At 71.8% G+C, this 112,998-nt stretch carries 102 protein-coding genes, 2 pseudogenes and 1 riboswitch (1 of these 105 only partly in view); of the genes and pseudogenes, 42 read left to right on the forward strand and 62 right to left on the reverse strand.

Features of this window, described 5'->3' with window-relative positions; genetic code table 11:
• The first annotated feature begins 37 nt into the window (after positions 1–37).
• Together ACFY16_RS31275 and ACFY16_RS31280 are read left to right on the forward strand one after the other, a co-directional pair.
• Positions 38–610 (forward strand): hypothetical protein, encoded by a 573-nt coding sequence (locus ACFY16_RS31275; protein ID WP_390650559.1) that lies wholly within the window; start codon positions 38–40, stop codon positions 608–610.
• 16 nt (positions 611–626) lie between these two features.
• Positions 627–1,391, forward strand: coding sequence for a hypothetical protein (locus tag ACFY16_RS31280; protein ID WP_390650560.1), 765 nt, complete (start codon positions 627–629; stop codon positions 1,389–1,391).
• Positions 1,392–1,559: 168 nt separating this feature from the next.
• Here ACFY16_RS31280 and ACFY16_RS31285 read toward each other — a convergent pair.
• Positions 1,560–1,952: pseudogene (locus ACFY16_RS31285) on the reverse strand (hypothetical protein); the annotation flags it as partial.
• A 1,102-nt stretch (positions 1,953–3,054) separates the two neighbouring features.
• Between ACFY16_RS31285 and ACFY16_RS31290 the strand changes: the two are divergent.
• Positions 3,055–3,741 (forward strand): class F sortase, encoded by a 687-nt coding sequence (locus tag ACFY16_RS31290; protein WP_390650561.1) that lies wholly within the window; start codon positions 3,055–3,057, stop codon positions 3,739–3,741.
• 30 nt (positions 3,742–3,771) lie between these two features.
• Here ACFY16_RS31290 and ACFY16_RS31295 read toward each other — a convergent pair whose 3' ends face one another.
• Entirely contained in the window at positions 3,772–4,611 is an 840-nt protein-coding gene (locus tag ACFY16_RS31295; RefSeq protein ID WP_390650562.1) for a polysaccharide deacetylase family protein, read from the reverse strand.
• 89 nt (positions 4,612–4,700) lie between these two features.
• Positions 4,701–7,979: a bifunctional lysylphosphatidylglycerol synthetase/lysine--tRNA ligase LysX gene (gene lysX / locus ACFY16_RS31300; RefSeq protein ID WP_390650563.1), complete on the reverse strand. Its 3,279-nt coding sequence runs from the start codon at positions 7,977–7,979 to the stop codon at positions 4,701–4,703.
• Between the two features lie 87 nt (positions 7,980–8,066).
• Between lysX and ACFY16_RS31305 the strand changes: the two genes are divergently transcribed.
• Together ACFY16_RS31305 and ACFY16_RS31310 are read left to right on the forward strand one after the other, a co-directional pair.
• Positions 8,067–8,528: a universal stress protein gene (locus ACFY16_RS31305; RefSeq protein WP_390650564.1), complete on the forward strand. Its 462-nt coding sequence runs from the start codon at positions 8,067–8,069 to the stop codon at positions 8,526–8,528.
• A 112-nt stretch (positions 8,529–8,640) separates the two neighbouring features.
• Entirely contained in the window at positions 8,641–10,053 is a 1,413-nt protein-coding gene (locus tag ACFY16_RS31310) for an amino acid permease (protein WP_390650565.1), read from the forward strand.
• Positions 10,054–10,088: 35 nt separating this feature from the next.
• Here the strand turns inward: ACFY16_RS31310 and ACFY16_RS31315 are convergent, their stop codons facing one another.
• A complete protein-coding gene (locus ACFY16_RS31315; protein WP_390650566.1) occupies positions 10,089–11,246 on the reverse strand; it encodes a CapA family protein in 1,158 nt (385 codons plus the stop codon).
• Positions 11,247–11,457: 211 nt separating this feature from the next.
• Between ACFY16_RS31315 and ACFY16_RS31320 the strand changes: the two genes are divergently transcribed.
• The 3 genes from ACFY16_RS31320 to ACFY16_RS31330 all read left to right on the forward strand — a co-directional run bounded on the left by ACFY16_RS31320 (position 11,458) and on the right by ACFY16_RS31330 (position 13,447).
• Positions 11,458–12,003: a sigma-70 family RNA polymerase sigma factor gene (locus ACFY16_RS31320; RefSeq protein ID WP_390650665.1), complete on the forward strand. Its 546-nt coding sequence runs from the start codon at positions 11,458–11,460 to the stop codon at positions 12,001–12,003.
• A gap of 136 nt (positions 12,004–12,139) precedes the next feature.
• A complete protein-coding gene (locus ACFY16_RS31325) occupies positions 12,140–12,655 on the forward strand; it encodes a hypothetical protein (protein WP_390650567.1) in 516 nt (171 codons plus the stop codon).
• A gap of 141 nt (positions 12,656–12,796) precedes the next feature.
• Complete coding sequence (locus ACFY16_RS31330) at positions 12,797–13,447, forward strand: zf-HC2 domain-containing protein (RefSeq protein ID WP_390650568.1); 651 nt, start codon at positions 12,797–12,799, stop codon at positions 13,445–13,447.
• A gap of 4 nt (positions 13,448–13,451) precedes the next feature.
• Here ACFY16_RS31330 and ACFY16_RS31335 read toward each other — a convergent pair whose 3' ends face one another.
• The 3 genes from ACFY16_RS31335 to ACFY16_RS31345 form a co-directional block, all read right to left on the reverse strand.
• Entirely contained in the window at positions 13,452–14,315 is an 864-nt protein-coding gene (locus ACFY16_RS31335) for an Fpg/Nei family DNA glycosylase (RefSeq protein WP_390650569.1), read from the reverse strand.
• Between the two features lie 32 nt (positions 14,316–14,347).
• The gene (locus ACFY16_RS31340; RefSeq protein ID WP_390650570.1) at positions 14,348–16,435 is read right to left on the reverse strand and encodes a SpoIIE family protein phosphatase; all 2,088 of its coding nucleotides are present in this window, start codon (positions 16,433–16,435) and stop codon (positions 14,348–14,350) included.
• A 95-nt stretch (positions 16,436–16,530) separates the two neighbouring features.
• Positions 16,531–16,902, reverse strand: coding sequence for a hypothetical protein (locus ACFY16_RS31345; RefSeq protein WP_390650571.1), 372 nt, complete (start codon positions 16,900–16,902; stop codon positions 16,531–16,533).
• Between the two features lie 98 nt (positions 16,903–17,000).
• Between ACFY16_RS31345 and ACFY16_RS31350 the strand changes: the two genes are divergently transcribed.
• A complete protein-coding gene (locus ACFY16_RS31350; protein ID WP_390650572.1) occupies positions 17,001–18,422 on the forward strand; it encodes a lipase maturation factor family protein in 1,422 nt (473 codons plus the stop codon).
• Positions 18,423–18,658: 236 nt separating this feature from the next.
• Here ACFY16_RS31350 and ACFY16_RS31355 read toward each other — a convergent pair whose 3' ends face one another.
• Genes ACFY16_RS31355 through ACFY16_RS31365 form a run of 3 tightly spaced genes read right to left on the reverse strand, consistent with a single transcriptional unit; the run spans position 18,659 to position 21,737 of the window.
• Positions 18,659–19,645, reverse strand: a complete 987-nt coding sequence (locus ACFY16_RS31355) for an aldo/keto reductase (protein ID WP_390650573.1) — start codon at positions 19,643–19,645, stop codon at positions 18,659–18,661.
• The gene (locus ACFY16_RS31360) at positions 19,642–20,400 is read right to left on the reverse strand and encodes an SDR family NAD(P)-dependent oxidoreductase (RefSeq protein ID WP_390650574.1); all 759 of its coding nucleotides are present in this window, start codon (positions 20,398–20,400) and stop codon (positions 19,642–19,644) included. The genes ACFY16_RS31355 and ACFY16_RS31360 overlap by 4 nt, the downstream gene beginning before the upstream one ends.
• Entirely contained in the window at positions 20,397–21,737 is a 1,341-nt protein-coding gene (locus tag ACFY16_RS31365) for an L-fuconate dehydratase (RefSeq protein ID WP_390650666.1), read from the reverse strand. The genes ACFY16_RS31360 and ACFY16_RS31365 overlap by 4 nt, the downstream gene beginning before the upstream one ends.
• Before the next feature lie 459 nt (positions 21,738–22,196).
• Here ACFY16_RS31365 and ACFY16_RS31370 point away from each other — a divergent pair, with 459 nt between their 5' ends.
• Complete coding sequence (locus ACFY16_RS31370; RefSeq protein ID WP_390650575.1) at positions 22,197–22,925, forward strand: FadR/GntR family transcriptional regulator; 729 nt, start codon at positions 22,197–22,199, stop codon at positions 22,923–22,925.
• Positions 22,926–23,083: 158 nt separating this feature from the next.
• Here ACFY16_RS31370 and ACFY16_RS31375 read toward each other — a convergent pair whose 3' ends face one another.
• Positions 23,084–24,535: a dihydrolipoyl dehydrogenase family protein gene (locus tag ACFY16_RS31375; RefSeq protein ID WP_390650576.1), complete on the reverse strand. Its 1,452-nt coding sequence runs from the start codon at positions 24,533–24,535 to the stop codon at positions 23,084–23,086.
• A 200-nt stretch (positions 24,536–24,735) separates the two neighbouring features.
• The gene (locus ACFY16_RS31380; protein ID WP_390650577.1) at positions 24,736–25,605 is read right to left on the reverse strand and encodes an alpha/beta fold hydrolase; all 870 of its coding nucleotides are present in this window, start codon (positions 25,603–25,605) and stop codon (positions 24,736–24,738) included.
• Positions 25,606–25,848: 243 nt separating this feature from the next.
• On the opposite strand from ACFY16_RS31380, the gene ACFY16_RS31385 reads away from it, so the two are divergent.
• Positions 25,849–26,364, forward strand: coding sequence for a CGNR zinc finger domain-containing protein (locus ACFY16_RS31385; protein WP_390650578.1), 516 nt, complete (start codon positions 25,849–25,851; stop codon positions 26,362–26,364).
• Between the two features lie 309 nt (positions 26,365–26,673).
• Complete coding sequence (locus ACFY16_RS31390) at positions 26,674–28,017, forward strand: amidase (RefSeq protein WP_390650579.1); 1,344 nt, start codon at positions 26,674–26,676, stop codon at positions 28,015–28,017.
• Positions 28,018–28,027: 10 nt separating this feature from the next.
• On the opposite strand, the gene ACFY16_RS31395 is transcribed toward ACFY16_RS31390, so the two are convergent.
• Together ACFY16_RS31395 and ACFY16_RS31400 are read right to left on the reverse strand one after the other, a co-directional pair.
• Positions 28,028–28,510, reverse strand: a complete 483-nt coding sequence (locus tag ACFY16_RS31395; protein WP_390650580.1) for a GNAT family N-acetyltransferase — start codon at positions 28,508–28,510, stop codon at positions 28,028–28,030.
• A 60-nt stretch (positions 28,511–28,570) separates the two neighbouring features.
• Positions 28,571–28,744, reverse strand: coding sequence for a hypothetical protein (locus ACFY16_RS31400; protein WP_390650581.1), 174 nt, complete (start codon positions 28,742–28,744; stop codon positions 28,571–28,573).
• Between the two features lie 418 nt (positions 28,745–29,162).
• On the opposite strand from ACFY16_RS31400, the gene ACFY16_RS31405 reads away from it, so the two are divergent.
• Both ACFY16_RS31405 and ACFY16_RS31410 read left to right on the forward strand, forming a co-directional pair.
• On the forward strand, positions 29,163–29,612 hold the full coding sequence (locus ACFY16_RS31405; protein ID WP_390650582.1) for a hypothetical protein: 450 nt from the start codon (positions 29,163–29,165) through the stop codon (positions 29,610–29,612).
• A gap of 284 nt (positions 29,613–29,896) precedes the next feature.
• Positions 29,897–30,706, forward strand: a complete 810-nt coding sequence (locus ACFY16_RS31410; protein WP_390650583.1) for an SDR family oxidoreductase — start codon at positions 29,897–29,899, stop codon at positions 30,704–30,706.
• Here the strand turns inward: ACFY16_RS31410 and ACFY16_RS31415 are convergent.
• From ACFY16_RS31415 to ACFY16_RS31435, 5 genes are all read right to left on the reverse strand, one after another.
• The gene (locus ACFY16_RS31415; RefSeq protein ID WP_390650584.1) at positions 30,685–32,178 is read right to left on the reverse strand and encodes an SDR family NAD(P)-dependent oxidoreductase; all 1,494 of its coding nucleotides are present in this window, start codon (positions 32,176–32,178) and stop codon (positions 30,685–30,687) included. The two genes, ACFY16_RS31410 and ACFY16_RS31415, sit on opposite strands and share 22 nt — an antisense overlap.
• A 104-nt stretch (positions 32,179–32,282) precedes the next feature.
• Entirely contained in the window at positions 32,283–33,623 is a 1,341-nt protein-coding gene (locus ACFY16_RS31420) for a wax ester/triacylglycerol synthase family O-acyltransferase (RefSeq protein WP_390650585.1), read from the reverse strand.
• Positions 33,624–33,799: 176 nt separating this feature from the next.
• Complete coding sequence (gene glgC, locus ACFY16_RS31425) at positions 33,800–35,020, reverse strand: glucose-1-phosphate adenylyltransferase (RefSeq protein ID WP_390650586.1); 1,221 nt, start codon at positions 35,018–35,020, stop codon at positions 33,800–33,802.
• 92 nt (positions 35,021–35,112) lie between these two features.
• The gene (glgA, locus tag ACFY16_RS31430) at positions 35,113–36,264 is read right to left on the reverse strand and encodes a glycogen synthase (RefSeq protein ID WP_390650587.1); all 1,152 of its coding nucleotides are present in this window, start codon (positions 36,262–36,264) and stop codon (positions 35,113–35,115) included.
• Between the two features lie 34 nt (positions 36,265–36,298).
• Positions 36,299–37,081 carry a (2Fe-2S)-binding protein gene (locus ACFY16_RS31435; protein ID WP_390650588.1) on the reverse strand — a complete coding sequence of 261 codons (783 nt, stop codon included), beginning with the start codon at positions 37,079–37,081 and terminating at the stop codon, positions 36,299–36,301.
• Between the two features lie 209 nt (positions 37,082–37,290).
• Between ACFY16_RS31435 and ACFY16_RS31440 the strand changes: the two genes are divergently transcribed.
• Positions 37,291–38,496 (forward strand): DMT family transporter, encoded by a 1,206-nt coding sequence (locus ACFY16_RS31440; RefSeq protein WP_390650589.1) that lies wholly within the window; start codon positions 37,291–37,293, stop codon positions 38,494–38,496.
• Here the strand turns inward: ACFY16_RS31440 and ACFY16_RS31445 are convergent.
• A complete protein-coding gene (locus tag ACFY16_RS31445) occupies positions 38,486–39,739 on the reverse strand; it encodes a transglycosylase family protein (protein WP_390650590.1) in 1,254 nt (417 codons plus the stop codon). The two genes, ACFY16_RS31440 and ACFY16_RS31445, sit on opposite strands and share 11 nt — an antisense overlap.
• A gap of 275 nt (positions 39,740–40,014) precedes the next feature.
• Here ACFY16_RS31445 and gndA point away from each other — a divergent pair, with 275 nt between their 5' ends.
• Positions 40,015–41,454: an NADP-dependent phosphogluconate dehydrogenase gene (gene gndA / locus ACFY16_RS31450; protein ID WP_390650591.1), complete on the forward strand. Its 1,440-nt coding sequence runs from the start codon at positions 40,015–40,017 to the stop codon at positions 41,452–41,454.
• An 859-nt stretch (positions 41,455–42,313) separates the two neighbouring features.
• Here gndA and ACFY16_RS31455 read toward each other — a convergent pair.
• From ACFY16_RS31455 to ACFY16_RS31490, 8 genes are all read right to left on the reverse strand, one after another.
• Positions 42,314–42,952 carry an aspartate/glutamate racemase family protein gene (locus ACFY16_RS31455; RefSeq protein WP_390650592.1) on the reverse strand — a complete coding sequence of 213 codons (639 nt, stop codon included), beginning with the start codon at positions 42,950–42,952 and terminating at the stop codon, positions 42,314–42,316.
• An 8-nt stretch (positions 42,953–42,960) separates the two neighbouring features.
• Positions 42,961–43,308 (reverse strand): GNAT family N-acetyltransferase, encoded by a 348-nt coding sequence (locus ACFY16_RS31460; RefSeq protein ID WP_390650593.1) that lies wholly within the window; start codon positions 43,306–43,308, stop codon positions 42,961–42,963.
• A 37-nt stretch (positions 43,309–43,345) separates the two neighbouring features.
• Positions 43,346–43,765, reverse strand: coding sequence for an aspartate 1-decarboxylase (panD, locus tag ACFY16_RS31465; RefSeq protein ID WP_390650594.1), 420 nt, complete (start codon positions 43,763–43,765; stop codon positions 43,346–43,348).
• Positions 43,766–43,958: 193 nt separating this feature from the next.
• Positions 43,959–44,423 (reverse strand): SPW repeat protein, encoded by a 465-nt coding sequence (locus ACFY16_RS31470; RefSeq protein WP_390650595.1) that lies wholly within the window; start codon positions 44,421–44,423, stop codon positions 43,959–43,961.
• Between the two features lie 234 nt (positions 44,424–44,657).
• Positions 44,658–45,959: a TIGR02679 family protein gene (locus tag ACFY16_RS31475; protein WP_390650596.1), complete on the reverse strand. Its 1,302-nt coding sequence runs from the start codon at positions 45,957–45,959 to the stop codon at positions 44,658–44,660.
• Positions 45,956–50,125: a TIGR02680 family protein gene (locus tag ACFY16_RS31480; RefSeq protein WP_390650597.1), complete on the reverse strand. Its 4,170-nt coding sequence runs from the start codon at positions 50,123–50,125 to the stop codon at positions 45,956–45,958. Before ACFY16_RS31480 ends, ACFY16_RS31475 begins: the two co-directional genes overlap by 4 nt.
• Positions 50,122–51,453, reverse strand: coding sequence for a TIGR02678 family protein (locus tag ACFY16_RS31485; protein ID WP_390650598.1), 1,332 nt, complete (start codon positions 51,451–51,453; stop codon positions 50,122–50,124). Before ACFY16_RS31485 ends, ACFY16_RS31480 begins: the two co-directional genes overlap by 4 nt.
• The gene (locus tag ACFY16_RS31490) at positions 51,453–53,063 is read right to left on the reverse strand and encodes a TIGR02677 family protein (protein ID WP_390650599.1); all 1,611 of its coding nucleotides are present in this window, start codon (positions 53,061–53,063) and stop codon (positions 51,453–51,455) included. Before ACFY16_RS31490 ends, ACFY16_RS31485 begins: the two co-directional genes overlap by 1 nt.
• Positions 53,064–53,316: 253 nt before the next feature.
• On the opposite strand from ACFY16_RS31490, the gene ACFY16_RS31495 reads away from it, so the two are divergent.
• On the forward strand, positions 53,317–54,399 hold the full coding sequence (locus ACFY16_RS31495; protein ID WP_390650600.1) for a MerR family transcriptional regulator: 1,083 nt from the start codon (positions 53,317–53,319) through the stop codon (positions 54,397–54,399).
• Between the two features lie 99 nt (positions 54,400–54,498).
• Here ACFY16_RS31495 and ACFY16_RS31500 read toward each other — a convergent pair whose 3' ends face one another.
• The gene (locus tag ACFY16_RS31500) at positions 54,499–55,980 is read right to left on the reverse strand and encodes an IS1182 family transposase (protein ID WP_390650667.1); all 1,482 of its coding nucleotides are present in this window, start codon (positions 55,978–55,980) and stop codon (positions 54,499–54,501) included.
• A 107-nt stretch (positions 55,981–56,087) separates the two neighbouring features.
• On the opposite strand from ACFY16_RS31500, the gene ACFY16_RS31505 reads away from it, so the two are divergent.
• Positions 56,088–56,945, forward strand: a complete 858-nt coding sequence (locus tag ACFY16_RS31505) for a DUF1963 domain-containing protein (RefSeq protein WP_390650601.1) — start codon at positions 56,088–56,090, stop codon at positions 56,943–56,945.
• Between the two features lie 300 nt (positions 56,946–57,245).
• Here ACFY16_RS31505 and ACFY16_RS31510 read toward each other — a convergent pair whose 3' ends face one another.
• The gene (locus tag ACFY16_RS31510; protein ID WP_390650602.1) at positions 57,246–57,575 is read right to left on the reverse strand and encodes a deoxyxylulose-5-phosphate synthase; all 330 of its coding nucleotides are present in this window, start codon (positions 57,573–57,575) and stop codon (positions 57,246–57,248) included.
• Positions 57,576–57,745: 170 nt separating this feature from the next.
• Entirely contained in the window at positions 57,746–59,665 is a 1,920-nt protein-coding gene (locus ACFY16_RS31515; protein ID WP_390650668.1) for an ABC transporter ATP-binding protein, read from the reverse strand.
• A 171-nt stretch (positions 59,666–59,836) separates the two neighbouring features.
• Between ACFY16_RS31515 and ACFY16_RS31520 the strand changes: the two genes are divergently transcribed.
• Together ACFY16_RS31520 and ACFY16_RS31525 are read left to right on the forward strand one after the other, a co-directional pair.
• Entirely contained in the window at positions 59,837–60,769 is a 933-nt protein-coding gene (locus tag ACFY16_RS31520; RefSeq protein ID WP_390650603.1) for a YbhN family protein, read from the forward strand.
• Between the two features lie 298 nt (positions 60,770–61,067).
• Entirely contained in the window at positions 61,068–61,832 is a 765-nt protein-coding gene (locus ACFY16_RS31525) for a crotonase/enoyl-CoA hydratase family protein (RefSeq protein ID WP_390650604.1), read from the forward strand.
• A gap of 35 nt (positions 61,833–61,867) precedes the next feature.
• Here the strand turns inward: ACFY16_RS31525 and ACFY16_RS31530 are convergent, their stop codons facing one another.
• The 3 genes from ACFY16_RS31530 to ACFY16_RS31540 all read right to left on the reverse strand — a co-directional run bounded on the left by ACFY16_RS31530 (position 61,868) and on the right by ACFY16_RS31540 (position 66,037).
• On the reverse strand, positions 61,868–63,091 hold the full coding sequence (locus ACFY16_RS31530; RefSeq protein WP_390650605.1) for an NAD(P)/FAD-dependent oxidoreductase: 1,224 nt from the start codon (positions 63,089–63,091) through the stop codon (positions 61,868–61,870).
• A complete protein-coding gene (locus ACFY16_RS31535; protein WP_390650606.1) occupies positions 63,088–64,491 on the reverse strand; it encodes an FAD-dependent oxidoreductase in 1,404 nt (467 codons plus the stop codon). Before ACFY16_RS31535 ends, ACFY16_RS31530 begins: the two co-directional genes overlap by 4 nt.
• A gap of 106 nt (positions 64,492–64,597) precedes the next feature.
• Positions 64,598–66,037 carry an FGGY family carbohydrate kinase gene (locus tag ACFY16_RS31540; RefSeq protein ID WP_390650607.1) on the reverse strand — a complete coding sequence of 480 codons (1,440 nt, stop codon included), beginning with the start codon at positions 66,035–66,037 and terminating at the stop codon, positions 64,598–64,600.
• Between the two features lie 297 nt (positions 66,038–66,334).
• Here ACFY16_RS31540 and ACFY16_RS31545 point away from each other — a divergent pair, with 297 nt between their 5' ends.
• From ACFY16_RS31545 to ACFY16_RS31565, 5 genes are all read left to right on the forward strand, one after another.
• The gene (locus tag ACFY16_RS31545) at positions 66,335–67,318 is read left to right on the forward strand and encodes a hypothetical protein (protein WP_390650608.1); all 984 of its coding nucleotides are present in this window, start codon (positions 66,335–66,337) and stop codon (positions 67,316–67,318) included.
• 39 nt (positions 67,319–67,357) lie between these two features.
• A complete protein-coding gene (locus ACFY16_RS31550) occupies positions 67,358–68,938 on the forward strand; it encodes an amino acid permease (protein WP_390650609.1) in 1,581 nt (526 codons plus the stop codon).
• 217 nt (positions 68,939–69,155) lie between these two features.
• Positions 69,156–70,250 carry a mechanosensitive ion channel family protein gene (locus tag ACFY16_RS31555; protein WP_390650611.1) on the forward strand — a complete coding sequence of 365 codons (1,095 nt, stop codon included), beginning with the start codon at positions 69,156–69,158 and terminating at the stop codon, positions 70,248–70,250.
• Positions 70,251–70,467: 217 nt separating this feature from the next.
• A complete protein-coding gene (locus ACFY16_RS31560; RefSeq protein ID WP_390650612.1) occupies positions 70,468–72,687 on the forward strand; it encodes an NADP-dependent isocitrate dehydrogenase in 2,220 nt (739 codons plus the stop codon).
• A 223-nt stretch (positions 72,688–72,910) separates the two neighbouring features.
• Positions 72,911–73,708 carry an N-formylglutamate amidohydrolase gene (locus tag ACFY16_RS31565; RefSeq protein ID WP_390650613.1) on the forward strand — a complete coding sequence of 266 codons (798 nt, stop codon included), beginning with the start codon at positions 72,911–72,913 and terminating at the stop codon, positions 73,706–73,708.
• 15 nt (positions 73,709–73,723) lie between these two features.
• Here ACFY16_RS31565 and ACFY16_RS31570 read toward each other — a convergent pair whose 3' ends face one another.
• From ACFY16_RS31570 to ACFY16_RS31580, 3 genes are read right to left on the reverse strand one after another with little or no spacing between them, the layout of a single operon-like run.
• Positions 73,724–74,206 carry a hypothetical protein gene (locus ACFY16_RS31570; protein WP_390650614.1) on the reverse strand — a complete coding sequence of 161 codons (483 nt, stop codon included), beginning with the start codon at positions 74,204–74,206 and terminating at the stop codon, positions 73,724–73,726.
• A gap of 5 nt (positions 74,207–74,211) precedes the next feature.
• Positions 74,212–74,850, reverse strand: a complete 639-nt coding sequence (locus ACFY16_RS31575) for an RNA polymerase sigma factor (RefSeq protein ID WP_390650615.1) — start codon at positions 74,848–74,850, stop codon at positions 74,212–74,214.
• On the reverse strand, positions 74,847–76,286 hold the full coding sequence (locus ACFY16_RS31580) for a S8/S53 family peptidase (RefSeq protein ID WP_390650616.1): 1,440 nt from the start codon (positions 76,284–76,286) through the stop codon (positions 74,847–74,849). Before ACFY16_RS31580 ends, ACFY16_RS31575 begins: the two co-directional genes overlap by 4 nt.
• A gap of 116 nt (positions 76,287–76,402) precedes the next feature.
• Here ACFY16_RS31580 and ACFY16_RS31585 point away from each other — a divergent pair, with 116 nt between their 5' ends.
• Positions 76,403–79,006 carry a CHAT domain-containing protein gene (locus ACFY16_RS31585; RefSeq protein ID WP_390650617.1) on the forward strand — a complete coding sequence of 868 codons (2,604 nt, stop codon included), beginning with the start codon at positions 76,403–76,405 and terminating at the stop codon, positions 79,004–79,006.
• Between the two features lie 20 nt (positions 79,007–79,026).
• Here the strand turns inward: ACFY16_RS31585 and ACFY16_RS31590 are convergent, their stop codons facing one another.
• Positions 79,027–80,862: a LuxR C-terminal-related transcriptional regulator gene (locus ACFY16_RS31590; protein WP_390650618.1), complete on the reverse strand. Its 1,836-nt coding sequence runs from the start codon at positions 80,860–80,862 to the stop codon at positions 79,027–79,029.
• A gap of 95 nt (positions 80,863–80,957) precedes the next feature.
• On the opposite strand from ACFY16_RS31590, the gene ACFY16_RS31595 reads away from it, so the two are divergent.
• Both ACFY16_RS31595 and ACFY16_RS31600 read left to right on the forward strand, forming a co-directional pair.
• Complete coding sequence (locus ACFY16_RS31595) at positions 80,958–82,043, forward strand: M12 family metallopeptidase (RefSeq protein ID WP_390650619.1); 1,086 nt, start codon at positions 80,958–80,960, stop codon at positions 82,041–82,043.
• A gap of 427 nt (positions 82,044–82,470) precedes the next feature.
• Positions 82,471–82,704, forward strand: a complete 234-nt coding sequence (locus tag ACFY16_RS31600; RefSeq protein WP_390650620.1) for a helix-turn-helix domain-containing protein — start codon at positions 82,471–82,473, stop codon at positions 82,702–82,704.
• 50 nt (positions 82,705–82,754) lie between these two features.
• Here the strand turns inward: ACFY16_RS31600 and ACFY16_RS31605 are convergent, their stop codons facing one another.
• From ACFY16_RS31605 to ACFY16_RS31615, 3 genes are all read right to left on the reverse strand, one after another.
• Positions 82,755–82,880, reverse strand: a complete 126-nt coding sequence (locus ACFY16_RS31605) for a hypothetical protein (protein ID WP_390650621.1) — start codon at positions 82,878–82,880, stop codon at positions 82,755–82,757.
• A 24-nt stretch (positions 82,881–82,904) separates the two neighbouring features.
• Complete coding sequence (locus tag ACFY16_RS31610; protein ID WP_390650669.1) at positions 82,905–83,360, reverse strand: glycine-rich domain-containing protein; 456 nt, start codon at positions 83,358–83,360, stop codon at positions 82,905–82,907.
• Positions 83,361–83,561: 201 nt separating this feature from the next.
• On the reverse strand, positions 83,562–83,933 hold the full coding sequence (locus tag ACFY16_RS31615) for a DUF6415 family natural product biosynthesis protein (protein WP_390650623.1): 372 nt from the start codon (positions 83,931–83,933) through the stop codon (positions 83,562–83,564).
• Positions 83,934–84,038: 105 nt separating this feature from the next.
• Here ACFY16_RS31615 and ACFY16_RS31620 point away from each other — a divergent pair, with 105 nt between their 5' ends.
• The 6 genes and pseudogenes from ACFY16_RS31620 (at position 84,039) to ACFY16_RS31645 (ending at position 87,036) form a co-directional block, all read left to right on the forward strand.
• A complete protein-coding gene (locus tag ACFY16_RS31620) occupies positions 84,039–85,253 on the forward strand; it encodes a helix-turn-helix domain-containing protein (protein WP_390650624.1) in 1,215 nt (404 codons plus the stop codon).
• The gene (locus tag ACFY16_RS31625; RefSeq protein WP_390650625.1) at positions 85,250–85,792 is read left to right on the forward strand and encodes a flavoprotein; all 543 of its coding nucleotides are present in this window, start codon (positions 85,250–85,252) and stop codon (positions 85,790–85,792) included. Before ACFY16_RS31620 ends, ACFY16_RS31625 begins: the two co-directional genes overlap by 4 nt.
• An 89-nt stretch (positions 85,793–85,881) precedes the next feature.
• Entirely contained in the window at positions 85,882–86,016 is a 135-nt protein-coding gene (locus ACFY16_RS31630; RefSeq protein ID WP_390650626.1) for a hypothetical protein, read from the forward strand.
• 216 nt (positions 86,017–86,232) lie between these two features.
• Positions 86,233–86,589, forward strand: a complete 357-nt coding sequence (locus ACFY16_RS31635) for a hypothetical protein (RefSeq protein ID WP_390650627.1) — start codon at positions 86,233–86,235, stop codon at positions 86,587–86,589.
• Positions 86,590–86,594: 5 nt separating this feature from the next.
• Positions 86,595–86,756 (forward strand): annotated as a pseudogene (locus tag ACFY16_RS31640) (phosphotransferase); the annotation flags it as partial.
• 70 nt (positions 86,757–86,826) lie between these two features.
• On the forward strand, positions 86,827–87,036 hold the full coding sequence (locus ACFY16_RS31645; protein ID WP_390650672.1) for a hypothetical protein: 210 nt from the start codon (positions 86,827–86,829) through the stop codon (positions 87,034–87,036).
• On the opposite strand, the gene ACFY16_RS31650 is transcribed toward ACFY16_RS31645, so the two are convergent.
• Positions 87,002–87,811 (reverse strand): TauD/TfdA family dioxygenase, encoded by an 810-nt coding sequence (locus ACFY16_RS31650; protein ID WP_355504145.1) that lies wholly within the window; start codon positions 87,809–87,811, stop codon positions 87,002–87,004. The two genes, ACFY16_RS31645 and ACFY16_RS31650, sit on opposite strands and share 35 nt — an antisense overlap.
• Before the next feature lie 299 nt (positions 87,812–88,110).
• Here ACFY16_RS31650 and ACFY16_RS31655 point away from each other — a divergent pair, with 299 nt between their 5' ends.
• Positions 88,111–88,629, forward strand: coding sequence for an AAA family ATPase (locus tag ACFY16_RS31655; RefSeq protein ID WP_390650628.1), 519 nt, complete (start codon positions 88,111–88,113; stop codon positions 88,627–88,629).
• 120 nt (positions 88,630–88,749) lie between these two features.
• Positions 88,750–88,935 carry a hypothetical protein gene (locus ACFY16_RS31660; protein WP_390650629.1) on the forward strand — a complete coding sequence of 62 codons (186 nt, stop codon included), beginning with the start codon at positions 88,750–88,752 and terminating at the stop codon, positions 88,933–88,935.
• On the opposite strand, the gene ACFY16_RS31665 is transcribed toward ACFY16_RS31660, so the two are convergent.
• Positions 88,928–89,899 (reverse strand): helix-turn-helix transcriptional regulator, encoded by a 972-nt coding sequence (locus ACFY16_RS31665; RefSeq protein WP_390650630.1) that lies wholly within the window; start codon positions 89,897–89,899, stop codon positions 88,928–88,930. The two genes, ACFY16_RS31660 and ACFY16_RS31665, sit on opposite strands and share 8 nt — an antisense overlap.
• A 99-nt stretch (positions 89,900–89,998) precedes the next feature.
• Between ACFY16_RS31665 and ACFY16_RS31670 the strand changes: the two genes are divergently transcribed.
• Positions 89,999–90,370 carry a hypothetical protein gene (locus tag ACFY16_RS31670; RefSeq protein ID WP_390650631.1) on the forward strand — a complete coding sequence of 124 codons (372 nt, stop codon included), beginning with the start codon at positions 89,999–90,001 and terminating at the stop codon, positions 90,368–90,370.
• 7 nt (positions 90,371–90,377) lie between these two features.
• Here ACFY16_RS31670 and ACFY16_RS31675 read toward each other — a convergent pair whose 3' ends face one another.
• The 12 genes from ACFY16_RS31675 to ACFY16_RS31730 form a co-directional block, all read right to left on the reverse strand.
• The gene (locus ACFY16_RS31675; RefSeq protein WP_390650632.1) at positions 90,378–91,505 is read right to left on the reverse strand and encodes an MsnO8 family LLM class oxidoreductase; all 1,128 of its coding nucleotides are present in this window, start codon (positions 91,503–91,505) and stop codon (positions 90,378–90,380) included.
• Positions 91,498–92,589 carry an LLM class flavin-dependent oxidoreductase gene (locus ACFY16_RS31680; RefSeq protein WP_390650633.1) on the reverse strand — a complete coding sequence of 364 codons (1,092 nt, stop codon included), beginning with the start codon at positions 92,587–92,589 and terminating at the stop codon, positions 91,498–91,500. The genes ACFY16_RS31675 and ACFY16_RS31680 overlap by 8 nt, the downstream gene beginning before the upstream one ends.
• Positions 92,586–93,962, reverse strand: a complete 1,377-nt coding sequence (locus tag ACFY16_RS31685) for an NtaA/DmoA family FMN-dependent monooxygenase (RefSeq protein WP_390650634.1) — start codon at positions 93,960–93,962, stop codon at positions 92,586–92,588. The genes ACFY16_RS31680 and ACFY16_RS31685 overlap by 4 nt, the downstream gene beginning before the upstream one ends.
• 18 nt (positions 93,963–93,980) lie before the next feature.
• On the reverse strand, positions 93,981–95,183 hold the full coding sequence (locus ACFY16_RS31690; RefSeq protein WP_390650635.1) for an LLM class flavin-dependent oxidoreductase: 1,203 nt from the start codon (positions 95,181–95,183) through the stop codon (positions 93,981–93,983).
• A gap of 72 nt (positions 95,184–95,255) precedes the next feature.
• A complete protein-coding gene (locus ACFY16_RS31695) occupies positions 95,256–95,387 on the reverse strand; it encodes a putative leader peptide (protein WP_390650670.1) in 132 nt (43 codons plus the stop codon).
• A gap of 11 nt (positions 95,388–95,398) precedes the next feature.
• Positions 95,399–96,208 carry a GNAT family N-acetyltransferase gene (locus ACFY16_RS31700; protein ID WP_390650636.1) on the reverse strand — a complete coding sequence of 270 codons (810 nt, stop codon included), beginning with the start codon at positions 96,206–96,208 and terminating at the stop codon, positions 95,399–95,401.
• Between the two features lie 67 nt (positions 96,209–96,275).
• Entirely contained in the window at positions 96,276–97,301 is a 1,026-nt protein-coding gene (locus ACFY16_RS31705; RefSeq protein WP_390650637.1) for a transporter substrate-binding domain-containing protein, read from the reverse strand.
• Between the two features lie 164 nt (positions 97,302–97,465).
• A complete protein-coding gene (locus ACFY16_RS31710) occupies positions 97,466–98,260 on the reverse strand; it encodes an amino acid ABC transporter ATP-binding protein (RefSeq protein ID WP_390650638.1) in 795 nt (264 codons plus the stop codon).
• The gene (locus tag ACFY16_RS31715; protein ID WP_390650639.1) at positions 98,257–99,237 is read right to left on the reverse strand and encodes an amino acid ABC transporter permease; all 981 of its coding nucleotides are present in this window, start codon (positions 99,235–99,237) and stop codon (positions 98,257–98,259) included. The genes ACFY16_RS31710 and ACFY16_RS31715 overlap by 4 nt, the downstream gene beginning before the upstream one ends.
• A gap of 206 nt (positions 99,238–99,443) precedes the next feature.
• Positions 99,444–99,593, reverse strand: a complete 150-nt coding sequence (locus tag ACFY16_RS31720; RefSeq protein WP_390650640.1) for a hypothetical protein — start codon at positions 99,591–99,593, stop codon at positions 99,444–99,446.
• A 31-nt stretch (positions 99,594–99,624) separates the two neighbouring features.
• Positions 99,625–99,734, reverse strand: a riboswitch (SAM riboswitch).
• A gap of 66 nt (positions 99,735–99,800) precedes the next feature.
• On the reverse strand, positions 99,801–100,697 hold the full coding sequence (locus tag ACFY16_RS31725; protein WP_390650641.1) for a glutathione S-transferase C-terminal domain-containing protein: 897 nt from the start codon (positions 100,695–100,697) through the stop codon (positions 99,801–99,803).
• Between the two features lie 130 nt (positions 100,698–100,827).
• Positions 100,828–100,938 carry a putative leader peptide gene (locus ACFY16_RS31730; protein ID WP_390650642.1) on the reverse strand — a complete coding sequence of 37 codons (111 nt, stop codon included), beginning with the start codon at positions 100,936–100,938 and terminating at the stop codon, positions 100,828–100,830.
• A 435-nt stretch (positions 100,939–101,373) separates the two neighbouring features.
• Between ACFY16_RS31730 and ACFY16_RS31735 the strand changes: the two genes are divergently transcribed.
• The 5 genes from ACFY16_RS31735 (at position 101,374) to ACFY16_RS31755 (ending at position 106,065) form a co-directional block, all read left to right on the forward strand.
• Complete coding sequence (locus tag ACFY16_RS31735; protein WP_390650643.1) at positions 101,374–102,507, forward strand: acyl-CoA dehydrogenase; 1,134 nt, start codon at positions 101,374–101,376, stop codon at positions 102,505–102,507.
• Positions 102,508–102,604: 97 nt separating this feature from the next.
• Positions 102,605–103,720 (forward strand): SDR family oxidoreductase, encoded by a 1,116-nt coding sequence (locus tag ACFY16_RS31740; protein ID WP_390650644.1) that lies wholly within the window; start codon positions 102,605–102,607, stop codon positions 103,718–103,720.
• On the forward strand, positions 103,717–104,988 hold the full coding sequence (locus tag ACFY16_RS31745; protein ID WP_390650645.1) for an aspartate aminotransferase family protein: 1,272 nt from the start codon (positions 103,717–103,719) through the stop codon (positions 104,986–104,988). The genes ACFY16_RS31740 and ACFY16_RS31745 overlap by 4 nt, the downstream gene beginning before the upstream one ends.
• Positions 104,989–105,050: 62 nt before the next feature.
• Complete coding sequence (locus tag ACFY16_RS31750; RefSeq protein ID WP_390650646.1) at positions 105,051–105,518, forward strand: type II toxin-antitoxin system RatA family toxin; 468 nt, start codon at positions 105,051–105,053, stop codon at positions 105,516–105,518.
• Positions 105,511–106,065 (forward strand): flavin reductase family protein, encoded by a 555-nt coding sequence (locus ACFY16_RS31755; protein WP_390650647.1) that lies wholly within the window; start codon positions 105,511–105,513, stop codon positions 106,063–106,065. Before ACFY16_RS31750 ends, ACFY16_RS31755 begins: the two co-directional genes overlap by 8 nt.
• A 363-nt stretch (positions 106,066–106,428) precedes the next feature.
• Here the strand turns inward: ACFY16_RS31755 and ACFY16_RS31760 are convergent, their stop codons facing one another.
• From ACFY16_RS31760 to ACFY16_RS31790, 7 genes are all read right to left on the reverse strand, one after another.
• Positions 106,429–107,475: a fatty acid desaturase family protein gene (locus ACFY16_RS31760; RefSeq protein ID WP_390650648.1), complete on the reverse strand. Its 1,047-nt coding sequence runs from the start codon at positions 107,473–107,475 to the stop codon at positions 106,429–106,431.
• Positions 107,472–108,449 (reverse strand): VlmB-like protein, encoded by a 978-nt coding sequence (locus tag ACFY16_RS31765; RefSeq protein WP_390650649.1) that lies wholly within the window; start codon positions 108,447–108,449, stop codon positions 107,472–107,474. Before ACFY16_RS31765 ends, ACFY16_RS31760 begins: the two co-directional genes overlap by 4 nt.
• A 25-nt stretch (positions 108,450–108,474) precedes the next feature.
• Positions 108,475–109,500 (reverse strand): phosphatidylglycerol lysyltransferase domain-containing protein, encoded by a 1,026-nt coding sequence (locus tag ACFY16_RS31770; RefSeq protein WP_390650650.1) that lies wholly within the window; start codon positions 109,498–109,500, stop codon positions 108,475–108,477.
• The gene (locus ACFY16_RS31775; protein ID WP_390650651.1) at positions 109,497–109,964 is read right to left on the reverse strand and encodes a hypothetical protein; all 468 of its coding nucleotides are present in this window, start codon (positions 109,962–109,964) and stop codon (positions 109,497–109,499) included. Before ACFY16_RS31775 ends, ACFY16_RS31770 begins: the two co-directional genes overlap by 4 nt.
• A 5-nt stretch (positions 109,965–109,969) precedes the next feature.
• Entirely contained in the window at positions 109,970–110,845 is an 876-nt protein-coding gene (locus ACFY16_RS31780; RefSeq protein WP_390650652.1) for an SAM-dependent methyltransferase, read from the reverse strand.
• Between the two features lie 65 nt (positions 110,846–110,910).
• Positions 110,911–112,461: an ABC1 kinase family protein gene (locus tag ACFY16_RS31785; RefSeq protein ID WP_390650653.1), complete on the reverse strand. Its 1,551-nt coding sequence runs from the start codon at positions 112,459–112,461 to the stop codon at positions 110,911–110,913.
• Positions 112,462–112,599: 138 nt separating this feature from the next.
• Positions 112,600–112,998: the 3' portion of a hypothetical protein gene (locus ACFY16_RS31790; RefSeq protein ID WP_390650654.1), read on the reverse strand. It continues 174 nt past the right edge of the window; 399 of the gene's 573 nt are visible here — the last part of the coding sequence; its start codon lies off the right edge, out of view; it ends in the stop codon at positions 112,600–112,602.

Below are 112,998 nucleotides of genomic sequence, written 5' to 3' on the forward strand. Positions count from 1 at the left end.
CGCGTGGGCAGGCGCGACACGACGAATGATCTCCGTCGTGCATGGACCCGAACCGACCCGATCCGCCCTCGCCACAAGGGTGTTGGCCCTCTTCGCGCTGGCCTGGATCCTCGTGGGCGCACCGGCCGGGACGGCGGCGGCCGACGCCTGCGCGTGGGCCTCGACCGGCCCGGACGGCACGGAAGCGGTGGCGGTCGCGGGGAGCGGCACCTGGCCGACTCCCCCGTCGTGCCCGGTGCCGTCGCCGACCCCGACGCCCACCCCGACTCCGACCCCGCCGCCACCGAAGCCGACCCCCACGCCCACCCCGCCCCCGACTCCGACTCCGCCCCTGCCTCCGAAGCCCCGGCCCGAGCCGCCGCCCACGCCGACGCCGCAGCCCGCGGCACCCCGCCCACGTCCGGCCCCGACGTCGGCACCCACACCGCCGAAGGCACCCGAGCCGTCGCCCACGCCGACTCCGCGTCCCTCCGTGACGCCGGTGAGCTATCCGCGGTACCACTCCACGCCGCCCCGGCGGCCCGTGCGCGGCACCACGTCGCCCGTCGTCTACGTCCTGCTCATCACGGCGCCCGCGGTGGTCGCCGTCGCCGCACTGCGTCCGCGCTGATCCCTGGAGGCATCTCTTGCCGGAATGGCTTGTTCTCACCCTCGCGATGGCCGCGGCCTGCGCCGTGGTGGTCGTCATCACCCTCGTACGGCATCGCAGGGCTCCCGAGGACGAGGATCCCAACGACACCCCGGATGTCATCGAGTACATGACGATGTGGATCGGCGTGATCTACGCGATCGTCCTGGGCCTGGCCATCGCCGGCGTCTGGGAGGCGCGCAGCGTCGCCCAGGACCACGTCCAGGCGGAGGCCCAGGCGCTGCACGAGATCTCGGCACGGGTCCGGGTGTATCCGCCCGATGTCCGTGACCGTGTCCGGGCGGACACCGACGCCTATGTCGGGTACGTCGTGACCACCGAGTGGAAGGCGATGGCGGACCACGGGGAGGTCACGAAGCGGGGCACCGAACTGATGCAGCGCGTCCGCGAGGACGTCACGGACTACCAGCCGAAGACGGACTTCGAGGCCCAGGCCTACCAGCCGCTCCTCGACCAGGTCGCCACGGCTGACCAGGCACGCAACGCCCGTGCCGACTCCACCGGGGCCACCATGCCCGGCGTGGTGTGGTTCGGCCTGCTCAGTGGGGCCGCCATCACCATCGGCATGGTCTTCGCCCTGCAGATCCGGCGTACGGCACGGGAACTGGTCCTGGCCGGGCTGTTCTCGGCTCTGATCGCCTTCCTGCTCTTCCTGATCTGGGACTTCGACTCCCCCTACAGCCGTGGCATCACTGCTTCGGCGGAGCCGTTCCTGAACCTCTTCCCGCACGCGGGCCGCTGACGAGCCGTGCGACGGCGTGAGCAACCGCGACGACGGTGGCTGCGGGGGGCCGCCACGGTCGCTCCCCGGGGACCTTGCCGGTCCCCGGGGAGCCCGCTACGCCCCGGATCCGCCGAGGATCCGGGGCGAGGGTCTTTCGGCGTGCGCCCCGCTTCGAGGGGACCGGGATCAGCCGCGCTTCTCGGCGCGGCGGCGCAGCCAGAACGCCCCGCCGCTGATGACGGCCGCGCCCACGAGTCCGCCGCCGATGGCCATGTCGGTCGGGGTCGCCCCGATGGAAATACTGCCGCCCAGGCCGCCGCGGACTCCGCCGATGACGGTGAAGGCCCCCGGGCGGGTCAGGGTCCGGCCGTTGCAGTTGACCGTGATGTCGTAACGGCCGGGACGGGCGTCGTCGTTGATCGTCGCGATGCCCCTGGAGGTGTCGTTGGCGCCGTTGAGCGGCCGCAGCGGGGTGGTGCGGAAGGCACGCGACGACATGGTGCCGCCGTTGCGGCAACCGTCCACGGTGACGGTGAGCCGGCCGCCGGCGGCGATCACGCCGGGCTGGGCGACGATGTTCCTCGCTCCGAAGCCATTGTTGCCGAAGCCGTTGTTGTTGCCGAAGCCATTACCGAAGCCGTTGTTGTTGCCGAAGCCATTACCGAATCCGTTGTTGCCGAAGCCGTTCCCGTTGTTGGGGCCGAATCCGTTTCCGTTATTGTTCCCTGGACCCCGTCCGTTGTTGTTGCCGAAGCCGTTGTTGCCGAAGCCACCCTCGTTGTTGTTGCCGAAGCCGTTGTTGTTCCCTGGACCCCGTCCGTTGTTGTTGCCGAAGCCGTTGTTGCCGAAGCCGTTGTTGTTGCCGAAGCCGTTCCCGTTGTTGTTCCCGGGACCGCCTCCATTGTTGTTGCCGGGGCCCCGCCCGTTGTTGTTGCCGAAGCCGTTGTTGTTGCCGAAGCCGTTCCCGTTGTTGTTCCCGGGACCGCCCCCGTTGTTGTTGCCGAAGCCGTTCCCGTTGTTGTTCCCGGGGCCACCTCCATTGTTGTTGCCGAAGCCGCCCCCGTTGTTGTTGGGGAAACCCCCGTTGTTGTTGGGGAAGCCCCCGCCCCAGTTGTTGGCCGGCCCGATTACGACGCCCGGCCCGACCCCGCCCGGCCCGACCCCGCCGGGCGCGATCCCGTTCACGCCCGGCGTGACCCCGTTGGCGCCAGGCGCGACCCCGTTGATGCCGACCAGGTCATTCGAGGTGCCGCCCCCGTTGCCCATCCCGTCCGCGACGGCCGCGGGGGCGGCGAACCCGAGGACGGCAGCCACAGTGGCCGCGGCCGCCAGGGCACGTGAGTTTCGCATGTGATCCTCCGCGGAGACGCCCCGGGACCCGTCCCCGGTCGATCGGCGAGAAAGCGTCTCTCGATACACCCTCAGATGCCGTGCACGCCGCCGCATTTCGGGGATGGTCCGTCCTGGTGAGCGGACACGCCGAGGGAAAATCGCACAATCTGATGTTGCCGCAGGTCACACACCGTCAGAAACTTCCTGTCCGGCGTCGACCCGGATGGCGCACCCCGCGACACGGAGCCACCCGTTCGCCTCTGCCCCGTCGCCGGTTTCGCATGGGGGACTTAGCGTTTACGCACGCGCGAAGTGACGCGGCGACGGCCGTGTCGAGAGGGGATGGCGAATGTATCCGTACGAGCTGTCCGTGATGGCGGAAGAGGAGGAGCAGCGGCAGAAGAAGCGTGCCCCGTGGGGCGTGATAGCGCTTGTTCTGCTGACCGGTCTCGCGCTCATCCGGAACGGTTCGGGGGAGTTCGACGTGGGGCCGCCGCAGCCCGCGTCGTCGGCGGCAGCGGCGGCAGCCACGGACAGCCGCAGCACCAATAGCACCTTCGGCCAGGTCGCGGCCCCATTGCCGTACTCCGTCCCCGACCGGGTCAGGATCCCCGCGATCCAGGTCGACGCGCCCGTGACACCGGTCGGCCTGGACACGGACGGCTGGGTCGACGCGCCGCCGCCGGAGGACCCGAATCTGGCCGGGTGGTTCACCGGCGCCGTCTCGCCCGGCGAAAAGGGAACCGCCGTGATCGTCGGTCACGTCGACAACCAACAGGGCCCCGCCGTGTTCTACGGACTCGGGGCCCTGAAGAAGGGAAATCGCATCGAGGTCGCCCGCAAGGACGAAAAGACGGCTGTATTCGAGATCTACGGCATCGAGGTCTTCGCGAAGAGCAATTTCCCGAGCGACCGCGTCTACGCCTCCAAGGGAGCCCCCGAACTGCGGGTCATCACCTGCGGCGGCGGTTTCTCCAAGCAGCACGGCTACGACGGCAACGTCGTCGTCTTCGCCCGTCTGGTCGAGGTCCGCTGAGCGTTCCCCGGCCGGGCGGGCGAAGGCCCGTCAGACGTACTCCCGGCGCGGCACGGTGATGTGGTAGCCGGAGTCCAGCAGCTGCGGCAGGTAGTCACGCAGCGCCCGCACGCTCTGGGAACGATCTCCCCCGGCGTCGTGCGACAGCACGACGACGCCGGGGGCGGCGCCGCTCTCCACCCGGTCGACGATGGTGCGGGTGCCGGGGGTGGTCCAGTCGAGGGAGTCGACCGTCCAGGCGAGGGGATCCATGCCGAGTTCGGCGCCGAGCTGGAAGGCGGCCCGGTTCCAGGCGCCGTAGGGGGCCCGGAACCACTGCGGGCGCTCGCCGTAGGCATCCTCGATGACATCGCTGGTGCGCTCCATCTCGGAGCGGATCTGCGCGCGGCTGAGCTGGGTGAGCAGGGGGTGGGTCCAGGTGTGGTTGCCGACGACGTGCCCCTCGTCGGCCATCCGGGCGAGGAGGTCCTTGTTGTCGACCGCCATCTCCCCGCACACGAAGAACATGGCGCGTACGTCGTACTCGCGCAGGGTGCTCAGGATGCCCGGCGTGTAGCGGCGGTCGGGTCCGTCGTCGAAGGTCAGCACCATGGTGCGGCCGCGTCCTGACACCCGCAACAGCGGCTCGTGGCGTACCGGGGTCCGGCCGCGCTCGGCGACCGGGGGACCGTATCCGGTCAGGGGCTGGAGGCGGTAGGCGGAGGGCTTCGACGGCAGGCGGCGCGCCGGGGCGCCCGCGGCCGGGACCGCGGACCTGGCCGGCTCGTCATCCGTGCCCAGTGCGAGCAGACCGGCGCCGGCGGCCGCGCCCAGAGCGGCGGCGCCGACGAGCAAAGCACGGCGCCTCGCGAGGAACTGATCCTTCTTCATGACTCATCAGTCGCCCGGCCGGGGCCCGGCGCACCGCAGCGACACTGGAGCGGCGGCGGGAGTCCACCCGCCCGGCCCAGTGGCCGCGTTCAGCGGCGGCGTACCAGGGGGAACAGCAGCGTCTCGCGAATCGTCAGACCGGTGAGGAACATGACCAGCCGGTCGACGCCGATGCCGAGTCCGCCGGTGGGCGGCATCGCGTACTCCAGGGCGTCGAGGAAGTCCTCGTCCAACTCCATCGCCTCGGGGTCTCCCCCGGCGGCGAGCAGGGACTGCCGGGTCAGGCGGCGGCGCTGCTCGACGGGGTCGGTCAGTTCGGAGTAGGCGGTGCCGAGTTCGATGCCGAAGGCGACGAGGTCCCAGCGTTCGGCGAGGCGCGGGTCGGTGCGGTGCTGCCGGGTGAACGGGGAGACGTCGGTCGGGAAGTCCTTGTAGAAGGTGGGCAGCCGGGTCTTCTCCTCGACCAGCCGTTCGTACATCTCCAGGACGACGTCGCCGCGGCCGTCGTCGGCGGTGTACGGCACGCCCGCCCGATCGCACAGCCGGTGCAGGGTCGGCAGGTCGGTGCCGGCGTCGACCTCCTCCCCCAGTGCCGCGGAGATCGCGCCGTGGACGGTCTTGACCGGCCAGCTCCCGGAGATGTCGTACTCCTCGCCGTCCTTGCGGGTGACGGGGCTGCCGAAGGCGGCGGTCGCGGCGCCCTGGATCAGCTCACGGGTGAGGTCGAGCATCACGTCGTAGTCGGCGAAGGCCTGGTAGGCCTCCAGCATCGTGAACTCGGGGTTGTGCTTGTAGGAGACGCCCTCGTTGCGGAAGGTCCGGCCCATTTCGAAGACCTTTTCGAGGCCGCCGACGCACAGCCGCTTCAAGTACAGCTCGGGGGCGATGCGCAGGTACAGGTCGAGGTCGTAGGCGTTGATGTGGGTGGTGAAGGGGCGCGCGTTGGCGCCGCCGTGGATCTGCTGGAGCATCGGGGTCTCGACCTCGATGTAGCCGCGGTCGAGGAGGCCCTGACGCAGTGCCTGTACGGCGGTGGAGCGGGCGCGGACGACATCGCGGGCGGCGGGGCTGGTCACCAGGTCGAGGTAGCGCATACGGACCTTGGCCTCGGGGTCGGCGAGACCGCGGTGCTTGTCGGGCAGGGGACGCAGGCACTTGCCGGTGAGCTGCCACGAGGTGACGAAGACGGTCGGTTCGCCCCGGTCGCTGACGCCCGCGCGGCCGGTGACGGTGACGTGGTCGCCGATGTCGGCGTCGGCGGTGAAGCGGTCGAGGGCGGGGCCGGACTCCGCGCGGGTGAGGGCCACTTGGCGGTCGCCGGACCAGTCCCGCAACACGGCGAAGACGATGCCGCCGAAGTCGCGCACGAGCATGACGCGGCCCGCGACGGTGACCTGTCCGCCCCGGGGTACGTCGGCGAGCGAGTGGGTGCGGGGCGGGATGCCGACCGGGTAGGGGTCGGTGGCGTCGGCGCGCAGCCGGTCCAGCTTGCGGTGCCGGACGCGGACCTGCTCCGGCAGGCCCGCGTCCGGGCCGGCTGCCTCGGCCTCGTCCCCTCCGTAGAGGCCGAGCGCCGACAGCGACGGCAGCCCTTCTGTGGTCGCGGGCCGCTGCGCGCCCTTCGGGTGCCCCTTTCCCCAGAGTTTGCGCAGCGAGGGTACGGAGACGAAGCCCTCGGCGATGGCGGAGGCGAGGCCGATACGGGCCAGGGAGGCGGCGTCGCCGTAGCAGAGGAAGCGCGGGTACCACGCGGGGTGGTACTTGGCGTTGGAGCGGTAGAGGGCCTCCAGCTGCCACCAGCGGGAGAAGAACAACAGCAGGCGGCGCCACCCGCGCAGCACGGGTCCGGCACCGATGCGGGCGCCCTCCTCGAAGACCGACCGGAACACCGCGAAGTTGAGGGAGATGCGGCGCACGCCCAGTTGCGGGGCCGCGGCACACAGTTCGGCGACCATGAACTCCATGACGCCGTTGGGGGCGGTGCGGTCCCGGCGCATCAGGTCCAGGGAGACCCCGTCCTTGCCCCAGGGCACGAAGGAGAGCAGGGCGAGGAGCCGGCCGTCCTCACCCAGCGCCTCCACGAGGAGGCAGTCGCCGTCGGCGGGGTCGCCGAGGCGGTCCAGGGCCATGGAGAAGCCGCGTTCGGTCTCGGTGTCGCGCCAGGTGTCGGCCTTGTCGACGATCTCCTCCATCTCCACCTCGCTGAGGCTGGAGTGGCGGCGGATGCGGCAGCGGGCGCCGGTGCGCCGGACGCGGTGGACGGCCTGGCGGGTGACGCGCATGTCGCGGCCGTCGAGGTCGAAGCCGGCGGGGTGCACGATGGCCTCGTCGCCCAGTTGGAGGGCGCCGAGGCCGGCGCGCGCATAGGCCTTGGCGCCGTCCTCGGAGGCGCCCATGACGGCGGGCGCCCAGGCGTGGTGGCGAGCCATGTCGAGCCAGGCGGCGACGGCGTGCGGCCAGGCCTCCCGGTCGCCCACGGGGTCGCCGCCGGCGAGGCAGACGCCGGCCTCGACGCGGTAGGTGACGGCCGCCTTGCCGCTGGGCGAGAAGACGACGGCCTTGTCACGGCGGGTGGTGAAGTAGCCGAGCGAGTCCTGGTCGCCGTAGCGCGCCAGCAGGGCGCGGATGCGAAGCTCCTCGTCGTCGTGCAGGGCGGCTTCGAGGCGCTGGGAGCGGAACAGTGTGGCAGCGGCGTTGAGCAGGGCGAGGGCGCCGAACAGGCCGAGTACGAAGAACAGTGCGCGGGGCGGGCGGCCGTCGAAGGAGCGCGCCGAGACCAGGCCGCCGAGGACCCGTGCGGCCGCCCAGGCCAGGTGCTGGCTCTCCGGCAGTGTGCCGGGGAACAGCGAGACCAGGCCCCAGCCGGCCAGGATCGCCACCGCGAGCCCGGCGATCAGCACGACGAGCGCCCGCCGTACGGCGGCGCGGCGGGAGGCGGCGTAGAACTCCTTGCGGGCCACGACCAGCAGGACCAGGGCCAGGCCGCACACGACGAGGGAGGGGACGGACTCGGCGTACAGGCCGTCAGCCGCGCCGAGCGCGTCGGTCAGGACCAGCAGACCCAGATAGACCACGACCAGCCACCAGGCGACCTTCTTACGGGCGGCGGTCGCGGCGGCCAGCAGGAACAGGAAGACGGCGTAGGCGAGGTTGGCGCTGACAGGGACGGTGAGCAGGTCGAGGAAGCGGACGACCGGGCGCAGCAGGGCGCGCAGCGGCGGGATCAGGTCCAGCAGCGCGCAGAGCAGGCCCAGGGCGCCGAAGAAGGTCGCGAAGGCCTCGGGCACCCGGCTGAGGAAACCGCCGCCGGGCGTGCGTATCGGGCCCTGGGCGTCCTTGGCCGTGGTGGCCTCCACGGTGGGACTCATGTTCCGACTGTAGGAACACCTCTGCGGACCCGCCCGTCGAGTGGTCCGCCCGGTGACCGGAGCCTTTGCCTCCGATAGCCTCGGGACGTGACGGAACAGCGCGCTTCCCAGTTCGAACGGGGCACGGACGGACCCAAGGTCATCGTGGTCGGGATGGATGGCTCCGACTCCTCGCTCCGGGCTGCGGCATATGCCGGTGGCCTGGCCCGGCGGCAGCACGCGCTGCTCGCCGTGGTGTACGTGCAGCCGGTGATGGCGGCGGGCGCTGCCCTGGGGGTGCCGGTGGCCGAGACGACCGACGAGATCGCCGAGGACCTGGTCGGGCACATCCGGGAGGCCGCCGAGCGGGTCAAGGGGATATTCGACCTGCGCTGGGAGTTCCACACCTTCCGCGGTGACCCCTACAGCGGTCTGGTGAAGGCGGCGGACGAGCTCAAGGCGGACGCCGTGGTGGTGGGCGCCTCCGAGCAGGCCGGCCACCGGATCATCGGGTCCGTCGCGATCCGGCTGGTGAAAGCGGGGCGGTGGCCGGTCACGGTGGTGCCGTAGGCGCCGGAGGAGAGAGTCCCGGGGGTCCGTGCGTGGCGTCTTCCGTCGCCCGGCTGGCTGCGCCATCATGATCCGCCGTCAGCCGTTCGCGGACCGTGAAGAGGTGAGGCGCATGGCCGGACTCCGGGCGGGCGAGGGCATTCTCCGCCGCAAACCGATCGAACACATCGAGGACACCGAGGTCGCCGAGGGCCCACGGCTGGACCGGTCGCTGGGCCTGTGGCAGCTGACCGCCATCGGCGTCGGCGGCATCATCGGCGCCGGCATCTTCACGCTCGCGGGGACGGTGGCCAACGGCACGGCGGGCCCGGCGGTCCTCGTCTCGTTTCTGATCGCCGGCGTCGCGAGCGCCGCGGCCGCGCTGTCGTACGCCGAGTTCGCCGGGCTGATCCCGAAGGCGGGCTCCGCCTACACGTACGGCTACGCGGTGCTGGGCGAGTTCGCCGGCTGGTTCATCGGCTGGGACCTGCTGCTGGAGTACACGGCGATCGTGGCGGTGGTCGCGATCGGCATCTCCGGGTACTTCGGCTTCCTGATCGGCGAGCTGGGCGCGAACCTGCCGAACTGGATGCTGGGGGCGCCGGGGACCGGCGACGGGCACCGCGTCGACCTGTTCGCCGCGGTGCTGTGCCTGCTCATCGCGTATCTGCTCACCCTCGGCATCCGCAACGCGGCCCGCTTCGAGACGACGGTCGTGGTGCTCAAGGTGCTGGTAGTGCTGGTGGTGATCGGGGTGGGCGTCTTCCACATCGACACCTCGAACTACAACCCCTTCTTCCCGTTCGGGATCAGCGGGGCCTTCACCGGCGCGGCCACCGTGTTCTTCGCGGTATTCGGCTACGACGCCATGTCCACGGCGGCCGAGGAGTCGAAGGACGCGCAGCAACACATGCCGAAAGCGATCCTCTACTCACTGGCGATCTCGATGGTTCTGTACGTCGCCGCCTGCCTGGTGCTGACGGGCATGCAGAACTACAAGGACATCGACCCGGAGAGCGGCTTCTCCACCGCGTTCAAGTCGGTCGGGCTGAGCGGTCTCGCGGACGTGATCGCGGTGGGCGCGATCATCGGCATCCTGACCGTGATGTTCACGTTCATGCTGGGCGTGACCCGGGTGTGGTTCTCCATGTCCCGGGACGGGCTGCTGCCCAAGTGGTTCGCGAAGACGCACCCCACACGGCACGTGCCGACGCGCGTGACGTGGATCGTCGGGGCGGCGTCGGCCGCCATCGCCGGGTTCCTGCCCATCGGCGAGGCGGCCGAGCTGACCAACATCGGCATCCTGCTGGCGTTCGTGGTGGTGTGCACGGCGGTGATCGTGCTGCGCTACCGGCAGCCGGAGCTGCCACGCACCTTCCGTACGCCGTGGATGCCGTTCGTGCCCGCGCTGGGTGTCGTCTTCTCGCTCTGGCTCATCACCTTCCTGCAGTGGCAGACCTGGGTGCGGTTCGCGGTGTGGTTCCTGATCGGAACGGCGGTCTACTTCGGGTACTCGTACAAGCGGTCGGCGCTGGCGGGGCGTTAGCGCAGCCATTGCCCGTATGCGTGGACGGGCCGGTCCTACTGCCCCATCACCAGCCCGTCCTTCGCCGCGCCCCGGCTGAACACCACGTCCCGGATCCGGTCGCGCACGCCCTCCACGTCGGCGCCCTGGGTGAGTGCCTGGTTGAGGTTGACCACGCGGCCGGCGTCGATGTCGAACAGCTGCGGGACGAACTCGGCCCTGGTCACCTCCCAGCGCCCGCCCGGCCGGGTCGGCGGGGTGAAGGTGAAGCGGCCGAGGGTGGACTGGTTGCCGCGCACATCCCGGGCGCCCGTGTGGTCGAACATCTCACCGGCGATCTGGTCACCCATCCCGTAGATCACCCAGGTGCCGTTGACCTTCTCGTACGCCTGCGGGACATGGGCGTGGGTGCCGAGGATGAGGTCGATGTCGGGGCGGCCGGCAGTGCGGGAGGCGGTGAGCCGCTGGGCGAGGGTCTGCTGCTGTGTGTCCGGCGCGTCCTGCCATTCGGTGCCCCAGTGCACGGAGACGACGACCACGTCGGCGCCCGCCTGCCGGGCGGCCCGGGCGTCGGCGAGGATCCGGTTCTGGTCGGTCAGGTTGACGGCCCAGGGCTGGCCGGCCGGCAGTGGGTTGTCGTTGGTGCCGAACGTGTACGCGAGGTGGGCGACCTTCGCGGGGCCCGCGCGCAGCATCGTGACGGTGCGCGACTCCGCCTCGCTGCGGGCCGTTCCGGCATGCCGCACGCCGACGGCGTCGAGCGCGTCCAGGGTGCGCCGGATGCCGGGGGCGCCGTCGTCGAGGCTGTGGTTGGAGGCGGTGGAGCAGCCGTCGTAGCCGGTGGCGGCGAGGGCCTCGGCGACCTCGGGCGGAGACTTGAAATCGGGGTAGCCGGTGTAGTGGCCGTCGGCGCCGTACACGGTTTCCATGTGGCACAGCGCCAGATCCGCCCGGGAGACGACGGTTTCGATGCCGGCGAACATCGGCCGGAAGTCGTAGCCCGTGCCCCCTGCGTCGAACTGCGCCCGGTCGATGATCGAGTCGTGCGGGAGCACGTCGCCGGAGGCGACGAGGGTGAAGGCGCGGGCGGCGGCCCCGGACGGGGCCGGCCGTCCTGGCCGGTCGGGCGGTTGGCGTTCGTGGGCCTGGCAGGCGGCGGCCGCGGCGAGGACGGCCGTCAGGGCCAGGGCCATCTGTCGTCTGCGTGCGATCATCACTCACCCCGTCGTGGTCGTATTTACGCACAAATAGGTATGAGCTTGACCGCCGCCGCAAACGACCTCGGCACTCCTATTAACCCTTTGGGCGTGCGCGGGCGGGGTGGGCGGACCGTTCGTCGAACCGTTCGTCGACGCGATCGACCGTCCGCCGCAGATCCGTGTGCGCGCCCTGTCCCCGGACGGCACCCTGCGTTCCCATACGGCCATGACGGCCGGAACCACCCTCATGAAGTCGACGACCGCCGAACACGAGCTCGTCGCGCTGCAGCGCGAGCACGGCCGGCCGCTCTTCGCGCTGCTGCTGAGGCTCTGCGACGGCGACCGGCAGCGCGCCGAGGACCTCGTGCAGGAGACGCTGGTGCGCGCCTGGCAGCATCCCGAGGCCCTGCGTGCCGAGGATTTCGACTCCGTACGGCCATGGCTGCTGACCGTGGGGCGGCGGCTCGCGATCGACGCACGGCGGGCCCGGCAGGCGCGTCCGGCGGAGGTCGGGGACGCGGTCCTGGAGCACGCGCCGGTGTGTGCCGATCACGCCGAGCGGTCGGCGGCCACGCTCGATGTGCGCGAGGCTGTGAAGACACTCACTCCGGAGCACCGTGAAGTCCTGGTGCTGGTGTATTTCCAAGGGGCGAGTGTGGCGGAGGCCGCGGCGGCCCTGGGAATCCCGCCCGGTACCGTGAAGTCCCGCGCGTACTACGCGCTGCGCGCCCTGCGCCGAGTGCTTCCGGGTTATGCGGCCGACCTGCACTGAAACCAATGGGCAAGTCAAACCTCCGTAAAGCGCCTTGCTGAGGACCCCTGTTGAGTAATCGGCTGTCCTCATCCGTGTTCCGGACCGGGGGCCCGGGTTCGGGCGACGCGCACGCACCGGAGGAAGGCAGGAAGGGATGCTGCACAGAGGTCAACAGGACACGGACGGCACCGACGGCGGTGAACTGACCGTCCCCATGGCGTGGCTGTACGCCGAGTACATCGCCGACGAGCTGCTGCGGACCGGCGACCTGATGCCGCCGACGTCCTTCGAGTTCCGGGCCGGGCGGGACGCCCTGGCGCTCACCATCTTCCTGTCCGACACCGACGGCGAGCTCTCCGGCATCCGGGTCGTCACGCAGCTGGAGACCTGGCTCTCGCTGACGGCGTACGACCAGCCGTGGCAGGACTGGGTGGGCGAGCGGCTGGCCCAGCTGGCCGCCGAGGCGGCCGCGTCGACGGGGCCGGCGCCGGACCTGGACCTGGCGGAGGCGGCCTGGCGCTGGCTGCAGGAGACAGAGCTGCTCGCGCCCGATCTGAACGCGGTGCCGGGCGGCGCGCCGCCGGTCGGCGAGGACGACGGACCGAAGGTGTGGACGCCCGCGTGGCAGCTCGGACTGCCCCTCGGACATCTCGCCATCCATCTTTTTTAGAATCGGACCAATCCGCGGGCTCGACCGCTACGAACTCGTTGGTTGCGATTCTGTGCGGGGCTTGAGTGATTCGGCTGTCGGGTGCGTACCGGTGGGAGCAAGCAGTAACCCCACCAACACCCAACGGCACGAGGATTCTGCATGAGGTCCCTGGAAAGGCATCGCGACGTCGGCGCGTACGCGCTCGGCCTCCTGGACGAAGTGGAGGCCTTCCGCTTCGAGGACCACCTCATGGAGTGCCCTCGGTGCGCCGCGCAGGTCACCGAATTCGGCCCCGTGGCACGGCAGTTGCTGCTGTACCGGCGGGCGACGCCGCGCTCCGTGCACCCCATGGCCGGTCCCGGCCCGCAACTGCTGGACAAGCTGCTCGGCGAGGTCGCGGCCCGGCACCGGGCCGGGCGCCGGCGGCTGGTGTTCGCCCTGGCCGCCTCCGTGGTGGTCGCGCTGGCCGGGAGCGTGCTCTCGCTCGTGGCGAGCGGCGGCGACGGGGCCGTGCGGATCGCGGCGACCGACGAGCGGTCGGGGGTGTGGGCACAGGTCACGACCCAGGACGAGAGCTACGGCAGCGATGTGGAGCTCCAGGTCAAGGATGGGGCGGGCCCGCGCTCCTGCCGCCTGATCGCCGTCGGCAACGACGGCTCGGAGCAGACGCTGGCCGGCTGGATGGTGCCGAACCACGACGCCCGCCCTCTCACGATGCACAGCGGCTCGACCTTCCACCCCGACCAGATCGCCCGCTACGAGGTCCGCACGGCCACCGGGGAGCACCTGGTGACGCTCACGCCGAGCTAGGGCGCTACTTCAGCAGCTTCGACAGCCTGCGGTCCGCCAGTGGTTTGCCGCCCGTCTGGCAGGTGGGGCAGTACTGGAGTGAGGAGTCGCTGAAGGAGACCTCGCGGATGGTGTCGCCGCAGACCGGGCAGGGTTCGCCGGTGCGGCCGTGGACGCGCAGGCCGGTCTTCTTCTCGGCCTTCAGGCGGCCGGCCGCCACGCCCCGGGAACGCTCGAGGGCCTCCGTCAACGTGCCGCGCAGGGCCTCGTGGAGGCCTCGGACCTCCTCCGGGGTGAGGGAGGCGGCCAGCTTGAACGGGGACATCTTCGCCGCGTGCAGGATCTCGTCGCTGTAGGCGTTGCCCAGGCCGGCGATCAGGCTCTGGTCACGCAGGGCGCCCTTGATCTGGCGCCGCTCCCCCGCGAGCAGGGCCGCGAGGCGGGTCTCGTCGAAGTCGTCGGCGAGCGGGTCCGGGCCGAGCCGGGCCACCCCCGGGACCTCCTGCGGATCCCGTACGACGTACACGGCGAGCCGCTTCTGCGTGCCCGCCTCCGTCAGGTCGAAGCCCGCGCCCGTCTCCAGCGCCACGCGCAGGGCGAGCGGGCCCTTGCCGGGGCGGGGCGGGCCGTCCGGGAGGCGGTCCTTCCAATGGAGCCAGCCCGCGCGGGCCAGGTGCGTCACGAGGTGGAGTCCGTCGTCCGTCCCGAGGTCGAGGAACTTGCCGTGCCGGCGCACGGCGGTGACCTCATGGCCCTCGACGGCGGTGACCGGAGGGTCGTACGTCTTCAGGACGCTGATCGCGACGGGCAGCACCCGTACGATCTCGTGGCCGACCAGGTGCTCGGCGAGGAAGTCCTTGAGCGCTTCGACCTCGGGAAGTTCCGGCATACGTCCAGAGTGCCATCGTCAGGCGGCTGTGGTCAGGGCTGCTCCGGCACCACGAACTCGCACCACACGCACTTCCCGCCGCCCCGAGCCTCCACGCCCCACACGTCGGTGAGCAGGTCCACCAGGAGCAGGCCCCGGCCGGAGACGCCGGACTCCCCGGCCTCACGGCGGCGCGGCAGGGCGCTGGAGGAGTCCTCGACCTCGACGCGCAGCCTGCGGCCGGAGCCGGTGAGGACCCGCAGCGTGACGATCGCGGCTCCCTCGGTGTGCATGAGCGCGTTGGTGATCAGTTCGTCGGCGACCAGTTCGACCTCGTCGGCGCGCCCGCCCGCGTCCCAGGCACGGACCGCGGCGCGGATCAGATGGCGGGCGTGGGTGAGCGCCTCGGGGTCGCCGGGGGCCACGTGCTGCTGGAGGCGGCCACCGGTCCGCGGGGAGTCCAGGCCGCGGCGGCGCAGCAGGAGCAGGGCCACGTCGTCGTCGCCACCTCGTTCCTCGGCCACGTCGATGAGCCGGTCGGCGAGGTCGCGTACGTCGTCGGGGCCGTCGGCGATGAACGCGGTGAGGGCCTTCATGCCGTCGTCGAGGTCGGCGCCCGGCTGTTCGACCAGGCCGTCCGTGCACAGCAGCAGGGTGTGGCCGGGGTCGAGTTCGATGGTGCCGACCGGGTACTCCAGCCTGCCGAACTCCACGGACAGGCCGAGCGGCAGTCCGCCCGGGACGGCGACACGGCGGCAGGTGCCGTCGGGTGCCCGCAGCAGCGGATCGATGTGGCCGGCCCGGACCACCTGGACCACGCCGGTGGCCAGGTCGGCCTCCGCGTACAGGCAGGTCGCGAAGCGGTCGGTGTCGAGTTCGTGCAGGAAGACGGAGGCGCGGGCCATCACGGCGGCCGGGGTGTGGCCCTCGGCGGCGTAGGCGCGCAGCACGATGCGCAGCTGGCCCATCACGGCCGCCGCGTGCGTGTCATGGCCCTGGACGTCGCCGATGACGGCACCGACCCGGCCGCCGGGCAGCGGGATCAGGTCGTACCAGTCGCCGCCGATGTCCCGGCCGAGGGAGCCGCCGATGGTGGCGGCCCGGTAGCGGACCGCGATGTCGGCGCCGGGCACGCTGGGGATGGTGCGCGGCAGCATGGCCTGTTGCAGGCCCTGGGCGATGTCCTTCTCCTGCTCGTAGAACATGGCCCGTTGCAGGCTCTGCGCGATGCTGCTGCCGAGGGCGACGAGGATGTTGCGTTCCTCGGGGGTAAAGCCGCGGCGGTCGCTGTAGAGCAGCCCCATGGCGCCTATCGGGCGGGCCTGGACGATCAGCGGCAGATACGCGGCCGAGGTGATCTTCAAGTCGGTGAGGCCCGGCCACAGGATCGGATAACCGGCGGCGAACTCGTCGGGCGACTCGATGAACCGGGGGCTGAGAGTGCGCACGACCTCGCTCATCGGGTACGGCTCGTCGATGCGGGTGACCAGGGTGCCGGGCACGAAGCTGCCCTCGGGCCCCTCGGCGACCAGGCGGATGCGGCCGGCCTCGACGAGGCCCATGACCAGGCTGGTCGCCCCGAGGTGGCTGAGACCGTGGGTGTCTTTGAGTACGTCGATGACGTCCCGCACGGTGCGGGCGTGCGCGAGGGCGGCCGTGGTGAGCTGCACGACGTCGGTCTGCTTGCGGCGGGCGTCGTCCAGGGCGGCCGCGTCACGGCGCTCGGCGAGGTCGCTGAGCTCCTGCGTGGCGTCGCGGACGATGCCCACGATCCGGCGCGGGCGGCCGGTCACGTCGCGCCGGATGTAGCCCTGGGTGTGGGTCCAGCGCAGGGTGCCGTCGCGGCAGCGGAGGCGGAAGTAGGCGCCGTAGTTCTCGCTGCCGTCCTTGATGGCCTGGGCGATCAGGGTGTCCAGGCGCCGGCCCTCGGCCGGCGGGACCCGCAGGGCGAGGGTCTCCGGGTGGCCGTCGTATTCGTCGGGACGCACGTCGAAGATCTCGTGGGCGAGGGCGTCCATGTGGAACAGGCCGGTGTCCAGGTCCCAGTCGAAGCTGCCCATGCGGTTGAGCGCCAGAATCGGATCCGGGTGGGCGGGCCAGTCGTCCGGGAGTGACAGGGCGCTCGCTCCCCGATCAACCATGGAGCCACTTTGCCAGGATTTGCCCGAATCTTCGACCGGTGAGCACGACGGGGAACAGGATCAGTCACGCCGGATCAATCCACGAAGAGGTCGGTTCAATCCACGAAGAGGTCGGCCGGACCGTCGAAGATGCTTCCGGTGGTGTCGGAGCCATCGGGCTCGTCGGTGTCGTCGGGTATGAGCCCGCCACCGTCGGGCAGATCCGGTATCTCCGGCACGAAGTCCGGGCCGATCTCGTCGGACAGCGACTCGAGGTCGTCCGCCTCCTCCCCGGTGGCCGTGGTGTCGGTGAGGCTGGTGGTGTCCATGGTGGACTTGCCCGGGAGGGCACCGTGATCGAGGGTGATGCCGGTGATCAACTGGGGCGCCGTCGTACGCGCCGGCCCCTCGTTCCCGCCGCAGCCGGCGACGAGGAGCGCCGCCGAGAGCGCGCACGCCGTGACGATGGTTCTGCTGGATGTCCGCACGATGACCATTGTCTGCGGCACTCACCTGGGTTACGCAAGCGGAGGAATGGAACACGGGGAGTGACCGGCGGCAGAATGGAGGAGAGGAGCGCACAGCCGTGGACTGGTTCACCGCATCCGAGTACTGGCTGAGCCGGCTGGTCTTCCAGCGGGCCCTGGCCGCCATGTACCTCGTCTCGTTCCTGACGGCGGCCCTGCAGTTCCGCGCGCTGCTGGGCGAGCGCGGGATGCTGCCGGTGCCCCGCTTCGTCGCACGGGTGCCGTTCCGGCAGGCGCCCAGCCTGTTCCATCTCCACTACTCCGACCGCTTCTTCGCGGCCTGCGCCTGGTCAGGCTGCGCGGTCTCGGCGGCACTGATCGCGGGGCTGGACTCCCTGCTGCCCCTGTGGGGCGGGATGCTGCTGTGGCTGGTGCCCTGGGCGCTGTATCTGTCGATCGTCAACGTCGGCCAGACCTGGTACGGGTTCGGCTGGGAGTCCCTGCTGCTGGAAGTGGGCTTCCTCGCCGTGTTCCTGGGCAACGAAGAGGTGGCCCCGCCGGTGCTGGTGCTGTTCCTGCTGCGCTGGATCCTGTTCCGGGTGGAGTTCGGGGCGGGGCTGATCAAGATGCGCGGCGACGCGTGCTGGCGGAAGCTGACCTGCCTGTACCACCACCACGAGACGCAGCCGATGCCCGGCCCGCTGAGCTGGTTCTTCCACCACCTCCCCAAGCCGCTGCACCGGGCGGAGGTGGCGGCCAACCACGTCACCCAACTGATCGTTCCCTTCCTGCTGTTCGCCCCGCAGCCCGTCGCCACCGCCGCCGCGTCCCTGATGATCGTCACTCAGCTGTGGCTGGTGCTGTCGGGCAACTTCGCCTGGCTGAACTGGATCACCATCGTGCTGGCCCTGTCGGCGCTGCGGATCCCCGGATCCCCGCCGTCCGTGCCCGCCACCCCGCTCTGGTACGAGGTGGTGGTCCTCGCCGTCGTCGCGTTGATCCTGTTCCTGAGCTACCACCCGGTGGTGAACATGATCTCCCGCCGCCAGGTCATGAACCGCTCCTTCGACCCCCTCCACCTGGTGAACACCTACGGCGCGTTCGGCAGCGTCAGCCGCGTCAGGTACGAAGTCGTGGTCGAGGGCACGCTCGACGCCGTACCGCACCAGGACTCGGACTGGCGGGAGTACGAGTTCAAGGGAAAACCGGGCGATCCACGGCACTGGCCGCACCAGTACGCTCCGTACCACCTGCGGCTGGACTGGCTGATGTGGTTCGCCGCGCTGTCGCCCGCCTACGCCGGCCCGTGGTTCGGCGCCCTGGTGGAGCGGCTCCTGGAGAACGACCGCGACACGCTGAAGCTGATCCGCCGCTCTCCGTTCCCGCCCGACGAGCCCCCGCGCTACGTCCGCGCCCGCCTCTTCCGCTACCGCTACACGACCTGGCGCGAGCTGCGGGAGACAGGCGCCTGCTGGGAGCGGACGTACGTGCGGGAGTATCTGCCGCCGACGCGGCTCGCGGGCGTCGCTCAGCGGTCGTGAGGGACTCCCCACTGGACGCCTGGACGTCTTCGGGCCGGCCCGAGGTCGTAGACGGCGGTGGCCGTGCCCTCGTACAGTCGCGCGCGCTCGGCGGCGCCGAGGTGGGCGGTCAACTCGTGGACGGCGCCCGTCACTTCGGCGTAGGTCGCGGCCGGCGTGCGGCAGCCGCTCCAGCTCGGCGGGCAGGCGCGCGTAGTCCTCGCACTCCAGGACGACCCTGGTGTGCGGGGCGACTCTCATGACGGCGCCTCGCCCGGTACGGGGGCGTCGGCGGGGAGGTGTCCGGTGTCCCGCAGCTCCTGCCAGAAGGACGCGGGCACGGGCGTCGCGAACTGGTCGGCGCAGTCGTGGACTTCGTGCGCCGAGCGGGCGCCGACGAGGACGCTCGCGACGGCCGGATGAGCCGCACAGAAGGCGAGCGCGACGGCACGCAGGGTGGTGCCGTGGCGGTCGGCGACGGACTTCAGGTGCAGGGCGCGGTCCAGCAACTCGGTCGGCGCCTGCCCGTAGTTGTATGTCGCCGTCGGCTTCGGGTCCGCCAGCAGGCCCGAGTTGAAGGCGCCGCCGACGACGACCGATGTGCCGCGGGCGACGGCCGCGGGCAGGAGGTCGGTGAGCGCGCTCTGGTCGAGCAGGGTGTAGCGGCCGGCGCACAGCACCACGTCGACGTCCGTGTCGCGGACGAAGCGCGCGAGCATCTCGGCCTGGTTCATGCCCGCGCCGATCGCGCCGACCACGCCCTCCGAGCGCAGCTTCTCCAGCGCCGGATAGCCTTCCCGGAAGGCCTGTTCGGCGTGGTCGTCGGGATCGTGGAGGTAGACGATGTCCACGCGGTCGAGGCCGAGCCGTTCCAGGCAGGCGTCCAGGGTGCGTCGTACACCGTCCCCGCTGAAGTCCCACACGCGGTGGTGCGTGGCCGGCACGGCGAAACCGTTGGCGAGGTCGTCGCCCGCGCCGTCGGACGGTTCCAGACGGCGGCCCACCTTGGTGGAGATGGTGTAGGCCGAGCGCGGGCGCTCGCGCAGGGCGGCGCCGAGCCGGCGCTCGGACAGGCCGAGGCCGTAGTGGGGTGCGGTGTCGAAGTAGCGGACGCCCCGCTGCCACGCAGCGTCCACGGCTCGGCGTGCCTGCTCCTCGCCGACCTCGGTGTACAGGTTGCCGATGACGGCGGCGCCGAAGGCCAGGTCGGTGACCTCGACGCCGCTGCGGCCGAGCGCGCTCACCGCTGTCCCGCCGGGCGCAGCCGCAGGCCCTGCAAGCCGCCGTCGACCGCGAGTGACGTGCCGGTGGTGGCGGCGGACAGCGGGCTCGCCAAGTAGGCGATGGCGCCGGCGACCTCGGCCGCGGTGACCAGTCGGCCGGTGGGCTGGCGGGCCTCCAGGCCGGCGCGTTCGGCGGCCGGGTCGTCGGCCGCGTCCAGCAGGCGGCCGATCCAGGGGGTGTCGGCCGTACCCGGATTGACGCAGTTCACGCGGATGCCCTCGCGGATGTGGTCGGCGGCCATGGCGAGCGTGAGGGAGTACACGGCGCCCTTGGTCGCGCTGTAGAGCGCCCGCTGCGGCAGGCCCGCGGTGGCCGCGATGGAGCAGGTGTTGACGATGGCCGCGTGCTCCGACGCGCGCAGGTGCGGCAGGGCGGCCCGGGCCGTGCGGACCATGCCGACGACGTTGACGTCCAGGACGCGGTGCCACTCCGTGTCGTCGTTGTCCTCGACGGTGCCCTGGGCGCCGATCCCGGCGTTGTTGACCAGTACGTCGAGTCCACCCAGGTCGGCGACGGCCGCGGCCACCGCCTCGCGTACGGACGTGTCGTCGGTGACGTCGGCACGGTAGGCGAGCAGCGGTTTCTCGACCGACGACGGGTCCAGGTCGAGGACGGCGACCTGGGCGCCCCGGGCGGCGATGAGTTCCGCGGTGGCCCGGCCGATGCCGGAGGCGCCGCCCGTCACCAGCGCCTTGAGTCCCTCGAAGTCGGTCATCCCACCGGTCCCTTCTGCACGTCGAGGTCGGCGGCCCAGAAGGTGCCGCCGGGGAATGTGTACCGCGCGATGGACTCGGGCCGCATGGTGGCCGAGAAGCCCGGCGCGGTGGGTGCCGTGTAGTGACCCTCGCGGATCACCACCGGGTCGAGGAAGTGGTCGTGCAGATGGTCGACGTACTCGATGACCCGGTCGTCGGTGCTGCCGGACAGCGCCACGTAGTCGAACATCGAGAGGTGCTGGACGAGTTCGCACAGGCCGACACCGCCGGCGTGCGGGCAGACCGGTACGCCGAACTTGGCCGCGAGGAGCAGGATGGCGAGGTTCTCGTGCACGCCGCCGACGCGGGCCGCGTCGATCTGGACGATGTCGACGGCGCCGGCCTGAAGCAGCTGCTTGAAGACGATCCTGTTCTGGACATGCTCACCCGTGGCCACCTTCACCGGGGCGACGGCCCGGCGGATCGCCGCGTGGCCGAGGATGTCGTCGGGGCTGGTGGGCTCCTCGATCCAGTAGGGGTCGAACTCGGCGAGGGCCTTGGTCCAGGTGACCGCCTCGTCGATGTCCCAGCGCTGGTTGGCGTCGATCGCCATGCGGATGCCGGGGCCGATCACCGAGCGGGCGACCCGGCAACGGCGTACGTCGTCCGCCAGGTCCGCGCCGACCTTCAGCTTGATCTGCCGGAAGCCGTCGGCGACCGCCTGGGCGGCGAGCCGGGTGAGCTTCTCGTCGTCATAGCCGAGCCAGCCGGCGGAGGTGGTGTAGGCGGGGAAACCGCGCTCCAGCAGACGGCCTCTGCGCTCCTGCGCACCCTCCCTCCCACGCCGCAGCAGATCCAGGGCCTCCTCCGGCGTCAGCGCGTCCGTGAGGTAGCGGAAGTCGATCTGACGTACGAGCCAGGCCGGGTCGGCGTCGGCGAGGAGCTGCCACAGCGGCTTCTCCGCGCGCTTGGCGGCCAGGTCCCACACCGCGTTGACCACGGCCCCGATCGCCATGTGCATCACGCCCTTCTCCGGCCCGAGCCAGCGCAGTTGGCTGTCGCCGATCAGGTCGCGGTTCAGCGTGCCGGGGTCGGCGCACAGTTCGGCCACGTCCCGTCCGACCACGTGCCCGCGCAGTGCCTCGATCGCGGCGACCTGCACCTCGTTGCCCCGCCCGATGGTGAAGGTGAATCCGTGCCCCTCGTGCCCGTCGGCCGCGTCGGTGCGCAGGACGACGTACGCCGCCGAGTAGTCGGGGTCCGGGTTCATCGCGTCGGAGCCGTCGAGCTCGCGCGAGGTGGGGAAACGGATGTCATAGGTGTCGACCGCGGTGACGCGGGCGGGAGACGGGGGCACGGAAGGCCTTTCGGTCGGTTGCAGGGTACGGCGGCCGGCGACGCCGAAGGCGATTCCGGCCGGCCACACCGACATCGGGACGGTGCGGAAGGTCGTGGTCGCCAGGGAGTGGAAGGAGTCCGGCATCCCGAACAGAGTCTTGCCCTTGGTGGCGCCGACCGGCAGACCGCGCAGCACGATCAGCGTCGCGAGCGTCACGATGAACGCGTTCGGCGGAGCAGGCGGCCACCGCCGCCGCACGCGTCACCCGGGAGGAAATTCGTCGGCTCCGCCGTCCGTTCCGCGATCCGTTCCGCACTGTCAGCTCCTCGTTGAGCGTGATCGAGCAGTTGCCCGCATATTTATCAGACCACTTCGGGCATGCAACACCCTCCGAAGGCAAATCTCCCCGGTTTCGAGGCATAGTGGTCCGACCACCTCCGTGGCTAGACTGCGCGCACCAGCGACAGAAGGAGTGGCTTGGACGAGACCGTGACACCGGGGGCGGAGAGCGCGGCCGCTCCGCAAAAGGGCACGGTGACGCAGCGCGCCATCGAGCGGATCAAGGCGATGATCGCGGAGGGCCTGCTGGAGCCGGGACAGCGACTGCCGACGGAACGGGACCTCGCGGCCCAACTGGGCATCTCCCGCAGCTCTATGCGGGAGGCGATCCGCGCGCTCACGGTCATGGGCGTCCTGGAGGCCCGGCACGGCTCCGGCATCTACGTCACACAGCTGGAGGCCGGCGACCTGCTGGAGACGTTCGGTGTCGTGGCCGATCTGTCCCGGGGGCCGCGGCTGGTGGAGCTGCTGGAGGTGCGCCGCGTACTGGAGTCGACGGCGACCGCGCTGGCCGCCGCGCGCATCACGCCGGACCAGCTGGCCGAGGTCGAGAAGCATCTGACCGCGATGAACGCGTCGGACGACCCGGAGGAAATCCTCGCCCACGATCTGGCCTTCCACCGTGAGATCGCGGCGGCCGCCGGAAACGACACCTTGGCCGCCATCCTGGAGGGCCTCTCCTCCCGTACCTTCCGGGCCCGCGTCTGGCGCGGCTACCAGGAGGAGGGCGCCTTCGAACGCACCCGCCGCGAACATGCCGCGATCCACCGCGCCCTGGTCGCCCGGGACCCCGAGGCGGCCAAAGCGGCAGCCGCCGCGCACGTGGGGGAAGTGGAGGAGTGGCTGCGGGGGCAGGTGGGGGCCTAGGCGGTTTCGTTCAGATCGCGTGGACAACCGGCTGCGGATGTGGGCCGTCGACGGCACCTGGGAGCGGGTGTGCACCGCCCACCTTGCTGCCGACGGCCGCTACCGGCCCCTCGCCGTCGTCCTCACCGCCGGACAGGCGTGTGCGTATGCCGTGTGGCTCAGTCGCGTTGGTGGGCGGCGAGAAGGAACAGCCAGATCTCGCTGACGGTGGGGAAGCAGGCGATGGCGTGCCTGAGCCGTTTGAGCGGGACCTCGCCCGCGACCGCGATGGTCGCCGAGTGCAGGAGCTCGCTGACGCCCGGGCCGACGAAGGTCACTCCGAGCAGGATGTCCCGGTCGAGGTCGACGACCAGCCGGGCATGGCCCTGGTAGCCGTCGGCGTAGAGGTTCGCTCCCTGGGCGGCGTTGAAGTCGACGTCGACGGTCTTGATCCGGTGGCCGGAGGCCGCGGCCTGCTCGGCGCTGAGGCCTACTGCGGCCGCCTCGGGGTCGGTGAAGAAGACCTGGGGCACGGCGTGCTGGTCGGCGGTGGTGGCGTGGTCTCCCCACAGGCCGTCGTCCACCGGCCGGCCGGCGGCGCGGGCACCGATGGCGTCGCCCGCGGTCCGGGCCTGGTACTTGCCCTGGTGGGTGAGCAGGGCACGGTGGTTGACGTCGCCGAGGGCGTACAGCCAGTCGCCGTCGACACCGCGGACCAGGCAGGTGGTGTCCACATCCAGCCAGGAGCCGGGGGTGAGGCCGATCGCGTCCAGTCCGATGTCGTCGGTGGCGGGGGTGCGGCCGGTGGCGAAGAGGACCTCGTCGGCCTCCAGCTCGCTGCCGTCGTCGAGGGTGAGGGTGACCGGCCCCTCGGGGTCCGGGCGGCGCAGGGCGGTCACCTGCACGCCGATCCGGACGCCCACGCCCGCCTCGGTCAGCCCCTGGGCGACCAGCTCCCCGGCGAAGGGCTCCATACGAGGAAGCAGACGGCGCCGGACGAGCAGGGTGACCTGGGCGCCCAGGCCTTGCCACAGGGTGGCCATCTCCACGCCGACCCCGCCGCCACCGATCACGGCGAGCCGGGCGGGCACGCTGCTGGAGTCGGTACCGTGCCGGTTCGTCCACGGCCGGGCCTCCTCGATACCGGGGATGGCGGGCAGGGCCGGCCGGCTCCCGGTGGCGACGGCCACCGCGTGCCGGGCCGTGAGAATCTGGCGTGCGCCGTCGTCGCGGGTGACCGTGACACGGCGGGGACCTTCCATCCGTCCGTGGCCGCGGAAGAGGTCGGCACCGATGGACTTGACCCCTTCGGCTTGTCCGGTGTCGTCCCAGTCGGTGACATAACGATTACGGCGGGCGAAGACACCATCGGTGTCGAGCCGGCCGGTGACGGCCTGCCGGGCACCGTCCACACGGCGGGCGTCGGCGACCGCGATGACCGGCCGCAGCAGCGCCTTGCTGGGCACGCAGGCCCAGTAGGAGCATTCGCCACCGACGAGTTCCCGTTCCACGACGGCCACGGAGAGACCAGCGGCGCGAGCGCGGTCGGCGACGTTCTGGCCGACCGGACCGGCACCCAGCACGATCACGTCGTAGGTGCTGCCTGCCTGGTTGGCGCTTGTTTCACTCATTTTCTCTCACATCGCAATCGGGGCTGGTCAAAGCTGTTCAGCGACCCGGGCTCCAGGTGCAGGCGCGCCGTCGAGGCAGACTTCGATCCTGTCCGGTCCGCACGACGCCAGACCCGTACGCGGGAGGGGCCCCGCGCTTTCAGGGACTTCGACCTGGCGGCAGTGCTGGAGCTTGTGCCGATACCTCCGCCCCCCGCCCGTCAGGCGAGGACGCGGGCGAGGAAGTCGCGCATGTGCTCGGTGATGACCTCGAAGTGGCTTTCCAGGGCGAAGTGCCCGGAGTCGAGCAGGTGGATCTCGGCGTCGGGCAGGTCCCGGCTGAACGCCTTGGCGCCGTCGGGGCCGAAGATCTCGTCGTTCGCTCCCCAGACCGCCAGCAGCGGGACCCGGGAATCGCGGAAGTACCGGTGGACCTGCGGGTAGAGGTCCACGTTGGTGGGGTAGTCACGGAAGAGCTTGAGCTGGATCTCGTCGTTTCCCGGGCGGTCCAGCAGGGCTTGGTCGTGGACCCAGTTGTCGGGACTGACCAGGCTCGGGTCGGAGACTCCGTTCACGTACTGCCACCGGGTGACCTCGGGGGTCAGGGCACCTCGCATGGGAGCCTCGGTTTCCGGTCCCGGGGCCTTGGCGTAGGCGAAGACGCCGTCCCAGAAGGGCTTGACGAAGCCTTCTTCGTAGGCGTTGCCGTTCTGGGTGATGATCGCGGTGATGCGGTCCGGGGCCTTCAGGGCGAGCCGCCAGCCGATGGGGGCGCCGTAATCCTGGACGTACATCGCGAACCGGTCGATGCCCAGATGCCCGAGCAGGCCGGAGGTGATCTCGGTAAGGGCCTCGAAGGTGTACGGAAAGTCCCCCAGGGCGGGCATCGCGGACTGACCGAACCCGATGTGGTCGGGGGCGATGACGCGGTAGCGGTCAGCGAGCGCAGGGATCAGGTGACGGAACATGTGCGAGCTGGTCGGGAAGCCGTGGAGAAGCACAACGGCTGGTGCCTTCGGGTCACCGGCCTCCCGGTAGAAGACCTCGAGACCGTCGACGGTGGCGGTGCGGTGGTGGACTGCGGAACCCATATCTCTAACCTCCCTATCGGTCTTCAGTGGTTATGCAGCCAGTCGAGCACGCTCAACCTAACCTGTCAAGATGGTTTAGCTGGTTAGACCGAGCTCGCGTTCAGGACGCCGCCGCGCCCGCGCCGCGGAACGCCGGCCCACCCCAAACCCTCCGCCCATGAACGGCCGTCTGCCAGCGCAGCCGCTGCCGCCGAAGGGCATGGGTATAACCTGCCAGGCGAACCAACATGGTTAGGAGGTGTGATGGCGGCAGATCGAGCACAGCAAGACGCACTACTGGAGCTCCTCAACACCACGCCCGTGGTCCATGGCGTCGTCCAGGACCAGCTGGCGGATCCGGAAGCGGCCGAGTCCTGGCAGCGGGCCCACGGCGGCAGCGGCACCCCCGCGGAGCGCCGACACCTCCTTCAGGCGCGCGACGGCCTGCAGGAGGTGGTGCGCGGCAGCCTGCCCGCCACATCGCTGACCCCGCTGCTGAGGGGAGTGACGTCCCGCCCGCACCTTTCGCCCAGTGGGGTGTCGTGGGAGCTGGACGCCCCTGCGGAGCGCCGCATGGCGGTGGAAGCGGTCCTGGCGTGGAGCGCCCTGCAGGAGACGATGCCCGGCCGGCTGCGGGCGTGCGCCAACCCCGAGTGCCGGCGCTTCCTCCTCGACCGCAGCAAGACCAACAAGGGCCGCTGGTGCTCGATGGCCGTCTGCGGCAACCGCATGAAGGCACGACGCCACTACCAGCGCACCCGCGATGCCGCAGCCGGCTAGGGAGTCCGTGGACGGGCAGGTCACCTGCACCCACGTCTGATTCCCAGGGGCGCGTCGGCGCTTCGCCGTCCTGATCTCTTCCGCGATCGGAAACCAGTGGCTTCGCGACCGCCTTCATCGCGGACCACTCCGTGTCGTGTTCGGGCCGCACCTCGGCGACTGTGCGGACCGCGCGCTTGCGCAGCTCAAGGCCTGTCCCGGACAGGGGGCACCGAGAACTGATCACTACCTCTCGACGCGGGGCGTGCTCGGGTGCAGAGTTCTCCCTACGTACTCGCCAGTAGCACCACTCCGCCCCGAGGAGCGCCCGTGACCAGCTGGGTCGGCCGGACCGCCGCCGAGATCGCCGCCGCCGTACGCGAGAAGCGGGCCACACCCCGCGAGGTGGTGGCCGAGCACCTCGCCCGTGTCGAGCGTCTCGACGGCCGCGTCGGAGCCTTCCGTACCGTGCGGGCCGAGGCCGCGCTCGCCGAGGCCGAAGAGCTGGCCGACCGGCCCGACCTGGGCGGACTGCCCCTCGCGGGGGTACCGGTGGCCGTCAAGGACAACCTCGCCGTGCGCGGCGAGTCCACCCGCGTCGGCTCGGCGGCGACGCCCGACACGCCCGCTGCCGAGGACCATGTCACCGTGGCCCGGCTGCGGGCGGCGGGCGCGGTGGTCGTGGGCCTGACGAACGTGCCGGAGCTGTGCATCTTCGGCACCACGGAGGGCGTCCACGGCACGGCCCGCAATCCGTGGGACACCTCGCGCACGGCGGGCGGTTCGTCGGGCGGCAGCGCGGCCGCGGTCGCGGCCGGAATGGTGCCGATCGCCCTCGGCAACGACGGCATGGGCTCCCTGCGTATCCCGGCGGCCAACTGCGGCCTCGTCACCATCAAGCCGGGCCACGGAGTCGTGCCCGCCGGCATCAGCGACGGCGACTGGTTCGGCATGTCCGAGAACGGGCCGCTGGCCACGACGGTCGAGGACGCACGCCTGATGTTCTCGGTCCTCGCGGACACGGAGGTCATACGCGAGGAGGAACCCGGCAAGCGCAGGATCGCCGTCTCGGTGCGCAGCCCCCTGGCCGGCGTCACCATCAGCACGCCGTACGCGACCGCCGTGCGGGAGGCCGCCCGGCTGCTGGCCGACGCGGGTCACCAGGTGCGGCGCGCCGAGCCGCCGTACCCGCTGTCGCTCGGTGTCACCTCGCTCGCGCACTGGACGGCGGGCTCGGCCGTCGACGCCCGGGGGCTCGATCCGCGGCTGCTGACCCGGCGCACCCGGATGCACGCCACGGTCGGGCAGCGGTTCCTGAACGGGGTGCGCACCGGTGAGGGCCGCGAGCGGCTGCGCCGACGGCTGGAGCCGTTCTTCGCCGAGCACGACGTGCTGCTCACCCCGGCGCTCGCCCGCCGCTCCCCCCGGTCGGCGGCCTGGCACGACCGGGGCTGGCTGCGCAACGTCCTGGCCAACACGAACTACTCGCCGCTGACCCCGCCGTGGAACCTCACCGGCTGGCCCGCGATGACGGTGCCGTTCGGCACGCTGCCCTCGGGCGCCCCCACCGCCGTGCAGCTGGTGGGGTTGCCCGGGTCGGAGGCGGAACTGCTGCGACTGGCGGAGCAGCTGGAGGAGCTGCGTCCGTGGCGGCGAACGGCGCCGCTCGACTGAGCGGACGCGGTCACAGGGCCTTGTACATGACGTGCAGTCCGACGAGGCCGTGCCGGGGATGCTCGTACGCCTCCGGCACGGTGCCCAGGATCGTGAAGCCGAGCGAGCTCCACAGCTGCACGGCGGGGTTCGTCTCGACCACGGCGTTGAACACCATGCCCCGGTAGCCGGCGGCCTTCGCCTCGGTCAGGATGTGCTCGGCGAGGGCACGGCCGATGCCACGGCCGGCCTGGTCGGGGTCGACCATGAAGCCGGCGTTGGCGATACGGGCGGCGGGACCGGCGTAGTTGGGGGTGACGAAGGCGGAGCCGACCACGGCTCCGGTCTCGTCCTCGGCGACGTACACGCGCTTGGCCTGGCTCATCCACAGGGCGCGCGCCGCCTCCTCGGAGGTGTCCGGGTCCCAGGTGTAGGTCTCGGCGGCGGCGACGATGCGGCGCCAGAAGGGCCAGATCCGCGGCCAGTCGTCGGCCTCGGCTTCTCTGATCAGCATGGGCGTGAGTCTCCCACGCCCATGCGTTCGGCGATCGCGATGACCCTGCCCCGGGAGGGGTCAGTCCACGCTGGGCAGGATGTGGGGTTCGGCGAGGTCGTCCTCGTAACCCGCCAGGCGGATCGGGGCGGACCGGGCCCACACGTCGAGGCTGCCGAGCTCTCCTGACCGGCGGCCCGTGCGCTCCGGGCGTTCCTTGGGGCGGTCCTCGCGATTCGTCTTCTCTGGTGTCACCGCGCACTCCTTATGTGTCGGTCACCCTCGGGACGTACCGGCCGATTCTCCGGCCTCTTCATCGACGCCCGCTCGGGTGTTGCTGTTAGGCAGTTCGGACGCGGTGGCGCCGGTTGACGGACCTCGGGTGTGGGTGGGACCCCTTGCTGCTGCCCGTCCGCTACAGATTAACCAAATGAGCGGAGCAGTGCTCAGCGGGGCTGAAAACTTGGGGTAACTATCGCAAGTCACCCGCGTACATCACCCCTTGATTCAAACCCTTTGCCCCACTCTGCGCCTTTCAGTTATCACCCGTTCGGCCTACGTCGGCGAAAGTGACTTCGAGACGGCCGGGCAGTTCAAGTGCCGTTGGCCCGATGGAAAGCAGGCCATGATCTGCTGACGTACCGCAACGGCTGTCTCGCGGGAGGACCGACGCATGGAGCTGCGCAGCGTCGAGGAGCTGATGGACCTGCTGTACGCCTGCCGGGGCGTCCGCGACCCCCGGGTGCCCGGCGGCAGCCCGGTCGACCTGCACGAACACGCCCTGCGGACGGCCGCACTGCTGCGCCGAAGCCGGCCCGCCGACAAGGAACTCCAGGTGACCGGCCTGGTGCACCCCATCGGGCAGCTGCTGCGGCCCGGCGACCCCGCCACGCAGGCCGATCACGCGGCCGACGCCGTACGCCTGCTCCTCGGCGACCGGGTCTCGCGCCTGGTGCGCCGGCACCCCTGGCACGGCGCTCCCGCCGACGACGACCTGGCGAGCCTGCGCCACGCGGACGAGGAGGGCCGGACGGCAGGCTTCGACGCCGGGGTCCTGGAGGACTGGCGCACCGTCCTGGAGCTGGTCGCCGGGCGGCACTCGACGCTGAGGAGCGTGGACTGAGAGCTGCCGGTGACTGAGGGCCGTCGACTTCGGAGCTGCCGGTTACTGAGGGCTGGCACCTTGGAGCTGCCGGTTACTGAGGGCTGGCGCCTTGGAGCTGCCGGTTACTGAGGGCCGGTACCTTCGGAGCTGCCGGCGACTGAGGGCCGGCGCCTTGGAGCTGCGGTGAGTGAGGGCCGCCGTCGACTGAGGACCGTGGACCGGGCGCTGTCGACTGAGCGCTGTCGACGAAGGGCTGCGACGCAGGGCTGTTGGCTGACGGTCCGTCATGAGACGGTACGTCGATGACGTCGTCCCACGAACTGGCGGGCCGGGCAGCCGTCGTCACCGGGGGCACGCGCGGGATCGGGCGGGCGGTCGCCCGGGAGCTCGCCGCGGCAGGGGCGCGCGTGTGCGTGACCGGGCGTGACGCCGATGCCGTGCGGCGGACCGCCGAAGAGCTGGGCGGCATCGGGCTCGCGGGCGGCGTGGCCGACCCCGCGCATCCCCAGGAGCTGACGGAGCTGGTCCTGCGCGAGTTCGGGCGGATCGACGTCGTGGTCAACAACGCGGCGACGAACCAGCCGTACGGGCCGCTCATGGACGTCGATCCGGACGCGTGGCGCGAGGCGTTCGCCGTCAATGTCGAGGCGCCGCTGCGGCTGGTGCAGTGCGCGTGGCGGGCGTGGCTGCGGCAGCACGGGGGCGCCGTGGTCAACGTGTGCACCGAGGGTGCGGGGCATGTCGGTCCGAACGTCGGCGCCTACGGCACCAGCAAGGCGGCCCTGCTGCACCTCACCGCGCAGCTCGCGGGCGAGCTGGCGCCGAAGGTACGGGTCAACTCCGTCTCCCCCGGCCTCGTCCGTACCGAGATGGCGCGGTTCGTGTGGGAGCCGGGTGAGGCGGAGGTGGCCGCGGGGCTGCCGATGGGCCGGATCGGGGAGCCGGAGGACGTCGCGCGAGCCGTGGTGTGGCTGGTCTCCGATGCGGCGGCCTGGATCACCGGGGCCGATCTGCTGGTGGACGGCGGGACACGGGTGCGGGCCGCACACGCCTCAGGGGCGTACGCGGTCCACGACCGGCTGCGCGGGACTCACCACTTGCCCGGCGCGTAGTCCTTCAGGAAGACGCCGTACAGGTCCTCGCCCGCCTCGCCGCGCACGATCGGGTCGTAGACGCGGGCCGCGCCGTCGACCAGGTCGAGTGGGGCGTGGAAGCCTTCGTCGGCCAGGCGCAGCTTGTCGTAGTGCGGCCGCTCGTCGGTGATCCACCCGGTGTCGACCGAGGTCATGAGGATGCCGTCGGTCTGGAACATCTCCTGGGCGCTGGTGCGCGTCACCATGTTCATGGCGGCCTTGGCGGCGTTGGTGTTCGGGTGGCCCGCGCCCTTGTAGCCGCGGCTGAACACCCCCTCCATCGCCGAGACGTTGACGACGTACGCGCGCCCCGCGGGCGCCCGGCGCGCGGCCTCGGCCATCAGTGGCCGCAGCTTGCTGATCAGGATGAACGGCGCCGTGTAGTTGCACAGCTGGGTCTCCAGCAGCTCCACGGGGGAGATCTGCTCGATGGTCTGCACCCAGGTGTTGCTGTCGACCACGTCGGGAACCAGGCCGCCCGCGTCGATGGCGGTGCCTTCACGGTGCCGGACCACGCTGGCGTTGCCGGCTACCAGGGCGAGGTCGGCCACCTTCTGCGCGTCCAGCCCGGTGACACCGACGGGCAGGGCGGTCAGTCCATCGACCGCGCCGGAGTTGAAGGCGCCGATCACGTGGCGGGCGGGCAGTTCACCGGCCGGCAGCGGGGCGCTCTCGCCCTCCACGAGGGCGGCGTAGGCGGAGGGCAGACGGCGCACGGTCTGGGTCGCGTTGTTGATCAGGATGTCGAGCGGGCCCTGCTCGGCGATCTGGTCGGCCAGGGCCACGGCCTGGGCCGGGTCGCGCAGGTCGATGCCGACGACCTCCAGGCGGTGGATCCAGTCCGCCGAGTCGTCCATGGCCTTGAAGCGGCGGATCGCGTCGTTCGGGAAGCGGGTCGTGATGGTGGTGTGGGCACCGTCACGCAGCAGCCGCAGCGCGATGTACATACCGATCTTGGCGCGGCCGCCGGTGAGCAGCGCGCGCTTGCCGGTGAGGTCGGTGCGGGCGTCGCGGCGGGCGCGGTTCAGGGCGGCGCAGTCCTGGCAGAGCTGGTGGTAGAAGTAGTCGACCTCGACGTAGCGGGTCTTGCAGGTGTAGCAGGACCGCGGGCGCTGGAGTATCCCCGCGATCTGGCCCTCCTCCGTCACCGACGACGGCAGGATGCCCTCGGTCTCGTCATCGATGCGCTGGGCGGAGCCGGTCGCCGTGGCCTCCGTGACCGCCTTGTCGTGGGCGGTCTTGGCGGCCCGGCGCTCCTGACGGCGGCGCTGCTTGACCGTGCGGTAGATGCCCGCGGTGGCCCGGCGCACAGCGATCGCGTCGGGGTGGTCGACGTCCAGCTTGTCGAGTTCCTCGAGCACGCCGAGGCAGACGGCCAGCCGCTCCGGGTCGATACCGGGTCCGTACACCACCTCGTCCGTGGTCGTCGTGCCGTCCTGCGTCACCGTCATCGCGCTGCCGATCCCTGGGGTCCCGTCGCGGCGCTCCGACCGCGCTCGCTTTCGAACGGGGAATTCTACGGAGCGCCCGACCCCGGGACCAAAACCGGCGGCGGTCAAGGACCGCAGGCAGTGATGAGCGTCTCCACCTCCTCGGAGAGCGCACGGGCGAACCGGTCCAGGTCCGGTACGGCCTTCGCGTCGGCGACGAGCCCGTAGTGGACGCGGCCGCGGTAGGTCGAGACGGCGACCGCCAGGGACTGGCCGCGGGCGAGCGGCGCGAGGGGGTAGACGGCGGTGACGGGGTTGCCGCCGAGCTTCAGGCCGAGGCTGGGCAGCGGCACGCTGGTGACCAGGATGTCGAACCAGAGCCGGGCCGCCTGGCTCACCAGCGGACCGCCGAGCCGGTGGCCGAGCGCGGGAACGTGGTCGGCGAGCAGGGCGACCGCGCCGGCACCGCGCTGGGGTCCGGCGTCCTTGTTGCGGTCCATGGCGGCGCGGACCGTGTCGAGCCGGCCGAGCGGGTCCGGGTCGTCGACGGGCAGCCGTATCAAGTAGCCCGACAGCCGGTTGCCCTGTGGGTGCGCGGTGCGCGGGCGGCGCCGGGAGACGGGGATGAGCGCGCGGGGCGCGACGCCGTCGCTGCCGTCGCCACGCTCGTCGAGCCAGCGGCGCAGCGCGCCGGCGACGACGGCGATGAGCACGTCGTTGACGGTGCCGCCCACGGCTTTGCGGACGCGGTGCACGTCGTCGAGGTCGAGCACCACTCCGGCGGTGCGCCGGGTGCCGGTGGGCTCGGCGGTGAGCGCCGGGACGGGACGCATACCCAGGGTGGACACGGCGACGGAGGCGCCGATGTCCAGGGCCCGGCCGGCGTCGGACAGAGCGCCGCGCAGCAACCCCGGCAGCTTGCGCACGTCGGGCAGCAAGCCGCGCGCGGGTGGCTCCGCCGGACGCGGCCGGGGTGCGGGCATGTCCATGGGGTCGAGGACGGCGGCGGCGAGCGTCAGCGCCCGCAGGCCGTCGGCGAGGGCGTGGTGGAACTTGAAGAGCACGGCGAACGAGACACCGTCCTCGCCCGGCAGCACATGCGCCTCCCACGGCGGCCGGCCGCGCTCCAGCGGGCGCTCCATGAGCCGGCCCGCGTCGGCGTGGAAGTCGGCGGTCGGGGCGTGCAGCCGCACGTGCTGGAGGGGGTCGAACTCCGGGTCGGGCTCACGGGCGGCGCCGCCGAAGGTGAAGGGGCTGCGCAGGCCGAGCGGCTGCCATACGTCGCGGATCCGCATCCGCAGCCCCGGCACGGCGGCCGCACGGGCGGCGAGCAGGTCGGCCGCGTGTGCGCCGGCGGTGGGCGAGCGGGCCGAGAAGACGCCGAGCGCGCCGATGTGCATGGGATGCTCGGCGGACTCGATGTTCCAGAACGCCAGGTCGAGAGGGGCGAGCAGGTCGGAAGTCAATGGCTTGCCTCGCGTCGACGACGGGACGGGTGAACGTAGTCAATCGCCCGTTGCCGATTACGGTCAAGCGCGATCAGGCTACGCACAGTAAACTGCGGATTAAGTCCCGGTCACGTAACCTCACCAACCTCGCTGGTCACAGATGTCTGGGAGTGACCGGAAACAACCCATGCGGGCTAGGGGACCAGCTGCCCCTTGCCCAGCGCGATCACTCCACCCTTCGACACGGTGTACAGCTCCGCGTCCCGCTCCGGGTTCACGCCGATGGTCGCGCCCGGCGGTACCTCGACGTTCTTGTCCAGGACGGCCCCGCGCACCACCGCGCCGCGGCCGATGTGGACGTTGTCGTGCAGGATCGAGCCCTGGACGACGGCGCCCGGGTCGACCACCACACCCGGGGACAGCACGGAGCGCGTCACCTGCCCGCGGATCAGGCACCCGGCGCTGATGATGGACTCGCCGGCGATCCCGCCCGAGTTGAAGCGGGCGGGTGAGAGCTGGTTGGAGTGGGTGTAGATGGGCCAGCTGCGGTTGTAGAGGTTGAAGGCGGGACGCTCGGCGATCAGGTCCATGTGGGCCTCGTAGTAGGCGTCGAGGGTGCCGACGTCACGCCAGTACCCCTGGTCGCGGGTGGTCTCGCCGGGCACGTGGTTGGCGCTGAAGTCGTACAGGTGCGCCTCGCCCCGGCTGGTGAGCTGGGGCAGGATCGAGCCGCCCATGTCGTGCAGCGAGCCCTCGTCCTCGGCATCCCGCTGGAGCGCCTCGATCAGCGCCTTCGTGGTGAAGACGTAGTTGCCCATCGAGGCGAACACGGACTCCGGGTCGTCGGGCAGGCCCGGCGGGTCGGCGGGCTTCTCCAGGAAGCGTTGGACGGTCTGGCCGTCAGAGCCCGGTGTGATCACGCCGAAGGACGACGACTCCGTGCGCGGTACGCGTATCCCCGCCACCGTCACCCCGGCCCCGCTGTCGATGTGCTGGGCGAGCATCTGCCGCGGGTCCATGCGGTAGACGTGGTCGGCGCCGAACACCACGACGTACTCGGGCCGTTCGTCGTAGATCAGGTTCAGCGACTGGAGGATCGCGTCGGCGCTGCCCAGGTACCAGCGCGGGCCGAGCCGCTGCTGCGCCGGAACCGGTGTGACGTAGTTGCCGAGCAGGCTGGACATCCGCCACGTCGTGGTGATGTGCCGGTCCAGCGAGTGCGACTTGTACTGCGTCAGGACGCAGATGCGCAGGATGTCGCCGTTGACGAGATTGGAAAGAACGAAGTCGACGAGACGGTAGGTGCCGCCGAAGGTGACCGCGGGTTTCGCACGGTCCGCGGTCAGGGGCATCAGACGCTTCCCCTCACCGCCCGCCAGAACGATTCCGAGCACCGAAGGCCCTCCACGACGCATGGCCGCTCCCCTCACCCTGGTTGACCCATGCCTGCCCCTGAGCCGGTCGCACTAAGCCTGTTCGAGGATCTCCGAGCTGTGTCTCCCCTGTACTAGGCCTGTTTGAGGATCTCCTCGTACAGCCGGACCGTGCGCCGCGCCACCGCGTCCCAGCCGAACTCGGCCACCGCGCGCTCCCGTCCGGCCTCGCCCATCCGCCGGGCCGCCTCCGGATCGTCGAGCACCGAGTCCAGCGCCCGCGCGAGGCCCCCCTCGAAGTCGTCGTCCACGGGCACCAGTACGCCGGTCTCCCCGTCCGCCACGACCTCGGGAATGCCGCCGACCCGCGAGGCCACGACGGGCGTGCCGCAGGCCATCGCCTCCAGGTTGACGATGCCGAGGGGCTCGTACACCGAGGGGCAGACGAACACGGACGCCCGGGTGAGGAGTTGGATCACCTCCGGGCGCGGCAGCATCCGCGGGATCCAGTGCACGCCGTCGCGCGCACGGCTCAGCTCTTCGAAGAGGTCACGGAACTCGCGGTCGATCTCCGGGGTGTCGGGCGCGCCCGCGCACAGGACGACCTGCGCCGCCGGGTCGATGTCCCGTACCGCGCGCAGCAGATGGGGGACGCCCTTCTGGCGGGTGATGCGGCCGACGAACAGCACATACGGGCGGCTCGGGTCGATGCCGACGCGGGTGAGGGCCTCCGTGCCGTGGTCGGGCCGGTAGAGGGCGGTGTCGATGCCGTTGTGCACGACGTGGACCCGGTCCGGGTCCAGGGCGGGGTAACAGCCGAGGATGTCCTCGCGCATGGCGCCGGACACCGCGATCACCGCGTCGGCCGCCCCGATCGCGGTGCGCTCGGCCCAGCCGGACAGCGCGTATCCACCGCCGAGTTGCTCGGCCTTCCAGGGGCGCAGCGGCTCCAGCGAGTGGGCCGTCAGCACGTGCGGGATGCCGTACAGGAGCTTCGCGAAGTGGCCGGCGAGGTTCGCGTACCAGGTGTGCGAGTGGACGAGTTCGCGCCCCTCGACGGCGGCGGCGATCGACAGGTCCGTGGAGAAGGTGCGCAGCGCGTCGTTGGCGCCGTCGAGGGCGGACCAGGAGCGGTGGCGTACGACGCCCTCCGCGCGGCCCTCACCCCAGCAGTGCACGTCGAGGTCGACGAGGGTCCGCAACTCCCGGGCGAGGAACTCGACATGGACCCCCGCGCCGCCGTACACGTCCGGGGGATACTCCCGGGTCAGCAGTCCCACTCGCACCCGCAACCCCCTGTCTCAGCTGGTTCCCTCATGGTCACCCAGATGGGTCGCGTGGGGAAGAGCGCGGGGGTCGTGTGAAGCAACAGTCGCCGCAGACGCCTCCGCCCGGCACCCGGTAGTACAGGCAGCAGCTGCGGCGACGGAAGGCGGTGCCGGTGCGGATGCCGGATCCGGCGAGAAGGGGGTGGTCGAAGAGTTCGGCGGTCAGGGAGCAGGCTCTGGTGCCGACGTCCGTACGGCCGTTCGCCCGCGCCCAGCCGTCCAGCTCCCGGGCCGCCCCCGCGAGCGCGGATCCGGCGTTGCCCCACAGCAGGCCCGCCGCGACCCGGTAGCGGGCCTGCACTGCCGCCGTCAGCGGCCGGAGGTGGGCGTCCAGCACGGCCTGGGCGACGGTCGCAGCGTCTCCCGGCAGCGGGCGTACCTCCGGCAGCCACAGGTCGTCGGGGGCGGTGCCGCCGGCGTCCCAGCGCAGCAGGCCCGGGTCGAGGTCGGGGATCCCGCCGTACAGGGCGGCGCACCCGAGCGCCACCGACCAGAGCCGGGCCGCGAGCGCCTGGTGCGCGACGGACGCCCCGACGCGCACTTCGGCAGCGCGGAGGCTCCTCGTCACCGTGCGAACGCGGAAACTCAGGGAATCTCCGTGAACGTCCGTTGCCCGATTCGCGTAGGTCTCGCCGAGCGTCGGCAGCGTCGCCGACGGCCCGGACGGCGCTCCGGCCCTTCCTGGGGCCGTACGCAGGACGAAGAAGCCGCCGAGCGGGCGGAGGGCGGCGAGGTCGGAGTCGAGGTCGAAGTCCACGACCAGCAGTAGTACCAAGAGCGGTAGGAGCGGTGATCAGCCGGTTGCCCTCCGTGTCACCCACCCTGGGGAGGAGCGTCCTCCTTTCGTACTCCATCGGCAGTAGGACCGATTGCCTGCTCAGGTACGACGACGGGAAGAGATCGACACGGCAGGCTGTTGGCCATGAGAGCCGACCGTTCGCCGCGCCGGGCCCAGCGCCCCCGCCTCACGCAGAGGAGCTGCCCATGAGTGCCCTCGCGTTGTCCGTGGTCCTGTCGCTCGTCTCGGCCGTGGCGTACGCGGGCGGGGCGATCGTGCAGGAGCAGGTCGCGGCGTCCTCCCCCGACGAACAGTTCGCGCCGCTGCGTCGGCCGAGCTGGTGGGCGGCCGTGGCGCTGAACGGCCTCGGCGGAATCCTCCACGTGGTGGCGCTCGCCTACGGACCGCTGAGCCTGGTGCAGCCGCTGGGCGCGCTGACCATCGTCTTCGCGCTGCCCATGGCCGCCCTGTTCGTCGGCCGCAAGGCCGGTGCCACGGCCTGGCGGGGCGCGATCATGGCGACGGTGGGGCTCGCGGGCCTGCTCTCCCTGGTCGGCGCGTCCCACGCGCAGTCGCTCAGCACGGCCCAGCGGGTGGCCGCGGCCGTGGTCACCGGTGGCGCGGTGCTGGCGCTGATGGTGGCCGCCCGGGCGGCGCACCGGCACCCGGCGGTGCGCAGTGTGCTGCTGGCCACCGCGTCCGGTATCGCGTTCGGTATGTCCTCGGTGTTCACCAAGACGGTCGCGGTCGACTGGACCGGCGGGGTGGCGGCGGGCGACCTGCCCTCCCTGGCCGTGATCGGCGTCCTGGCCACGGCCGGCATGCTGCTGTCGCAGGCCTCCTACCGGGGCGCCGGCCTCGCGGCTCCGCTGGCCACGCTGACGGTCGTGAACCCTGTGGTGGCTGCCGCGGTGGGCATCACGATGTTCGGCGAAACCTTCCGCTACGGCACCACGGGCACCGCGCTCGCCCTGAGCTGCGGAGTGGTGGCGGCCGGCGGCCTGATCCTGCTGACGACCGAGCGCCTCACGCGCACGGCGGAGGTGACGGTACCCGCGCAGACCGAGGCACTGCCCGCGCAGGGGACCGGGACGGTGCCCGCACAGCGGACCGAGACGATGGCGGTCGTCGATCCGGTCATGGCGGAGGAACTGCCGGCCGAGGAACTCCTCCTCGCGGAGCTTCCGGAGCTTCCGGAGATGCCGGAGATGCCGGAAATGCCGGAGATCCCGGCAACTCCCGAGCAGGCGGTCGCCGCCCTGCGGGAGGACGGCCCTGAGCTGGTTTCCCAGCTCCCCGGCTCCGACGGCGGACCGCGGAAGGAGCCGCAGCGCTACTACGGCTCCTTCTACGGCGGCCCGATCATCCCGATGCCCGTCCTGGACCTGCATCGCACGCGCGTCAAATCCTGACGCCACCGTCCCGTAGATACGCCACCGGGTCGACGTCCGTACCGAAGCCGGGCCCCGTCCGCACCTCGAAGTGCAGATGCGGGCCCGTGGTGTTGCCCGTGGAGCCCGAGCGGCCGATGCGCAGGCCCGCGCCCACCGACTGCCCGGTCTTCACGGAGATCGCCGAGAGGTGCGCGTACTGGGTGTAGCGGCCGTCGGCGTGCCGGATGACCACCTGGTAGCCGAAGGATCCGCCCCAGCCGGCGCTGACGACCCGCCCCGGCGCGACCGCCTTGACGGTCGTACCGGTGGGCACGGGGAAGTCGACACCGGTGTGGTACCCCTTCGACCAGGAGGAGCCCGCCGCATGGTACGAGGTGCCCATGGCCGCATGGACCGGGGCGACGAGGGAGTGACCGCTCGCGCTGGTCGTCCCGGCGCTGTCCGAAGACGACTTCTCCGTGGCGGGCTTGGGCGTGGTGTGCGGCGTCGTAGTGGTGGCGGCGGCCTTGGCGCGCAGGTTCAGCCGCTGGCCGGGCAGGATCAGGTCGGGGTCGTCTCCGACGGTCGTGCGGTTGGCGGTGTACAGCCCATGCCAACCGCCCTTGACATGCTGGTCCTCGGCGATCCCGGAGAGCGTGTCACCGCGCACCACCGTGTACATCTCGGCCGTGCCGGCCCGTGACTGGGGCGTGGTCTGCGGCCGCACGTCCTGCACGGAGGTCTGCGCGGAAGCATGGGTGGAGGTCTGCGCGGAAGCATGGGTGGAGGTCTGCTCGGAGGCATGCGTGGAGGTCCGCGTCGAGGTCTGCGCGGACGTCTGCGCGGAACTCTTGGCGGTCCGGGTCGTGGTGGTGCCGGCGGGGTGGATGGCGGGTGTGTCGCCGCCCCGGGTGAGCCCGGCTCGTACCGAGCACACCGGCCAGGCGCCGGGGCCCTGCCTCTTCAGCACCTTCTCCGCGACGGCGATCTGCTGGTCCTTGGTGGCCAGATCCGCCCGCCGCGCGTACGCCGTGCCCCCGTACGCCTCCCAGGTGGACTGGGTGAACTGCAGTCCGCCGTAGTAGCCGTTGCCGGTGTTGATGCTCCAGTTGTGGCTCGACTCGCACGCCGCGACCTTGTTCCAGGTGTCCACGTCGGCCGCCTGGGCGGTGCCGGCGCCGATGAGCGGGATCGCGATTCCGGCGCTGCCCGCCGTGACGGTGAGTGAGGCACGGTTGATCCTGTTCGGCTGATACCGGCGGTGCCGGCCGCGTACGGCCATGGAGAGCCCCCTCGTGCGTCAGGAGGGCCAAAAGTAAGCGCCCCGAACAGGCCATGACAAGGCAGCAATCAGCCGCCGTGTCACGCAAGGGACAGGGAATCCATCCGAGTTGCCGAACGGGTGAGGCAGGTGGGGGTTCCGCCGCGTATCTGCGTACGCAGCAGGGAACAGCCCGGACGTGCGGTCGGCGTACCGGAACGTCAGGATGGTCGGTGCGGCAATACTGGCGGACACGACCGGCACGACCGATATCAGGATCCTGAGGAGCCAACCGTATGAGCACTACAGCCCAGATCGGCGTCACGGGTCTCGCGGTCATGGGACGCAACCTCGCCCGCAACTTCGCGCGCAACGGCTACACGGTCGCGGTGCACAACCGGACAGCGGCGCGCATGCACGCCCTGGTCGAGGAGTTCGGGCACGAGGGAGAGTTCGTCCCGGCCGAGACCGCCAAGGACTTCGTCGCGGCGCTGGAGCGGCCGCGTCGTCTGGTCATCATGGTGAAGGCCGGCGAGCCGACGGACGCGGTGATCGAGGAGTTCGCCCCGCTCCTGGAGCCCGGTGACATGATCATCGACGGTGGCAACGCGCACTTCGCGGACACCCGCCGCCGGGAGCGCGCACTGCGCGAGCAGGGCATCCACTTCGTCGGTACGGGCGTCTCCGGCGGCGAGGAGGGCGCGCTGCACGGACCGAGCATCATGCCGGGCGGTTCGAAGGAGTCGTACGAGTCCCTCGGCCCCATGCTGGAGAAGATCTCCGCGAAGGCGAAGGACGGGGCGCCGTGCGTGACGCATGTGGGTCCCGACGGCGCCGGGCACTTCGTGAAGATGGTCCACAACGGCATCGAGTACGCCGACATGCAGCTGATCGGTGAGGCGTACCAGCTGCTGCGCGATGTCGCCGGGTACTCCCCCGCGCAGATCGCCGACATCTTCCGCACGTGGAACACGGGCCGGCTCGATTCGTACCTGATCGAGATCACGGCGGAGGTTCTGTCGCATGTGGACGCGGCGACGGGCAAGCCCTTCGTGGACGTCGTCCAGGACCAGGCCGAGCAGAAGGGCACCGGCCGCTGGACGGTCCAGATCGCCCTGGACCTGGGCGTGCCGGTGTCCGGCATCGCCGAGGCGGTCTTCGCGCGCTCCCTGTCCGGGCACAGCGCGCTGCGCGAGGCGTCGCGGGGGCTGGCCGGGCCGAAGGCCTCGGCGCTGTCGGAGACCGAGGCGGCGGCCTTCGCGGACCGGGTGGAGCAGGCCCTGTACGCGTCGAAGATCGTGTCGTACACGCAGGGCTTCCACGAGATCGCGGCGGGCAGCGAGGAGTACGACTGGGACATCGACCTCGGCGCGGTCTCCTCGATCTGGCGGGGCGGCTGCATCATCCGCGCGGCGTTCCTGGACCGCATCCGTGCCGCGTACGACGCCCGGCCGGACCTGCCGAGCCTGCTGTCCGACGACACCTTCGCACAGGAGATCGGAGCCGCCCAGGACGACTGGCGCGAGGTCCTGATCGCCGCGACCCGCGAGGGCGTCCCGACGCCCGGCTTCGCCGCGGCCCTCGCCTACTACGACGCCCTGCGTGCCGAGCGGCTGCCGGCGGCCCTCACGCAGGGTCAGCGGGACTTCTTCGGTGCGCACACCTACCGGCGGGTGGACCGGGAGGGCTCGTTCCACACCCTGTGGGGCGGGGACCGGTCGGAGGTGGAGGCGTAGGGCAGGACGGCCGCTTGAGACGGCGGGCGACCCAGGTGGTCGACCACTGAGACGGCGGGCGACCCGAGCGGTCGCCCGCCGTCGGCATGTCGGCTTCGGCGTCAGTCGCCGAGTGCGAGCCGGGTGCCGAACGCGCCGACGACCGTGCCGGTGACCCGGTCGAGCAGGCGCCGGGCGGAGCCGCGCCGCAGACGGGTCGTGGGCAGGGCGCCTCTCCGGCGGCGTACTCAGGTGTCACGTCAGGGGCGGTCCCGGTTCGGGGGTCGGTACGGGCTCCGGCCCCGGGGGGATCGGGGACGGAGAGGGTTCCGGAGGCGGGCCCGGGGTCGGCGGCGGTACCGGTCCGGGGGTCGGCGGCGGAGGCTGTCCGGGGTCCGGGGGCGGGCCCGGAGCCGGGGGCGGTGTCGGTCCGGGGGCCGGGGGCGGAGTCGGGATGGGAGGCTGGGCGGGATCCGGGGTCGGAGGCTGTACGGGGTCCGGGTACGGCTCCGGGTGCCGCGGGTCGGGGCCCGGCGTCGGTCCGGGTGGGACGGGGTCGGGATGGGGATTCGTCATGGCGTCCTCCGGCCAGTCGATGAACCTTGGCTCTGGACTAATCCCCGCGTACCCGGGGCCCGCGCCGCCACTCACCCCCGGGCGTCACCACGGGAGCCCAGCCGGCCTCATCCGACGAGCGGCCTCCGGCTCGGGGGCGCGATGTACAGCCTGGGGCTGTTGTGTACGGCAGGCAGCCCGAGGCGGTTGTGTACGGCAGGCAGCATGAGTCGGTTGTCTAGGGCAGGCAGCCCGAGGCGGTTGTGTGCGGCAGGCAGCACGAGGGGACGGTGTACGGTCGGCAGCCCGAGGCCCGCCTCCGGGCTCACCCGCGCCAGGCCGCCTCCGCGCCCGCCGCCAGGCCCGGGCGGGGGCTGGCGAGTACCGGTATCGGGGTGGTCGTCAGGTGCTGGGCCGGGGCCATCGAGGCCTGGGCCAGGACGATCGCGTCGGCGTCGGTGACCGCATCTGCCGCGGCTGCCACCAGGCGGACATAGGCCCCGCTGTCGCCCGCCTCGAAGCGGGCCCACGCGCCGTCGACCAGGATGCTGCGGACCATGACGGGACGGGTGGCTCGGCGGGCCTCCTCCTCGATCAGCGCCGCCGTCGGGGCGTGCGTGCTCTCCAGGGCGGCGAGGACGACGACACGCGCCCCCGCCGCCACCGCGGCCGCCGCCATCGGGCGGTCGACGCGCAGGACCGGGACACCGGCCTCCGCCGCGTACGCCTCCGCGACGCCGCCGATGGTCGAGCAGGTGCACAGCACCGCCCGCGCGCCGCCGGCGACGGCCCGGTCGACGGCGGCGCGTACGTCCGCCGCCACGGCGTCCGGTCCCGCCGCACGGGCCCGGTCCAGCAGGGACTCGTCGACGAAGTGCCGCAGCTCCAGGTCCGGATGGCCCTCGTCGCGCAAGGCGTCGAAAACCGGGACGTGGACGGGTGACGTGTGCAGGAGAGCGAGCATGAGCGGTGTCAGAACCTGCCGGGGTGCGAGATCAGCCAGTCCTTCGCCGCCCGCAGCAGCTCGGGGTCGGCTGCCGGGGCCTCGTCCGGGTGGCGTTCGGCCCACTTCACGACGTACGGGCACAGGGGCGCAACCGGGACTCCCTCGCGCGCGGCGATGGCGTAGAGCTCACGGGCAAGCGAGCCCGCGATGCCCTTTCCCTCGTGGGCCGGTTCGACGATGGTGTGCACCGGAACCACAGCCCGCCCGGGGGATTCGAGCACGAAGTACTCGATGTGACCGACCACCTCGCCGTCCACGCCCAACGCCTCCAGGCGTCCGCCCGGACGGTCGTCACGGATCTCGATGTCGCCCATGGATACTCCCTCGAAGAGCAGTCGAACGGTTCGTCGGTCAGGCGCCGACCGCCTGCGGGCTGCGCTCCTGGTCCGAGCCCGGCACGGGTTCCGACGGGTCCGTGCCCAGGGCCACGATCCGGTTGTCGCCGTCCACGTGCACGACTCGGGGGCGCAGGGTCCGGGCCTCGGCGTCGGTGACCTGAGCGTAGCTGATGATGATCACCAGGTCTCCGGGGTGCACCAGGTGGGCCGCGGCCCCGTTGATCCCGACGACCCCGGAGCCGCGTTCGCCCTCGATGACGTACGTCTCGAGCCGGGCGCCATTGGTGACGTCGACGATGTGGACAAGCTCGCCGGGCAGCAGGTCGGCGGCGTCCAGGAGGTCGGCGTCGATGGTCACCGATCCCACGTAGTGCAGGTCGGCTTGGGTGACGGTGGCTCGGTGGATCTTGGACTTGAACATGGTACGAAGCACGGAGATACTCCCGATTTGTCTGCTCCCTGCCTGCTTCTGCAGGTCAAGGGCGGTATCCGGAGGCTACATCGGTTCACATGCCTGGTCAGCCATCCCCAGGTGTTTGCGTACTCATCGCAGGAAGGACGCCGCCGGCAAACAGGGCGAAGCCCCGGTCGGCAGAGACAAAGCCGACCGGGGTGTCTGCTCACTGTCAGCTACGACCAGGTGGGTAGGCGGTCGGCATGCCCCGCCGTGCCTGAGTCGACCCGGCCGCTCGGGCGGCCGCGCTGGCAGCCAGGGCGAGCAGAAGAGCCAGCGCGCCGGTGATGACGTTGTTCACGATCGTCTTCGTCGTACTGACGTTACCCGCGACCACCCAGGGAGAGATGATGGCCCACACACCCAGGGCACAGGATGCCCACGCCATGCTGTGGGTGCGTTCGTAGGCACGTCCGAATCCGCCGCTCATCAGGACCGCGAAGGCGATACCGGTGAGCAGGTTGGTGACCGCCAGCGTCGACAGGTTGTTGAAGCCGGTTATCCACGGCGATGCCGCGAGGTACAGACCGGTCAGCAGCGCCATGGTCTCGATGGCCTGGCCTTTCGGCGTGCTCGTGGCACGCTCGGCCATCTCGTGACGAAGGCGCATGTCGACGATGTCCGGATGCGTTTCCATGGACGGGCTGGGAGAAGTTGCCATTGTCTTACCTTCGAAGTGCGGTGTGTGTCCGGGCTTCCCCGAGTACCCGTATCGGGGATCGCAACCGGCCGACGGGCCCGTGTCCCGCATGAAGCGGTCGCCGCGCGTCCGGACCCACGCAGATGTCCGCCACCTCGAGGACCGCTCGGCGATCCGAAACGGTGCGCCAGGTCGCGCTGAAAGCCCTGTCACGTGCGCATGACGAGCCCCTTACTCCAAGTCACTGACGAGAAGGTCCAAGGCTGACTCCTCGTGCAGGGCGATGCCCAGGATCTCCATGGCGGACGCCAGTTCGGAGTCCCAGCAGGCCTCGACGGGAGTACCTGTGAGAGGCAGATGCGGAGCTCCCTGCAGCTGCGTACGTGCTGCGAGGTATTCGTAGTCGGCGGCTGTCATGCGCCAGGGCGTCGCCGCCTCGTACCGGCCCACGACACGGTTGGCCAGAGCGATCCCCGCCCAGTCGAAGTCTCCGTGGTAGGCGAAGACGCAGCCGGCTGCGGCCAGCGTGTCCAGGAGGGTCAGGACGACCGTCGTCGCGTTGCCCGCGGTACAGATCAAGGGTGCGGTGCAGCCGGCGTCCGCTGCGGCCTCCACGACACGCGGGTTCTCGCAGACGTGGACGCGGGTGCGCGGGGGCAGCCGCAGACGCAGGGTGCGTAGTTCGCGCAGGGTCAGATGCGTCTCCAGGTGGTGGTCGGCACGTTCGCAGAGAGTCGTCTCCTGCCATGTGCCGCCGGTCGGGCGCAGGCCGTAGGTGAGGACGGTGCTGGAGACCTCGTCGGGGGTGACCGACGCCCGGCGCCACAGGGCGCGGCGGCCCGGGGCGTCGGTCGGGAACTCGACACCCCGGGCCAGCGCGATACCGCGCAGGACCAGTCGGGCCAGCGGGGTGCCGTCGTCCAGACCGTGCGCCGAGCCCGTGGTGCGTGTGGCGAGTTCGCCGCGGCCCCAGGTGGCCGGCGTGGGGTCGGGGCCGTCGCCGGGGAAGAGGGTCGCGAGGGTCTGGATGGCCTGGCTCACGGTGGTGAGCGCGGGGCCGGACGACGGGCGGGTGAGGGTACCGCTCCGCCGTATCTCCTCCAGCCATCGCCGGGCCCAGGGCTGGTCGGCCAGCGGCGTGCCGGCCAAGGTCGCTTCCGCCGCGGACCACAGGCGGGTGCGTTCGGCCGTCGCCGCGTCGCGGGCCCCGCGGCGGTCCGTCAGAGGTGGGCCCAGTTCCGCCAGCGTCGCGGCGAGGCCCCGTCCGACCGCGCTGGCACGCAGGCGGGTGTCCAGGTCCGGCAGGCGGATCGTGGCGGTGGGGGCGGTGAGCGGCCTGGCCAGGAGGAGGGACAGTGCCTCGCGCTCCCGCGCATCCAGGTGCTCGAGCCTGAGGCTTCCGGCTGGTTGGAGGCCGTTGCGTTCGAGACGGGTGCGTGCCGCCGCCCAGAGGCGGGTGAGACCCGGCCGGGTGAGAAACGCGAGGGTGTCGGCGTCCGGGGAATGTCCGTCGGCTCGCTCGGGTCCCGTCATACCGGCATCAGCCTCCTCTGCCGCCCGTTCCACATGTAGTGCAGCGTCGCCACGCCTCGTACGTGCGGGTCGCGCAGGCACTCGTAGATGTGCAGCGAAGGCACGTCGGGCCAGTTGCCGATCAGGCGTTCGCTGGTGAGGACGAAGTCCAGGTCCAGGTCGACCAGGATGCGGCCGAGACGGGCATGGGTGGGCTCGTCGACCTTGGCGAACGCGTCGTCCAGGAGGATCAGACGGGGCGCGTGCGGGGCCGACTCCGCGAGGCTCGTGAAGTGGGCGGCCGCGGCGGCGAAGAGGACCAGATACGACAGGACGCGTTGCTCGCCCTGGCTGAGCCCTGTGCGGCCGGAGAGCTTGCGGCGGCTGCCGGGGGCGGCGTCGTTCACGACCCAGGGGGTGAAGGTGAACCAGTCGCGGTAGTCGAGGGCGGTGCGCAGGTGGGCCGCGTAGCCCGCGCCCGGGTCGGCGCGGCGGGCGTCCTCGATGCGGCGCTGGAGTACGTCGCGGAGCTGCTCGGACTGTACGCGGGTGCGCAGTCCCGAGGGGCTGCGCAGGAGGTCGACGGCCGCCTTGACGTCGGCTTCCACGCCGTCGGCCAGCTTCCAGTCGAGGGTGACCCCCAGGCCGTGGGAGGTGCGGACCGTGGACAGGGTGGCGTTCAGGGCGGTCACCAGGGCGCCCGCGGCCAGGACCTGGGTGGACAGGTGGTCACCCAGCTCTCCCGTCAGGAATCGCTGGAACACCTCGCGCTCGCGCTCCGTCAGCCGTTCCCGGGCCGCGGCCGCCTGGGCGGCGATGCGCTCGCCCACCGCGGCGATGTCGTGCGGTCCGTGGTCGTCGACGAGGCGGCAGACCTTGATGCCGTCATGCTCCTCGAGCGTGGCGTCGTAGCCCCCGGAGAGCTGGTCGCGCAGCTCCGTATGACGGTTGAGGAGGGTGGTGTCCGAGATGTCGTGTCGCTCCGTGTCCAGGCGGCTCTGCACGGACTCCACCAGTCGGCGCAAGGCCTTGGTGCGGTCGCGTGCGTCGTCCGCCGTGGAGTCGGCTGCCCCGCCCTCCGTCGGAACGTCGAGGCCCGCGCCTCTGCTCACGCCCGGCAAGGACAGCCCCGCACGCAGTCGCCTGCCGCTCGCGAGCGCCTCGCCCTCCTGCGTGGCCAGCGCCTCGCGCCGTACCCTCTCGTCCTCCTCCGCGCGCACGCGATCATCGTGTGCGGCGCTGATGTCCCGCTGAAGGCCGGGGAGTTGGCGTCGTACAGCCTCCAGGTGACGCTTCGCGTCGTCCTCGCGGGCGAGGATCTCCTGCTCTGTCGCTCCCAGGGCCTCCTCCAGGCCCCGGACCGTGCGGCGGGCGGCGTCCAGGCGGGCGAGCGGCTCGGCGTAGTCGGACTGCGCTTCCCGGCAGGCCGTCAGAGCGCGCTCAAAGCCCTCGCGGGCCTGGCGATGGCCGTCGGCGGAGGAGACGACCGCGCGCAGGCGTCGGCGCAGTCGTTCCGTGCCCGTGCCGAGGCGGTCGAGGGCGAGATGTACGGAGTCGAGTGCGGTCGGGTCGACCGGGAGGTCGTTCGCGCTCGCGGTCGCCTCGGTGTCACGCCGGGCGGCGACCGCGCGGGCGCGCGCCTGCTCCGCCTCGCGGGCGGCCGCGGACGCCTTGCCGGCCAGCACCTGTGCGGTGCGCTCGGCCTCGGCCGCGCGGGCCCACGCGTCGGTCAGCCGCCGTGCGGTGGGCGGGTGGCTCAGCGTGTCGGCCACCTGCCTTCGGTGCTCCGTCAGGATCCGCAGACCGCTCTCCTGCTCGGTCAACCTCTCCTGTACGTCGCCGAGTTGCCGGTCGAGTTCGGCCAGGGCCCGGCGGCGGGTCTCGGCGCGCACCTGCGCCCCGACGTACTCGGCGGTCTGCTTGGTGTGGCGACCGCGGGCGACGCCCAGCTGCCAGGAACCGTCGGTGCCGATCGCGGAGTCCGCCGTCGAGCCCGGGACCACCTCGGTGACCAGGGCCACCGCCCGCAGCGCGCTGTCGACCTGCTCGGCCGTCACTCCGCTGTCCGGCGCCGCGACCGGGCGCAGTACCTCGGCGAGCGTGGGGCCGGCAGGTGGCGCGCCGGGGGTGAGGAGGGTGTCCCGGGTGGCCGGGTCCAGGACGGTGCCGTCGGCGCACATCCAGGCGTCGAGCAGGCCGCTCGCCTCGAGCGCGGCTTCCAGGCCTGCCCGGACCGCCGCCTCCACGTCCTCGGCGAAGTCGACGAGGCGGTACAGGGGTGCGCCGGTACCGGGTGTGCGCGGTGCTTCGCGGTGCGGCGGGGGCAGGGGCGCGGGGTCGGTGCGGCGTTCCCAGTCGTGCCGTTCAGCCTGCAGCCGGTTCTGTTCGGCGGCCAGTTCGCGGATCGTCACAGCACGCGCGTCGCGCTGCTCGCCCAGCTCCGCCAACCACGGGTCGACGGCCGACCGGGCGGTGTCGGCCACCTCGTCGGGGGCGTGGGCGGGCAGCGGGCCGTCCGTGGGGTCGTGAGCGGTCAGGGCTCGGACGCTGTCGAGGGACACGCCGGTGAGGCTCTGCAGTCGCTCGGTCCAGGTCCGGACGGCGTCGGAGTACGCCACCCCCTCGCGCGCCGTGTCCTCCCGGCGGCGTCCGGCCCGCGAACGTGCCTCTTCCGCCTGCTCCTCCAGGCGCTCCCGGGCGGCATCGGCCTCGTTCGCCTCTCGCTGGGCGCGACGCGACTGTTCCATGAGCGCGACCAGGTCGGTCACGGCTCGGGCCCGGTTCCTGATCACCGGCCCCGCGGCGTCCAGTTGCGTGTCCCAGCTGTGCAGGGCGCCCGCGCAGGCCTCCGTGTCGAGGGCCAGCACCTCGCCATGGCGGACGAAGTGGAAGTCGCCGTCGGGGGCCGCCAGTTCGACCGCCGCCGCGGCCGTGACCGGGCTGACCGGAACCACCGCGGGTTCTCCCAAGTGCACGGGGTCGAGCCCGGACCTCTCGGCCTCCCGCAGCAACTCGCCGTACGCCGTGCCGAGTTCCGCCAACTCGTCGCTGAGCCTTCCGCCGTCGTCGGTGAGACGGCGCCCTGCCTCTTCCTGGCTGCTGTGGGCCTGACGCAGGGCTTTGAAGGCGGCCGACGCCGCGCTGTGCAGGGCGGTCACCGTGGCGCGCTTCTCCGCCAGTTCCTGCAGGCCGCGGTAGGCGGCACTGTCATGCAGGGCGGCGAGGTCCGTCTCGGCCGCCTCCTGCTCTGCCTCGAGGGCTTCGAGACGGGCGGCGAGTTCGTCCTCGCTCGTGCGCAGCTCCGCCGCCCTCTTCGCCGCCTCGCCCGCCGCACGCCGGTGCTCCGCCAGCCGATCCAGTTCCCCGCTCACCTGACCGGCCCGGCGGCGCAGCACTCCGTGCAGGTAGCCGCGGTAACCGGTGAGGAAGGTCCGCAGTGCGTCGTCGGTCCGCTCCAGACGCCCGAGGTCGGTTCGTACGGCGTCCAGATCGTCGAGGTTGCGGGCCACCGTCTCCACGATCTCGTCGTCGAGCGCGGGCAGCGTCTCCGCGAGGACGGAGACCAGGCCGCCGGAGTCGATGCGGTCACCGATGGTGGGGCGGCGCAGACGGTGCAGCAGGTGGAGCAGGTTGCGGTAGCGCGCCGGGTCGGTGAGGCCGAACAACTGGCGGGCGACCCGGGCCCGGTGCTCCACCGCGCGGTCGGTGACGTTCTCCGCGCCGATGAGCGACTTGAGCTGGTCGAGGGGAAGCGGCTGGCCCGCGGGGGCCAGCTGCAGCTCCTCGCCCACCCGCAGCGGGGTGACGAAGAAGAACGGCTTGGCCGTCCTGGTCGACCGGGAGGCACGGACGGCCGCCCCGAGGGTGAGATGGTGGTCGTCGCCCTCCTCGTCCGTCCGCACGAACTCCACCCACAGATACCCCAGTCGGTTGGTCTGCTCGAAGCCGTCGAGCATCAGCCACAGGAGGGTGGTCCGGCCCGTCCCGGTGGCGTCCAGGGCGCGGGCGTCCCCGTCGAGGAGGTACGGCAGCAGCATCTCCAGGGCCTTGGACTTGCCCGCGCCGTTCTTGCCGCGCAGCAGCAGGCGGCCGTCGCCGAAGGAGAACTCCTGCTCGTCGTACTGCCAGACGTTCCGGATGCCGGCGCGGTGCAGGCGGTAACGGTGCGGGGACGGGAGGCTGTTCACCGGGGCGGCTCCTCGGTCGCATGGTCCGCTGCGGACTGTTCGGCAGGGGAGTTGACGGCCACCCTGGTGGCGAACCGGGCAGCGGCGGCGAGCAGCACCCAACCGCCACCGTCCGGCCCGCGGGCGCCCGAGACGTCCGTGACGGGCCGGCCGTCCGGCGCGGCGTCCTCGTATCCCTCGGGCAGACCGTGGCCGTCGGCGCGTACCGGGCCGGCGGGCGCCACCAGGCGCATCCGGACGAGGAGGCCGAGTACGGCGGTGAGCAGGCCGTCCCGGTCCTCCAGGAGGCCGCGCTGCCAGGTGCCGCGCCGGCCGTACTCCTCGATCAGTTCGTCGAGCAGTTCGGGCAGCAGCCCGTCCGGGACGGGCACGCCGATGACCAGCCGCCCGCCGACCGCGGGGTGACCCGGATCCTCCGGGCGCAGTCGGCCGACCAGCCGTTCCACCAGCAGCAGCGCGGCCTGGGCGACGGTGCCGGTGCCGGGCAGGTGCAAATCGGTGAGTTCGTCGTCCGGGTCGACGAGGGCGATGCCCTCGGCGCGGATCTCGGCCTCCAGACCCAGCAGTTCGGAGAAGGCCTGGGACTCGCGCCGCTGCCGGGTCCGCAGCCATTCGCGCTCGGCGCCGGTGAGGTCGTCGAGGTGGACGACGGGAGTCTCGACGAGGCGCCTGCGGACGTACGTACGCGGGCCGCCGAAGCCGGGGTCGGCCGCGCGGCGTACGAGGTCCGCTCCGTCGCGGCTCTGGGCCAGCGGGCCGGCCACGACCGCGCGGGCGATCTCGCGGTCCACGGTCAGCAGCGCCTCACCGCCCCGCTCCTCGGCGACGGCCGCGACGTGGCCCTCGGTCTCCGCCAGGACGCCCCAGTCGACGAGTTGCCGCAGTGCGGCGGCGAGCGTGCGGCGTTCCGCCTGCCGCCCGGTGTCGCTGATCTCGATCCCGGCGTCCACCGCCGCGGCCCGCAGGTCGGCGACGAGCTGGGACAGCAGGAGCTGTTCCGGGGCGGTGACGAGGACCGAGAGGGCCAGCGTCAGGTAGGCGTACGTCCGTGGAGTGAACGGTGTGCCGGTGGACGGCCGTTCCAGGCGGTGGCCCGAGCCGGGGCCGAGGCCCGCCTTGAACAGGCGGGCGTACGACGCCTCGACCAGGAGCCGGTAGCCGAACACCTGCTGGAAGCGCTGGGCCAGCCAGTCGGCGTGCCGCCGGATCAGCGGGAAAGTGTCGTTGTACGGGCCGTCGCAGGTGACCAAGGGGTGGGCCAGCAGCAGGCGGGCGGCGGTGCGCCGCTCGGCGGCCAGGGCGACGTCGTGTGCGGAGGGCAGGGTCATCAGGCGCTCGCCTCCTCGGCGGCGGGCTTCGCGGCGCTCTCGACGACCAGGGTGAGGTCGTCCGCCGTCAGGTCGCCGTCCACGGAGCGCAGGAGTGTGTGCCGGCCCGGAGTGCGCCACGCCGTCAGCCTGATGCCCAGGTCGGCGTCGCTCACCTGCGCGCCGTCGAGCAGGAAGGCACCGGCGCCGGTGTCGCCCTTGTGCAGTTGGGCGTTGCCGAGGGCGGTGGTGAGGAGCTCCAGCAGCAGTCGCATGGCCGCTGAACCCAGCTTGACCTGCTCGAACCGGCCGGAGGCGCTGCGTAGCTCGGCGGCCGCGGCGTGGCGGGCGGCGGCCTGTTCGCGCGCCGCCTCCATGAGACGGTGCTTCTGCTCGCCGTGGTCCTCCACGGCCGCGGCCCGCCCGCGCGGGGCCCGGCTGCCGCGCTCGCGCAACGCCACCGGTACGTCCACGACGGGTCCGGTCCACCAGCTCACGTACGCCGGTACGGAGAGGTCGGGATCCGGTGCGACCCCCATGTGCCGTGCTCCGTAGAGTCCGAAGGCGGCGACCGCGATGTCGTGGGCCTCCTCCGGTTCCGCGGCGTCGAACCAGGCCGCGAGCCTGAGCAGGTCCTTGCGGCGGGACATCTCCCCGGACGCCGAACGCAGCATCCGTTTGGCGTTGGCGAGCAGTGACTGCAGGGCGCGCAGGGTCGCGTCCCGGAGCTGGTCGACCTGGCTGCCGTGCCCGTCGGCGTCGGCGAACCAGTCGCGCAGCCCCTCCCAGTCCGCGAGGTCCCGCCCCCGGCTGCGCTGCACGCGCGTCTCGGGCAGCGCGTCGGACAGTGCTCCGAGGCCTGCCGCGTGTGCGTCGATGCGGCCCAGCAGGGTGGGCAGGTGGGGCCAGACGACCCGCAGGTGTGTGGCGATGCGCGGGGCGCGGAAGGACACGTCCTCGGTGATCGCCTCCACATAGTCGAGCAGCAGCTCCTTGAACCCCTGGTACTCGGCTCCGTCGAGGTCGTAGCGGGCGAGCACCTGGCCCAGGTAGGCGTAGAAGTCCCTTACCGACTCGGCGAATTCGGCGAACTGCACGAAGAGGGTGCTGATCTTCTCCAGCGCCTGCTGCGGGTCCACTCCGCCCGGCGCGGCTGCCATGGCTGCGATCTCGCGCAGGCCCCGGTCGACGAGCGTGAGCAGCTCGCTGCTGACCTCGCGCGCGGCGTCCGCTCCGGCCAGCACCTCGTCCGCGTCGCGCTGCACGCGCTCCCCCAGCTTGGACAGCTGGTAGCGGGACCGGGAGCGCTGGTACTCGGTGATGCTGCTCGCTCTGACCGTGTGCGTGCTGCGCAGCAGATTGCCCCAGCGCACGAGCTGTTCGAGCCGGGCGGTGAGGGTCTCCGCGTCGAGCCCTGCCGCCGGGTTGCCCGGACTGCCCGCCTGGGCCAGTTTGGCCAGCACGTCGGGTACGGCCAGATCCGCGAGCAGTGTGCCGCAGAACACCCGCATCACCGCGACGTACTCGAGGCGCTCGGGCGCACTGAGACAGGCGTACACGCTCAGCCGGTCCCAGGCCTCGGTGCCGCGCCCCTGATCGGGCAGTTCCTGGCGCAGTTCGTCCCCTTCCATGCCGACGAGCCTACGGACCACCACTGACACTCCGGAGAAAGTCGGGGAAAACCGGCCACCATGGGGGACGAATCCACTTGTTGCCCGATGTGACGATCGTCCGGCCGTGAAGAGTCGATCGTTGACCGAGCTCGTGAGCGAACGCGAGAGCGTGGGAAGCGCCTCGCCGTATTCTCGCTGTGCCGTGGCGGACATGGTCGAGGTTGACCCTCGACCATGTCGAGGGGCCAGAGTTCCGGGTGTGGAGAACGAGATGCGCAGCATTGGGGAGACGGCCCGGGACGGCGGACTGAGCGTGAGTGCGCTCCGTTTCTATGACCGGGCCGGTGTGCTGGTCCCCGCCTGGGTGGACCCGGTCAGCGGCTACCGCTGGTACGAGCCCGAGCAGCTCGAGGAGGTCCGGTTGCTGGCCCGTCTGCGCAGGGCAGGCATGCCCCTGGCGGACATTCGACTCGTCCTGGCCGGCTGGGCCGGCACGGACACGGACCTGGTGCGGGGTCTCCTCGAGGCGCACCTGCGCCGTCTCGAACTGGGGCTGTCCGATGCCCGCAGTGAGTTCTCCACGCTCCGAGCCCTACTCGACCACAGGGAGAACCCCATGGCCTCGCTCCACACCGCCACCACCCGGCTGTCCGTCCCCGCGGCGGAGCTGACCGCCGCGCTGGACGCGGTCCGTTTCGCTGCCGGTACCGACGCGGAGCTGCCGATGCTCGGCGGGATCCTGTTCGACATCGAGGGCGAAGGACTCCATGTCGTGGCCACCGACCGGTACCGGATGGCCGTCGCGCGGGCCCGTGCGACCGGGCACGGCGGCTCTCGCGTGCAGACCGTCGTGCCTCTTCCGCTCGCCGACGCGATGCGGGCCTTGCTGACCGGCGAGGAACCTGTCCGGCTCACGGTGGACGTCGACCGCGTCACGCTGGAGACCGGGGATCGGCAGACGGCCGGGCAGAGCCTCGGCCACGAGTTCCCCGACTACCGTCGCCTTGTCCGCCTCCCGGCCGGTCATCGGGCCCACATCGATACGGTGGCCTTCCGCAAGGCGCTGGAGACCGGTCCCGTCCGCGCGAGCGAGACGCGCAAGCAGGACGACGAGCCCCAGGACCTCAGCGTGCTCAGGGTGACGGAGAACGGGACCGTGATCGTGTGCGACGACGGTGACGACGACCAGAACAACGTCGCCGTCAACCGCGAGTTCCTGCTGCACGCGCTCGCCGCCGGAGCCCGGGACGAGTTGGTCCTGGAGCTGGGCGCTCCCACGGCACCGATCGCCGTCCGCCGCCCCGACGACGAGGACAGTTTCTCGATCCTGATGCCGGTCCGCCTGGAGAACTAGGAGCGTGGGTCAGTAATGGGCGATTGGCCGGTCGGTCGTGATCGGGGTGATTGATTGCGGTCGCCCGGTCGGGCGGCGGGGCCCGGCCTGCTGGGCTGGTCACCCGGTCAGTGCGGTGAGCCCCGCCGTGCCGGCGTGTCGGAAGATCTTGCGGAGGTTGTGGCAGGCGGCCAGCAGCCGCCACTCGCCCCGTGCCCCGTTCTCGCCCCGCAGGAGGAGCTGGCGGCCGTTCTGGCAGGTCATGATCTGGCCGAAGACGGGTTCGACGATGGCCTTGCGGCGGCTGTAGGCGGTCTTGCCGGGCTTGGTCCGCAGCTTGCGGGCCATGCGCTCCTTCAGGGTGGCGTCCTTGGGGATGCGTCCGCGGGGTGCGGGCGGGACCTGCTCGTCGTGCTTGAGTCGGCCGGTGGCCATGAACGTGTCGGTGCCGCAGGACAGTTGGCGCTCTTTGGCTGCTTCCAGGTTCGCCTCCGAGCAGTACCCGGCGTCGACCAGCGCCTGCCGGGGATGAGCGCCGGTGTTGTGCGCGGACTGGTCGAGCATCGTGGTGTAGTTCAGCGCGTCCGACGGGTTCGTCGTCACGTCGGCGGCGGTGATGACCTGGTGCTTGTCGTCCACGACGGCCTGGGCGCTGTAGGCCTGGATGTAGGCGCCGTCGCTGTTCTTCATGATCCGTGAGTCGGGGTCGGTGAAGTTGGCCTGCGCTTTGGGCTTGGGCCGGGCCTTCGCGGCGGCCTCGTCCCCGGCGTCGGTGACGGCCCGCTCGTCGCTGGTGCCGGCGCGTTCCTGCCGACGGCGCTCCTTCTCCTCCGCGTGGCGGCGCGCTTTCTCGGCGGCCTCGGCCTCGATCTGCGCGCGGGCGGCCTGCAGCCTGGCCAGGCGCTTCTCCCGGCGGTCCAGCTCGGCGGGCAGGTCGGTGTCCTTGCCGTCGACACCGAATGCCTCATCCTCGGCGGTGTCGGTGGCCTCGGCGTCGGCCAGCAGAGCGGCGGCCCTGGCCTCCAGTTCGGCAATCTCGGCCTCCACCTGCTCTTCCTTCGTTATCAGCCGGCCGTAGCTCATCGCCTTGTGCTTGGAGGCGCCTGCCTCCAGTTTCGTGCCGTCCAGGGCGACGCGGCCCAGCTTGACCATGCCGAGCCTCATGGCGAGGTGCAGCGACTGGGTGAACAGGTCGGCGAGTGCGTCCAGGTGGCGGCGGCGGAACCGGGCGATCGAGCGGAAGTCCGGGGCCTGGTCGGCGGCCAGGAACCGGAAGGCGACATCGTCGGCGCACTTGCGCTCGATCGCCCGGGCGGAGCGGACGCCGGTGGTGTAGCCGTAGATCAGCAGGCGCACCATCAGCCGCGGGTCGTAGGGCGGGTAGCCGCGCTTCTCGGTGTAGGCCGCCAGGACCGGACCGAGGTCGAGTACATCGTCGACCAGGTCGGCGACGAACCGGGCCAGGTGGTCCTCGGGCAGCCACTCGTCCAGCGACGGCGGCAGCAGCAGGACCTGGTGCGGGTCGAAGGCCCGGAACGTCTTGTCCGCCCCCGCCGGACGGCCCTGCGGTCGCTTCTTCTCGACCGGCTCGACCTCGAACAGCCCATCGCCACCACTCATACCGGCACCATCCCGCATGAATGATCACGAACCGCAGGCAGGTTGCCGGTCACTGAGACACGCTCCCATTGCCGGACTACCATGCCCGAATGCTCGATGAGCTTCGGGAGAAGTTGCGCCCCTTTTGTGTGAAGGCAGTTGAGGAGGGGATACCGGCCGAGGAGGTGGACCGGTGGATCGGCCAGGCCCGGCCTTGCGCGGTCCTTACATCCGGGGGGGACGGGCCGGTCGCAGGCCGGTTCGGCGGGCCGCTGCTGCTGCCCGCGGGGGTTCCGGATCCTGCGCACCCCTACGTGGCGTCCGTCGACCTTGCCGCGCTGCCGGAGGACTCGACGGACCTCCCCCTGCCACCCGCCGGGCGCTTGCTGCTCTTCGCCTCGCCCTGGTACATAAGCGACACCGCCAACCACGGCCAGGCCGTCTATGTCCCGGCCGGCACCCCCGTAGAGGAACGCGACAGGAACGCCTGGCATGACCACGGCATCGAGGGAGGCGCAGAAGCGCATGCCTTCCGTTCCCTCCCGCAGTGCGAGCTGAGAGTCAGGACTGAGCCGGACCTGCCGTACTACTACCTGCCCGATTGGTCCAGCAAGACACTCCCCGGGTTTCCGCACGCCTACGAGCTGACCGAGGTCTGGGGCAGCGCCAGGGACAGGCGGCCTTTCCAAGGGCATCAACTGCAGATCGGAGGATATCCAGACCAGGAAGACTCCGAGGTGGACCCGCTGAATGATCTCGCGTCCCGCGCGGTGCAGCAGGCAGAGCAAGGGTATTGGGGCGGTGGTGAGCCGGTCTCAGGCGCCGTCGAGGACTGGGTGCTGCTCGCCCACTGGGGCCCGTTGCTCCACTATCCGGAGGGCACGGACGTGCAATGGGGAATCCAGCGTGCTGACCTGGCGGCCCGCCGCTTCGACCGCACATTCACCACCGTCTACGGGAATCCCTGACCCGTTCAGCTGCACGAGTGGCCTTGGTCGGATCGAAGCCGTACCGGCGTCCGGAGGCCGCCACGACCTTGGCGACCCGGACGTCGAAGGCGTCAAGTTCTTCCGCCTCGGCCGCGCTGGCGACGAACGCACGCCGGTCGCATGGGACGCCTGGCCGCCCGACCGGGCGACCGGGCGACCGCAATCAATCACCCCGATCACGACCGACCGGCCAATCGCCCGTTACTGACCCACGCTCCTAGTCTGCGCAGGCCGGTTCGATCCTTGTCTCCATCCGCCTGTCCCGGCCCCGCGCCGGTGTCATGGCACCTCATGCCGTACGAGTGCCCTCGCGAAGGGCTCGCCGCTGCGGCGGGCGTACGTCATCCGCTCGCGGACCTCGCGCAGGGTGCGGGGGCGGTACCCGGGCCCGCCGCAGCAGCTCTTGTGGAAGCGGACGCCGGCGTGCAGCAGTACGGACAGCGTCCGCCAGGACGCGGTGTCCCGGCGGCGAGGCGCGGCGAAGGCGGAGCCCACGTGGATCAGCTGCTGCGCGCAGCGGGGGCAGGTCCGCTGCCTGTCCCGGTCGTAGGGCTGCTTGTACGAGGCCCGGCAGGGCAGGCAGACGTAGGAGGTCTTCGCGTGGGCCATGTCAGCAGGGTAGGCGCGGCCTGTGCGGAACTCGAAGGGATTTCGGCGCCGGTCCCGGCCGGGGGCGAGGCCGCCGACCCCGGTCGACGGCCGCCTCCGGGACATGCGTGCGGACGCCCGCCAAGGCACGGCGGGCGTCCTTTCTCCGACTACGCGGCACCCTCCTGCGACTACGCGACCGCCTCCCCCGTCGCCGCGATCTCCATCGCCGCGATCTCCGTCGCGCCGTCGCCGCCGCGCTGTGCGAACTGCGTGCGGTACAGCTCCGCGTAGCGGCCGTCGGCCGCCAAGAGTTCTTCGTGTGTGCCGCGTTCCACGATGTGACCGGACTCGATCACCAGGATCAGGTCCGCCGCACGTACGGTGGACAGACGGTGGGCGATCACGATCGCGGTGCGGTCCGCCAGGGCCTCGGTGAGCGCCTCCTGGACGGCAGCTTCCGAGGTGTTGTCGAGGTGGGCGGTGGCCTCGTCGAGGATGACGACGCGCTGGCGGGCCAGGAGCAGGCGGGCGATGGTCATGCGCTGGCGTTCGCCGCCGGAGAGGCGGTAGCCGCGTTCGCCGACGACCGTGTCGAGGCCGTCGGGCAGGGAGCGTACGAGGTCGTCGAGGCGGGCGCGGCGCAGGGCGTCCCACAGTTCGTCCTCGGTGGCGGTGGGGCGGGCCAGCAGGAGGTTGGCCCGGACCGAGTCGTGGAAGAGGTGGCCGTCCTGGGTGACCATGCCGAGGGTGCCGCGCAGGGAGGCGGCGCTGAGGTCGCGGACGTCGACGCCGCCGAGGCGTACGGCGCCCTCGTCGACGTCGTACAGGCGCGGGAGGAGTTGCGCGATCGTGGACTTGCCGGCGCCTGAGGAGCCGACGAGGGCGATCGTGTGGCCGGGTTCGGCGCGGAAGGAGACGCCGTGCAGGACCTCGGCGCCGCCGCGGGTGTCCAGGGACGCGACCTCCTCCAGGGAGGCGAGGGAGACCTTGTCGGCGGAGGGGTAGGCGAAGCGGACGTCGTCGAACTCGACGGCGACCGGGCCGTCGGGCACTTGGCGGGCGTCGGCCTTCTCCTCGATGAGCGGCTTGAGGTCGAGCACCTCGAAGACCCGCTCGAAGCTGACGAGCGCGCTCATCACCTCGACACGGGCCCCGGCGAGCGCCGTGAGCGGGGCGTAGAGGCGGGTCAGCAGCAGGGCCAGGGAGACGACCGCGCCCGGCTCCAGGGTGCCCCGCAGGGCGAACCAGCCGCCGAGGCCGTAGACGAGGGCCAGGGCGAGGGCCGAGACCAGCGTCAGGGCGGTCATGAACACCGACTGAGCCGTGGCCGTACGGACGCCGATGTCCCGGACGAGGCCGGCGCGGGCCGCGAACTCCTCGGACTCCTCCTCCGGACGCCCGAAGAGCTTGACGAGGGTGGCGCCGGGGGCGGAGAAGCGTTCGGTCATCCGGGTGCCCATGGCCGCGTTGAGCGCCGCCGCCTCCCGCTGCATGCGGGCCATGCGGCTGCCCATGCGCCGGGCGGGCACCACGAACACGGGGAGCAGCACGAGCGCGAGCAGGGTGATCTGCCAGGACAGGGTGAGCATCACGGCGAGGGTGAGCAGCAGCGTGACCAGGTTGCTGACCACTCCGGAGAGCGTGTTGCTGAACGCGCGCTGGGCGCCGATGACGTCGTTGTTGAGACGGGAGACGAGCGCTCCCGTACGAGTGCGTGTGAAGAACGCGACCGGCATCCGCTGCACATGATCGAACACAGCCGTCCGCAGATCGAGGATGAGCCCCTCGCCGAGCGTCGCCGACAGCCGTCTGCCGAGGATGCCGAGCGCCGCCTCCAGCACCGCGATGAGCGCGATGAGCAGGGCGAGCCGGACGACCGTGCCCTCGTCGCCCTTCGACACGATCGCGTCCACGACGCGTCCGGCCAGGACCGGTGTCGCCACGGCGAGCAGTGCGGTCACCATCCCGAGCAGGACGAACAGCGCGATGCGGCGGCGGTGCGGGCGGGCGAACGCGCCTATGCGGCGCAGTGTCGCGCGGGCGTAGGGGCGGCTTTCCTGCTGGGCGTGCATGACGCTGTACAACTGCGTCCAGGCGGTGGATTCCATGCTCATGAGAGAGAACTTAGAACCTCAAGCTTCGTTGAGGTCAATGTCCGGCCGACTTTTGCGCAGACGAAGGACCTGATGACCCTTCCTCCCCAGCCGCTTCCCGTCCGTAAGCCGCCGTCCCCGCTGCCGCAACCCGTCGTTGACGTGGTGCGGAAACCCTCTCCCGATGTGACACGTGTCCCGGTCCGCAAGCTCCTGTGCCTGCTCCCGCTCCTGCTCCTCACCGCGGTCGCGGTCCAGCACCGCTCGGTGCTCGCCGAGGGCTTCGGCCAGCTGCGGAGTGCCGAGTGGCCCTGGCTGCTGGCCGCGGCCGGTGCGACCTGTCTGACCTGGGTCGCCGCGGCCTTCACCCGGCAGGGGGCGGTCGTCGAGCGGCTGCCGAGACGGCGGCTGCTCGCGACCCAGTTCGCGGCCGGCGCGGCCAACCACCTGCTGCCCACCGGGCTGGGCGCGAGCGCCGTCAACCTGCGCTTCATGACGGTGTGCGGGGTGCCGCTGGCCCGCTCCTCGGCCGCCCTCGCGCTGTACATGCTCGCCGAGTGCGTGGGCCGGCTGGGCCTGCTGGCCGCTCTGCTCGTCGCGTTCCCGGACGCGCTGCGGATCGGCAGCCTGCTGCCGCAGGGGGCGCTCGGGCCGCTGTTGTACGCCGTCGGTGCGGCCGTGGGCGTGGCCGCGGTGGTGCTCACGGTCGTACGGCGGCTGCGTACGGTCGTGTGCTCCTTCCTGCGCACCGCGCTGGGTGAGGCGCGCTCGGTGCACGCCCGTCCGGCGCGGGCGTTCGCCCTGTGGGGCGGTTCGCTGGCGTTCCCCGCGCTCCAGGCCGCCGGTCTGGCGGCGGTGGGGCAGGCGCTGGGGCTGCCGGTGCCGCCCGCGCACATCGCGGTGGCGTATCTCGCGGCGACCGTCGCCGTGGCGCTGGTGCCCACGCCGGGCGGGCTCGGGTCGGTCGAGGCGGCCCTGGTCGTGGCGCTGGTGGCGGCGGGCGGTCCGGTGGCGGTGGCCACGGCGGTGGTTCTCGCGTACCGGATCATCACGGTGTGGCTGCCGTTGCTGCCGGGGGCGCTGACACTGGGGGCGCTGGTACGGCTGAAGGTGATCTGAACCTGGTGCCCGCGATGCGCCCGGCCGTCACCGGGGCAGGGGCTTGCCGTCCCGGAAGAAGTCTCCGCTCGGGCCGTCGCCGGGGAGCGTGGCCGCCCAGACGACACCCGCGGCGCCCACGGCACGGGCCGGCCGCCGGGGGCCATGTCCGTGTCGGTCCGGCCCGGACAGACGGCGTTGACTAGTACCCCGTGTTGGGTCGGCTCGCCGGCGAGGAGCCGGGTGAGGGCGTTGACATCAGGAGCTCCTGTGAGTAACTCGCCTTGAACGATCTTGTCACGCAGAAGGGGACTCCACCATGCAGATCCGGACAGAGCGCCAGGGACACGTCACCACCGTCGTCCTTTCCCGCCCCGAGGTCCGCAACGCCGTGGACGGCCCGACGGCCGCCGAACTCGCCACCGCGTTCCGGGAGTTCGAGGCGGACGACGAGGCGCGGGTGGCGGTGTTGTGGGGTGAGGGCGGTACGTTCTGCGCGGGTGCCGACCTCAAGGCGCTGGGCGGTGGGCGCGGCAACCGGGTCGCCGAGGTCGGCGACGGCCCGATGGGGCCGACCCGGATGCGGCTGTCCAAGCCGGTGATCGCCGCCGTCGCCGGGCACGCCGTGGCCGGGGGCCTGGAACTGGCCCTCTGGTGTGACCTGCGGGTCGCCGAGGAGGACGCGGTCTTCGGGGTGTTCTGCCGCCGCTGGGGGGTGCCCCTGATCGACGGCGGCACGGTACGCCTGCCCCGGCTGATCGGCACGAGCCGCGCCCTGGACATGATCCTCACGGGCCGCCCGGTCCCGGCCCGCGAGGCGTACGACATGGGGCTCGCGAACCGGGTGGTCCCCACCGGCACCGCCCGCGCCGAGGCCGAGGAGCTGGCCGCGACGATCGCCCGCTTCCCCCAGGCGTGCCTGCGCGGCGACCGGGCCTCCGTCCTCGACCAGGAGGGACTCGACGAGGCCGCGGCCATGCAGGGCGAACTCCGATACGGCGCCGCCGTGTTGGAGGAGGCGCTGGAGGGCGCGGCGCGGTTCGCCGGCGGTGCGGGACGGCACGGGTCGTTCGGCGACCTGTGAACCTGCGTGCGCCGCCGTGTGCCGCCGGCGCACGGTCAGGCGAGCGTCACCCGCACCGGGCCGCCCTTCGGATCGACCCGCCGGGCCCAGCCGGCGGTCAGGGTCAGAGTGCGGTTCGGCAGGGCCGTACGCGTGCGCAGGGGTTGGGCGTGCAGGAGGCGGTCGTTCTGGGTGACGTGCAGGACCGGGCGGGTGAGTACGGCCGAGGTGCGCAGGACGTACGGGGTGCGGTCGGCCGGGCCGACGCGGTTCGGGGCGATCCAGCGCAGCGGCGGGGCCACGAGCAGCGGGACGCCGTCGGGCCGGTCTCCTGTCTCCAGCCACCGCTGGATCGCGGTCGCCGCGTGCGCGCCCTCGCGGGCCGCCGTCGCCGCGCTCTCCACGGCGTGCAGCACGCTGCCGACGGCGAACACGCCGGGGCGCGAGGTGTGCAGCGTACCGTCGACGGCGGGACCGCGGGTGCCGGGGTCCAGCAGCAGTCCGCCGCGCCGGGCCAGTTCGTGGTCGGGGACGAAGTCGCCGGTGAAGACGACCGTGTCGCAGGCGAGTGTGGTCGTACGGCCGTCACGGTGGCGGACGCGGACGCCCGACAGGCGGCCGTGGCCGACGAGTTCGGTGACCGTGGTGTCGGTCAGCAGAGGAATGCGGTGCCGGAGCCGGGCGTCCAGGGCACGTGCCTCGCTCGTCTGGGCGCACGGCAGGTCGGTGAGCATCGCGACGACGGAGGCTCCGGCGGCCCGTACCGTCGCGGCGGCCGCGTAGGAGACGTCCTCGGCGCCCACCACCACCGCGCGCGTGCCGATGTGCTGCCGGTACAGGTGCACCGCCTGCTGCAGTTCGCCGGTGGTGTACACACCGGCCGGCCGGGTGCCCGGCACCAGCCGTGCGGCGCGCGGCCGTTCGCGGGCGCCGGTGGCCAGGACCACCGCGCGGGCGCTGATCGTCTCCGGGCCGCCGGGGCTGACGGTGCGCAGGGACAGCGGTCCGGCCCAGTCGAGGGCCGTCACGCCGGTGCGGACGGCGGCTCCGGCCCGTTCCGTCGCGGTGACCAGCAGACGGGCGTACTCGGGACCGGTCAGCGGGTGCAGCAGGGTGCCGTAGCCGCCGTGCGCGCAGTGGCGGGGCACTCCTCCGGCCTGCCGCTCCCGGTCCAGCACCTCGACCCGGCCCGCGCCCGCGGCGGCGAGGCGGGCGGCTGCCGCGAGTCCTGCGGGGCCGGCCCCGACGACGAGGACGTCGACCTGGCGTACGGCCGTCATGGCCGGACCTCCTCGAACAGCGCCCGTACCGCCGCCCCGCAGTAGAACCCCTGGCAGCGGCCCGCCCGGGCGCGGGTACGGCGGCGCAGTCCGTCGAGGGTGTGCGGGGGGATCGTGGCGGTGAGGGCGTCGCGGATCTCGCCGCGTGAGACGCGTTCGCAGTGGCAGACGAGGGTGCCGTACTCCGGGTCGGCGGCGATGAGTTCGGGCCGCTGGTAGGGCCGCGGGAACGCCTCGCCGAGGTTGGGCATGCGGACCGGCTCCAGGTCCCGCGCCGGGGCCGGGTCGAGTCCGTCGGCGGTGAGCAGTTCGACGACGTGCGCGGCGATGGCGAGGGACGCCGTCAGTCCGGTGGAACGGATGCCGCCGACGGTGACATACGCCTGCCCGGGGTGGACCCAGATGCGGTAGTCCTCGTGCTCGGTGGCGGCGCGCAGGCCCGCGTAGACGGCGGTGACCTCCTCCTCCGGCAGCTCCGGCAGGATGCGACGGCCCTTCTCGAGCAGTCGGGCGAGCCCTTCGGAGGTCGAACCGGTGGCCCGCTTGTCGTCCAGGTCCTCCGCCGTGGGGCCGAGGAGCACGTTGCCGTACACCGTGGGCGCGACCAGGACACCCTTGCCCAGTGCCGTGGGGACCGGCAGCAGGATGTGGCGGACGAGGTCGCGGGCGGCCTTGTCGAAGACGACGAGCTGGCCTCGGCGCGGGGTGACGGTGAAGTCGTGGTGGCCGAGGTGGCGGTCGAGGGTGTCGGAGTGCAGGCCGGCCGCGTTGACCAGCCGGCGGGCGCGCACCTCACCCCGGGTGGTGGTGAGGACGTGGGTGCCGTTGCTCCGACCCACTTGCTCCACACGGGAGTCGAGGTGCAGGTCGACCCCGTGCCGGACCGCCTGAGTGGCGTACGCCAGGGTCGTCGTCCAGGGGCAGATGATGCTCTCGCCGGGCACGTGCAGGGCGCCCAGCGCGCCGGGGCCGAGGTGCGGTTCGCGGTCGTACAGCTCGGCGGGGTCCAGCAGGCGGGCGGCGTGGTAGTCGTTGCGCTCGGCCTTGTGCGCGAGGCGGGGCAGGGCGGCGAGCTGTTCCTCGTCCCAGGCCACGAGGAGCGCCCCGACCGGTTCGACGGGGATGCCGGACTCGGCGGCGTACGCGGCCAGCAGCCGTGCGCCCTCGCGGACGAGGCGGCCCTCCAGGGAGCCGGGGACGGCGTCGAAACCGGTGTGCAGGATCGCGGTGTTGGCCTTGGAGGTGCCCTGTCCCACGTCGTCCTGAGCCTCGACGAGGGCGACGCGCAGCCCGGGGTGGCGGGCGAGTTCCCGGGCGATCGCACAGCCGACGACTCCGGCGCCGACGACCACCACGTCGTACGTCGTCGCAGGCAGCGCCCCTCGCACGGTGACCGTCATGCGAGCGCGCCGTCGAGGTGGGCGAGCACGGCGACGCGCGAGCCGGCGAGGCACTCGGCAGTCGCGTCGTACGCCGCCGCGGGCAGCGCGCCTCCCCCCGTGACCGTCATGCGGGCGCCCCGTCGAGGAGCGCGGTCACGGCGGTACGGAAGGAAGCGCGGCGTTCGGCCGCCTCGTCGGGCGTGATGCGCGGCTCGTACACGGCGGCGGGCTTCCAGTCCGGCAGGGCCTCGGCGACCGTCAGGCCGGAGCCGGCGCCGAGGCGGGCCAGGGTGCCCACGCCGAGGGCGGTCGCGTCGGGGAGCGGGGAGACCTCGACGGGGCGTTGCAGCAGGTCGGCCTGGGTCTGCATGAGAAGGGCCGAACGGGTCAGGCCGCCGTCGACGCGCAGTTCCGTGAGGGGGGCACCCTGGTCGGTCGCGGCGGCGTCGGCGAGTTCGGTGACCTGGGCGGCGAGGCCCTCGCACAGGGCGCGCACCACGTGCCCCGGGGAGGTGTCGAGGCCGAGTCCGGTGAGCGAGCCGCGCACGTCGCCGCGCCACCAGGGGGCGGCGAGGCCGGACAGCGCCGGTACGAAGGTGACGCCGCCGCTGTCGGGGACGGCGCCGCCCACGCGGTCGAGGTCGGCGGCGCCGGTGATGACGCCGAGGCCGGTGAGCCAGCGGACGGCGGAGGCGGCCGTGTAGACCTGGCCGTCGAGGCAGTAGCCGGTGCTTCCGGCCAGCCGCCAGGCGACGCAGCTGACCAGTCCGGAGGTGCCGCGCCTGGGGGTGTCGCCGGTGTGGGCGAGGAGGAACGCGCCGGTGCCGTAGGTGCACTTGGCGCCACCGGGCGCGGTGACGCGCTGGGCGAGCAGGGCCGCCTGCTGGTCGACGACGAGGCCGGTGAGCGGGATCTCGGGACCGAAGGCAGTGGTGGTGCCGACGGGGGTGGCGTTGTCGACGACGTCCGGGAGGTGTTCGCCGGACAGCCCGTACAGGTCGAGGGCGCGGGGCGACCAGGTGGCGTGGTCGAGGTCGAGGAGCTGGGTGCGGCCGGCGGTGGCGGCGTCGGTGACGTAGGCGCCGGTGAGGCGGTGGACGAGCCAGGCGTCGCTGGTGGTGACGACTCCCTCGGAGGTGAGGTGACGTCGTATCCAGGCCATTTTGGGGGCGGCGAAGTAAGGATCGAGGGGAAGGCCGGTGAGGTCGCGCAACTCGTCCGCGTGCGGGGTGAGTTCGGCGCAGACGCTCTCGGCTCGGCGGTCCTGCCAGACGAGCGCGTCGGTCAGCGGGCGGCCGCTCGCGGGGTCCCAGGCGAGCACGGTCTCACCCTGGTTGGCGAGGCCGAGTGCCGTGACGGGTTCACCCGCCTCGGCCAGGGCGCGCGTCCCTGCCTCGACCACCGAGCCGTAGAGCTCGTCAGGGTCGACCTCGACCAGACCGCCGGGCAGATGGCGGGGGTGCACGGCAGTGAACCCGGTGCCGATGACGCCGCGTTCGGGACAGATCACCAGCGCCTTGGTGCCGGACGTGCCCTGGTCGACGGCGAGCACCGGACCTGTCATCGCGCCCCTCCCCAAGTGATCCTGGTGATCACAGCCCGACAGCCTGCCGTCGCCGCGCGTACCGCGTCAAGCGACATCCGCCGCGGGTTCCGCCTCGCCGTTCACTGGCTGAGGGACAGTCAACTCGCCTCGTACATAACGAAGTTCGAGATGATCGGGAAAGCGTGGGTGATGCGGAACCGCCGCCTCTATAGTGACCGCCGTCCCGGCGTGATCTTCTCGACTGCCGCCCAGAGGAGGGCTGTTGTTACTCCACCCTGCCGTCCTGCCCTGCCCTCGTCCGGGGGCGCGCGGCTGATGGCCAGAGAAGGAGCCCGGCCCTCCTACGATCCCGCGGGCCACGACTCCGCGTTGCGCGCCGCCCTGCAGGAGCTGCGCACCGGGCGGTGGATGTCGATGCGCGGGCTGCTCGCCGAGACCACGGCATGGTGGCAGTGGACGCAGCGCACCCAGGTGCTGGCCACCGCGGCCGCCGGCACCGACGTGGTGCGCGCCTGGCTCGCCGAGGAGCCGTCCAGCGTGCCGGCCGCGGTGATGCACGCCAGGGTCGCCGTGGAACGGGCGCTGCGGGCGCACCGCGAGGGTCACCGACGCGCCCACGAGCTGTGGATCGAGGCCTGGGACGCCAGCCGGACCGCCGCCGGCTCCGCTCCGCAGGACCCCGTGCCATGGGTGTGCCTGCTGTCGCTCGCGCAGCTGGACCGGCGGCTGCTGTGGGACGAGCACCGGGTGGCGGCACCCGAGCCGACGCTGCCGCCGGGCCCGTGGGGCCTGCTCGCCGAGGCCGACCAACGCGACCCGTACAACCGCGAGGCCCATCACCGCATGCTGCAGTTCCTGTACACGCACGCGGCCTCGGAGCGGCTGGCCGAGGCGACCGGCTACGCCCACCGGACCGCCGACGCGGCACCGCCGGGCTCCCCGCTGCACCTCCTGCCGCTGTACGTCCGGGCCGAGCGCTACCGGCGCGGCGGCGGGCGCGACGCCGCCCTGGACCTGCACTGGGTGGCGGAGGACGCCACCCGTGAGGCAGAGCGGGCGCTGCTCTCCTGGTTCGAGGGGACCGACGCCGACGAGCGCTCCCCGCTGGACCTCAACCATCTGGCGCACGCCCTGTGGGGCGCGCTCCGGTTCCGGGACGCCGCCCGGGTGTTCGAGGCGCTCGGGCCGTACTACACGCCCGTGCCCTGGACGTACCGCACCGCGGACCGCGACCGGGCCGTGGAGGTCTTCCTCCAGGCCCGGGCGCGCTCCCGGGCCGCCGCGCACGACCCCGACTGACGCCCCCCAACCGCCCGTCTCTCCCTCCGGAGGTTCCCCATGTCCCGCACCTCTGATCCGTTCGATCCAGCCGATACATCCGATCCGTCGTATTCCCGAGAGGGCTCTCCGGGGAGTTCCCCGGACAGCCCGCGCGACGAGGAACAACGCCTGCGCGAGCTCGGCTACCGGCCGGTGCTCGCCCGCCGCATGGGCGGCTTCGGCAACTTCGCGATCAGCTTCTCGGTGATCTCGATCCTGTCCGGCTGCATGACCCTCTACGGCTTCGGCATGGGCGCCGGCGGTCCCGCCGTGATGCTGTGGGGCTGGGCCGGCGTCGGCCTGTTCGTGCTGTGCGTAGGGCTCGCGCTGGCCGAGGTCACCAGCGCGTATCCGACGTCCGGCGCCCTGTACTACATGGCCGACCGCCTCGGCGGCCGCCGCTGGGGCTGGTACACGGGCTGGCTGAATCTCCTCGGACTGCTCGGCGCGATCGCCGGCATCGACTACGGCGCCGCCCTGTTCGCCGGCGCCTTCGCCAACCTCCAGTGGGGCTTCGAACCGACGCCCGGCAAGACGATGCTGATCTTCGTCGCGATCCTGCTGCTGCACGCCGTGCTGAACCTGTTCGGCGTCCGGCTGGTCAGCGTGCTCAACTCGATCAGCGTCTGGTGGCACCTGGCCGGCGTCGCGGTCATAGTCGGCGCACTGGCGATCGTCCCCGACCACCACCAGTCGCCGTCCTTCGTGTTCACGAAGTTCGTCAATGACACCGGCTGGGACAACCCCGTGTACGTGGCCGCGGTCGGCCTGCTGCTCGCCCAGTACACCTTCTCCGGCTACGACGCCTCGGCCCACCTGTCGGAGGAGACCTCCAACGCCTCGGTGTCGGCGGCACGCGGCATCGTCCGCTCCATCTGGGTGTCGTGGATCGCGGGCTTCGTCCTGCTCGCCGGTCTCACCTTCGCCATCCAGGACTACGACGCCACCCGGGCCAGTGAGACCGGGGTGCCCCCCGCTCAGATCCTGCTCGACGGCCTGGGCACGGACGGCGCGAGCGCCCTGCTGATCGTCGTGATCATCGCCCAGTTGTTCTGTGGCAACGCCGAGGTCGCCGCGGCCAGCCGGATGGTGTTCGCGTTCAGCCGGGACAAGGCCCTGCCCGGGTCCGACCTCTGGCGCCGGGTCAGCAGCCGTACCCAGACCCCGGTGGCCGCCGTCTGGCTGTCGGTGGTGGTCGCCGGTCTTCTCGCGCTGCCGTCGCTGTACTCGGCGACCGCGTACGGCGCGGTCACGGCCATCAACGTCATCGGCATCACCCCCGCGTACGCCATTCCCGTCCTGCTGCGGCTGCGCGCGGGCGACCGTTTCCGGCCGGGGCCCTGGCACCTGGGCAAGTGGAGCAGGCCGATCGGCTGGATCGCGGTGGTGTGGGTGGCCTGTGTGACGGTGCTGTTCTGCCTGCCGCAGGCGTCGCCGGTGACGGTGGACACGATGAACTACGCGTCCCTGGCCCTCGTCGTCGTACTGGTCCTCGCCACGGTGTGGTGGTTCGTCGCCCGCCGTTCGTACGGGACGCCCACGACCGCCGCGTACGGCTCCGACCAGGAACAGGCCGAACTCGCCGAGGGAATCGTCTGAGACCGGTCCGCGAATGGCCTGAGCTGCGCGGTCTCCCGCCGGGCCCGGTACGAACTCCTGTGCCGGATACGGCAGGATGAGCGGTCGCGCCGCCCCCGAGCAGGGTGCGGCGGCGCGACCGCACATCCCGGAATCGAGCAGGTGACAACGTGACGAGACTTCACATCCGGCCGTACGCGGCGGCGCACGCCGCAGATCGACCCTCCGGAGGTGACAGGTGAACCGCGCGGTGACTCTCGACGACCTGATCCTCGCCGGAATCGCCCTGGCGGCGGGTCTGTTGGTGGCCTTCCTGTCGCGCACACTGCTGCGCTGGCTGGCCAAGCACGCCAAGCGCACCCGCTGGAGCGGCGACGACGTGGTCGTGGACGCCCTGCGGACCGTCGTCCCCTGGGCCGCGATCGCGGGCGGCGCGGCCACCGCGGGCGCGGTGCTGCCGCTCACCCGGTCGGTGCAGCGGCATGTCAACCAGTCCCTGACCGTGCTGCTCATCTTCGTCGTGACGCTGTCGGCGGCGCGGGTGATCGCCGGCCTGGTGCAGACGGTCACCCAGTCCCGCTCCGGCGTCGCCGGATCGGCCACGATCTTCGTCAACATCACCCGGGTGCTGGTGCTGGCGATCGGCTTCCTGGTGGTGCTCCAGACACTGGGCATCTCCATAGCGCCGCTGCTCACCGCCCTGGGCGTCGGCGGTCTGGCCGTCGCGCTCGCGTTGCAGGACACCCTGGCCAACCTCTTCGCCGGCATCCACATCCTCGCCTCCAAGACCGTCCAGCCCGGCGACTACATCCGGCTGAGCAGCGGCGAGGAGGGGTACGTCGTCGACATCAACTGGCGTCAGACGACCGTGCGCCAGCTCTCCAACAACCTGGTCGTCATCCCCAACGGGCAGCTGGCGAAGACGAACATGACCAACTACACGCGTCCCGAGCAGCAGCTGACCGTCCTGGTCCAGGTCGGCGTCGCCTACGACAGCGACCTCGAGCACGTCGAGCGGGTGACCACCGAGGTGGTCGCCGAGGTGATGACCGGGATCACCGGCGCCCTCCCGGACCACGAGCCGGCGGTGCGCTTCCACACCTTCGGCGACTCGCGCATCGGTTTCACCGTGATCCTGGGCGTGGGCGAGTTCAGCGACCAGTACCGGATCAAGCACGAGTTCATCAAGCGCCTGCACCAGCGCTACCGCCAGGAGGGCATCCGGATTCCGGCGCCGACGCGGACGGTGGCGTTGCAGCAGGGGTCGGTGGTGATTCCGCAGCAGCGCACCGCGGAGGAGACGGACGAGGTGGACCCCGTCCGTCTCGACTGAGCCCCGCCGGCTCGGGACCGTGCACGTTCGGTACAGGTGCCGGCCACTGAGGGTGGGCGCGGTCCCGGGAGCGCCTTCCCGGGACCGCGGGAAGCCGGGCCCGATTACATGCGCATGCCACCCTCATCGGCGATCCGCCCCGGACCCCTGTCGAGCCGAGGCCGCTCACGAGATATCTTGATGTCGAGCAATGTTGCAGACGTGGAGCGGAGCACCGGTGACTGACTCGACCATCATCTATACGCACACTGACGAGGCCCCGGCCCTGGCGACGTATTCCTTCCTGCCGGTGGTCCGGGCGTACGCCTCGCAGGCGGGTGTCGCCGTGGAGACGCGTGACATCTCGCTGGCCGGGCGGATCATCGCCGTGTTCCCGGAGTACCTGACCGAGGACCAGCGCATCCCGGACGCCCTGCACGAGCTGGGCGAGCTGGCGAAGACGCCCGAGGCCAACATCATCAAGCTGCCGAACATCTCGGCGTCGATCCCGCAGCTGAAGGCCGCGGTGGCCGAGCTCCAGGCGCAGGGCTACGCACTGCCCGACTACCCGGACGAGCCGAAGACCGACGAGGAGCGCGAGATCCGCGCCCGCTACGACAAGATCAAGGGTTCCGCGGTGAACCCGGTCCTGCGTGAGGGCAACTCGGACCGCCGCGCTCCCGCCTCGGTCAAGAACTACGCGAAGACCCACCCGCACCGCATGGGCGCCTGGACCTCCGAGTCCAAGACGAACGTCGCGACGATGGGCGTGGACGACTTCCGTTCCACCGAGAAGTCCGCGGTGATCTCCGAGGCCGGCTCGCTCCGTATCGAGCTGAAGGGCGACGACGGCTCCACCACCGTCCTGCGCGAGTCCGTACCGGTCCTCGCGGGCGAGGTCGTCGACGCCTCCGTGATGCGCGTCGCCGCGCTGCGCGAGTTCCTCACCGCGCAGGTCGCCCGCGCCAAGGAGGAGGGCGTCCTCTTCTCCGTGCACCTCAAGGCCACGATGATGAAGGTCTCCGACCCGATCGTCTTCGGCCACGTGGTGCGCGCCTTCTTCCCGAAGACGTTCGCCAAGTACGGCGAGGTGTTCGCCGCCGCCGGTCTGACGCCGAACGACGGTCTCGGTGGCATCTACAAGGGCCTGGAGTCCCTGCCGGAGGGCGCCGAGATCAAGGCCTCCTTCGACGCCGAGCTCGCCGAGGGCCCGGCCCTGGCGATGGTCGACTCCGACAAGGGCATCACCAACCTGCACGTCCCGTCGGACGTCATCGTCGACGCCTCCATGCCGGCGATGATCCGCACCTCCGGCCACATGTGGGGCCCGGACGGCCAGGAGGCCGACACCCTCGCGGTCCTGCCCGACAGCAGCTACTCGGGTGTCTACCAGGCCGTCATCGAGGACTGCCGCGCCAACGGCGCCTACGACCCGTCGACCATGGGCTCCGTCCCGAACGTCGGCCTCATGGCGCAGAAGGCCGAGGAGTACGGCAGCCACGACAAGACCTTCGAGATCCCGACCACGGGTACCGTCCGCCTCGTCGACCAGGCCGGCAACGTCGTCCTGGAGCAGACCGTCTCCGCCGGCGACATCTTCCGCGCCTGCCAGACGAAGGACGACCCGATCCGGGACTGGGTGAAGCTGGCCGTCACCCGCGCCCGCGCCACCGGTGACCCGGCCGTGTTCTGGCTGGACGAGACCCGCGCCCACGACGCGAACCTGATCGCCAAGGTCAACGCGTACCTGCCGGAGCACGACACCGAGGGCCTGGACATCCGGATCCTCAACCCGGTCGAGGCGACCAAGCTGTCGGTCGAGCGCATCCGCCGCGGCGAGAACACCATCTCCGTCACCGGCAACGTGCTGCGCGACTACCTGACCGACCTGTTCCCGATCCTGGAGCTGGGCACCAGCGCCAAGATGCTGTCGGTCGTCCCGCTGATGGCGGGCGGCGGCCTGTTCGAGACGGGCGCCGGCGGTTCCGCGCCGAAGCACGTCCAGCAGCTGGTCAAGGAGAACTACCTGCGCTGGGACTCCCTGGGTGAGTTCTTCGCCCTGGTGCCGTCCCTCGAGCAGTACGCGAAGACCACGGACAACGCCCGCGCCCAGGTCCTCGCCGACACCCTCGACCGCGCCACGGCGACCTTCCTCAACGAGGACAAGTCCCCGACCCGTCGCGTCGGCGGCATCGACAACCGCGGCAGCCACTTCTACCTGTCCCTGTACTGGGCGCAGGAGCTGGCCGCGCAGACCGACGACGCCGACCTGGCCAAGGCCTTCGCCGCGCTCGCCGAGACCCTCGCCGCGAACGAGCAGCGCATCGTCGACGAGCTGATCGCCGCCCAGGGCAAGCCGGCCGACATCGGCGGCTACTACCAGCCCGACCCGGCCAAGGCCGCCGCGGTCATGCGCCCGTCCACCACCTGGAACGAGGCGCTCGCGTCCCTGAGCTGACGCCCCGGGCCCGAGGCCCACTGTTCCTGACCGCGCCCCGGCCGGCATCCTGCCCGGCCGGGGCGCAGTCGTGTCCGCCCACGGCGCGGACACCGTTCGGGAACGCTCGATGTCATCGGTGACGTGGCGCCGGCCGAGCGCGCCTCCGAATGAGCTCCCCGGCATTCGATGTGGCACCTTGATCGTGCACCTTGCCACTGACGACACCCCCCGGAGCCGCCGCATGACCCCTGCCGCACCGTCCTTCGAGCTGCTGTCCGGGGCCGGCGACTCGCCGGTGATCCTGCACGTGCCGCACTCCGCACGCGCGATACCGCCCGCGGTGCGGGCGGGGATCGTGCTCGACGACGCGGCGCTGGAACAGGAGCTGGACCACATCACCGACGCGCACACCGCGGAGCTCGCCGCCGAGGCGGCGAAGCTCTCGGGCGTCGCGCCCTGGCAGTTCGTCAACCGCCTCTCCCGGCTGGTGATCGACCCGGAGCGCTTCCCGGACGAGCGGGAGGAGATGCTCGCCGTGGGGATGGGCGCGGTGTACACGCGGACCACGCACCGGGATGTGCTGCGGGCCGAGGACGTCGACCCGAAACCGTTGATCGAGCGGTACTTCCACCCGTACGCGCGCGCCATGACGGAGGCGGTGGCGGGGCGGCTGGCCGTGACGGGGCGGGCTGTGATCATCGACGTGCACTCGTACCCGACCGAGCGGCTCCCCTACGAGCTGCACGGCGAGGGCCCGCGGCCCCCGGTCTGCCTGGGCACCGACCCCTTCCACACGCCGCCCGGCCTGCTGGCGGCGGCGCGGGAGGCGTTCTCGGGGTGCGGGGAGACGGGGCTCGACAGCCCGTTCGGCGGTGCGTACGTGCCGCTGGAGTTCTACGGCGAGGACGCACGGGTGAGTGCCCTCATGGTGGAGATCCGCAGGGACACGTACATGGCCGAGCCGGGCGGCCCGGCGGGGGCGGGGCTGACCCCGCTCGCCTCCGCGCTGGCCGCCCTCGTCGACGCCGTCCCGCACTGACCGGCGGGCCGTGGCTCAGGCGCGCAGCCACTCCGTGACGACCACCTCGCCGCCGGTCCGCAGCCGCAGCGCGAAAGGGCCGGCGGGAGGCGCGTCGCAGGCGAAGCGGCCCAGGTCGTCCGTGGTGAGCGGGGCGGTCGGCTGCGGGCCGTTGAGCACCTCGATCCGGGCCGCCTGCGGCGGCAGCACCTGCCCGAGCAGGCCCTCGGACGTCACCTCCACGTCGACGGTCAGCTCACCCGTGCGGAAGGTCAGCATGCGGGGCGGGTCCATCGCTCCTCTGACCGGGATGGCGTCGACCAGCGAGTCGAAGGTCAGCTCGGCGATGCGGGCGTCGAGGTCGTGCAGCGCGTACGCCTCCACGGCGATCCGGCACAGCTCGGCCGGCACCGGGTCCAGGATGGCGGCGGCCTCACGGAGTTCCTCCTCCAGGCGATCGCAGTCGAACCCGTCGTCCCACGCGTCCTCGTCGACTCCGTCGAAGACGTCGTCGTTCATGTCGTTCACAGTGCTCCCCGTGCGTCGAGTCGGGCCCGCAGGCGGCGCAGACAGCGCTGGCGCAGCGGTCCGATGCTGCCGACGGCGATGCCCAGTGCCGCGGACACCTCCTGATAGCTGGGCGGCTGCGCGGCCATCAGGACCCGCAGCAACTGCCTGCAGCGTTCGCCGAGTTCCTCGAACTCCTGCCACAGATGCCGGACGCGCTCGCTCTCGGCGGCGGCCTCCTCCGAGTCGAGCACCGACTGCTCCGGCGTCCGGTCCTCGCTGACCCGGTCGAGCAGTTGCGGATCGTCGGTCGGCATCAGCCGCCGTGAGCTCTTGAGCACCTTCAGGCACTCGTGGCGCGCGGTGCTCGCGAGCCACGAACCGGCCTTGTGCGGCTCGCGGATCCGCCCCAGGTTCTGGGCGAAACGGAACCAGGCGGTCTGGTACACCTCGTGCCCGTCGGCGTCGGAGAGCCGGTGGGCGCGCACCACGGACCACACCAGTGGGCTCAGCCCTTCCACGAGCGCCTTCCAGGCCGCCGCGTCACCGTCGACGGCGGACTGGACGAGCGCGCCGACATCTGTACGGTCCACGGCCCCACCCCTCGTGTACGGCAAGTCATCGTACGCCGTGGAAGGGGCACCTCCGGCCGTCATGCCGGAGGAGCGAGCTGCACGACCGGCACCGGGTGCCACGTGGGCGGCCGGAGCGCCGGTACGTGCGCCCCGCGCACCTCCGCGAACTCGGTGTTCGTCGCGAGCAGTTGCTGCCGGGCCGCGCGCGGGTCGGACTCCTTGTGCGCGGTCATGTACGAGGCGATCAGACCGGCGGCGACCGGGGTGGCGAAGGAGGTGCCGCTCCAGTGTGCGAACCCCTCGAACATCACCTGGTCGGGCTTGCCCGAGTTGGTGGTCTCCCGTCCCTCGCTCAGCGCACCGGTGTGCCGGGGCGACTGGCAGGTGCAGACGTAGGTGAAGCCGTACCGGCAGGCGTCGTACGTGGAGTGCTGGTACACGTACGGGACCGGCGCGTCGAAGCCGGTGAGGGAGCTGGTGAGGCGCTCGCCGGGGGCGTAGACCTGCACCCAGGAGCCGTGATTGCTGAAGCAGGCGCCGAACTCGCCGTCGCCGCGCAGCGCTCCGACCGACAGCACGGTGTTCTCGTACTCGGGCAGGGCGGCGTAGGCGGCGGGCCAGAAGGGGGTGGCGCTGGCGTTGTTGCCGGCCGCCGCGACCAACAGGGTGCGCTGTCCGCGGAGTTCCCGCATGAAGGCGTCCACACCGAGCAGACCGTCGGTGCGGCCGTTGGAGGTGCCGGCGGAGAGGCTGATGATGTCGGGCCAGCCGTCGCGGTCGACGGCCGCGAAGAGCGCCTCGCCGAAGTCGGACTCCAGGATGGCGCCCGCGTCGTTGAGCGTGTTGCGGACGGTCACGTCGGTGTTGGGCGCGACGGCGGCGACGAGTCCGGCGATGAACGTGCCGTGGCCGACGTACTGCTGGAGGATGCCCTGGTCGTCGGTCTCCTGGAGCTGGGCGTCGCCGTCGGTGTGGGCGAGCAGCGGGTAGGAGCGGTAGTCGCGCATCAGGCCGGTGTCGATCACCAGGACGCCGACGGCGGTGCCCTGGTCGTACGCCGTCTCGGCCGCCGCGGGGTTGGGCGCCTGGGTGAGCGGTGCGGGCACGGGCTCGTCGCCGGGGCAGGCGTTGACGGCGATGGACACCACGTGGTTGCGGCTGACCAGGCGGCGGCCCGCGCGACCCTCCGCCTCCCTGAGGGCACGCAGGGCGCCCGCGACGGCGCGGTCGCCCCGCCGGTCGCCGTGTCCGGGGTCGCCGACCTGGATGCGGGTGATGCCGGAGCGGTTGGTCTCCGGGCCCGCGCGGCGCACATGGTCGGCGACCAGGCCGGTGGTGTCGGTGAAGTGCGTACGCACGGTGTCCTCGACGACCCGTGCCTCCTCGCCGTCGCGGGCGAGCACGACGCCCTTCTCGTAGATGAACTCGGCCGAGTCGTCCGGCCCCATCGCGAGGGCGACGTCGGGAAGCGAGCGCTGGATCTGGTCGAACTGTTCGTGGAATCGCTGAGGTGCCATGCGTGTCCTCCCACTGAGGCGGTGGTCGTCAATCAGAGCCGCCGGAAAGCCGATTGATACAGCGACAAACCCGCGTGACATGGTTCCGGAAGCCCGGGAGCACTACCATCCGTCAAGTGACAGCGGGAAGCGACTCGGTTCTCGAACTGCTGCCGATGGTGTTCGCCGCTCCCAACGACGCGCTGGCGAGGGCGGAGGGTGTGCTCGGCACCGACCCACCGCCGTTGCACGCCTCCGTCGCCCACCAGGTGATCGGCATCTGGCAGCGGGACTGGGGCGACATGCGGACCGCCCTGCGGCACCTTCGGCGTGCCCGGGACCTGGCGGCGCGCGCGGAGTCGGCCGAGCGGGAGGCCGACGTACTGGGCACGCTCGGCGTGGCCCTCGTGCACGCCGGCCGCACCCGGCAGGGCCTGGCCGCCTTCGAGCGGGGTGTGGGGCGCGGCACCGGACACACCCGTGCGCGCGTGCTGTACCGGCGGGCCTACTCCTGGTGGGTACTGGGTCACCATCGTGAGGCACTGGAGGACGTACGCCGGGCGATCCCGGTGCTACGGCAGGCCGATGACGTGATCTGGACGGCCCGGGCGCTGACGCTGCGCGCGACCGTGCATCTGGCCCTCGGCGCGGTGGACCGGGCGGACGCCGACTTCACCTCGGCGGAGGCGCTGTGGGACACCACCGGCCAGGAACACGACAAGGCCGACGCCGTGGAGAGCCGGGGCCTGGCCGCGTTCCGCTCCGGTGACGTCCCGGCGGCACTGCGGCTGCTGGACGAGGCCGAGGAGCGGTACGCCAAGCTCGGCACACCGACGTTCATGCTCAACATCCGGCGCTGTGAGGTGCTGATGGCCGCGGGGCTCGCGCCGGAGGCGCTGGCGGAGGCGGACGCGGCGATCGGGGTGCTCGACGGGATCGGCGGGCAGTCCACCCGCAAGGCGGAGCTGCTGCTCGGCGCCGCGCGTGCCGCCCGGCGGTCGGGCGACCCGCACACCGCGATAGCCCGCGCGGACCTGGCCGTAAGGCTGTTCGCCGCGCAGCGCCGCGGCTGGTGGGAGACGCACGCCCGGCTGGTGCTGATCGAGGCGCGGGTGGCCGCCGGGCGCGGCTCGGGGCGGCTGGTCGCGGACGCGGCGGCGGTGGCGGAACGGCTGGCCTCGTTCGGCGCGCCGGCCGCGCCGGAGGCGTCGCTGCTCGCGGGGCGGATCGCGCTCGGCCTCGGCTGGACCGCGGACGCCGAGCGGCATCTGGCCGTCGCCGCGCGCAGCCGGCACAGCGGGCCGCCGCTGGCGCGGATGACGGGCTGGGCCGCTCAGGCGCTGAGCGCCCGGGCCGCCGGCTCCGGCCGGGGCGTACTGGAGGCCTGCCGGCGCGGGCTGGACGTGCTCGACGACCACCGGATGACGCTGGGGGCCTCGGAGCTGCGCGCCCGCGCCACCGAGCAGGGCGCGGAGCTGGCGGCGCTGGCCCAGCAGGCGAGTCTGGCCCGGGGCGGGCCGCGACGGCTGCTGGAGTGGAGCGAACGCTGGCGGGCCACCGTCCTGTCGGCGCCCCCGACTCGGCCGCCCGCCGACCCGGCGCTGCTGAGCGGGATGACCGCCTTCCGTGAGATCGCTGCGCGGGCGGAGGAGGCGCGCAGGGACGGCCGTCCGATCCCCGCCCTGGAGCGGGAACAGCGGCGCCTGGAGCGGGAGGTCCGCTCCCGGACCCTGCACATCCGCGGTGACGATCCAGGCGGCGGCGACCGGTTCGACGCGGGCCGGCTGCTGGAGCGGCTGGGCGACGGGCGGCTGCTCGAACTCGCCGTGGTGGACGGGCGGGTGCACGTGCTGCTGTGCGGTCGGGGCCGGGTACGGCGCTACGAGGCCGGGCTGCTCGTGGAGGCGGAGCGGGAGGCCGAGCACATCCAGGCGGGGCTGCGACGGCTGGCGCACCCCGGGGCGGAGAGCCGGCTGCCGGTGGTGGAGGCGGCCGGCGCCCGGCTGGAGGAGCTGCTGTTCGGGCCTGCGGCCTCGGAGCTGGGTGGCGGGCCGGTCGTGGTCGTACCGCCGGGGCGGCTGCACCGGGTGCCGTGGGCGCTGCTGCCCTCGCTGCGGGAGAGGGTGCTGAGCGTGTCGCCGTCGGCGAGCAGCTGGCTGCGCGCCCGGGAGACCGAGCCGCCGCCCGGTGGGCGCCATGTGCTGGTCCGGGGGCCGGGGTTGGCCACGGGGGGTGCGGAGGTGCCCGACCTGGCCGACCGGTACGGCACGCCGACGGTCCTGGAGCACGCCGACGCGCGCGTGCCGCGGGTCCTGGAGGAGCTCGACGGCGCGGCGCTGGCCCACATCGCGGCGCACGGCACCTTCCGCGCGGACAGCCCTCTGTTCTCGTCGCTGCGGATGGCCGACGGCCCGCTCATCGTGCACGACTTCGAACGCCTGGACCGCAGCCCGTACCGGATCATCCTCTCCAGTTGCGACACCGCCCGGCTCGCCTCGGTCGGCGCCGACGAGCTCCTCGGCCTGGTCACCGCGCTGCTGCCGCTGGGCACGGCCGGGGTGGTGGCGAGCAGCGCACCCGTCAACGACGCCGCGGTGGTGCCGCTGATGCTCGCGCTGCACAAGGGGCTGAGCGCGGGCCTGTCGCTGGCCGAGGCCCTGCGCGACGCCCGCGCGGCCCTGCCGGGCGATGCGGTGCACCAGGCGACGGGGTGGGCGTTCACGGCGTTCGGGGCGGCCTGAAAGCCGGGATCGACCGGGGCTCACGCCGACCGTGACTCCGGCTCCTCCGTGACGAGCCACGGGAGGGCAGCGCGGTCGCCGGCGCCGAGGCGGGTGTAGGCGCTGTAGAGGTGGTTGCCGACGGTGCGGATCGACAGGGTGAGCCGTTCGGCGATCTGCCGGTTGCTGAGCCCGGCGGCGGCGAGGGTGACGATCTGCCGCTGGCGGGCGGTGAGTTCGCCCAGGGCCAGGCCGGACAGAGCCGGGGTGCGGGCGCCCTGGCAGCGGCGGGCGAGCGCGACGGCGCGGGTGCGGGAGGTGCGTGCGGCGCTGGGGTCACGATGGGCTCGTACGGCCTGGGCGTGCGCCTCCGCCGCGAAGAGCAGGAAGCCACGCTCTTCCAGGGCCAGGGCCGCCCGGTCCAGGCCGGGTCCGTCGCCGCGCGCGAGAGCCTGGGCGTGCGCCGCGAACACGCCGCCGGCGGGGAGGCGGCGGGCGGCCTCGTCGGGGGAACCGAGGCGGACGGCTTCGTGGAGGGTGTACGCGTCGCTCTCCCCGTTCCCGTCGTGCAGTGCCTCCAGCGCCCCCTCGACGTCCCCGCGGGCGGCCGCCGGCCACGCTGCCGAGGTGCCGTCGGTGACGACTCCCTCCGCGGTCGTGACGTCGCCCGTCTGGGCGGCGGCCAGGGCCAGTTCGGTGCGGCAGGCGGCGTCGTGCGGGGCGCCGCGCAGTCCCTCCCGGGCCCAGGCCGCCGCCTCGCGCAGCTCTCCTCGCAGACGGGAGAAGCGGGCTCGTACGGCCGCGTACTCGGCCGGCAGCGGTGCGCCCTCCGCCGCGAGCCACTCCCCCACGGGTGTCGGCAGCTCCCGTACGTCGGTGTGTTCGATGCGGTCTTCGAGTGCGGCTGTCTCGGTCTTGAGGGCGAGTTCGCGCTCGTCCGGGGTGCGGGCCAGCCGCCTCGCCCGCAGCCGGCCGGCCGCGGCCCGCAGCACCGGGCCGTGCAGGGGGTGGGCGAGGCGGACGGCACCGTGGTCGTCGATGCCGATCAGGCCGTCGGTCTCGAGGCGTTCGAGGATCCGCAGGTCGAGGGCGTCGACGTCCAGCGGGAGGGGCTCGGCGAAGGCGAGGCGGTCGAGGGTCTCACGCTCGTCGGGGCAGGTCCGGTCCAGGAGTGGTGCGCTGCGCTCGCGGACGGTGGTGGTCACCGGCACCGGTCCGCGCCAGGCACGCTCGTCGGTGTCCGGGATCGAGGTGAGCGCCCCCTGTTCGCGTACCGCGCAGAGCAGTTCGCGCAGCAGCCGCAGATCTCCCTGGGCGAGGCGGTGCAGCCGGTTGACGGTGAGCGGTTCGAGGGGGCCGCCGGCCCCTGCCACGAGCAGCTGTGCCGTCTCCTCGCGGGGCAGCGGCTCCAGCGCGAGGCGGGGGAGCAGTTCGCCGGTCCACAGCCGGGTCACCGCGGCGGGCGCCGGGGCGCCGTCCGTCGCGACGACCAGCAGACGAGTGCGGCCGTGCACGGCGAGGTGGTGGACCAGGGCGGCCGAGGCGTCGTCGAGCAGGTGAGCGTCGTCGACCAGCAACAGCCGTACGCCGGTGAGCAGTTGGACGGCCCGGTGCAGGGAGACGGTCTCGGGCAGCAGGTGGGCGAAGGCGGCGAAGGGGAGGCCGCGGGTCTCGGGGGTCCCCGCCACTCTGGCGCAGTCGGTGCCGCGGACGGCCTCCGTGGCGAGCCGGGTCCTGCCGCGGCCCGCCGCTCCGGTCACCACGATGCCGGGCCGTCCGGCGCCCAGAGACCGCCGGACCAGCTCCAGTTCGTCCTCTCGTCCGGTGAACGGCCAGGGCAGGCCGAGGGTCTTCGCGTCACGTTCGAAAGTCGTCACGACGGTATGAGCCGGGATACTCACCCCTGATACAGGGTGACTTGAGTAGCCCCCGACTCAGGTCTCCGGTGTGCGGTCCACGGCAGTCTGGGTCCATGACCGCCCGCTACTGCTCCCTCGCGCAGCAGTCAGCCCCCGCGTTCGCGGCCGGGCTGACCGCCGAGCGGCTCAGTGCGCTCATCGGCGGACGTCCGATGTGGGTCAACGGCACGGTTCTGCACTACTGCTTCTTCGACGGCGACGCCGACGGGTCCGTGATTGCCGTACCGGGAAGCGGGGAGACCCGGCGGGTGTCGTGGGTCGGCGCCAAGGAGCAGCGGGACGTCGTGCGCGAGTGCTTCCGGGAGTGGCAGGACCTCGGCATCGGGATCTCCTTCGTCGAGGTCGGCGACCGCTCGGAGGCGGAGCTGCGCATCGGGTTCCAGCTCGGCGACGGCTCCTGGTCGGCCGTGGGCAAGGACGCGCTCCAGGTCGGCCTGAACGAGCGCACCATGAACTTCGGCTGGGACCTGACCGCGCCCGGGGAGCGCGGGACGGCCCTGCACGAGATCGGGCACGCGCTGGGCATGCTGCACGAACACCAGAGCCCGTTCGCCGGCATCCACTGGGACGACGAGGCCGTGTACGCGGATCTGGCGGGTCCGCCGAACTTCTGGAGCCGGGACAGGACGTTCTTCAACATCCTGCGCAAGCTGGACCCGTCCGAGGTCAACGGCTCGGTCTGGGACCCGCTGTCGATCATGGAGTATCCCTTCTCGTCGGGGCTGATCCTGGAGCCGGAGCAGTTCCGCGGTGGCCTGAACCCGCCCGGCGGTCTCTCGCCCCTCGACAAGGAGTTCGTGCTCCGCTGGTACCCGCCGCTCGGCCCGCAGCGGCCGCCCGCGCTGGTGCCGTTCCGCTCGGCGCCGCTGCGTCTCGGTCCGGGTGAGCAGGCCGACTTCGCCGTCGAGCCGTCGGAGACCCGCGAGTACACCGTGGGCACCTTCGGCGACAGCGACACCGTCGTCGTGGTCTTCGAGGAGCGGGACGGGGAGCCCCGCTTCCTCTCCGGACAGGACGACGGGGGTACGCCGCACAACGCCACGGTCAGGGCCCGTCTCGTCAAGGGCCGCCGCTACTTCGTCCGGGTGCGCCTGTACTCCGCGTGGGGTTCGGGCGAGACGGCGGTCATGTGCTGGTGAGCGCATGGCCGGCCGCGCACGGACGCAGAAACCACTGTCCGGCGCCGGGGGAAAGGGTCGAGGGACGTCACCTTCGGGGGAGGGGGACGTCCCTCGACCACGCCGAGCGCCCGGGCGTCAGGGACCTTCCTGTCGTCCGGGCGCTTATGCGTTGGGTGGGGGTGATCTCGTCGAAGAGGTTCAGCATGTCGTCCAGCAGCCCTGCTCGTCGGTCATGTGGCGTCGCCTGTTCGGTGTGCTGGTGGGGGTGGGTGGGGGGTGCACGTAATCGTGACCGGGTGATTACTGTTTGACAATAGGTCAATGATCACGTCACTCGAACGTGCGTTTTAGTCGGTCAAGGCTTGCGATCGTGACACTTGCCTGATCTGGAAATGTACGGTCGGCGATACAGACAGCCGCTCATGATCGCGGAAGCGTGTGGCGGGTGCCATCCGTCCCGCCGCTCGACTGGGTCCTCGCCCGCCGCCGGGCCATTGGCGACCGCATCCGCGACGCCCGACGCGGCCGGAAGCTGTCACAGGAGAAGCTCGCGGAACTGGCAGGTATGGACCTGCAGGCCATCAACAGGATCGAGATGGGGCACCAGGCCGCGTTGATCGACAACCTGATCCGCATCGCCGACGCCCTCGACTCCCCGCTCGCCGACCTCGTCCGCTGAACAAAGGCGGCCCGGCCGGCAGGGTTCAACGACCGGGCCATGTACTGCTGTCAGCCCTTGGGCGGGATGATGAATACCCGCACCGGCCTGGGCTCCGGGTCGCGTGACTGCGGTTGCTGAGCGCGCTTCCACGCTGCCACCAGATCCGCGTACCGCGGGTCGATCCACTCGGACATGCGGCCTCCCTTCACGGCGAGAGGCTAGACGACACCGGGCTTCGGCTTGGGCTGGACCACGATCGGCCCCGAGTCATCCGAGTGCTGGCACTTCGCGGCGACCGACACGAGGGACTCGTCGTCCGGCGCCACCCACAGCTCGTCGTCCGTCGTCCAGCCGAGCGCCGCGATCGCATCGCGGGTCCGGACCAGGACCGACGGGTCGTAGTTCTCCGGGCCGTACCCCGGGAGGTGGTGCACGAACTCGCCGTCGAGCTGCTGGCACAGCTCCGCGTACATCGCAGTGTGCAGCAGCAGCGCGTGCCAGCCCTCATCGACGATCCGGGACAGCGCGAGGCCACCGCCCGGGTTACGGGAGCAGGCCGCCACGAACTTCAGGGCCTCCTCGACGATCCGGCCGGCCATCTCCTCAGCCATGTCCGGGTTCGCGTCCATGACCGTGCCGCGGCAGGAGGCGAACTGGGCGTCGGTGATGAGCATGCGGGGCAGTGCCGGCTGGTCCGGGCCGGGGATCGGGGCAGGATCGGGGCCAGGGTTCGGAGGTACGCTCACAGTGATCTCCTTCGCTGGTTGCGGATGAGGTTGAGCGCCCGGGCCGGGTTCTTCGCGGGATACGGTCCGGGCGTTCCTGTCGCCAGGCGCGCGGTGGGCGCAGGCCTTCGGCAGGAGTCTGGGGTGTGCTCAGTTCGTGCCGAGGTTCTCGAAGTGGTCGCACAGCGCCCTCACCGATCGCGCCAGTTTCACCGCGACGGACAGGCGGACATCGTTGGTGTCGCCGTCACCGAGCCGGAGCCGCATGCGGGCCTCGCCCACGCAGGCCAGCGCGCACGCTCGGGGGATGTCGTCCTTCGGCAAGCTCAGGCACGCGGTCTCCACCTCGGGGATGAGCTGCTGAATGTGGTCCCGCAGCAGGACGAACAGATCCCTCAGCTCCTCGTCGGCGACAGAGGGAGAGATCTCGCCCAGCAGGAGGCGGACGGACTCGAGCATGGTGGCGATGTCCAACGGAACTGCCGACGCGGCAGTATCCGGGCGGGCTGTTTGATGCGCCATCGCTTACGCCTCCACGGTCACGGTGATCCGTCTCACACACGGACCGTAGGACGCGGTACAACAGAAGCGGGCACGCAAAGTGCGTGCCTTGCTCGGGGGTACGCAGTGGACACTTCTGGCATCGGCCGCCGCATCGCCTACTGGCGAGAACGGCGCGGCTTCACCCAGACCGACTTCGGCCAACTCATGGGCCAGACACGGCGCTGGGTGCAGGACATCGAAGGCGGGAAACGCCAACAGGACCCGCGCCTGTCGGTACTGGTGCGCGCGGCTGAAGTCCTGCGCATCCCCATGGAGCAGTTGTTGACCGACAGCCCGCCCGTACCACCCGCGGGCAACGCCCCGCCCGTCGAAGCCTTCGGCGTCATTGACGCCCTCTACGGGCCCGCCCCCGCCGCCGACCCGCCCGCGCTGGCCGTGTTGCAGCGAAGACTCGTCTACTGCTGCGAAGCGTTCCAGGCCTGCCACTACGCCACCCTCGCCCGCGAGTTGCCCGGGCTCATCGTTGGAGCCGGGCAAGCCGCACATGCCGCGCCCGCCGGCGCAGGGTCCGACGCGCAAGCCCTGCTCTCCCGGGTCTACCAGCTGGTGACGTCGTACCTGCACAAGTACGGGTCGGCGACCGCGATTCAGGCCGCGCTCGCTGCAGACCGTGCGCTGGTTGCGGCCGAGCAGTCAGGAGACCCGGTTCAGATTGGGGCTGCAGCGCGACGGGTGGCGAAGAGCCTCGTCTACCAGCAGCGCCCGCAGGCGGCCGTCGAGTTTGCGACCGCAGCCGCCCAGCGTCTGTCCGACGGCCTCATCGACCGTGGCGCTCTCGGCCTGTCCACCCTCGGCATGCTGTACCTGTCCGCCGCGTTGGCCGCGTCCTCGCAGGAGCGGACGACCGCCCGGGTGCGCGCGGCCACCGACTATGTGGACGAAGCCGGAGATGTAGCTGACCGTCAGGGCGGCGATCGGAATGAGGACTGGACAATGTTCGGCCCGACCAACGTCGGCCTGCACCGGGTGGACATGCTGATTCGCTTCGAGGACGGATGGTCCGCGCTCGAAGCCGCCGACGCGCTTGCCCCCGAGGCCCTCGCCGGGCTGACCCGGGAGCGGCAGGCCGGACATCATGTTGCGATGGCACGCGCGTCGCTCTTGACACGGCGTAAGGACGCCGCGGCGACGGAACTCCTGGAGGCCGACAGGCTGGCACCCGAAGAGGTAGAGGGCAGACCAGACACGGTGAACCTGGTGAAGGACGTGGTCGGCGCAACAGCGAGCCCGGGCAGCGAGTTGCGTGCGCTGGCCGAACGCTGTGGACTCCGTGCATGACGAGACCGGTGTTGTACCTGATCGCCTGCGCTGCAGGGCCCACCCAGTACATCGACGACGGCGTGCGCGCCGGCCAGGCCGATGGGTGGGACGTGTGTTTGATCCTTACTCCGTCCGCGGCCAGTTGGTGGGAGCCGCGCCTGGGCGAGTTGGTGGAGCTGACTGGGCATCCGGTGCGGTCGCGGTACAAGTTGCCGTGGGAGTCGGATGTGTTGCCGAAGGCGACGGCGATGCTGGTGGCGCCGATGTCGTGCACCAGCCTCAACAAGTGGGGTGCTGGGGTCTCGGACACCGTGGCGATCGGTATCCCTTCGGAGGCTGTACACATGGGTGTGCCTGTCGCGGCGATGCCCTACTTCAACCAGGCGCAGGGCGCGCAGCCTGCGGTCGCGAGGTCGGTTGCCGCGCTGCGTGAGCAGGGCGTGTTGGTGCTCGACGGGCCGGATGGGTATGAGTCGCATCCGCCGAAGCAGGGGAACCCGCGAGGGTTTCCGTGGGCGCGGGCGTTCGCTGGCGTGCGGCGTCTGGCTGGCGTCTGACCGGACGCGTGAAGCGGGCGCCGTTCTCGCTACCCTTGATCTATGTCCCCCACCCTTCCGCCTCTGGTGCCGTGCGTCCTGCTGCGGTCGTGAACTCGGCGGTCCGGGCTGTCGTGTGGCGTGCCCAGGGCAGGGCGTGGACGCGTGCCGAGCAGGCCCTGTACCGGCTGCTGGTGGATGAGTGGGTGGCGGCCGAGCAGGCGGAGATGACCACCGCCGCCTGAGCCCGGACGCACGAAGTGGTCCCCGCCGCCCGAAGGGATGTTGTTGGCGAATTCCGCTCGACGGCTCAGGGTCGCCTTGCACCCGTCCGGTGGACGGGGTGTGCCGTCGGCGAGTGTGACACATTCCCAAAAAGTGTCACACTGTGCGGACCTGCGAGGTGGGCGCGGCGGATTCGCCAACGGCATCCCCGAAGGCAGCGGGGGCCACAGGACGCGGTGGCACGCGGCGAGTGGACGTACGAGGTGCACTCGGCCGACGCGGGCACTGATCTCTGTCGGGACGCGCTGTCCTGGTCCCCGTTCCGCTCCCCGGGCCACGCCCGGGCGGCGGGCGAGGCGCCGGCCCGGCTGCACCTCGCGGCGGAGGGTTTCGACGCGCCGCGCAGGCGGGCACAGCCGCTCGTCGCGTCGTACACGGTCTTCGCCTCCGAGGACCCGCTCCGGGCGCTGGAGGAGTACGTGGCCGAGCGGCCCGCGCTGGCGGAGGGCCTGGCCGGTTTTCCCTGGCGCGAGGACACGGAACGCGTCCTCATGCCGCTGTACGCGCGGCTGGCCCCGCACTCGCGGGCCTGAAGCCGTTGTGGACGCACAACGACTGGCACGCCTCGAACCTGCTGTGGGGCGAGGACGTCGAGGTCTCCACGGTCCTGGACTTCGGCATGAGCGACCGCACGACCGCCGTGCACGACCTGGCCACGGCGATCGAGCGCAACGCGGTGCAGTGGTTGCAGCCCGGCTTCCCGGTGCGTGAGGAGGACGCCGTCGCCCTCCTCGACGGCTACCGTTCCGTGCGGCCCCTCCCCCGCCGAATTGGCCGCCCTCCCCGCCCTTCTCCCGCTGGTCCACGCGGAGTTCGCGCTCTCCGAGCTCGGCTACTTCCACGGCGTCACCCGCTCGGCCGAGAACACCCGCCTGGCGTACGCGTACTACGTCGGCCACGCGGAATGGTTCGCCGGGGAGGGTGGCCGCCCGCTCCTGGAGCGGGTCAGGGAGCGGTCCTCAATGGTTCCACTCCGATGACCTTGCGGTACACGCGGGCGCCGTCGCCGTAGTCGTCGACGGCGTAGTGCCAGGTGGCCTGGTTGTCCCAGAGGACGAAGTCACCGGGACTCCAGCCGAACCGGATCGTGTAGTTCGGCGAGGACGCGTGCCGGAGCAGATGGTCGAGCAGGACCTTGCCCTCCTGCTCGGTGACCCCGGTCAGGCGGATCGCGGAGGTGCTGATGAACAGGCCCTTGCGGCCGGTCACGGGGTGTTCGAGGACGACGGGATGCTCGACGGTCTCGTCGACCGTCTTGCCCTTGTTGCCCTGCGCGTAGTGCACGGCGTTGCCGTCGTAGACGGCGTTCACGGACTCCAGCAGCGCCTTGAAGGGGGCGGAAAGGTCGTCGTAGGCCGCCTGGAGGTCGGCCCACAGCGTGTGTCCGCCGAGTTCGGGCACCTCCTCGTAGGTGAGCGACTCGATCGCGAACACGGGGCTGCGCCACAGTCCGCCGATGTGCCAGGTGCTGGCCTTTCCGGTCTGCCGGACGTTGTACGGGTAGACGAGCGGATTGGCGGGGTCCTTCACCGCGGTGGGGTGGTCGAAGGGCTCCGCGAAGATCCGTACCGCCTCGACGTGCTGATCAGGCGTCAGATGCTGGCCGCGGAACACCAGCACCCTGTGCTCGGCGAAGGCCCGGCGCAGTTCGTCGGCGGTGAGGTCGTCCACGGGCCGGGTCAGGTCGACGCCGGTCACCTCGGCGCCGAAGCGCGGTCCGACGCGGCGTATGTCAGGGCGTGCGACAGTGGTCATGCCGTCTCCTCGGGCAATGGTGCGGGGTGAGTTGTCGTGCGGGGACAACGGGGCAGGCACCGGCCTCCGCGGGCGAGTCGCGGGGGGCGGCCCGGCGCGAGGCGGGGCGCGGGCGGATGTCAGGCGCGCGGACAGCAGGACGCGCCCATGCGCGCCAGATCCACGTGCAGCCTGCGGAACAACGCCGGACCGGTCACCTCGTCACGGTAAGCATCCGTCGGCGCGCGCCGCCAGAGCGCAGTATTGCGCGCCCGTGAACATTTGACCGTCCCTCGGCTCGGCTCCGGCAGGATGACGGCATGCTCATCGTCCTCGGCGGTCTCCCCGGCACCGGAAAGACCACACTCGCCCGGCTCCTGGCCGCCAGACTCGGAGCGGTCCACTTGCGCGTCGACACCATCGAGCAGGCGCTCGTCCGCTCCGGGCTCGCACGGCACCCGGTGGGACCGGCGGGATACGTCGTCGGATACGCCCTGGCCGGGGACCATCTGCGGCAGGGGCTGACCGTGATCGCCGAGTCGGTCAATCCGCTGTGCGTCACGCGGGACGCGTGGCGGGAGGCCGCCGTGCGGGCGGGCGTGCCCGTCGTCGAGATGGAGGTGTGCTGTTCCGATCCGGTCGAGCACCGGCAGCGGGTGACCTCGCGGTCGGCCGACATCGCGAATCTGCCGCTGCCCGACTGGCGGCAGATCGTGGAGCGGGAATACGAACCGTGGGACCGCGAGCACATCGTGGTCGACACCGCTGGGCAGACGCCGGCGGAGTCGCTGGAGTCCCTGCTGCGGGCCGCGACGTTCCCGGCGGCCGATTCTCATTGATGGTGGCTGTCTGTCCGCCGTACGATCCGACGGACATCCGTCGAGCCACGGGGGGGCCGCCATGCTCACGACTTCCGGCAGCACGGTTCAGGAGCTCAGGGACCTGATCCTCCTCGCCACGTGGCTGCGCCGGCCACCGCCGCCCTGTGCGCCGTCTTCTTCGTGTCGTTCGTGACCGGCGCGCGCAGGCACAGGGCGGCCGGCGAGGTGGCGGCTGCCGCGTACAAGGTCAGGAGTGCCGCGGCCACCGGCGCTCTTGTCCTGTTCCTCTGCGGCGGCTGGGTGACGCTCCTGCTGCTCAGATAGCGGCCTCCCCGTAACGGTCCGCCGTGCGGCGCGCCTTGTCCAGCAACTGCTGTCGCACTTCGGCGGGCTCGAGCACCTCTGCGTCCGGTCCGAAGCCGAGCAGCCGACGACACGCCGCCAGGGGCGAGTCGAAGTGGAGGACCAGCCGGTGCCAGCCGGCTTCCGGGTCGGAGGTCGCACGCGCGGCCGAGGTGGTGTCGCCGAGCACCTCGGGGAGGGCCGCGAGTCCGGCGGAGGTGAGCCTTACGGTGACGGGGAGTCGGTCCAGGCTCGCCTCGAACTCCGTGGTCCAGCGGCTCCAGAACCCGGCCAGGTCGAAGTCGGCGGGACGGGTGAAGATACCCGGAAGCAGCTCCGCCGCGGCGATGCGCGACACCCGGTGTGCTCTGGGCGCGCGGGCCGACCGGGCCACCAGATACCAGACGCCCGCCTTGGCCACCAGCCCGAACGGGTCCACGGTCCGCGTCGTCGTATGGCCGTCACGGGCGTCGTGCGTGATCCGCAGCCGCCTGTCCTGACGTACCGCTTCGACCAACGCGGGCAGGTGCGGCACCAGTTCGGGCGACCTGAACCACGCCTGCGTGTCGATGTGGAAGCGTGCGGCCGCAGCGTTCGTGCGGTCGCGGCTCGCCGCCGGGAGAGACGCCAGCAGCTTCAGCCGCGCCTGCGGCAGCGCTTCCCCCAGCGCGATCCGCTCCAGCGGGCCGCCCGCGGAGACTGCCAGCAGGGCCGTCGCCTCCTCGGCGCTGATGCCCAGCAGCGGGCTGCGCCAGCCGTCCAGCAGTCGGCAGCCACCACCGGGACCGCCGCTCGCCACGACCGGCACTCCGGCGGCGCCGAGCGCCTCCAGGTCGCGGTAGACGGTACGGACCGACACCTCCAGCTCGGTGGCGAGTCGACGTGCTGTCATCTGCCCTCGGGACTGCAGAGCCAACAGCAGGGACAGCAGCCGGTCCGCTCGCATCTCTCGATCACCTTCCCGCACTCCTTTGACTGACAAAGGGTGTCAGCCATAGGGCCGTAGCGTCCGGCGGAGCAGTCCCGACGTCCGAAGGAGCAGCACATGATCACTGGTTACGTCATCGGCGAAAGCCTCCGCCCCGGCGCCGTGTTCGCGCCGGGCGGGCTGCGCGTCCGCGCCGTGCGCAGGCTCGACGTGTCGGCGAGTGCCGCCGACGGGCAGCCCGGGCTGTGGACGCTCATCGAGTGGGAGACCGACAGTGAGGACGTCGGCGGGATCGCCGACGCCCTCGCCGAGGCGCTGGAGCCGGAACACGGGTGGTACGCCGACTTCACCCTCGGGGACGAACGCGTAGTCGCCTTCGCCGGCAAGGTCTTCCGCTATCGGCGCGGCGACGCGGCGGGCCGCGCCGAGGCGATCGCGTACGGGCGGTCGGTGGGCACTCCCGAGCATCAGCTCGACTGGACGGAGTGACCCCGGCTCACCGCCTCTTCCACTCCTCCGCCAGCAGTTCGTACGACCGTACCCGCGCCGCATGGTCGTGGGTGATCGTCGTGATCAGCAACTCGTCGGCACCCGTGGCTTCTTGGAGTTGTTCCAGCTGGTCGGCGACCCGGGCGGGTGAGCCGACGAACTGGGTGTCCAGGCGGTCCTGGACCAGCGCACGGTCCTCGTCCGACCACTTGTGGGCGCGTGCCTCCTCGGGTGTCGGGAATTCGATGGCGCCCTCGGCGGTACGGATACTGCGGACCCACGGGCCGTAGCCGGTGGCGAGTTCGCGGGCCGTCTCGTCGTCCTCGGCGACGACGACGTCCGCGGAGACGCTGACGTACGGCTTGTCGAGGAAGTCGGAGGGCTGGAAGGAGGCGCGGTAGCCGTCCACCGCCTCCAGGACGGTGGCCGGGCTGACGTGGTAGTTCGCGGCGAAGCGCAGGCCGCGGGCGCCGGCTGTCTGCGCGCTCTGGCCGCCGCTGCTGCCCAGGATCCACACCTCGACGTCGGCGCCCTCACCGGGCACGACGTGCGCCTCGATTCCCTCCGGGGAGCGGTAGGTGCCGGCCAGCAGGGCAAGGATGTCGTCGATTTGCTCGGCGTAGTCCTGCGACTCGGCGTTCGGCAGCTGGAGCAGTCTGCGCTGCAGGGCGATCCGGGGCGAGCCGAGGAGGCGCTCGAAGGAGAAGCGGGGCGGGATGAGCAGACCGTTGGGCGCCCTGCCGTCGACGACCGGAGTCGCCGTCGGCGGCGGGGCTGCGGGCTGTCCCGGTGGGCGGCCTCCCGAGCGGCCCAGGCCCAGGTCGAAGCGGCCGGGGTGCAGCGCGTCGATCAGGCCGAACTCCTCCACCGTGGACAGCGCGGTCCGGTGGCCGAGTTGTACGGCGCCGGAGCCGAGGCGGATGGTGGAGGTGGCGGAGGCGGTGAGGGCCAGCACCACCGCCGGGGATGTGCCCGCGACGCCCGGGTTGAGGTGGTGCTCGGCGAACCAGTGACGGGCGTATCCGAAGCGCTCGGCCTGCTGGGCCAGGTCGATGGAGTTGCGCAGGGCGTCGGCGGCCGTCGAGCCGGAGGAGATCGGGACCAGGTCGAGGACGCCGAGGGGGATGTCAGACATGGGCCGGCTCCTCGGTGGTCGGTGACGTCGGGAGGACCGGGGCCCAGTCGAAGGGCGGGTCCGGGATGTCCTTGCGAAGGACCGGGGCGACCGCCGACTGGAAGAGTTCCAGGGAGTCCCGGTGCTGGGTGTCTGTGAGGCCGCTCGCGTCCGCGTGGAGGTGGACCACGGTGTGTCCGAACTGCTCGTGGTAGCGGTGCACCTTGTCGATGATCTGCTGCGGACTGCCGATCAGGGCCGAACTGCGCTCGACGAAGTCCTCCAGGGACTCGAAGACCACGGGCAGTCCGGCCTGCTGCTGGAACGCCAGGGTGGCCTCGAAGATCGGCCGGTACCCCTCCAACGCCTCCTGGGAGGTGCGGGCCACGTACAGGCCGGCCGTGCCGGCGCCGACCGCGATGTCGGCCGGATCGTGGCCGTAGAACTCCCAGCGCTCGCGGTAGTACCTGATCAACTCGGCATAGGGCTCGATGGGGTTGGTGACGTTCGCCGAGAACAACGGGTCGCCGTAGCGGGCGGCCAGATCCACCGACTCCTTGCTGGTGGCGCTGCCGTGCCAGACCCGCACCGGCTGCTGCAGCGGCCTCGGCCACACCTCCGCGTCCTTGAGCGGAGGGCGGAAGCGGGTCTCGGCGGTCACCCTGTCCTGCCGCCAGATCTGCCGGAACACCTCGTAGCTCTCGGCGTTGCGCTCCCACTGGTCCTCGGGTGTGACGTGGAACAGCTCGCGCTGGGCTGCACCGTTGCCCTTGCCGATGATCAGCTCCAGGCGTCCGCCGGAGAGATGGTCGAGGGTGGCGTAGTCCTCGTACGCGCGCACCGGGTCCAGGAGACTGAGCGTGGTCACGGCGGTGAACAGCCGGATGCGCCTGGTGAGTGCCGCGATGTGGCTGAGGACGACGGTCGGCGAGGAGGAGATGAACGGCCGCTCGTGCCGCTCTCCCACGCCGAACCCGTCGAAGCCCAGCTGCTCGGCCAGCAGGGCGTTGTCGACGACCTCGCGGAAGCGGTCCCGCGTCGGCTTCTGTACGCCGGTGACCGGGTCCGGCCGGTGCACGATCAGGGTGATGGCGAGGAACTTCACGACGCCACCCGCTCGCTCCGGACGTCGTCGTCGGGGTGGGCGAGGCCCAGGTGGTCGCGCAGGGTGGTGCCCTCGTAGTCGGTGCGGAACACGCCCTGCTCCTGGAGGAGCGGGACGACCTCGTCGGCGAAGGCGTCGAGGCCGCTCGGGGTGATGTGCGGGACGAGGATGAAGCCGTCGCTGGCGTCGGCCTGCACGAAGTCGTTGATGGCCTTAGCGACGGTGGCCGGGGAGCCGATGAAGTTCTGCCGGTTGCCACTCTCGATGACCAGGTCGCGGATCGACCAGTTGTTGGCGGCGGCGAGTTCGCGCCACTCGCGGGCGGTGGCCAGCGGGTCGCGGTACATGCGCACCTGGGCGCGGCCCTTGGCGATGGTGTGCTCACCGAGGTCCGGGTCGATGTCGGGGAGGGGTCCGTCCGGGTCGTACGAGGACAGGTCCCGGTTCCAGACGAACTCGAGGTGCTTGATGGCCGTGGCTCCGCTGACCTGCCGACGGCGGACCTCGCGGGCGGTCTCCTCCGCCTCGGCGTCGGTGTCGCCGAGGACGAAGGTCGCGGCGGGCAGGATCAGCAGCTGGTCGGGGCGGCGGCCGTACTTGGCGAGGCGGGCCTTGACGTCCGTGTAGAAGGCCTGGCCCGCGTCGAGGGTGGCGTACCGGCTGAAGATCGCGTCGGCGGTCGAGGCGGCGAACTCCCGGCCCTCCTCGGAGTCCCCGGCCTGGAAGATCACCGGGCGGCCCTGCGGGGAGCGCGGGACGTTGAACCGGCCGTGGATGTCGAAGTGCTGCCCGTGGTGGGCGAAGGCACCGGCCTTGGCGTCGCGCAGGAAGGCGCCGGTGGCCTGGTCGGCGAGGATCTCGTCGCCGTGCCAGGAGTCGAAGAGTTCGCCCGTGGTGGCCAGGAACTCCTTGGCGCGGGAGTAGCGCTCCTCCTGCGGCAGGAAGCCGCCGCGGCGGAAGTTCTCGCCGGTGAAGGCGTCCCAGGAGGTGACGACGTTCCAGGCGGAGCGGCCGCCGGAGAGGTGGTCGAGGCTGGCGAACTGGCGGGCCACCTCATAGGGCTCGTTGAAGGTGGAGTTGATGGTGCCGGTCAGGCCGAGGCGGTCGGTGACCGCGGCCAGGGCGGCGAGGACGGTGAACGTGTCCGGGCGGCCCACGACGTCCAAGTCGTATATTTTCCCGCCTTGTTCGCGCAGGCGAAGGCCCTCGGCGAGGAACAGGAAGTCGAACTTGGCGCGTTCGGCGGTCTGTGCGAAGTGTGCGAAGGAGCTGAACTCGATGTGGCTGCCGGCCTTCGGGTCGCTCCACACGGTGGTGTTGTTGACACCGGGGAAGTGCGCGGCCAGGTGGATCTGCTTCAGGGGCTTGGTCATCGTCGGTCTCCCTCCCGCTCAGACGGCGGCGTAGCGGTTGGCGGGGCGGGTCAGGCCGAGCAGCCCGCGCAGGGTGTCGGCCTCGTAGGCGCGGCGGAAGGCGTCGCGACGCTGGAGCTCGGGGACCAGGCCGCGGGTGATCACCGGGAGGTCGTGCCCGGCGACGGCGGGCCGCAGCCGGAAACCGGTCAGCCCGGCCTCCTGCAACTCCTGGAGCAGGTCGGCGAGTTGGGCCGGGGTGCCGGCGAAGACACGGGCGTCGCTGGTGTACTCCTGGTCGGCGAGGGCGTCGAGGCGTTCGCGGCGGGCCGCGGCCTCGGCGGGGTCGTCGTCGAGGAAGACCACCAGGTCACCGAAGACGTGCACCGGCTCGGCGGCACGGCCGGCCGTCTCCTGTTCGGCGCGGATCTCGGCGACGATCGCGCGAGCCTGATCGGCGTCGTGCGGGGTGACGTAGCCGACGTCGGTGGCGCGGGCCACCAGGCGGTAGGGGACCGTGTCGTGGGCCAGGGCGGTGACCAGGGGCTGCCCCTGCGGCGGGCGCGGGGTGATGGAGGGGCCCTTGACGCTGAAGTGGCGGCCCTCGAAGTCGATGTAGTGCAGCTTGTCGCGGTCGATGAAGCGGCCGGTGGCGACGTCCCGGATCTCCGCGTCGTCCTCCCAGCTGTCCCACAGCCGCCGGACGACCTCCACGTAGTCGGCGGCCTCGTCGAAGAGGTCGGTCACCAGGTCCTGGGTGGCCGGGGCGTCGTAGGCCTCGATGCGGGGGATCGTACGGCGGCCGAAGTGGGCGGCCTCCGTCGGGCGGGCGGTGATCTGGACGCGCAGGCCCGCTCGACCGGTGCTCACATAGTCGAGCGTGGCGATCGCCTTCGAGAGGTGGAACGGCTCCGTGTGCGTGACCACCGCGGTCGGGACCAGGCCTATGTGGCGGGTGAGGGGGGCGATGCGGGAGGCGACGAGGACGGCGTCGAGGCGGCCGCGGACCTGGTCGGTGCGGTCGTCCGGGTCCAGGAAGTGCGAGGACTGCGGGCCCAGGCCGTCCTCGATGGTGACGAAGTCGAGCAGGCCACGCTCGGCCTCGGCGACCAGGTCGGCCCAGTATCCGGCGGTGAACAGCTCGCGGGGGCGGGCGACCGGCTCGCGCCAGGAGGCGGGGTGCCAGCCGGTGCCGTCCAGAGCGACGGCAAGATGCAGAGGAGCAGAGGGAGTTGAGGACACAGGGGTGCCTTCCTGGAAGTCCGTACGAGAGAGCCGGCCACACACGACATGGGGGCACGGCGAGGGAACGGGTCAGGAGCGACAGAGGGCGCCGGCCACGCGCTGAAGGTCTATGTGGGGCCGGGAGTGAAGGTGCACGGCGTGGCGTATGCGGGTCACGTCCGTCACCTCCCTCTGCCGGGCGCGCGGCGGCGCCTGGTACATCTCGTCGTGAGTCACAACGCCCCGACCTCCCCGGATGTTCCCGGTGTGCGCACCGACACGATGGTCGAGCGGCGGCGGAGGGTGAAGCCGAGGGACTCGTAGAGGCGGATCGCCGGGGTGTTGTCGGCGGCCGCGTGCAGGAACGGGGTGTCGCCGCGATCGCGGATGCCGGCGGCGACCGCGCGGATCAGACGGGTGCCGAGACCCCGGCCACGGTGCTCCTGGTCGGTGCAGACCGCGCTGATCTCGGTCCAGCCGGACAGCCGGAGTCGTTCACCGGCCATGGCGATCAGCCGCCCCTCGTGCCGGATGCCGAGGTAGGTGCCGAGGGCGACGGTCCGCTTCAGGAAGGGGCCGGGGCGGGTGCGGGCGATGAGGTCCAGGATCTCCGGCACGTCGTCGGGACCGAGCGGTACCGCCTCCGGGGCGGGTTCGGTCCGCAGCGCCTCGGTGGCGACGAGTTGGACGCCCACTCCCCCGCCGACGATCTCCCAGCCGTCGGGCACCCGGTCGACCGGCTTGACCCGTACGGCGGTTCCGGGACCGACGAGGCTGCGCAGGTCGTCCCAGGCGGCCGGGTCCTCGGGGTCGGCGAGGGCGGCGAAGGCGTAGACGTCGGTCGGGTAGCGGGCGGCGAGGCCGACACGTTCGGCGAAGTGGGCGTGCGGGCCGCTGAGCGCGGCCCAGACGGCGTTGTCGAGGGGGTGCGGGTGGGACGCGATCGGGGCTCCGCCTCCACGGAGGTCTCCGTGGAGACTTCTCCGCGGGTCTCCGTGCGGATCTCTGTGCGGATCTCTGTGGAGGTCGGTCTGCTGGGCCACGGAGGCGGAGTCCTTCCTTGACTGAACTAACGCGGCTTGCATGGGGCGCAGGACACCTGACAGGAGGTCAGGAGTCGGTGAGGGGCAGCCCGGCCGGGTTGACCTCGGACTTGGTGACGGCCTCGTTGGAGAGGTTCCAGGCGGCGAGCCACTTGGTGTACTGGCCGTTCTCGATCAGGTAGTTGACGGCGTCGGCGAGGGGCTTGGCGAGGCCGCTGTCCTTCTTGGCGGTCGCCGCGATCAGGCCCTGCAGGGTCGCGCCGGCGCCGGAGTACGTGCCCGCGTTGACCGTCGGCGTGTTTGTGGCGGCGGTCTGGGTGACGTGGTAGGCGACGCTCGGGTTGGGGGCGAAGTAGGCGTCGATCTTGCCGCTGTTGAGCGCCAGGTAGGTGCTGTTGTTGTCCTGGAAGTACTTGATGGTGAGCTTCTTGCCCTCGCTCTCCAGCTTCTTCTTCCACGCGATCAGGATGCGTTCCTGGTTGGTGCCCGCGCCGACCGAGACGGTCTTTCCGGCGAGGGTCGCGTAGTCGCCGTCGAACTTCCAGTTGCTGGACTTCAGCGCCTCGAAGCCGAGGTTGTCCTGCCGGTAGGAGGCGAACTCGTACTTCTTCTTGCGCTCCTCGGTGTCGGTGACGTTGGTGAAGGCAACGTCGACCTTCCCGCTGTCGATGCCGACGAAGAGGTTCTCCCAGGTGAACCTCTTGATCTCCGGCTTCAGGCCGAGCACCGCGGCGACCAGGCGGGCGAGGTCGGGCTCGGAGCCGGTGAGGGTCTTCTGGTCGCTGCCCACGTACCCCAGCGGCGCGGAGCCGGACGGCAGGGTGCCGCTGCCGATCACCAGCTTGCCGCTCTTCCTGACGGCGTCGGGCAGTTCGGCGCTGATGGACTTGACCTCGGACACCTTGAGGGTGGTCTCCTTGGCGGCGCCGTTGGAGACCTGGCCGATGGTCACGCTTCCGGAGGCGGCGCTGTCGGTGGTGGTGGCGGCGTCGCTGTCACCACCGCAGGCGGCGAGCCCGGTGGCGAGAGTGGCGACCGCGGTCGCCGCGGTGATGCCGCGAAGCAGGCTGCGTCGGGGGAAGTGGTTGGGCATGACCGTCCTTTGTGCTGATGCGAGAGGGTGGTGGTGGTGAAGGTGATGTGCATGGGGGGAAGTCGTGGTGCACGACGTCCGGACGGGATCTCCGAGTGGGATCTCCGAGTGGGACCCACGTGGTACGTCCGGCAGGGATGTCCCGGTGGGATGTCCCGGTGGGATCAGAGCACCTTGCTGAGGAAGTCCCGCGTCCGCTCGTGCCGGGGCTTGTCGAGGACCTCGCTGGGCGGGCCCTGTTCGACGATCTTTCCGCCGTCGATGAAGACGACCCGGTCGGCGATCTCCCGGGCGAAACCGACCTCGTGGGTGACGATGACGAGGGTGGTGCCGCTGGTCGCCAAGTCCTTGATGACGGCGAGCACTTCGCCGACAAGCTCGGGATCGAGAGCCGAGGTCGGCTCGTCGAAGAGGATGACGCCGGGGCGCAGCGCGAGGGCACGGGCGATGGCCACGCGCTGCTGCTGACCGCCGGACAGCTGCCGCGGATAGGCGCCGGCCTTGTCGGCCAGGCCGACCCGGCCGAGCAGCTCACGGGCCAGTTCCAGGGCCTCGGGCTTGCTGAGCTTCCCGGTCGCCACCGGTGCGGCGGCGACATTGTCCAGAACGGTCAGGTGCGGGAAGAGGTTGAAGTTCTGGAAGACGAAGCCGATACGGCTGCGCTGGGTGAGGATCGCCCGCTCGCTCAGCTCGCGCAGCCGTTCGCCGTGCCGGCGGACGCCGATCAGCTCGCCGTTGACGCTGACGTAGCCGATCTCCGGCTTCTCCAGATGGTTGATGACCCGCAGCAGGGTGGACTTGCCGGAGCCGGACGGGCCGAGGATGACGGTGACCTCGCCGGGTCGCACGGTCAGGTCGACGCCGTCCAGCACGCGGTGGGTGCCGTACCACTTGTGCACGTCGTGCACCTCGACGGCGGCGGGCGCGGCCTCGGCGGTGGTGAGCGTTTCGGTGGTCATACGGCGGTCTCCCTGCGCGCACGCTCACGAAGGTCCCGCAGGCCGGTGCGCAGCTTCTGCAGCGGGGTCGGCGGCAGGGAGCGCGTGGCGCCCCGGGCGTAGTACCGCTCGACGTAGAACTGGACGATGGACACGAGGCTCGTGAGGATCAGGTACCAGACGGTGACGACCAGGAGCAGCGGCACGATGTCACCGGGGTAGGTGGAGCCCATGCTCTGCGCGGAGCCGAACAGGTCGAGCAGCGACACGTAGAAGACCAGTGAGGTGCTCTTGATCAGGCCGATCAGCTGATTGACGTAGTTCGGGGTGATGGAGCGCAACGCCTGCGGGAAGACGATCTTCCGGAACTGGTAGCCCTTCGGCAGTCCGAGCGCGGAGGCGGCCTCGTGCTGGCCCTGGTCGACGGAGAGGATGCCACCGCGGACGACCTCGGCGGCGTAGGCCGCTTCGTTGAGGCTGAGGCCGACGACCGCGACCACCATGTCGGTGGCGAGCCGGGACTCGTCGAAGGAGAAGAAGGCGGGGCCGAAGGGGACGCCCACGCTCAACGTCTTGTACAGGGCACTGAAGTTGTAGAGGAACAACAGCACCACGATGAGCGGGATGGAGCGCAGCGCCCAGACGTACGTCCAGCTGGCGGCGCGCAGGACCGGGCTCTTCGAGAGCCGGGCGAGGGCCAGCAGGATGCCGCCGAGGAGACCCAGCACCGCGCTGTAGGCGGCCACTTCGAGGGTGATCAGCAGTCCGTCGAGGATGGTCGGCCGCAGGAACCAGTAGCCGAAGCGGTCCCACTGGTAGAAGGGGTTGGTCACCAGGCCGTGGACGAACTGGGCGACCAGGATCAGCGCGACGGCGGTGGCGATCCAGCGTCCGGGTTTGCGGAGCGGCTGAACTCGCTGCGCGGTAAGTTGTTTTGACGGTGAGTCAGCGACGGGTATTTCGGCGACGAGGGTCACGGCGCCTGGGGGTTCACTCATGAGGGGCTCCGGCGGGAGTCGGACACCCCGGTTCACGGTGGTCGTGGGTGGCCGCGGCGCTTCGGCAGGGCGGTGGGGACCGCGCTGAGGCGCGCACACGGCGCACGGATACGTACGGAGAACCGGGGCGAGGCGGACAACGGCACACCGCTCGGGCGGTGTTCGTCAGGATCGCGAAGGCCGGCAGTGGGGGCGGTGCGAGGGTTTCAGCCCCGACAGCGGGCACGGCCCGGTGCGGTACAGAGGGCGCTGTTCACGCGCAGCAGATCGACGGCGCGGTCGGCGACGAGCAGGCTCACGTACGACAGTACGCAGCCCTGGGGGCGGCGAGCGGCCGTCCTGGGAGCTGCGTACATGTCAGTCACCGTCACTCTTCCGGCCTGTGGGGCCTCGCGCTTACCGAAACGTCATCCGGTCCGGTCGTCACCTGGGGCACCCCACCGCGGTGCGAGGGTTGCCGGTCAGCCAGCCAGGGCTTGTTGCTGACACTCATGACCGTTCTGGGCCGTAAGTAAGTCAGTTGCCCGGACGTATGTCAACGCCGGTCCACTTACTGGAACGGTTCAGGGCTTGTTGACCTGCGACCTGGCCCCGGTGCGGTCCGCCGCGTGGGCGGCCCAGTCCAGGATCTGGACGGCCGCTCCGGCGGCCTCCAGGCCGCGGCAGTGGGCGTGGTGGCGGCGGGCGATGCCGTCGAGGTCGAGGTGGGCACCGAAGGCCGGGTGGGCGGCCAGGCGCCGCGCGTAGGCCCACAGGGCCGGGTATCCGACGATGCGGTGCACGGCGGCGGCGTCCAGATGGTCGCGGTGCACGGTGTCGAGCTTGACCAGGGCTACCCACAACTCCACGTCCGCCGCGGTGAGTTGGTTGCCGAGGAGACAGTCACGGCCGGCGAGCCGGCGGTTCAGCGAATCGAGCGTGTCGAGCAGGGAGTCGAGCGCGGCGGCGCGTTCCGCCTCCCCGGCACCGGCCCGCCCGGCGCGCTGTGCGGCCTCGTCGATCCCGGCCGCGCACAGCCGCTCGACGGCCTCGGTCTCCGCCTCGGTGCCGCACGGGTACAGCGAGGGACGGTCACCGCCGAAGCGGCTGGCGAGGTCGCGCATGATGTCGGGGGCGTGGGTGCTGACGATCCGCCCCGACCAGTCGTCGCTGAGCACCGGCGCGAGGGCCGGGCCGGTGTAGTGGTGGGCACTCGCCTCGTACAGCGGGCGCAGCGCGGCATGCCCCCCGTCCGGACAGTCGGGGACCGCCGGCAGGTAGGTCACCGGACAGGCCGCGTCCAGGCCGAGCAGGCTGTGGGTGACGGCGATGCGCAGGCCGTCGGAACAGGCGGTGGACAGATGGAGGCGGTAGCGGCGCGGCACGGCGTAGTGGCCGCTGCGCGCGTCCCGGCCGATGCGGCCTCGGAAGGTGGGGGCGGACTGGGCGGACGGCACGGCGGCGAACGGTGTGACGGACATGGTTCTCCCCGGGGACGGGCGCGCGGACGTACGCGCGGCGGAAGCGGCGTCGGGCAAGGGGCGAGGTACTCACCGGCGTGACTGACGCCGGCCTTTCCGGTGGGCGTCGTCGGCGCAGGGTGAGACCGGCTCAGCGCCGGTGGCTGATCGCGCTGCAGACGCGCTGCAGATCGATGTGACGGCGGGAGGTCAGAAGAGGCGAACGGTCCACTCGTGCGGTGACCGGCCCAAGGCGCCTCATGTTTCCCTACCTATTCACTAGGATTCCCCTCTGGAGTGTCGATCCGCCTCGAGCCGTCGTCAAGAGGTCGTCCACCAGGCGAGTACGCGGGGCCCCCGCCTGCCCCGGAACGGCGTCCGGGAAACCCGCGACCTGGACCCTGTCGAGCCGTTTCGCCCCGGGAGGGGAGCGTCAACGCCGCGCGCCGCACCGCATGACGCCACCGTCGAACCGGTGACCGCCGGGCGGGCCCTTCGCGCTGCCGGGCGGGCTCTTCGTGCTGCCGGGCCGCCGGCCGGAGCCGCAGGTCACCGCCCCGCTCCACCGCCTCGTCCTGCTCTCGCCCCACCCTCACTTCGCCCCGAGGGGTCCTCGCACCTCGCGCGTAAACAGAAACGACGCTGCTGACAGCGCCTGCTGCTGACAGCGCCCGAGGACCAAGGAGCAGGGGACGACATGAGATTCCTCGACCGTGAGCGCGCGGCCCTCACCAAGCTGCTGCCGGGGCTCGACGACAGTCTGCGAGCCGAACCACTGATGACCCTGGAGGGAGCGCGCGGCCCCGGGATCGGACTGTTCCGGGAGAGCGGCGGCCCGGGGCTGCTCGCCCCGACGTCCCTCCAGGGCAAGGGCGCCTCGGCGCTCGACGCGGTACGGGTGCAGCGGGCGCTGGGCAGCCGCTCGCCCTCCCTCGCCGTGGCGACGACCATGCACCACTTCTCGATGGCCACACTGGTCGGCCTGTGCGACACCGGTGAGGGACTGGAGTGGATGCTCGTCCAGGCCGTCGCCGCCGAGAACCGGCTGATGGCGTCCGGGTTCGCCGAGGGACGCAGTGGCACCGGCATCCTGTCGCCGTCGATGTCGGCCACCCCGACCGCCGACGGGCTGCGCATCAGCGGCGTGAAACGGCCGTGCAGCCTGGCGCGCTCCATGGACCTGCTCACCGCCAGCGTGCTGGTGCCGTGCGCGGACGGCGAGGGCACGGAGCTGGCCGTCGCGCTGATCCCGGCCGAGAGTGAGGGCGTGAGCGTCAGCGGCTTCTGGTCGAGCAGCTTCCTCGCCGGCGCCGAGAGCGACCAGGTGACCCTGGACAACGTCCTGGTGCCGCCCGAGCTGATGGTGCGTACGGCCTGCCCGGCCGGTGCCCGGCTGGACGAGGTGCAGACGATCGGTCTGGTCTGGTTCGAGCTGCTGATGACCGGCAGCTACCTCGGCGCCGCGAGCGCCCTGGTGGAGCGGGTGCTGCTGAACGACCGTGTGCCCGACGCCGAGCGGATCGGGCTCCTCGTGGCCGCCGAGGGCGCGATGGCGGCGGTCGAGGGCCTCGCCCGGCGCGTGGACGACGGCACCCCCGACGAGTCGACGCTCGCCGACTCGCTCTACGTCCGCTACAGCGTGCAGGACGCCCTCGCCCGGATCGTCCCGCGCGCGGTCGAACTCCTCGGCGGCCTCAACTTCATGACGTCGGACGAGGTCGGCTACCTCGCCGCCTGCACCAACGGCCTCGCCCTGCACCCGCCGTCGCGGTCCCGCATGACGCAGCCGCTGTCGGCGTACCTCGGCGACGCCCCGCTGACGGTCGCCTGAGACCACGTCACCCGTGCGGCGGGCGCCCGCACCCGCACCCCACGCGTCCCGCGCCCGACCGGCGCCGTCCACCCACCCGACCGAGGGGATCAACCGCATGCCACAGTCCCATCCGCCGCACCCCACCACCGGCCATCGCCCCACACTCCTGCTCACCGGCGGCTCCGGTGTGCTGGGCAGAGCCCTGATCGAGGAGCTGTCGCCCGCCTTCCGGATCGTCTGCCTGCGCCACCGCACCCCGGTGGACGACCCCAGGGTCCGCGAGATCCGCGCCGACCTGCTCGAACCCGACCTCGGGCTGTCGCGCACGGACCTCGGGCGGCTGGCCGCCGCCGTGGACGTCGTCGTGCACTCGGCCGCCGCCACCAACTGGAAGTCGGCACCGGAGTCGATCTGGCGGGCCAATCTCGACGGCACCGCCGCGATGCTCGGCCTCGCCGCCCGCGCCGACGCGCCGTTCTTCCACATCAGCACCGCCTTCGTGGCCAATCCCCTGGCCCCCGAGGAACAGGAGCGCTTCCCCGGTGCCGCCGCCTATCTGGCGTCGAAGACCGCCGCCGAGCAGGCGGTACGCGAGGCTCCCGTACCGGGGGTGATCCTGCGCCCGTCGGTGGTGATGGGCGACTCCGTCACGGGCCGCATCGCCGGGGCCCAGGGGCTGACCCGGGCGCTGGGCGCCATCGTCAAGGGCCAGGTCCCGGTACTGCCGGGGACAGCCGAGTCACGGATCGACATGGTGCCGCAGGACGTCGTGGCCCGGGCCGTGGGCGAGCTCGTACGGGGCGGGGTCGCCGGGGGCGAGTACTGGCTGACGGCGGGCGCCGAGGCGCTGCTCCAGCGCGAAGTGATCGACAGCTGCCTGGAGTTCGCGAGCCGGTTCGGGCCCAGGCCGCACCCGCCCCGGCTGATTCCGCTGGAGTCGGTGCACCGGCTGCTGCTGCCGCTGATCGAGGGCCCCGCCTTCCCCGAGGCGCTGCGCCGCCGCTTCCACACCTACGCGGAACTGCTGCTGGTCTTCCAGCGGGCCCTGCCCTTCGAGTCCTCCCTGGGCACACCGCACTGCGGCACCCCGCTGGCGAAGGGCGACCTCGAACGGGCCCTGCTGCGCAACCTGACCGCGTGGTCCGAGGGCCCCGGCGGCCTGCGCCCTCACCGACGGGCATCGGATCCACTGCCCCAACCGAACGCTCTGACCGGGGAGTTGGCATCGTGACGTCGGCTCGGGGCGGGGCGGTCGCGGCGGAGACGGACCGCGCGAACATCGCCCGCCTCTACCGCGAGCATCTGTCGGCCGGCCGCGCCGTGCTGGGCACCGTGCTCGGCGGCATGCTGGAAACGGCGTCCGAGGGATCCTGGGTGCACGCCGAGGACGGCCGCCGCTATCTGGACTTCGGCGGCTACGGTGTCTTCATCCTCGGCCACCGCCATCCCGCCGTCACCGAGGCTGTGCATCGGCAGGTGGACACCCACCCCCTCGCGACCCGGGTCTTCCTGGAACCGGTGGCGGCCCGAGCCGCGGAGGCGCTGGCCGCGCGGACCCCGCCCGGCCTGGACCGCGTCCATTTCGTCAACTCCGGGACCGAGGCGACCGAGGCGGGCCTGAAGCTGGCTCGGGTCCACGGGCACACCGCGCTGGTCAGCATGGTCCGCGGCTACCACGGCAAGACCCTCGGCGCACTGAGCGCCACCGCCAACCCGACGTACCAGCAGCCCTTCCGGCCCCTGCTGCCGGACACCGAGGTGGTGCCGTACGGCGACACCGAGGCGCTGGCGGCCACCCTCACCCGACTCGGCCGCCGGGCCTGCGTGATCGTCGAGCCGGTGCAGGGCGAGGGCGGCGTGCGCATCCCCCCGCCCGGATACCTCGCGGAGGTGGGCCGGCTGTGCCGGACGCACGGCGCCTTCCTGATCGTCGACGAGATCCAGACGGGTCTCGGGCGGCTGGGGACCTGGTGGGGCATGGACACCGAGCGTGTCTCCCCGGACGTCCTGCTCGTCGGCAAGGGCCTGAGCGGCGGTGTGGTCCCGGTGGCCGCCATGGTCGCCACCGAGGACGCCTACCGCCCTTTCTCCCGCGACCCCTACCTGCACACCTCCACCTTCGCCGCCTCCCCGATCGCCTGCGCCGCCGCGCTGGCCGCCGTACGGACCCTGGACCGGGAGGATGTCGTCGGCCGCGCCCGGACGCTCGGCCTTCGGCTGCTGCACGGCGTACGGGCCGCCTGCATTCCGTACACCGGCGGCCTGGTCCACGACGTACGCGGGCGGGGGCTGCTGATCGGCCTGGAGTTCACCGCCGAGCAGGCCGTGGGCGAACTGGTCCTCGAACTGGCCGGCCGCGGCATCCTGGTGAACCACTCCCTCAACGCGAGCCGCGTCCTGCGCCTCACCCCGCCGGCCGTCGTCGGCGAGGAGGAGCTGCGGCTGTTCCTGACCGTCCTGGCCGAGGCGCTCCACGCGGTCGCGGCACGCCTCGACTGAGTACGGGAACAGACCGAGCCGAGACACCCGAGCCGTCCCATCGACCACGGAAAGGCACTCCTATGCGTCATGTGACCGTACGGTTCACCGCCCACGACGTCGCCCCCGAGGCAGCCTACGAGCGGATCAGCGACTTCCGCCGATATCCGGACGTCACCGATACCGTCCGCGAGGTCGTGGTGTATCCGCCCGGCGACGACGGCACGGTGGTGTCGGAGTGGGCCGTCCGCTTCCGCAACGGCCTGATGCGCTGGTCGGAGCGCGACTCCTTCTCACCGGAGACCCTGACGCTCGGCTTCACCCAACTGCGCGGCGACTTCGAGGTGTTCGAGGGAACCTGGCGGTGCGCCGCCTCCGCGGAGCGCGGTACGGCCGTCACCTTCGACGCGGTGTTCGACCTGGGCATCCCCACGCTGGCCGAACTCCTGGACCCGGTGGCCGAGTCGACGCTGCGCACCAACATCGAGCGCATCCTGCGCGGACTGCTCGGCCGCGTCACGGCCTCCCCCACGGCCGCTGTCCATGGCTGACCTCACGCTGGCGCCGCAGCGGCCCGGCGAGCCGTCAGCCGAGGGCTGGGACGCGCTGCGCGACGAGCCCGGCCCCGACACGGTCCGCTGCCTCGGCCTGTACGCCAAGCTCACGGCCGGCGTCAGTGTGGTGAGCGCCCTCGACGCCGGCGGCCGCCCGACCGGGATGACGGTCTCCGCGCTGACGTCTCTGTCGGCCCGGCCGCCTCTGCTGCTGGCCTGTCTGCGCACAGGCGCACGCACCCTGACCGCGTTACGACACCAAGGAGCTTTCGCCATAAGTGTCTTGACGGAAGACCAGCGGCCTGGCGCCAGCCGCTTCGCCGACCCCTCCGTCCCGCCCGCCGCACGGTTCGACGGCGTCCCGGTACAGCACGTGCTCGGGCTGCCGGTCCTCGCCGACGCGCTCGCCTGGGCGGTCTGCGTGGTCCAGGACGTCCGCCCGTACGGCGATCATCACGCGGTCGTGGGCCGCGTACGGGCGCTGGCCGTGAACGGTGGCCGGCCCCTGCTCTGGCACGACCGCGCCTTCCACGCCCTCACCTGACCGACCCCCTGTCCCCCGGACGCCCGGCCACGAGCTCGACCGGCCGGGCGTCCGGCACGTCCGCCCCCACCCCCGGGAGGCCACCTGTCCCTGCCTCGGATCCCCGGAGTGAACGCCGCCGACGCGCGGACCGAGCTGACGCGGACGCCGAGCGGCGGACGGTCCGGTCCGGCGACCGGGCCCACCGTACAAGGCACGCACGACAACGGTGGGGTGAGGCCCTCGCGGACCTCACCCCACCGCCGTGTCACCTGGTCGGTACGCCGTGCGGCGGCCCTTCTCGCCCGGCCGGAAGCAGACCTGGCCGAACACGTCGAAGCCCGCCGCCCCGCCGGGTTCGATTCGTACGGTGGGCAGGCCGGGTCACGCGGTCACGGTGCCCGACCGCAGCACCTCGCTCGCGGAGCCGAGGTGCTGTGCGAGGTCCCGGTAGGACTCCAGGACCCCCGTCTCGGTGTACGGAATCCCGCGCTCGGCGCAGAAGTCCTTGACGAGCGGGTACGCGTGGCGCAGCGCGGAGCGCGGCATGCCGGGAAACAAGTGGTGCTCGATCTGGTAGTTGAGGCCACCGAAGAAGAAGTCGCCGACCAGGCCGGTCGGCAGGGTGCGCGCGGTGAGCACCTGACGCTCCAGCCAGCTCCACTCCCGGCCCGTACGGGTCGGCAGTCCCTTGTGGTTGATGGCGAAGCCGAGCCCCAGCAGATAGCCGAGGAGGCCCTGGTGCACGGCCAGGAACAGCAGCACGCCCGGCCACGGCAGCAGCAGGAACAGCGCGCCGAAGAACAGCACGGCGTGCAGGGCCATCAGGCCGCCCTCCAGCAGGGGGCGGCGGAGGGCGCGCCGGCGCAGGGCGATGACCCCGGCGATGCGCAGGACCACGCCTTCCAGGCCGAGCAGCGGGAAGAACAGGTAGCGCTGGTTGCCGGCCAGGAATCGGGCGAAGCCCCTGCGCTGCCGCGCCTGTTCGGGGGCGAAGATCGCCACGCGGCGCAGGATGTCCGGGTCGAGCTCCAGATGGTTGGGGTGGTTGTGGTGCCGGTTGTGGTGCTGCACCCACCAGCCGAAGCAGACGCCGAGCATGAGGTTGCCGTGGATCAGGCCGAGCGCGCGGATGGTCCTCTGGGAGCGGCTGATCTGCCGGTGCCCGGCGTCGTGCAGGAGGAACGCGAGCTGCTGGTGCCAGACCGCGAGCCAGAGCGCCGCCAGGACCGTCTGCCACCAGGCGCCGTCCGAGAGGACGAGCGCCGCCCAGCCGACGGCGTTCATCAGCCAGACGACCGCGATGGCGGTGACGTACTGGCCCTTGCGGGACCGCATGAGGCCGGCGTCCTGGATCCGCCTGGTCAGCTCGCGGAAGTCCTCCTCCGCCGCTCCCGGCTCCTGCGGCACGGAGTCGACCGCCCCGCTCATGCCAGCCCCATCTCGGCGAGCCGGGCCTGCTGGGTGGTGCGCGCCCATGCGGCGGCGGTGAGCATCCGCTCCTCGGCGGTGGTGTCGGCCAGTCGGCGGCCCGGCCACACCTCGTAGTCCCCGGCGAGGTCGCGGTGCTGCTCCAGACCCTGCTGGTAGAGCTGCTCGCGCCGGAAGGTGAGCTCCTGCACCGGCAGCCGCGACCACAACTCCGTGCCGGACGCCACCAGTTCCCTGATCCGGTCCAGCTCCTCGGGATGCCGGCGCAGATGCCGCCGTACGATGGTGGTACCTACGGACAGATGACGGATCTCGTCGATTCCGGCCGCCCGTTCGATCTGGGCGGCAGCCGGGTCGAAGGGCAACCACTTGCGTTCGCTGAGCTCCGCGGTGGGCGCGAGCACCCCTTCGACCAGGACGGTCAGGGTGACGACGCCGCCGATGTAGTCCCGCCCGTCGCGCAGGACGTCCAGTCCGAACTCCTCCAGCGGGGTGAGGATCGCGTCCCGGTCGGGGCCGGCGAGTTCCTCCATGACGGCTTCCAACCGGTCGCCGGGTGTGCCCAGTTCGAGGAGGTGACCGCGGAAGGCGTAGGCGTGGCGGGCCTCGTCCATCAGCTGGGTGGTGAAGAAGTCCATCCCGGCGAGGTCGGGGGCGCAGGCGACGAGGTGGGAGATGGCGCGGGCGGCCTTCTCCTCCGCCATCGAGCGGAAGGCGAGCTCCTGCATGACGGCCTGCCGCAACGGACCGTGGCGGAGCATGTGATCGGGTACGGTCACGTCCGGTGAGCGGCCCATCGCGTCGCCGCCGAGGGTGCCGTCGGGCACAGCGCGGAACCAGTAGCCGAGGTCGCAGCCCTCCGGGGTCAGTTCGGTGTTCAGCGCGCCGTCCAGCAGGCCGGGCGCCCGGTGCCGGTCGGCCTCCACGGGGACGCCTGCGAGGGTGTTCTGGCCGCGTGCGAGGGATGTGGTCATGTCTGCCTCTCTCCGTGAAGGGTGATCAGACGGCCTTCGTCAGCCGCATCAGTCGCCATACGGCGCCGGGACTCACTCCGCGCTGGAAGGCGAGGTACTCCGGTTCGATCAGCTGGGGGCGCCACTTGAGCTTGAAGGACTCCTGGGTCGCCGCCGGGTACACCGCCTGTCCCTTGGCCGCCACCAGTTCCAGGCAGCGGCGCAGGACTCGGCTGGTCGGGCTGAAGGCGTCGGTGTCCGGGCGGAGTTGGACGAAGGGCGTGAAGCCGAGGTGCAGCCAGCCGGCCCCCTCGTCCTGGAAGCGGCGCAGGACGGTGGCGAAGACCAGCTCCACCGTGCCGGGCGGGGCGTCGGGCCGACGTCGCGTCAGGTCGTAGAGCCAGCCCGACCGTTCTCCGAAGACGGGTGAGTACGACACGTAGCCGACGGTCCGTCCGGCGTGGACCGCGGTGAACAGCCGCCGGTGCGGTGCGCCGGGGCCGCCGCGCTCCCCGATGAGGAAGTCCAGTTCCTTCACATGGCGGCCCTTGTCCCGCAGCCAGGCCCGGTCCACGGCGTCCAGGTCCGCGGCGACGGCGGGGTCGTCCCGCTCGGCGGCGGGGACCTCGGTGACCGTGACGCCTTCCCTGCGGGCTCGGTTGACCATGTTGCGCACCTTGACCATGCGTTGCCCGCCGAGGCCGTATCCGTCCAGGTGGATGCTGAACGAGGCGCCGAACTGGTTGACGACGAAGCCGTGCCCGGCGTGCAGTTCGGCCGCGGCGCGCGGCAGCTGGACGCCGGTGACCCGGCGGCCCTCGCGCCCGGCCCGGTCGAGCAGCGCGGTCAGCAGCCGCTCCCGGTCGCCGGCCGCACAGACCGGTCCGCCCAGCTGGAACAGGTGCCGTCGGCCACCCTCGCGGTAGGGGACGAAGCCGTCGACGCCGTCTGTTCGGAAGCGCAGATTTCCCGCGTTCAGGGCGAGGAAGGCGCTGCTGTGGCCGGCGTGGCGGCGCAGCAGGTCGTACGTCTCGCCGTCGGTCAGGGCCCGCCGGGCCTCCCGGGTGCTCATCGCACCGCCGCCTGGTGCCAGGGAACGGTCGCGAAGTCCCGTAGCGCGGACTGGACGGAGGGGTGGGGGCGGGGCTCGAAGGAGACGGTGAAGGACTTGGTGAAGTTGCCGAACAGGGCGCGGTCGCCGCAGAGATGGATGGGCAGCACCAGCAGCGCCCACTCCCAGCCGTACAGCAGGACCCAGGCGCCGAGGACCACGCCCTGTACGCTCAGGCTGTGCATGGTGTTGTACAGCACGTAGTAGACGCGGGAGATGCGCTGGTCAGGGCTGCGGTGGTAGGCGACCGCGCCCGGGAGGTAGCCGATGAGGTCGACGTAGAGGAAGAGGGCGGCGGCGGCCCACCAGCGGACCTGGTCCAGGTGCGCGAGGAAGAACCCGGCGGACACCAGCAGCCCGAGGAGGTACTCCAGGCGCAGCAGCCGGTAGGTGGTGGGCGTCTGGCAGAGGTTGTGCCCGTCCACGACGCTCACCGCCCGCCGGACGTGCGCTTCGCGGTCACCAGGATCATGCTCTGCTTCTCCAGGCCGGGGTGCGCGGCCAGGTGGGGCGCGAACCGGTCGACTGCGTACGGCAGCGCCAGCAGGTCGGCGACCTCGGCCTGCCAGCCGCGCTCGCCCCACCACTGCTCCGGGTCCGCGAGCTGCCAGACCCAGGGCGTGCCCGAGCCGGACAGGGCCTCCAGCCACGGCCTGACGAAAGGCGACTCGGCGGTGTGGCCGTTGAGGCACTCGGCGCCGAGGGTGCTGCCCGGGGCGGAGAGCGCTCCGGCCGTGCTGACCAGGCGGTCCACGGCCTCGGGAGCGAGGTAGAACAGGAGCCCCTCGCACAGCCAGGCGGTGGGGCGCTCCGGGTCGAAACCGGCGGCGAGCAGCGAGCCCCGCCAGTCGCCCAGCAGGTCGGCCGCCACGGGGACGCGGCGGGCGGCGGTGGGGCGGTGCCCGGCGACGACGCGCTCCTTGAAGACGTGCAGGGCCGGCAGGTCGACCTCGAACACCGTGGTCTCGGCGGGCCAGTCGAGGCGGTACGCCCGGGTGTCGAGCCCGGCTCCCAGCAGGACGACCTGGCGGCAGCCGGAGGCGGCGGAGAGCAGGTGCTCGTCGAAGAAGCGGGTGCGGACGGCCAGCCAGTCGGGCAGCACCGTCTGCAGCAGTCCGCTTCCCGGCGGGGCGCCTGCCGTCCCTGCGGCGGTCGGGAACTCCGCCGCCAGCGGGTCGTGGATGAGCGCGTCCGGCCGGGCGGACTCCTGGGCGCGCATGCGGGCGGTCCACAGGGCGGTGACCGACACGCCTTCCAACGGGGCCGCGGCGGAGGGGGTTTCGGGGTGCGGCGGGAACATGGGCATGGTTGGTCCTTCGTAGGTGGATGCTTGAGTGAGGTGGCGCGTGGAGCCGTGGGCGCGGCCGCCCCTCAGCGGGGCGGGCGGCGGCGGTCGAACAGCAGGGCCGCGGCACCGAGGGCCATCAGGCCGGCCGAGGGGGTCCAGGAGCGGTGGCCTCCCATGGACGCGGGGGTGTACGGCTCCTGCACCTGGAGGGCGAAGCGGCGGTTGGCGACATCGGCGAGCAGACCGCGCCACTGCTCGGGGGCCGTGGTCGCGGCCGTCAGGAAGTCCATGGTGTTGCGGGCCACCTGGTCGACGGAGAAGTACTCGCGCAGCAGCGCCAGGATGATTCCGCGGGCCTCCGCCTTGAAGACCTCCGCGAGGGCGATGTCCGGCGCCAGGCAGCGCACCGAACCCTCGAGGTTCGCGAAGGACTTGCCGAGCAGGGAGATGGCGGGCGCGGACCCGATGCCCCGCCGGGTCGCCTTCTCCAGGACGGTCGTCAGGGACACCCCGAAGTTGATGTCCTCCAGGGAGGCCGTGGCGACCTTCGGGACGAGGGCGGCCATGTCGGAGGCGAAGGCGGGCAGGTTCGACCAGGCGGTGACCCGGCCCATGTCGGCCCAGGCCCAGGCCAGTCCGTGACCGTCGTTCTGGGCGATGGACATGAGCAGCGGCAGCAGGCGCAGACTGGTACGCCGGTCGAGCCTGCCGACCATGCCCCAATCGATGAGGGTTGCCGGGCCGCCGGGCAGCGCGAAGACGTTGCCCGCGTGCGGGTCGGCGTGGAACATCCGGTCGACGAAGTAGCCCCGGTACATGAAGCGCAGCAGGTCCTTGCCGATGTCCATGCGTTCGCGCTCGCTGAACATGCTGCGGTCGAGGTGGCGTACGGAGGTGCCGGGGGCCAGCGACTGCACCAGCACCTTGGGGGTGGCGTGCACGACACGGGGCACGTCGAGCGTCGGATAGCGCCGGATGTGTTCGCGGGCCTCGTCCATGTTGCGGGCCTCGCCCGTGAAGTCCAGTTCGGGCTCCATGGCGTCGAAGATGGAGTCGAGCATCGCCTCCACGTCGATGACCTCGTTGAAGCGGGGCGCGGTACGGGCCACGATCCGGGACGCCTTGCGCATCAGGGCCATGTCGGCGCGGACCGTTTCGCGGATGCCGGGGCGCTGCACCTTGATGACCGCGGGTCGTCCGCCGGGGAGTTGCACCCGGTAGACCTGGGCCAGGGAGGCGGCGCCCAATGGCCTTGTGGTGTCGATGTCGTCGAACCGCAGCTTCCAGTCAGGGCCCAGCTCCTGGCTCAGCACGGGTTCGAATACGGAGAACGGCTGGACGTCGACCTGGTCGTGGAGGTTCTGCAGTTCGGCGATCACGGCCGGGGGCACCATGTCGGGCCGGGTGGAGAGGATCTGACCGAGCTTCACGTAGAACGGTCCGAGGCTCTCCAGGGCCTGCCGTACGGCTCTGGCGCGGCGGGCTGTGTCCGCGGCGGGGGGTCCGGCCGAGGGCGAGGCCCTCTCCCGCGCGGACTGCCGGCGGGTCTTCGCGATCTGTCCCACCTCGTCGGCGACGAGGCTTCCCAGCACCTTCACCACCAGCCGGAGCCGGTTGCCGAGCACGGCAGCCATGGGCCACAACCTCCTGTGTCATGGGGAGTTCTGACGAGTCCGGTCCCCGCGGTCGAGGCCGCGGCGGGGTCGCCGGGCGGGAGGCAGTGGTGCCCCCGGCCCGGCGACGCGACATGCATGTGCGGCCACCGACGGCCGTCAGTTGGCCTTCCTGGCAGCGGGCGCCCGGCCGCCGGTGACGGCACCGGTGACCTGCTGGACGTTCTCCAGCACGCTCACCAGGGAGCCGACGAGTTCGGTGAGCTGCGCGATCTGCCGGGGCAGCGCGGCGAGGCCCTCGGCCATGTCCGCCGCCCCGGACACGGCCGAGACCGCACCGCCGGTGACCTGCCCCAGCGCCGCAAGGGGGTTGGCGCCGGTCAGAGCGGCCACCGGGTTCACCGCGCCGGAGCCGAGCGCGGCAAGCGGGTTGGCGGCGAGGGGGTTGGCGGCGAGGGGGTTCGGGACGCCGCCGGCCGCGGCGCCGGCGGCCTGCGCCAGCGCGGCCACCGGGTTGGCCACTCCCCCCAGGGCCGACAGGGCGCTCACCGTCCTGAG

The organism is Streptomyces sp. NPDC001315, from assembly GCF_042896175.1.
In the GTDB taxonomy this organism is placed as follows: Bacteria; Actinomycetota; Actinomycetes; order Streptomycetales; family Streptomycetaceae; genus Streptomyces.

Coding starts and splice junctions, on each gene's coding strand:
- ACFY16_RS31290 (WP_390650561.1), top strand. CDS start 3,055: ATGTATCCGTACGAGCTGTCCGTGATGGCGGAAGAGGAGGAGCAGCGG.
- ACFY16_RS31295 (WP_390650562.1), bottom strand. CDS start 4,611: ATGAAGAAGGATCAGTTCCTCGCGAGGCGCCGTGCTTTGCTCGTCGGC.
- lysX (WP_390650563.1), bottom strand. CDS start 7,979: ATGAGTCCCACCGTGGAGGCCACCACGGCCAAGGACGCCCAGGGCCCG.
- ACFY16_RS31310 (WP_390650565.1), top strand. CDS start 8,641: ATGGCCGGACTCCGGGCGGGCGAGGGCATTCTCCGCCGCAAACCGATC.
- ACFY16_RS31315 (WP_390650566.1), bottom strand. CDS start 11,246: ATGATCGCACGCAGACGACAGATGGCCCTGGCCCTGACGGCCGTCCTC.
- ACFY16_RS31320 (WP_390650665.1), top strand. CDS start 11,458: ATGACGGCCGGAACCACCCTCATGAAGTCGACGACCGCCGAACACGAG.
- ACFY16_RS31325 (WP_390650567.1), top strand. CDS start 12,140: ATGCTGCACAGAGGTCAACAGGACACGGACGGCACCGACGGCGGTGAA.
- ACFY16_RS31330 (WP_390650568.1), top strand. CDS start 12,797: ATGAGGTCCCTGGAAAGGCATCGCGACGTCGGCGCGTACGCGCTCGGC.
- ACFY16_RS31335 (WP_390650569.1), bottom strand. CDS start 14,315: ATGCCGGAACTTCCCGAGGTCGAAGCGCTCAAGGACTTCCTCGCCGAG.
- ACFY16_RS31340 (WP_390650570.1), bottom strand. CDS start 16,435: ATGGTTGATCGGGGAGCGAGCGCCCTGTCACTCCCGGACGACTGGCCC.
- ACFY16_RS31360 (WP_390650574.1), bottom strand. CDS start 20,400: ATGACCGACTTCGAGGGACTCAAGGCGCTGGTGACGGGCGGCGCCTCC.
- ACFY16_RS31375 (WP_390650576.1), bottom strand. CDS start 24,535: ATGAGTGAAACAAGCGCCAACCAGGCAGGCAGCACCTACGACGTGATC.
- ACFY16_RS31380 (WP_390650577.1), bottom strand. CDS start 25,605: ATGGGTTCCGCAGTCCACCACCGCACCGCCACCGTCGACGGTCTCGAG.
- ACFY16_RS31385 (WP_390650578.1), top strand. CDS start 25,849: ATGGCGGCAGATCGAGCACAGCAAGACGCACTACTGGAGCTCCTCAAC.
- ACFY16_RS31395 (WP_390650580.1), bottom strand. CDS start 28,510: ATGCTGATCAGAGAAGCCGAGGCCGACGACTGGCCGCGGATCTGGCCC.
- ACFY16_RS31405 (WP_390650582.1), top strand. CDS start 29,163: ATGGAGCTGCGCAGCGTCGAGGAGCTGATGGACCTGCTGTACGCCTGC.
- ACFY16_RS31410 (WP_390650583.1), top strand. CDS start 29,897: ATGACGTCGTCCCACGAACTGGCGGGCCGGGCAGCCGTCGTCACCGGG.
- ACFY16_RS31415 (WP_390650584.1), bottom strand. CDS start 32,178: ATGACGGTGACGCAGGACGGCACGACGACCACGGACGAGGTGGTGTAC.
- glgC (WP_390650586.1), bottom strand. CDS start 35,020: ATGCGTCGTGGAGGGCCTTCGGTGCTCGGAATCGTTCTGGCGGGCGGT.
- ACFY16_RS31440 (WP_390650589.1), top strand. CDS start 37,291: ATGAGTGCCCTCGCGTTGTCCGTGGTCCTGTCGCTCGTCTCGGCCGTG.
- ACFY16_RS31445 (WP_390650590.1), bottom strand. CDS start 39,739: ATGGCCGTACGCGGCCGGCACCGCCGGTATCAGCCGAACAGGATCAAC.
- gndA (WP_390650591.1), top strand. CDS start 40,015: ATGAGCACTACAGCCCAGATCGGCGTCACGGGTCTCGCGGTCATGGGA.
- ACFY16_RS31455 (WP_390650592.1), bottom strand. CDS start 42,952: ATGCTCGCTCTCCTGCACACGTCACCCGTCCACGTCCCGGTTTTCGAC.
- ACFY16_RS31460 (WP_390650593.1), bottom strand. CDS start 43,308: ATGGGCGACATCGAGATCCGTGACGACCGTCCGGGCGGACGCCTGGAG.
- ACFY16_RS31470 (WP_390650595.1), bottom strand. CDS start 44,423: ATGGAAACGCATCCGGACATCGTCGACATGCGCCTTCGTCACGAGATG.
- ACFY16_RS31475 (WP_390650596.1), bottom strand. CDS start 45,959: ATGACGGGACCCGAGCGAGCCGACGGACATTCCCCGGACGCCGACACC.
- ACFY16_RS31485 (WP_390650598.1), bottom strand. CDS start 51,453: ATGACCCTGCCCTCCGCACACGACGTCGCCCTGGCCGCCGAGCGGCGC.
- ACFY16_RS31490 (WP_390650599.1), bottom strand. CDS start 53,063: ATGGAAGGGGACGAACTGCGCCAGGAACTGCCCGATCAGGGGCGCGGC.
- ACFY16_RS31495 (WP_390650600.1), top strand. CDS start 53,317: ATGCGCAGCATTGGGGAGACGGCCCGGGACGGCGGACTGAGCGTGAGT.
- ACFY16_RS31505 (WP_390650601.1), top strand. CDS start 56,088: ATGCTCGATGAGCTTCGGGAGAAGTTGCGCCCCTTTTGTGTGAAGGCA.
- ACFY16_RS31510 (WP_390650602.1), bottom strand. CDS start 57,575: ATGGCCCACGCGAAGACCTCCTACGTCTGCCTGCCCTGCCGGGCCTCG.
- ACFY16_RS31515 (WP_390650668.1), bottom strand. CDS start 59,665: ATGGAATCCACCGCCTGGACGCAGTTGTACAGCGTCATGCACGCCCAG.
- ACFY16_RS31525 (WP_390650604.1), top strand. CDS start 61,068: ATGCAGATCCGGACAGAGCGCCAGGGACACGTCACCACCGTCGTCCTT.
- ACFY16_RS31530 (WP_390650605.1), bottom strand. CDS start 63,091: ATGACGGCCGTACGCCAGGTCGACGTCCTCGTCGTCGGGGCCGGCCCC.
- ACFY16_RS31535 (WP_390650606.1), bottom strand. CDS start 64,491: ATGACGGTCACCGTGCGAGGGGCGCTGCCTGCGACGACGTACGACGTG.
- ACFY16_RS31540 (WP_390650607.1), bottom strand. CDS start 66,037: ATGACAGGTCCGGTGCTCGCCGTCGACCAGGGCACGTCCGGCACCAAG.
- ACFY16_RS31545 (WP_390650608.1), top strand. CDS start 66,335: ATGGCCAGAGAAGGAGCCCGGCCCTCCTACGATCCCGCGGGCCACGAC.
- ACFY16_RS31550 (WP_390650609.1), top strand. CDS start 67,358: ATGTCCCGCACCTCTGATCCGTTCGATCCAGCCGATACATCCGATCCG.
- ACFY16_RS31565 (WP_390650613.1), top strand. CDS start 72,911: ATGACCCCTGCCGCACCGTCCTTCGAGCTGCTGTCCGGGGCCGGCGAC.
- ACFY16_RS31570 (WP_390650614.1), bottom strand. CDS start 74,206: ATGAACGACGACGTCTTCGACGGAGTCGACGAGGACGCGTGGGACGAC.
- ACFY16_RS31575 (WP_390650615.1), bottom strand. CDS start 74,850: ATGACGGCCGGAGGTGCCCCTTCCACGGCGTACGATGACTTGCCGTAC.
- ACFY16_RS31580 (WP_390650616.1), bottom strand. CDS start 76,286: ATGGCACCTCAGCGATTCCACGAACAGTTCGACCAGATCCAGCGCTCG.
- ACFY16_RS31595 (WP_390650619.1), top strand. CDS start 80,958: ATGACCGCCCGCTACTGCTCCCTCGCGCAGCAGTCAGCCCCCGCGTTC.
- ACFY16_RS31605 (WP_390650621.1), bottom strand. CDS start 82,880: ATGTCCGAGTGGATCGACCCGCGGTACGCGGATCTGGTGGCAGCGTGG.
- ACFY16_RS31610 (WP_390650669.1), bottom strand. CDS start 83,360: ATGCTCATCACCGACGCCCAGTTCGCCTCCTGCCGCGGCACGGTCATG.
- ACFY16_RS31615 (WP_390650623.1), bottom strand. CDS start 83,933: ATGGCGCATCAAACAGCCCGCCCGGATACTGCCGCGTCGGCAGTTCCG.
- ACFY16_RS31625 (WP_390650625.1), top strand. CDS start 85,250: ATGACGAGACCGGTGTTGTACCTGATCGCCTGCGCTGCAGGGCCCACC.
- ACFY16_RS31650 (WP_355504145.1), bottom strand. CDS start 87,811: ATGACCACTGTCGCACGCCCTGACATACGCCGCGTCGGACCGCGCTTC.
- ACFY16_RS31655 (WP_390650628.1), top strand. CDS start 88,111: ATGCTCATCGTCCTCGGCGGTCTCCCCGGCACCGGAAAGACCACACTC.
- ACFY16_RS31665 (WP_390650630.1), bottom strand. CDS start 89,899: ATGCGAGCGGACCGGCTGCTGTCCCTGCTGTTGGCTCTGCAGTCCCGA.
- ACFY16_RS31670 (WP_390650631.1), top strand. CDS start 89,999: ATGATCACTGGTTACGTCATCGGCGAAAGCCTCCGCCCCGGCGCCGTG.
- ACFY16_RS31675 (WP_390650632.1), bottom strand. CDS start 91,505: ATGTCTGACATCCCCCTCGGCGTCCTCGACCTGGTCCCGATCTCCTCC.
- ACFY16_RS31685 (WP_390650634.1), bottom strand. CDS start 93,962: ATGACCAAGCCCCTGAAGCAGATCCACCTGGCCGCGCACTTCCCCGGT.
- ACFY16_RS31695 (WP_390650670.1), bottom strand. CDS start 95,387: ATGTACCAGGCGCCGCCGCGCGCCCGGCAGAGGGAGGTGACGGACGTG.
- ACFY16_RS31705 (WP_390650637.1), bottom strand. CDS start 97,301: ATGCCCAACCACTTCCCCCGACGCAGCCTGCTTCGCGGCATCACCGCG.
- ACFY16_RS31710 (WP_390650638.1), bottom strand. CDS start 98,260: ATGACCACCGAAACGCTCACCACCGCCGAGGCCGCGCCCGCCGCCGTC.
- ACFY16_RS31715 (WP_390650639.1), bottom strand. CDS start 99,237: ATGAGTGAACCCCCAGGCGCCGTGACCCTCGTCGCCGAAATACCCGTC.
- ACFY16_RS31720 (WP_390650640.1), bottom strand. CDS start 99,593: ATGTACGCAGCTCCCAGGACGGCCGCTCGCCGCCCCCAGGGCTGCGTA.
- ACFY16_RS31725 (WP_390650641.1), bottom strand. CDS start 100,697: ATGTCCGTCACACCGTTCGCCGCCGTGCCGTCCGCCCAGTCCGCCCCC.
- ACFY16_RS31730 (WP_390650642.1), bottom strand. CDS start 100,938: ATGAGGCGCCTTGGGCCGGTCACCGCACGAGTGGACCGTTCGCCTCTT.
- ACFY16_RS31735 (WP_390650643.1), top strand. CDS start 101,374: ATGAGATTCCTCGACCGTGAGCGCGCGGCCCTCACCAAGCTGCTGCCG.
- ACFY16_RS31740 (WP_390650644.1), top strand. CDS start 102,605: ATGCCACAGTCCCATCCGCCGCACCCCACCACCGGCCATCGCCCCACA.
- ACFY16_RS31750 (WP_390650646.1), top strand. CDS start 105,051: ATGCGTCATGTGACCGTACGGTTCACCGCCCACGACGTCGCCCCCGAG.
- ACFY16_RS31755 (WP_390650647.1), top strand. CDS start 105,511: ATGGCTGACCTCACGCTGGCGCCGCAGCGGCCCGGCGAGCCGTCAGCC.
- ACFY16_RS31760 (WP_390650648.1), bottom strand. CDS start 107,475: ATGAGCGGGGCGGTCGACTCCGTGCCGCAGGAGCCGGGAGCGGCGGAG.
- ACFY16_RS31765 (WP_390650649.1), bottom strand. CDS start 108,449: ATGACCACATCCCTCGCACGCGGCCAGAACACCCTCGCAGGCGTCCCC.
- ACFY16_RS31770 (WP_390650650.1), bottom strand. CDS start 109,500: ATGAGCACCCGGGAGGCCCGGCGGGCCCTGACCGACGGCGAGACGTAC.
- ACFY16_RS31780 (WP_390650652.1), bottom strand. CDS start 110,845: ATGCCCATGTTCCCGCCGCACCCCGAAACCCCCTCCGCCGCGGCCCCG.
- ACFY16_RS31785 (WP_390650653.1), bottom strand. CDS start 112,461: ATGGCTGCCGTGCTCGGCAACCGGCTCCGGCTGGTGGTGAAGGTGCTG.